The sequence below is a fragment of the Streptomyces canus 299MFChir4.1 genome, from assembly GCF_000383615.1.
In the GTDB taxonomy this organism is placed as follows: Bacteria; Actinomycetota; Actinomycetes; order Streptomycetales; family Streptomycetaceae; genus Streptomyces; species Streptomyces canus_C.
In genome coordinates this window covers 55,209-167,394 of the sequence record NZ_KB911597.1, presented here as the reverse complement: position 1 = coordinate 167,394, position 112,186 = coordinate 55,209, and the positions used below count along the sequence as shown (strand labels likewise).

Here is a 112,186-nt window from a genome sequence, read left to right as displayed (position 1 = left end):
TCCGTGTCGATGATGTCCACCGAGCTGAACAGGACCAGCACCAGGGTCGGGATCACCACCGTCAGCAGGAGCTGCTCACCGTTGCGCAGGAGCATCTTCGTCTCCAGGACCGCCTGGGTCGCGATCATGCGTCCCAGGGGCGCCGCGCCCGGCTCGGGCGAGTAGAGACCGGTGGCCGTCATGCGCGCAGCTCCTTGCCTGTGAGCTCCAGGAAGACGTCTTCCAGGGTGTGCCGTTCCACCGAGATCTTCTCCGGCATCACGCCGTGCTGAGCGCACCAGGACGTCACCGTCGCCAGCAGTTGCGGATTGACCTTGCCCCCGACCCGGTAGGAGCCGGGGGTCAGTTCGGCCGCCGAGCAGTCCGCCGGGAGCGCCTTGAGCAGGGAGCCCACGTCGAGCCCGGGGCGGCCCATGAAGCGCAGGGTGTTCTCGGCGCCGCCCCGGCACAGCTCCTCGGGGGTGCCCTGGGCGATGACCCGGCCGCCGTCGATGATCGCCACGTCGTCGGCGAGCTGCTCGGCCTCGTCCATGTAGTGCGTGGTGAGGACGACCGAGACGCCGTCCGCGCGCAGGTCGCGCACCAGGTCCCAGGTCGCGCGGCGGGCCTGCGGGTCGAGGCCGGCGGTCGGCTCGTCCAGGAACACCAGTTCCGGACGGCCCACGACGGCCATGGCGAGCGCCAGGCGCTGCTGCTGGCCGCCCGACAGCCTGCGGTAGGTCGTCCTGCCGCAGCTCTCCAGACCCAGGCGCTCGATCAGCGCGTCCACGTCGAGCGGGTGCGCGTGCAGTTTCGCCATGTGCCGCAGCATCTCGTCGGCCCGGGCGCCCGAGTACACGCCCCCGGACTGGAGCATCACGCCGATCCTCGGGTGCAGCTCACGGGCCTGCCGCACCGGGTCGAGGCCCAGGACCCGTACCGTGCCGGAGTCCGGCTTCCGGTATCCCTCGCAGGTCTCCACCGTCGTCGTCTTGCCGGCGCCGTTGGGCCCGAGTACGGCGGTCACGCCCGCCCGGGTCACCAGGTCGAGGCCGTCCACGGCGGTCTTCGTGCCGTACCGCTTCACCAGGGCGTGGACCTGGACCACGGGCTCACTTCGCATGGGCCCGAGTCTAGGTTCGCCGCCCGGGCCGCAGACGGGCGGGTGCAGGATCTCCACCCAGCGCGCTCTTCGGGGTGTCGTCCCGCGACCGGTGCAGCGCCAGCCACCGCTGCGCGTACCGCACGGCGTCCGCCACCGGGAACAGCCGGACCTCGGCCGCGCCCACCTTTCCCCGTACGACGACGGCCTGGTCCCGCTCGAAGTCGTACCCCAGTTCGTCGAAGCGGTCCGAGGTGATCGAGACCTCCGTCACCACCTCCCACCCGTCCGGCCCCGGGCGGCCGACGTTCACCAGCGGGGCCGGGATGCGGTACTCGGCGAGATGGAAGCTCGTGCAGGTGTCGTAGCCCGCGCCGAGGAGCAGTACGCGCGCGTGGAGGGCCTCCAGGCGGGCCAGCGGGCTGTGCTCGCCGAGCCGGCAGTCGGGAGCGTGGCCGTCCACCACGTCGCGCGCGCGGGGGCCGATCGCCGCGAACGAGGTCTGCGGGTGCGCGCTGCGCAGGGCGCCCGGCCAGGTGCGCACGGTCTCCGGGATCACGCCGACCCCGCGCGAGGGCGTCACGAGCGGGTCGTACGCGGGCATGGTCGCCCGGATCGTGTCCCACCACTCCTCGGGCACCGGGGGGTTGCTCCACACCGCCGGGTCCGAGAGGTCGCCGGTCTGGGCGGGGACCACGAGGGTGCCGTCCGGGCCGAGGGCGTCCAGAAGTCCCTGGACCACCGCGACCGGGCCTCCGCAGACCCAGCCGAGGGAGCTGAGCGAGGAGTGCACGAGCAGGATCTCGCCGCTTCTGACACCCAGTTCGCGCAGTTGTCCTGCGAGGGTGTCGCGAGTGACAAGTGGGCCGGTGGGAGGTGGTATCGGCATGGTTCGGCAGTGTCCCCGACAGGGGCGCCGGATGCCACCGGTTCGATCGATCAATGATCGTTTCCCCAGGTCAGGTTAGGGATGCCTAAGTGATGCAGGGCACCGTCCGTCGGAGCGGGCGCGGGTTGCCCGGTCCTGAGGAATTACGCAACAATGGCGTTGTGAAAAACGTCGGCGAGGCTCGGGAGACCCCCACGGGGACCCCTCAGGAGGAGCTCGCGACCGGTGAGCGGTCCACCCGCAACCGCGTCGCGCGATCCATCCTGGACCACGGCCCGTCGACCGTCGCCGAGCTGGCCGGACGACTGGGGCTCACCCAGGCGGCCGTACGACGTCATTTGGACGCCCTGGCGGCCGACGAGGTCGTGGAGGCGCGGGAGCAGCGGGTGTACGGCGCGCGGACGCGTGGCCGTCCCGCCAAGGTCTTCGCGCTCACCGACTGCGGCCGGGACGCCTTCGACCAGTCGTACGACAAGCTGGCCGCGGACGCCCTGCGCTATATCCAGGAGCGCTTCGGCGGGGACGAAGCGGTCGTCGCCTTCGCGCGCGCGAGGATCGCCGCACAGGCCGAGGGGTACCGCCAGGCCGTCGAGTCCGCCGCCCCCGAGGAGCGCACCGAAGCCCTGGCCAAGGCCCTGAGCGCGGACGGGTACGCTGCTACGGCGCGCAGCGCACCGGTCGGCGAGCAGCTCTGCCAGCACCACTGCCCGGTGGCCCATGTCGCGGAGAAGTTCCCCCAGCTCTGCGAGGCGGAGACCGAGATCTTCTCCCAGCTGCTGGGAACCCACGTCCAGCGACTGGCGACCATCGCGCACGGCGACGGCGTCTGCACGACGTTCATCCCCAAGATTTCCCACAGCACTGATCACACCACTGATATCGCATCTGCAAGCACGGCCGGGAGGAACCCCGCATGACTCTCCCCACGGAGACTGCCCACCCCGAACTCGAGGGCCTGGGTAAGTACGAATACGGCTGGGCCGACTCCGACACGGCCGGCGCCTCTGCGAAGCGCGGCATCAACGAGGACGTCGTCCGCGACATCTCCGCGAAGAAGAGCGAGCCGGAGTGGATGACCAAGCTCCGGCTCAAGGGGCTGCGCCTCTTCGGCAAGAAGCCCATGCCGAACTGGGGCTCCGACCTCTCCGGCATCGACTTCGACAACATCAAGTACTTCGTGCGGTCCACGGAGAAGCAGGCGGAGTCCTGGGAGGACCTGCCCGAGGACATCAAGAACACGTACGACAAGCTCGGCATCCCCGAGGCGGAGAAGCAGCGCCTCGTCGCCGGTGTCGCCGCCCAGTACGAGTCCGAGGTCGTCTACCACCAGATCCGTGAGGACCTGGAGGAGCAGGGCGTCATCTTCCTGGACACCGACACCGCTCTCAAGGAGCACCCGGAGCTCTTCAAGGAGTACTTCGGCACCGTCATCCCGGTCGGCGACAACAAGTTCGCGTCGCTGAACACCGCGGTGTGGTCCGGCGGCTCCTTCATCTACGTGCCGCCGGGCGTGCACGTGGAGATCCCGCTCCAGGCCTACTTCCGTATCAACACGGAGAACATGGGCCAGTTCGAGCGGACCCTGATCATCGTCGACGAGGGTGCCTACGTGCACTACGTCGAGGGCTGCACGGCGCCGATCTACAAGTCGGACTCGCTGCACTCCGCGGTCGTCGAGATCATCGTCAAGAAGAACGCCCGCTGCCGTTACACGACCATCCAGAACTGGTCGAACAACGTCTACAACCTGGTCACCAAGCGCGCCGTGGCGTACGAGGGCGCGACCATGGAGTGGATCGACGGCAACATCGGCTCCAAGGTCACCATGAAGTACCCGGCCGTCTACCTGATGGGCGAGCACGCCAAGGGCGAGACCCTGTCCATCGCCTTCGCGGGCGAGGGCCAGCACCAGGACGCCGGCTCCAAGATGGTCCACATGGCGCCGAACACCTCCTCCAACATCGTCTCCAAGTCGGTGGCGCGCGGTGGCGGTCGTACGTCCTACCGCGGTCTCGTCGAGATCGGCGAGGGCGCCCACGGCTCCAAGTCCAACGTGCTGTGCGACGCGCTGCTCGTCGACACCATCTCCCGCTCCGACACGTACCCGTACGTGGACGTCCGCGAGGACGACGTGTCCATGGGCCACGAGGCCACCGTCTCCAAGGTCTCCGAGGACCAGCTCTTCTACCTGATGAGCCGTGGTCTGTCCGAGTTCGAGGCGATGGCGATGATCGTGCGCGGCTTCGTCGAGCCCATCGCGAAGGAGCTGCCCATGGAGTACGCCCTCGAGCTCAACCGGCTGATCGAGCTGCAGATGGAAGGCGCGGTCGGCTGACCGGTCCTTCAAGAAGCAGCGGCACATTTCTGACGTAGGAAGAGAGCAGACCGACAGCCATGGCTGAGGCTCAGAACATCCCGGTGGGCAGCACGACCGCCGGCCAGATCGCGGTGGCCGCCGAGTCGACCGTCGCCACGCGCATGAGCGCGCCCCCGTCCTTCGACGTCGCGGACTTCCCGGTCCCGCACGGCCGCGAGGAGGAGTGGCGGTTCACCCCGCTGGAGCGCCTGCGCGGGCTGCACGACGGCACCGCCGTCGCGACCGACGCGGGCGTGAAGGTCGCCGTGGAGGCCCCCGAGGGCGTCACCGTCGAGACCGTCGACCGCGGCGACGCCCGGATCGGCAGGGCGGGCACCCCCGTGGACCGCATCGCCGCCCAGGCGTACTCCTCGTTCGAGAAGGCCGGCGTGATCACCGTCCCCAAGGAGACGGTCCTCACCGAGCCCGTCCGGATCGCCGTGCACGGCGAGGGCGGCACCGCCTTCGCCCACCAGGTGATCGAGCTGGGCGCCTTCGCCGAGGCCGTCGTGGTCATCGACCACACCGGTGACGCGGTGCTCGCGGCCAACGTCGACTACGTCCTCGGGGACGGCGCCAAGCTGACCGTCGTCTCCGTCCAGGACTGGGACGACAAGGCCGTGCACGTGGCCCAGCACAACGCGCTGATCGGCCGGGACGCCACCTTCAAGTCGTTCGTGGTCACCTTCGGCGGCGACCTCGTCCGGCTGCACCCGCGCGTCGCCTACGCCGGCCCCGGCGGCGAGGCCGAGCTGTTCGGCCTGTACTTCACCGACGCCGGCCAGCACCAGGAGCACCGCCTCCTCGTCGACCACAACACCCCGCACTGCAAGTCGAACGTCGCCTACAAGGGCGCGCTCCAGGGCGAGGGCGCCCACGCGGTGTGGATCGGTGACGTGCTCATCGAGGCCAAGGCCGAGGGCACCGACACCTACGAGATGAACCGCAACCTCGTCCTCACCGACGGCGCCCGGGTCGACTCGGTGCCGAACCTGGAGATCGAGACCGGCGAGATCGTCGGCGCCGGCCACGCCTCGGCGACCGGCCGCTTCGACGACGAGCAGCTCTTCTACCTGATGGCCCGTGGCATCCCGGCCGACGAGGCCCGGCGCCTCGTGGTCCGCGGCTTCTTCGCCGAGCTGGTCCAGCAGATCGGTGTCGACGACATCGAGGAGCGCCTCCTTGTGAAGATCGACGAGGAGCTGGAGGCCACCGTCTGATGGCTTTCCTACGCGCCTGCGGGCTGAGCGAGCTGGAGGAGAACACCCCGAAGCGGGTGGAACTCGACGGCACGCCGGTCTCGGTCGTGCGGACCGAGGGAGAGGTGTTCGCCATCCACGACATCTGCTCCCACGCCAACGTCTCGCTCTCCGAGGGCGAGGTGGAGGACTGCCAGATCGAGTGCTGGCTGCACGGCTCCAGCTTCGACCTGCGCACCGGCAAACCGTCCGGCCTTCCCGCGACGCGCCCCGTCCCCGTATACCCCGTAAAGATCGAAGGGGACGACGTGCTCGTCTCCCTCAACCAGGAGTCCTGAGGCACCCATGGCAACGCTTGAAATCCGCGACCTGCACGTCACCGTCGAGGCCGACAACGCCACGAAGGAGATCCTCAAGGGCGTAGACCTGACCGTGAAGCAGGGCGAGACGCACGCCATCATGGGCCCCAACGGCTCCGGCAAGTCGACGCTCGCCTACTCCCTCGCGGGTCACCCGAAGTACACGATCACCGGCGGCACCGTCACCCTCGACGGCGAGGACGTCCTGGAGATGTCCGTCGACGAGCGCGCCCGCGCGGGCCTGTTCCTGGCGATGCAGTACCCGGTCGAGGTCCCGGGTGTGTCGGTCTCGAACTTCCTCCGTACGTCCGCCACCGCGATCCGCGGCGAGGCCCCCAAGCTGCGTACCTGGGTGAAGGAGGTCAAGGAGACCATGGAGCGCCTCTCCATGGACCCGTCCTTCGCCGAGCGCAACGTCAACGAGGGCTTCTCCGGCGGTGAGAAGAAGCGCCACGAGATCCTCCAGCTCGAACTGCTCAAGCCGAAGATCGCGATCCTCGACGAGACCGACTCCGGCCTCGACGTCGACGCCCTTCGCGTCGTCTCCGAGGGCGTCAACCGTGTCCGCGAGACCGGCGAGGTCGGCACCCTGCTGATCACGCACTACACGCGCATCCTGCGCTACATCAAGCCCGACTTCGTCCACGTCTTCTCCGGCGGCCGGATCGTCGAGTCCGGCGGCGCCGAGCTCGCCGACAAGCTGGAGAACGAGGGCTACGAGGCATACACGAAGGGTGGCGTATCCGCGTGACACAGCTGCCGGGCCTCCTCGACACCGAGGCGATCCGCAAGGACTTCCCGATCCTGGACCGCCTGGTCCACGACGACCGGAAGCTCGTCTACCTGGACAACGCGGCGACCTCGCAGAAGCCGCGCCAGGTACTGGACGCCCTGAGCGAGTACTACGAGCGCTACAACGCCAACGTCCACCGCGGTGTGCATGTGCTCGCCGAGGAGGCCACGGCGCTGTACGAGGGCGCGCGCGACAAGGTCGCCGAGTTCATCAACGCGCCCTCGCGCAACGAGGTGATCTTCACCAAGAACGCCTCCGAGTCGCTCAACCTCGTGGCGAACATGCTGGGCTGGGCCGACGAGCCCTACCGCGTGGACTCCGAGACCGAGATCGTCATCACGGAGATGGAGCACCACTCCAACATCGTGCCGTGGCAGCTGCTGGCGCAGCGTACGGGCGCGAAGCTGAAGTGGTTCGGGCTGACCGACGACGGGCGCCTCGACCTCTCCAACATCGAGGAGGTCATCACCGAGAAGACGAAGATCGTCTCCTTCGTGCTGGTCTCCAACATCCTGGGCACGGTCAACCCGGTCGAGGCGATCGTCCGGCGCGCGCAGGAAGTCGGCGCGCTGGTCTGCATCGACGCCTCCCAGGCCGCGCCGCACATGCCGGTGGACGTGCAGGCGCTCCAGGCCGACTTCGTGGCCTTCACGGGCCACAAGATGTGCGGCCCGACGGGCATCGGCGTCCTGTGGGGACGGCAGGAGCTCCTGGAGGACCTGCCCCCGTTCCTCGGTGGCGGCGAGATGATCGAGACCGTGTCGATGCACTCGTCGACGTACGCCCCGGCGCCGCACAAGTTCGAGGCGGGCACCCCTCCGGTCGCGCAGGCGGTCGGTCTGGGCGCGGCCATCGACTATCTGCAGTCGATCGGCATGGACAAGATCCTCGCCCATGAGCACGCGCTGACCGAGTACGCGGTCCAGCGTCTGGCGGAGGTACCGGACCTCAGGATCATCGGCCCGACCACGGCCGAGGACCGGGGCGCGGCGATCTCCTTCACGCTCGGTGACATCCACCCGCACGACGTGGGCCAGGTCCTCGACGAGCAGGGCATCGCGGTCCGGGTCGGCCACCACTGCGCGCGGCCGGTCTGCCTGCGGTACGGAATTCCCGCGACCACGCGAGCGTCGTTCTATCTGTACTCCACTCCCGCCGAGATCGACGCACTGATCGAGGGGCTGGAGCACGTACGGAACTTCTTCGGCTGACGGGAACGGGCTATCGCATGAAGCTGGACTCGATGTACCAGGAAGTCATCCTGGACCACTACAAGCACCCGCACGGGCGTGGTCTCCGGGACGGCGACGCCGAGGTGCACCACGTGAACCCGACGTGCGGCGACGAGATCACCCTCCGCGTGAAGTACGACGGCACGAGGATCGAGGACGTCTCCTACGAGGGCCAGGGCTGCTCGATCAGCCAGGCCAGCGCCTCCGTCCTGAACGATCTGCTGGTGGGCAAGGACCTGGCGGACGCGCAGCGGATCCAGGAGACCTTCCTGGAGCTGATGCAGTCGAAGGGCAGGATCGAGCCCGACGACGCGATGGAGGAGGTGCTGGAGGACGCGGTCGCGTTCGCCGGTGTCTCCAAGTACCCGGCCCGGGTCAAGTGCGCCCTCCTCAGCTGGATGGCGTGGAAGGACGCGACGGCCCAGGCGCTGGACGCCGGAGCCGACGCCGAAAGGAAGACGGCATGAGCGAGACCGTTGAGATGAAGCCGGCCTCGGAGGAAGAGATCCGCGAGGCGCTGTACGACGTCGTCGACCCCGAGCTGGGCATCGATGTCGTCAACCTCGGCCTGATCTACGGCATCCACGTCGACGACGCGAACATCGCGACCCTCGACATGACCCTGACCTCGGCGGCCTGTCCGCTGACGGACGTCATCGAGGACCAGGCCAAGTCCGCCACGGACGGCCTCGTCAGCGAACTCCGCATCAACTGGGTGTGGATGCCGCCGTGGGGCCCGGACAAGATCACGGACGACGGACGCGAGCAGCTTCGGGCGCTCGGGTTCAACGTCTGACAGACGCGTACACGCGAAAGCGGCGGCACCTTCCGGGTGCCGCCGCTTCCGCGTGCTCGGACGCGGTTCAGGCCAGGCCGTGCACCAGCTGGAACGACGAGTCCGACAGGAACTGCGAGCTGTACTCGAAGCGTTCCAGACGGATCACGAAATTTCTGTGGCGCAGGAAGTAGTCGGGGTAGTTCACCGACTCCAGCATCGTCGCGCTGGTGTAGGCGGCGTCCCGGGGGCAGAACGTGGCGTCCTGCTTGAACAGGGACGTGCCGTCGTTGCGGTCGGCCCGCAGGACGAAGTTGCGGTGGCGCAGGTACTTTCCGTCATGGGTGGCGAAGGAGTAACAGGAGGCGTTCGCCAGGCCCTTGACCTGCTTGAAGGTGGCGTCCTCGCGGGACTCCGAGCCCCTGACGGGGTCGAGGCCCACATAGCCGTCGTCCACGTGCCAGAAGCGGTCGGGGAAGTTGACCGAGTGCACCGAACGGTAGGTCACGGAGGGCTTCGGATTCGACGAACTGCCCTTGGAGGCCGTGGGCTTGGACTTGGGCGGCTTCGGGGTGTCCGAGACCGCGACGGTGGGGCCGGTGCCCTGCTGCCGGGGGCCCCGGGGAGAGGGGGACACCGACGAGAGGCCGCTGTCGCCCCGGGGCGCCGCGGTCGTCGCGGGCTGCGAGGAGAAGGAGATCAGACCTCCCTCGTCCCGCGCGGTCTTTGATGAATCGTCACCCTTGTTGTCGGTGGCGGCTATTGCCGCGACACAGGCGATGACCGTGGCCACCGCCAGCGCGCCGGCGAGATAGAGCCGCCTGGTGCCGGGTGTACGGGAGGTGTCCAACGTCCAGCCGTTCTCCCAGGGGCGGTCCTGGGGCGGCCGGGACTTGTCTTCGGGCATGCGCTGTTCCTCCGGCGCGGCGCGAGGCGACGTGCGGCTGCTGTGGTGGCGCGGTGTGTGAATGGTGAAACACAAGTGGTTCCGGGGGAACACTAGTGGTTACCGGCGGTCCCGAGCAGCCCTTTGAACCGGCCGGTTTCCACATTCCGCGCTCAGTTGGCTCTCCGGAGCGCCTCGTCGGGCGACGGGAGGGGTGATGTGATCACCTCTGCACCCGCTTGTCCCGTACGGCCTTCTCGCCCGCCGTTATGTACGCTCGTACGCATGGGATACCTGCTGCTCGCCGGAGCCATCGCCGCCGAGGTCGGAGCGACCACGGCCATGAAGTACACCGAGGGCTTCAGCCGGCTCGGGCCCTCGCTGCTGACCGTACTCGGATACGTCCTCTCCTTCGCGCTGCTCGCCCAGACGCTGAAGACGGTGTCGGTCGGCACCGCCTACGCGATCTGGGCCGGAGTGGGCACCGCGGCCATCGTCACCATCGGGATGATCTTCCTCGGGGAGGCGATGACGCCCACCAAGGCCGCCGGGATCGCACTGATCATCGTGGGCGTCGTGGTCCTGAACCTGGGTGGGGCGCACTGATGCCCCGACGGCACGACCCCGAGCGCCGGCAGCGGATCATCGACGCGGCCATCCGGGTGGTGGGGCGCAAGGGGCTCGCGGGGCTCAGTCACCGCAGCGCCGCCGCCGAGGCCGACGTACCGCTGGGATCGACGACGTACCACTTCAAGAGCCTCGACGAGCTGATGGTCGCCGCGCTGCGCCAGGCCAGCGAGGGCTTCGCCAAGGCGGTCGCCGCGCACGGGGCCCTCGACGAGGCCGGCGGTGACCTGCCCGCCGGCCTCGCCCGCGTCCTCGGCGACTGGCTCGGCGGCGACCGCACCGGCGTCGAGCTGGAGTACGAGCTCTACCTCGCCGCCCTGCGCCGCCCCGCCCTGCGCCCCGTCGCCGCCGAATGGGCCGACGACCTCTCCGAACGCCTCGCCCACCGCACGGACCCGGTCACGGCGCGGGCCCTGGTCGCGCTGATGGACGGAATCTGCCTCCAGGTGCTGCTGACGGGGGCGCCGTACGACGAGGGGTATGCGCGGGAGGTGCTGGGGCGGGTGATTCCGGCAGGTGCGTAGTCGCCCGGTCGCTGGAGCAGCCGGAGCTGTTCGCGCGGCTCTACGACCGCTGCGCGCCGGACATCCACCGGTACGCCGCCCGCCGGCTCGGCGACGGCGCCGCCGACGACATCCTCCTCGGCGCCGACGTGTTGCCCTCCAAGGGGCTGGCCTCGCTCTACCGGGCGCTCGCGACGCTGCCGGGCGGCACGGTCGTCGACCACCTCGTCGAGACCGCCTCCGGACGCCGGGCCATCGCACTCGACCACCACACGCGGGACGGCTATCCGGGGACCGAGGAGAAGCTTCGGGACCAGTGGCTGCTCGACCCGCAGACGTATCGCGTGACCGGGATGCGCATGCTCCTCGGCGACAAGGTCGTCGGCGGCAACTCGCTCCTCGCCACGGCTGTCGTCGACCGGGCCGGTGAACGCGGCTGACCCCTCGGACCGGGCGGCCCGCGCCGCGGGGGAGTACGGGCCGCCCATCACCCGAGACGCCCCGCGGACGGGTTCGCGTCCCGTGCCTCCCGCCGGTTAGGTTTCCCTCATGACCGACACGACTGCTCCGCGCACCACCGGCGCCATCGCCGCAGGCCTCGCCACCGTCGCCGCCGACGGCACCGTTCTCGACACCTGGTTCCCCGCTCCCGAGCTCTCCGCCGAACCCGGTCCGGCCGGCACCGAGCGGCTCTCCGCCGACCGGGCCGTGGAACTGCTCGGCGAAGGCGCCGCCAAGGCGATCGGCCCGGACGCCCGCCGTGGCGTCGAGGTGATCGCGGTCCGCACGGTCATCGCCTCCCTCGACGACAAGCCGCTCGACACCCATGACACCTACCTGCGGCTGCACCTGCTCTCGCACCGGCTGGTCCAGCCGCACGGCCAGAGCCTGGACGGCATCTTCGGCCTCCTGCCCAACGTCGCCTGGACCTCGCTCGGCCCCGTCGCCGTCGACGACATCGAGAAGGTGCGCCTCAACGCGCGCGCCGAGGGTCTGCACCTCGCCGTGACCAGCGTCGACAAGTTCCCGCGCATGACGGACTACGTGGCCCCCCAGGGCGTCCGCATCGCCGACGCCGACCGGGTCCGGCTCGGCGCGCACCTCGCCGCGGGCACCACCGTGATGCACGAGGGCTTCGTCAACTTCAACGCGGGCACCCTCGGCACCTCGATGGTCGAGGGCCGCATCTCCGCCGGTGTCGTGGTCGGCGACGGCTCGGACATCGGCGGCGGCGCCTCCACCATGGGCACGCTCTCCGGCGGCGGCAACGTCCGGATCACCATCGGCGAGCGCTGCCTGATCGGCGCCGAGGCAGGCGTCGGCATCGCGCTCGGTGACGAGTGCGTCGTCGAGGCCGGTCTCTACGTCACCGCGGGCACCCGGGTCACCATGCCCGACGGCCAGATCGTCAAGGCCCGCGAGCTGAGCGGCGCCTCGAACATCCTCTACCGCCGCAACTCGGTCACCGGCACCGTCGAGGCCCGCCCGAACAACGCGGTCTGGGGCGGCCTCAACGACGTCCTGCACAGCCACAACTGACCCGCGACCGCGTGGCGAAGTCGCCGTAGAGGACTCGCATCCTCTACGGCGACTTTTTTCGTGGCGGTGGCATAGCGGCGGGCCACCGTACGCGTCACAAGGGTCGGAGGGGTGGCGCACAGGCGTCGCCGGGGAAGAGAAGGTGACGATGGATGCCGAAGGGCTGGAGAGTTTCCGGGACTTCGTGGACAGCAGGTCGTCCGCTCTGCTGAAGACCGCCGTGCTGCTGTGCGGGGGAGACCGGCACGCCGGTGAGGATCTGTTGCAGAACGCCCTGGTCAAGGCGGCCGGGCGGTGGCAGAGGATCGACGAACCGGAGGCCTACGTACGGCAGGTCCTCTACCGCCAGCAGGTCAGCCGCTGGCGGCTCAAGTGGCCGCGGCGGGAGGTCAGTGTCGCCGAGCCGCCCGAACCCCCGGGCAGCGACGAGCCCGGCGCCGACACCGCCGCCGCGGCCGAACTGCGCCTGGTGATACGCCAGGCCCTGTCCCGGCTCACCGCACGCCAGCGCACCGTGCTGGTGCTGCGCTACTTCGAGGACCTGCCCGAGGCCGACGTGGCCCGGCTGCTGGGATGTTCGGTCGGCACCGTGCGGTCCACCACCCACCGTTCGCTGGCCCGGCTGCGCCAACTCGCCCCCGAACTGGCCGCCCTCGGCCTCGCGGAGGCGGAACGGTTCGACGCCCATGACTGCTCGCCCGTGGAGGTGCGTCCGTGAACGTCGACGACATCGTGCGCGACGCCCTGCGCGAGCAGGCCGCCGAACAGCCCCCGGCGGCAGCGGGGTTCGCCGACCGGGTGCTCGCCGTCCGGCGCCACCGACGTACCCGCAGGATCACGGTCGCCGCCGTGACCGCGGTCGCCGTGGTCGCCGTCGGGGTGGCGGTGCCGCTGCTGGACTCCGGCAAGGAGGATGTACGGCCCTCGGGGGGCATCGTGACCCCGAAGAAGGTCGAGTCCCATCCCGACCAGTCGCCGCCGCGCGACAGGATCTCCGTCGGGGGCACGACCCTGGCCGGGTACTCCGTTCCGAAGAAGGTCAAGAAGAGTGCGGACAGCGCCGTCTACGAGCGCACCTACTACCTGCTGAATCCGAAGACCGGCAGGTACGCCAAGGCCGCCGACTGGTCCTGGGTCGCCGTCGCCCCGGGTGGGAAGACCGCCGCCGTCCTCGAGCGCGATCTGCCAGCCTCGCGGATCGGCCTGCTCGACCTGACCACCGGCAAGGTCGAGCGGTGGATCGACGTCGACCACGGTGTCGGCGGGCTCACCTTCTCCCGCGACGGCCGCAAGCTGGTCGCGACGACGTACGGCGAGAATCCCGACCGGCTGATCAAGGCGCAGGGCAACGCCGAGTGGATCCAGCCGCGGACGTCGAGCCGCACCGGCTTCTCCGTCCTCGACGTGGCCTCGGGGGACGGCGCCTGGACCGAGATCAAGCTCGCGGGCGACTCGGACGACCCCCTGCGCGGCACCGTGCTCAACAGCCGCCAGGACTTCGCCCTCACCGACGACGGCCGCCACGTCTGGGAGGGCCGCCCCACGGAGCCCGGCTACGTGTTCTACGACCTCACCGGCAAGGAGGTCCCCGTGCCGGCGGGCTACACGTACCTGGACTGGTCCGTGGACGCGGGCAGGTCGCCCGACGGCAAGCTCGTCGCGGGCGGGTTCGCGGGCACGAAGTGGAAGACGTCCTCGTACGTCTTCGACGCCCGGACCGGCAAGAAGGCCGAGGTGCGCGGACAGCAGCTGATCGCCTGGGTGGGCGACAAGCAGCTCATCGCATGGGACATGGGCGAGAACGACAAGAACGAGCACCACAACCGGCTCGTGCTCGTCACCCTCGGCAGCGACAAGGAGATTCCGCTCAGCGGCTTCCTGGAAGGCAGCACACCGGACGGCGACGGACGCTGGGAGCCGCTCTTCGCCCAGCCCTGATCAGGCGGCCACGAACCGTTCGTACTCCGCCAGCAGCCCGTCGGCCGCCTCCCGGCCGGCGGGCCGCAGCGGGGCGCGGACCGGGCCCGCGGGCAGGCCGAGCGCGTTGAGGAGGGCCTTGGCAGTGACCGTGCCGGGCAGGCCCGCCGACATCATCGCCTCGATCAGCGGCGTGGCCCTTCGTTGGAGGCGGGCGGACACGGGGGTGTCGCCCGCCTCGAACGTCTCCAGGATCGCCCTCAGCCGGTTGGGGACCACGTTGGCCACCGTGCTGACGTACCCCGTCGCGCCCACCGCGTACAACGCGAGGATCTGCTCGTCGCAACCCGCGTAGTACGCCAACTCCGTACGGTGCAGGACCTTTTGGGTGCCGAGAAGGTCGTAGGAGCAGTCCTTGACCGCGACGATCCGGGGGTGCTCGGCGAGCCGGATCATCGTCTCCGGCTCGATGCGGGTACCGGTGCGGGCTGGGATGTCGTAGAGCATGACGGGCAGCCCGCAGGCGTCCGCGATCTCACGGAAGTGTGCCTCCAGCGCGTCCTGCGGCGGCCGGCTGTAGTAGGGGCTGACCACCAACACCCCGTCCGCGCCCGCCTTTTCGGCGCCGAGGGCCAGCTCGACGGTGTGCCGGGTGTCGAAGGTGCCCACCCCCGCCACGACCGTGGCCCGCGCGCCCACCGCCTCCCGCACCGCCCTCACGAGCGCGGACTTCTCCGCGTCCGTCGTGGTCGGCGACTCGCCCGTCGTGCCGGACAGGACGAGCCCGTCGCAGCCCTCCGCCACCAGGTGGTCGGCGAGCGTCTGCGCGCCGTCGAGGTCGAGGGCACCGGCCTCGTCGAAGGGCGTGATCATGGCGCAGAGGGCGCGGCCGAAGGGCGGGGCGGTGGTCGTCATGCGCGTAGTCTCGGTCGATCGACCGTGAAGCTCCACTTAATTCTTCTACGGTGTATCGGTAAGGGATGCTGCGAAGAGGTCCTATGTCCAAATCGGGCCCGCATGGGTCACCATGGTCAGGACGGTGCACGACCACTGGTCCTGGAGGCGTCATGAAGCTCGGCAAGGCACTCGCCACCGGAGTCGCGGAAGAGCGGCCGGAGATCCACGAGGAAGAGCTCGAACTTCCGGAGGAGCTCAAAGAGCTGAAGGTTCCCGAAGAGGTTCCGGCGGCCCGATGAGACTGCGGCTTCCGGAGGAACGCCCGACGGAGCCGCCGACCGGATACAAGATCGCCCACCCGGTGCTGTCCCAGGACGGCACCCGGGCCGGGTTCACCGGTGTGTCGCTCGGCGGCGCGCTGCCGTACGGCGTCCTGGCCGACGCGTCCTGCGTCTACGGTCTGCGGCACCGGGCACCGAACCGCCGCTGCGACTGCGGCTTCCACTGCGTGCACGATCGCGCGGCGGCCGAGGCGCTGCTGTGCACGGCCGAGCACCGCACGGCCGTCCTCCTCGACGTCACGGTCCTCGGCCGCTACCTCCGCTTCGAGCTCGGCTTCCGCTACGCCCGTCAGCGGGTGCGGACCGCCACCGTCGGCGCGTGTTCCTGCGGCACGGTCGCGGCGGCGCTCGCCGACGCCGGCTGGGGCAGACCCGGCTGGCGGGCCCTGGCCCCCTCCTGCGCGGGCTGCCTGCGCGGACGTACGGCGGTCTCGCTCGCCGGGTTCGCCCGGCTGGCCGGTGAGGGGCTGCGGGTGGTGGCACGCCCGGCAGCCGTGCCCGCGCCTGGCGATCCCGGTCTGCCCGAAGCGCTCGGAGTGCCCGAACTCGCCGCCGAGGCAGCCCTGTTGCAGGCCCGGCTCGACTGGTTCCAGAGCCAGTTGGCCCGGCTCGGGCAGGGCGGATCGGACGGCGGTCCGCAAGGGGGGTAGCCGGGGGCCGGTCCGGGTACCCGGGTGTTCCGACCGAGAGGAGGCGGAACACCGTGACCGGAACCACGGCCCCCAGGCCGGTGCACGACGAACATCACTCGGTGGGCGAACTCGTCGGACAGGCCACCGAACAGGTCTCCAGGCTGGTGCGGCAGGAAGTCGCCCTCGCGAAGGAGGAGCTGGCCGAGAAGGGCCGGCGGGCCGGGAAGGGCGGCGGGCTGCTCGGTGCCGCCGGCGCCTTCGCCTACGCGGGACTGCTCGCCCTGGCCGGAACGTCCACCGCCGCGCTCTCCCTGGTGCTGTCGGTGTGGGCCTCGGCTCTGATCGTGACGGCTGTGCTGTTCGTGATCGCGGGAGTGCTCGCCGCTCTCGGCCGCTCCCAGCTGCGCCGTGCCACACCCCCGACGCCCGAGGAGGCACTCGGCAGCGTCAAGGCGGACGTCGAGGAGATCAGGGAAAGGGCGCACCGATGACGGACAGGACGGGGAGCGAGCCCCCCATGACGGGAGCCAAGGGACCCGATGAACTGCGGCGCCAGATCGAGCGCACCCGCAGCGAACTCGGCGACACAGTGGAGGAGTTGGCAGGAAAAATGGACGTCAAGGGCCGTGCGAGGGCCCGTGCGGCAGATCTCAGGGACAAGGCGGGCGCGATGACCGTGCAGCTGCGCAGCAGCGCGGCGCAGGCCGGTCACACCGTGCACGACAAGGCCACCCAGGCGGGCCACAAGGTCCAGGACCGGACCCAGCGGGCGGGCGAGATCACCCAGGGCAAGGCCTCGGAGACGGGTACCGCGCTGGAGCGCAGGGCGCGGCACAGCGTGCCCCAGCCGGTCAGGCCGCTGGTCATGGCGGCGATACGGCATCCGCGACCGGTGCTGATCGTCGGCGCGGCCCTGGCCGCGGTCGTCGTCGTGTCGTGGCGGTACCCGAAGAAGTAGGCCGCGGCAGGCCGAAGGCCGGACGTGGGCGGCACCCTCAGACGCGGGGTGCCGCCCACGTCCGTGCGTGCGGTCTCACGGCTGCTTCGGCTGTCGGGGCGGGTCACCTTCCCCGAAACGCCCGCGACGCCCGCGACGCCCGTGACCCCCGCAACCTCGGCGGCCACTTCCGGGTGTCCCGGGGCTCCACGTACGGCTCCTCCGTCGACTCGGCCGCTCCGGAGGCGATCGCCCGCTCCCGGGCCAGCTCCGCGTCGAACTCCAGGCCCAGCAGGATCGCCAGATTCGTCAGCCAGAGCCACACCAGGAAGACGATGGCGCCGGCGAGGGTGCCGTACGTCTTGTTGTACGAACCGAAGTTGGCGGCGTAGAGGGCGAAACCCGCGGAGGCGGCGACCCAGACCAGGGTGGCCACGACACTGCCCGGCGAGATCCAACGGAAGCCGCGGCCGCGGACGTTCGGGGCGGCCCAGTACAGCAGGCCGATCATCACGACGACCAGGAGCAGCAGCACCGGCCACTTGGTCACGCCCCAGAGCGCGATCGCCGCGTCGCCGAACCCCACCGCCCGGCCCGCCCGTTCGGCCAGCGGACCGGTGAACACCACGATCAGCGCGCTCACCGCCAGCATCAGCATCAGCGTCACGGTCAGCGCCAGCCGCAGCGGCGTCAGCTTCCACACCGGGCGCCCCTCGGGAAGGTCGTACACCGCGTTGGACGCACGGATGAACGCGGCGACGTACCCGGAGGCGGACCACAGCGCGGCGAGCAGGCCGACGATCGCCAGGACGCTGCCCGTGCCGCCGCTGTCGCCGAGCTGGACGACCGCGTCCCGCAGGATGTCCCGGGCCGGACCCGGCGCGAGGTCCCCGATGTTGCCCAGGATCTTGTCCGTGGCGCGCTGTCCCACCACGCCCAGCAGGGAGACCATCACCAGCAGGGCGGGAAACAGCGACAGGACGCCGTAGTACGTCAACGCCGCCGCGCGGTCGGCGAGTTCGTCGTCCAGCAACTCCTTCGCCGTGCGCCGCAGCACCGCGCGCCAGGCTCGGGCGGGCAACTTGGAGGGGCTGCTGGGCTGGTCCTCGGCCTGCTCGTCCATGTCCTGGCGGGTCTCCCGAAACCACCGCCCGAACCGCCGACTTGACCTGAATCCTGGTTGAGGTCGGAGGGTGGCTGACGAGCACATCGATCAGCGATCCGAGGAGGCCCCGCGTGACCCGCCGTACCGACATCCATCCCGACCCCGCCCGGCCCGAGGTGGGCGCGTCGCTCTTCAGCACCTGGCGGGTGGGCAACCCGCTGCGGCAGCGGCAGACCGTCGACGCCGTCGCCGCCGCCTGGGAACGCCGGCCGTGGCCCGCCGACGGACTGCTCGGCTACCACGTCTACACCGGCCACGACACCGCCGGCCTCCTGCACTACTCGCAGTGGACCGGCGAGCAGGCGTACGAGGCCTTCGCGCGGACACAGCGGCTGGAGCGGGTCGACGAGATCGACACCGCCGTGCCCCACATCGAGCGGTCGGGTCTCGGCCGCTACCGGCACTACCGCAGCGCGGTCCGGGACGGTGACCAGCGGGTTCCGGGCTGCGTCGTGGTCGTCGACATCGAGTTCGAGGCCCCCGACCCCGACCGGCAGCGGGCCTGGACGGACGCCGTCCTCGAAGCGCTGGAGAGCGAGCCGAACCCGCACCCCGGTGGTATCAGCGGCCACTTCCACCTCAGCACCGACGGCACCCGTGTCCTCAACTACGCCGAGTGGGAGAGCGCCCAGGCCCACCTCGACGCGCTCGCCGCGCCGGGGGACGGGATCGGCTCGGCCTCGGACCGCTGGGAGCGCGTGCAGACCTGGCCGGGGCTGAAGAGCAGCGTGGTCAGCCGGTACGACCACGCCCTGGGCCTCGTCCCCGACTGAGCCCGCGCCCGCCTCTACCGAAAACTCGAACCGTCTGGACAAAAAAAGTGTTCGGTGAGACGGTGGACCCATGCTGGATGTCACCGTCATCGAGGACCCCGAGGCCGCAGCCGTCTCCCTGGACCCCATAAGGGCCAGGCTCCTGGCCGAGCTGGCGGCGGGCCCCGCGTCGGCCGCCATGCTGGCCGGCCAGGTCGGGCTGCCCCGGCAGAAGGTGAACTACCACCTCAAGGCCCTGGAGCGGCACGGCCTGGTCGAGCTCGCGGGGGAGCGCCGCAAGGGAAATGTCACCGAGCGGCTGATGCGGGCGACCGCGGCGTCGTACGTGATCTCGCCGCTCGCCCTCGCCGCCGTGCAGCCAGACCCCGACCGCTTCCGCGACCAGCTCTCCGCGCGCTGGCTGCTGGCGCTGGGTGCCCGGCTGGTGCGGGACGTCGGCCAGTTGATCACCGGCGCGGCGAAGGCCCGCAAACGGCTGGCGACCTTCGCGCTGGACGGCGAGGTGCGCTTCGCCTCCGCCGCCGAACGGGCCGCGTTCATCCAGGAGATGACAGCGGGGGTCACCGCCCTGATCCGCAAGTACGACGCCCCGGACACCGAGGGCGGCCGTGACCACCGGATCGTCCTGGCGGTCCATCCGACGCTCAAAGAGACCGAACCCGCCCCCACCCAGACCGAGTTGGAGTAGAACGATGTCCAAGGAATTCGAGATCGCCCGCGAGTTCGAGGTCGACGCCACCCCCGAGCAGGTGTGGGAGGCGATCACCACCGGAACCGGCGGCTATCTGTGGCCGATGGAGCCGCCCGAGCCCCGCGTCGGCGGCACCGGCCCCTTCGGGTCCAAGGTCGTCACCTGGGACGCGCCGCACCGGTACACCAACCGCGTCGAGGACGTCGAGGGCATCTCCCAGCAGACCCTGAACCAGCTCGACTACACCGTCGAACCCCGTGACGAGGGCCGGCGCGCCTGGGTGCGCTACGTCCACAGCGGGATCTTCGTCGACGACTGGGACAACCAGTACGACGGCGCCGCCAAGCACACCGACTTCTATCTGCACACCCTGCGCGAGTACCTGACCCACTTCGCGCCCCGCCCGGCCGCCTTCGCGACCTTCGACGGACCCGAGGCGTCCAAGGCACCGGACGCCCTCGCCGTCGTAGGCCAGGCACTCGGCGTCGGCGAGGACGTGGCCGCGGGCACGCGCGTGACGGTCCACGGGCCCGACACCTTCGACGCCGTGGTCGACTTCCGCAACCCCTACTTCATCGGACTGCGCACCGACCGGGGCCTCACCCGCGTCTTCGGGCGCAACCACTGGGGCCACCCGGTCGGCATCTCCCTGCACGACTTCGCCCCCGACTCCGACATCAAGCAGTGCGAGAGCGAGTGGCAGGCCTGGCTGAACGGCGTGTTCGACCAGGCCTGACCCACCGCCGGTTACGGCTTGAAGCGCAGCACCTGCGGGTCGTGGTCGCTGATCTGGTCGTTGAACTCCGAGTTGATGTGCACGCTGTCGTACTCGAAGTCGCAGCCGCGCCGGATCGACGGGCTGACCAGGATCTGGTCCAGGACCTGCTGGTTGCCCTGGTAGTCGTAGGTGTAACGCTCGCTCCTGGGCAGCGACTTGATCGCCGACCAGAGCTCGCCGTCACCCTCCAGGATCTTCGCCGTGTCGGAGAACTCGAAGTCGTTGATGTCACCGAGCGCGATGACGTCCGCGTTCTTCTGGGTGTCGAGGATGTCCTTGACGAAGGCGTTGACGAGGGTCGCCTGCTGGTGGCGCTGGATCTCCGAACTGCGCGGCACCGGCTGGGTCGCCGAGGTCAGACCGTAGTCGCCGCCCTTGGAGTTGAAGTGGTTGGCGATCACGAAGACCGTGCGGCCACGGAAGACGAACTCACCGGCCAGCGGCTTGCGGCTGGACTTCCAGGCGTCGTCGGTGGGGGCGATGCGGCCCGGGGAGGCCGTCAGCTGCGCCTTGCCGTGGACCTTCGTGACACCCACCGCCGTGGTGGCGTCGCCGCCCGCGCGGTCCGTGAAGGAGGCCCGCTCCGGGTTGAAGAGGAACACCTGGCGGATGTTGCCGCCCGGCTCGCCGCCGTCGGTGTCGTTGGCCGGGTCGATCGAGCGCCAGTCGTACGTCGGGCCGCCCGCCGCGACGATCGCGTCGATCAGCTTGGTCACCGTGACGTCGGCGGCGGTCGTGCCGTCGTCCTTCGCGCCGTTGTTGTCCTGGATCTCCTCCAGGGACACGATGTCGGGCGACTTCAGGTTGTTCACGATCGCGGAGGCGTGCTCCTCGAAGGTGGCGTCGGTCGGGTCGAGGTTCTCGACGTTGTAGGTCGCGACCGCGAGCTCGCCGTTCTTCTGCTTCCGCGTGGTCTCCCGCTCAAGACCGGCGCTCTTCAGGGTGCCGATCTCGCTGGCGACCAGCGTGTAACCGCCGAACTGGTTGAAGTCCAGGGGGCCGGCCGTGGTGCCGGTCAGGGTGTCGCCGACGTTCGCCACCGGGAAGGCGGCGGTCGCACCCAGCGACTGGATCTGGAGCCGGCCGGTGTTCTGCGAGTCGTAGGAGCCGTAGAGCGTGCCGCCGCGCCTGGTGGCGTTCTCGCGCGGCTTCACCGTCACCCACAGCTCGGTGTACGGGTCGGTCGCGCCGACCACGCGGGCGTCGGCGACCTTGACGTTCATGCCCTCAAGGGACTCGTAGAAGTCCAGGGCGTACTTCTTCGGCTCCAGTGTCAGGCCGTTGATCGAGTTGCCCGCTGCGGAGTCGCCCGCCGGGACGTACGCGGCCGGCATCGACTTCGCGTCGATCACCGTGGCCGCCGGGACCGCGTTGCCGCTGGAGACGACCGTGACCGTCGGCTTGGTGATCTCGGTCACCGACTGGTTGCCGGACGACGTGCCGCCCGGGACGTACTCCGAGACCGTGCCGGTGACCGTGACGGCGTCACCCACGGCGACCTTCGGGGCGGAGCTGGTGAAGACGAAGACGCCCTCACTGGTGGCCGGGTCGGCGTCGGGGTTCGGATCCTGGATCCAGAAACCCTTGGAGGAGCCGTAGGTGCGCACACCGGTGACGATTCCGGCCACATCCGTGACCTTCTGACCGGCGTACGGGGATATCCGGGTCGCGCCCTGGATGTCGTGGATGCTCACGGCGGCCGCGTGCGCGGGCGAGACGAGGACGACGGTGGAGGCCGCCGACAGGGCGGCGACGGTGAGCGCGGCGAGACGCGCGGACTTCTTGCTCGGCAACGGGATCCCTCCGGGGACGAACGTAGGCGCCGGGACGAGGGTGAACGTGGAACGGTGGGAGCCGCGACCTGTGGGGCCGGTGGCGACGCGCGTAGAAAATACAGTGAACAGATGTCCGCCGGATTTCTACGCGCGTCAATCTCCTGCCTGGTCAGTCCAGTTGTCAAGGTTTCAGCCATGGACGGAAGCGGTCGGGGAGATGAACCGGGCGGCATGGGTGGATATCCGTCTAGGCTGAGCGAAGGAGTCGTACGGCGTCCGGATGGCCGTACGGCCCGCCGTCGTTCTTCGGCCGTACTCGGTGGTACGGCCTTCAGAGGCGCCCTAGGAGAACCAGCCGATGTCAGACAGCTCCCCCCTGCCGCCGGTGCGGCTGCACCCCGAAGCGGAGCTGGCGCGCGACGCCCTGTCCACGCCGCTGCTCGCCCGGGCCGCCCGGCTCGCCCGCTGGGCCGGCGAGGACACGCGGGTCGACGCCGGGGGCGGACTCGTCGAGGAGCAGCTGCCCGCGGCGGCCGCGCACCTCGGACTGACCGGGGACGAGGCGGCGGCCCATGCGAGCGAGGCCTGGCGGGTCGCCGTCGACACCGGGCTCGTCGAGATCGTCGACGAGGAGGAGGGCACCGTCGCCACGGGCGAGGACCTGGCCCTGCTGTCCGGATCCCCGCAGGACGTGCTCGGCGTGTGGCTGACGGCCCTGGAGACGGCGCTGGCCGACGCGAGCGTGCCGGATCTGGACGACCTGGTCGACGCCATGTCCGCCGAGGATGGCGGTGGCCAGATCGACTTCGCCTCCCTGGACTGGGACCCGGAGGCCGAGCAGGAGTTCCTCGACGGGGTGCTCGGCAACCTCTACCTGCTCACGGTCGGCGAGGACGGCCCCGGCGAGGGCCCGGTCCCGCTGCCCGCCCTCGCCGCGTCGATGATCGTGCCGAGCGACATGGGCGAGCCGACCAACGACGTCCTGGAGCAGGTGTCCGACGCGATGATGCGGCTGGACGACCAGTTCCGGATCCTGGAGCCGGTGGGGATCGTCGAGTACCAGCCCGTCGACGAGGCGCTGATGGCCGACGCTGACGAGGAGCCCGCCGCGGTCGTCGACGAGACCGACGTCTCCCGGTACGGCATGGTGCGGCTGACCCCGCTCGGCCTGTACGGGCTGCGGTCGCGGCTGCTGGAGGCGGGAATCGCGGCACCGGCCGTCGGCGACCTCGCCGACAAGGGGGCGGACGCGCTGCTGGACGGGACCTCGGCGTTCCCTCCCGCTGCCGCCCAGGCCGAGACCGAGCAGTGGCTGGACCGGCGCGAACCCCTCGCGGCGGCACGGGAGTTGCTGGCGGCGGCGCGGGGGAGCGACGCGGGGGCGCCGCTGCGCCGACTGCGCTGCCAGCAGGCCCTCTCGCTGGTCGGTGTCGTCGCGGAGCAGGCGCTGCGGGAGGTGCTGGACGACCCGGAACTGGGCGGGCTCGCCCGGGTCTGGCTCGTCGAGCGGGGGTTCGAGGATGTGCCCGCGCCCTCCGAGGACATGGTCTTCTGGTTGACCGTCGACACGATCGCCGCGCAACTGGCCGCCGAGGGGAACTCCGAGGAGCTGCAGGGGCTGGTGGAGGGGCTGGCCCAGCAGCACGGGGGGTTCTTCGCGGCTGCCTGGAAGGTCGATCACCCCGCCACGGCCGATGTGCTGGAGGCGATGGGGCGGCTGCATCCCGACAAGAAGGTGGCCAAGGAGGCGCGGAAGGCCGCGTTCAAGGCGAGGTCGCAGCAGGGGGGTTGAGGTTGTGTTCCGGGTGCGGGGTGGGTTGTGGCTGGTTGCGCCCGCGCGGCGCCGCAGATCGACACAGCCCCGCGCCCCTAAAGGCATTCCCATCACCCTGTGTTGATTCATTAAAGCTGCTCCATCGATTCCTCTCGCTGTTCAACTCGTGTTCAGACATGGGCGGGACCGTTGCGCCGACCCGAGGTCCGCCACCCTCCACGGCTCACCGACCGTCTCAGGAGACACCATGTCGCTCACCCGCAGGGACTTCGCCAGCAGAACCGCGCTCACCGGTGCCGGTGTGGCGCTGGCGGGCACTGTAGGCGCCCTCGCCACCGCGCCGAACGCCCTTGCGTCCACCGACGTCGAGAGCGCGGACGCGGAGACCGCAGGCGCCCACGGTGGCGTCGGCTACGGGCCGCTGATCGCCGACCCCGAGGGCCTGCTCGCGCTGCCCGCCGGGTTCGCGTACAAGGTCATCACCTACAGCGGCAGGACCAAGCTGGAGTCCGGCGAGTTCACCCCGTCCAACCACGACGGTACGGCCACCTTCTGCGGCCCCCGCGGCGCGACCCTCCTGGTGAACAACCACGAGCTCAAGGGCCCGCGTGCCAACTGGCCCCACCCCGTGCCGCTCACCGAGGGCCTCGTCTACGACCCCGCCGCCTCCGGCGGTTGCACGGTCGTCGAGGTCCGCCACGGGCATGTCGCCGAGTGGGTCGGCATCGCCGGCACCTCCACCAACTGCGCGGGCGGCAGCACCCCTTGGGGCACCTGGCTCACCGGCGAGGAGACCGAGGACAAGGCCGGCCAGAACGGCATGACCAAGGACCACGGCTACATCTTCGAGGTCGACCCCGAGGACCGCCGCGCCAACCGCGACCCCAAGCCCGTAAAGGCGTTCGGCCGGTACGCCCACGAGGCGGTCGTCATCGACCCCAAGCGCGGCCACGCCTACCTGACCGAGGACGCTTCCGGCCCCAACGGCCTGCTCTTCCGCTGGACACCCCCGGCGGGCTTCCACCACGGCCGAGGCAAGCTGCGCACCCTCGCCGACAACGCGGGGGTCCTGCAGGCCTTCAAGTGCTTCGATTCCGGCGGCAAGTTCGTCGACGATCTCTCCCGCGCCACGAAGATCGGCACGGTGTACGGCGTCGACTGGGTCGACGTCCCCGACCGCGACGCCAAGACGGTCTCCGTCCGCAAGCAGTTCACCGACGGCCAGGTCACCCGCGCCCGCAAGCTCGAGGGCATGTGGTGGGGCGACGGCGGCGCATACGTCGTCTCCTCGTACGCCCGTGAGGAGAGCCCCGTCCAGCACGACGGCCAGGTCTGGTTCTACGACCCCAAGCGCCGCACCCTCACCCTGAAGGTCCTCCTCGGTGTGAACCCCGACCCGTCGAAGGACGGCGCCTTCGACGGCCCCGACAACATCACCGTCTCGCCGTACGGCGGGCTCGTCATCGCCGAGGACGGCGAGGGCGTCCAGCACCTGTTCGGCGCGACGGAGAGCGGCCGCACCTACCCCATCGCCCGCAACGAACTGAACATCGGCACCGAAGAGGAGCCGGAGTACAGCGAGTTCACCGGCGTCACCTTCTCCCCTGACGGCAGGACGCTGTACGCCAACATCCAGACTCCGGGGATCATGCTGGCGATCACGGGGCCGTGGAAGCGGCAGAAGCGCGGCTGAACGCGTCCCGGGACGCCGACTGACCCTGGGCTGTCCGAGCCCTGAGCGTGGCCCGCACCGCACGAGGGTGCGGGCCACGCCCTTGCCCCCGTCCCTGACTGACATCTAACATTTCAGTCCATGGAAGCCATACGCCCGCTCGCCCGCACCCTGCTCCGGGACCGTGCGTACGCGTCCATCCGGGACGCCATCGTGGCCGGGGAGATCGAGCCCGGGGCGGTGGTGCGGGATGCCGAGCTCGCCGAGCGGCTCGGGCTGTCGCGGGCGCCGGTGCGGGAGGCCTTCGCGCGTCTTGTCGACGAGGGGCTGCTGGAGAGCAAGCCGCAGAGCTACACCCGGGTGACCCAGGTCGTCGCCGCCGACGTGCGGGACGCCGCCGCCGTGGTCGGGGCCATGCACGAACTGGTCACACGGGTCGCGGTGCCGCGGCTGTTCGCCGCCGACATCGAGACCATGCGCGCGGCCAACGAACGCTTCGCGGCCGCCGTCACCGCCGGTGACGTGGACGAGGCCCTGCGCGCCGACGACCAACTCCACGACGTCCTCGTCCGCGTCAGCGGCAACCGCGCGGCCGCCGCCACCACCGCCCGCTACACCCCGCTCATCCGACGCCTGGAGCGCCGGCGCTTCGGCGAGGGCGGCAACTGCCGCTCGGCAGGCCTGCACGACCGGCTGATCGCGGCCTGTGCGGCCGGTGACGTGGAGGAGGCGGTCCGGGTCACGGCGGAGATCTGGCGGGGACTGGCCGAACTCGCCGACAGCGACTGAGCCCACAGCGACCCACTCGGGAGGTCCTCATGCCCCTTTCGTCCTACGACCGCTACCCCCTCCTCTTCGGGCCGTCCCCCGTCCATCGCCTGGAACGCCTCACCGCACACCTCGGCGGCGCCGCCCTGTGGGCCAAGCGCGAGGACTGCAACTCCGGGATCGCGTACGGCGGCAACAAGACCCGCAAGCTGGAGTACCTGGTCGCCGACGCGCTCGCGAAGGGCTGCGACACCCTCGTCTCGATCGGCGGCGTCCAGTCCAACCACACCCGCCAGGTCGCGGCCTGCGCGGCCCGGGCCGGGCTCAAGTGCGTGCTGGTCCAGGAGAGCTGGGTGGACTGGCCGGACGCCGTGTACGACAAGGTCGGCAACATCCTGATCAGCCGGCTCGCCGGGGCCGACGTACGGCTGGTGAAGGCCGGGTTCGGGATCGGGTTCAAGGAGAGCTGGGAGCAGGCGCTCAGGGATGTGGAGGAGCGGGGCGGCAAGCCGTACGCCATTCCCGCCGGTGCCTCCGACCACCCGCTCGGTGGGCTGGGCTTCGCCGCCTGGGCCTACGAAGTCGCCGATCAGGAGCGGGAGTTGGGCGTCTTCTTCGACACGGTCGTGGTCTGCTCGGTGACCGGGTCCACCCAGGCCGGCATGGTCGCCGGGTTCCGGGCGCTGGAGGAGGCCGGCGGCCGGTCCCGGCGCGTGCTCGGCATCGACGCCTCCGCCAAGCCCGTCACCACCCGGGAGCAGATCGCGCGGATCGCCCACCGCACCGGTCAGCTCATCGGCGTACAGGCGGAGTTGACCGAGGAGGACGTGGAGCTGGACGAGCGGTACCACGCCGGGATCTACGGCATCCCCGACGAGACCACGCTGGAGGCGATGCGCCTCGCCGCCCGCACCGAGGGGATGGTCACCGACCCCGTGTACGAGGGCAAGTCCATGGCCGGGATGATCGACCTCGTCCGGCGCGGGGAGATCGGCGCCGGCTCCACGGTGCTCTACGCCCACCTCGGCGGGCAGCCGGCGCTCAATGGGTACAGCGCGTTGTTCTAGCCCGCGTCGGGTGCCGTTCCCCCGGGGCCGAACAGGGACTGTCTCCGTTCGGTTTCGATAGCATGCGGACAGAGTCTCCGGCTTGCGAGGAGTATCTGGATGACGCAGGTCAGGCCCATGCGCGCGGACGCTCGGCGCAACTACGAGCGGTTGCTGAAGGTGGCGGCGCAGGCCTTCGCCGAGCATGGGGAGGGCGCGTCGCTCGACGACATCGCCAAGCGGGCCGGGGTGGGATCCGGGACGCTGTACCGGCATTTCCCCACCCGGCGGGCCCTGCTGGAGGCGGCGTACGTGGACCGTGTCGAGGGGTTCGCGCGCCGGGCCGACGAGCTCGCCCAGGAGCTGCCGCCGGGGGAGGCGCTGACGGAGTGGCTCTTCGAGCTGTGCGTCGGGACGATTCAGGTACGGGGACTGAAGGCGCTGCTGGGGTCCGCGATGGTGGACGACAGCACCGCGACGCTGACCGTCTGCGGGACGCATGTACAGGGGGCGGCGGAGCGGCTGGTGTCGGCGGCACGGGCGGAGGGGACCCTGCGGGGCGATGTCGAGCCGATCGAGTTGCTTCGGCTGGCGCACGGGGTGGCCGGGGCGGCGGAGCTGGCGGACGGCGAGGGCGAGTCCGTCCGCCGGTACCTGTCACTGCTGACGGAGGGGCTGCGGGGGTAGGGGCGTTTGCGGCCGCAGGAGCGTCGTGGCTGGTCGCGCCCCGCGGCGGAGCCGCTGATGTCACAGCCCCGCGCCCCTAGGCGGGTACAGCTAGGCATGCCTTGACTGCACCCACTCAGGGGCGCGGGGAACTGCGCGAACAGCCCCCACCGGGCCGCAGTCGAACAACTACCTCAAAGTGCCTGCGCCGCCGGCTTCACCATTCCCCTGACCGTGCGGGACTTCACGAAGTCGCCGATCGCCGTCATCTCCCACTCGCCGGAGAACTGCTTGATCAGCTTGGCCATCATCACGCCCGTCTGCGCCTCCGCGTTGGTGAGGTCGAAGCGGACCAGTTCCTCTCCGCTCGCGGCGTCGATGAGGCGGCAGTACGCCTTGGCGACCTCCGTGAACTTCTGGCCGGAGAAGGAGTTGACCGTGAAGACGAGGCCGGTGACCTCCTGAGGGAGCCGGCCGAGGTCCACGACGATCACCTCGTCGTCACCCCCGCCCTCACCCGTGAGGTTGTCGCCGGAGTGCTTGATCGCGCCGCCGACGATGGACAGCTTGCCGAAGTAGCAGCTGTCGATGTGGTTGCGCTGCGGGCCGTAGGCGATGACCGACGCGTCGAGGTCGATATCCTTGCCGCGGTACGCGGGCTCCCAGCCGAGACCCATCTTGACCTGGGAGAGCAGCGGACGCCCGCCCTTGACCAGGGACACGGTCTGGTTCTTCTGGAGGCTGACCCGGCCCTTGTCGAGGTTGATCTTCCCGGCACCGGGAGCGGGCGGGGCGGGCGGGGCCGGGGGAGCGGCGGGCGCCGGCGGCGCGGCGATCCGGGGGTCCATGGCCGGGGCGGGCGGGGCCACCGGGGTCTGCACGGGGGGCGGGACCGGCGCGGCCACGGGCGCCGGGGCGGGCGTGGGTGCCGGTTCCTCCACCGTCACGCCGAAGTCCGTCGCGATGCCCGCCAGCCCGTTGGCGTACCCCTGTCCCACTGCCCGGGCCTTCCAGGCGCCGTTGCGCAGGTAGACCTCCACGATCACCAGGGCCGTCTCGGTGCCGAGCTGGGGCGGGGTGAACGTGGCCAGCACGCTGTTGTCGTCCGCGTTGCGGATCGTGGCCGTCGGCTCGATGCCCTGGAAGGTCTGGCCCGCGGCGTCCGGGCTCGCGGTGACGACGATCTTCTCGATGCCGGGCGGTACGGCCGAGGTGTCGACGGTGATCGCGTCGGGGGCCGTACCGCCGCCCGAGCGGTACGTCACCCCCGGGCCGGAGGGCTGGTTGTAGAAGATGAAGTCGTCGTCGGAGCGCACCTTGCCGTCGGCGGTGAGCAGCAGGCCCGATACGTCGAGCCGCACGGGCGCGGCGACGTCCACCGTCACGCGGGCGGCGGAGAGGGGGATGTTCGAGCCGGGGGTCATAGCTGTCATGCTCCGTGAACGATCGGGCCCACTTTGCCGTTCCCTTACCCGAGGGCCAAATGGGGGGCGGGTCGGCCGCCCCCCGTTGCGCGGGGCCTACGGCACCACCACGATCTTCCGCCCCACCCCCGCCGCGAACTGGTCCAGCGCCTCCGGGTACCGCTCCAGCGGCAGGCGGTCGCTGATGAAGACGTCGGGGTCCAGTACCCCCGTCGCGAACAGTTCGGCCGCCCGCTCGAAGCTGTGCAGGACCGCCATGGAGCCGGTGATGGTGATCTCCTGGTTGTAGATGCGGTAGGGGTCGATCGTCACCCGCGTCGCGTAATCGGCCACGCCGAACTGGAGGAAGGTGCCCGCCTTGGCCACCCGGTCCAGGCCGTCCTGGATCGCCGCCGCGTTGCCCGTCGCGTCGATGACCAGGTCCCAGCCCTGTGGGCGGTCCAGCTCGTCCGGGTTCGCGGCGGAGGCCGAGACGCCGAGCTTGCGGGCCGTCTCCAGGCGGGTCGGGTTCACGTCGACCATGTCCACGCTCGCCGCACCGGTCCGCTTGGCCAGCTCCAGCATCATCAGGCCCATCGTCCCCGAGCCGTAGATCAGCACATGGGCGCCCAGGCGGGACTGGAGGACGTCATAACCCCGGACCGCGCAGGACAAGGGCTCCACCAGCGCCGCGTCCTGGGTGCGGACGTGCTCGGGCAGCCGTACGCAGTTGGCCACTGGCGCGACGGCGAACTGCGCCGCGCCTCCTGCCGTGGTCACGCCGATCGCGGCCCAGCGTTCGCAGAGGTTGTTGTGGCCCGTACGGCAGTACCGGCACTCGTGGCAGTACAGGGACGGGTCCACCGCCACCCGGTCGCCGACCGCGAGCTCGGTGACCCGGGTGCCGACCCCGACCACCTCGCCCGCGAACTCGTGGCCCGGCACGATGGGCAGCTTCGGGGCGAACTCGCCCTGGAGGATGTGCAGGTCGGTGCCGCACAGGCCGCACGCGGCGACCTCGACGACGACCTCGCGCGGACCCGGCGTCGGGTCGGGGACCTCGGCGACGACGGCACGGCCCACGGACTCGATGACGGCGGCCTTCATTTCACGGCTCCCAGCGACAGGCCCTGGACCAGTTTGTCCTGGGCGGCGAACCCCGCGGCGAGCACCGGCAGGGAGATGACGAGCGACGCGGCGCACACCTTCGCCAGGAACAGGCCCTGGCTGGTGATGAAGCCGGTCAGGAAGACGGGGGCGGTCTCGGCCACCACCCCGGTGAGCACCCTCGCGAACAGCAGCTCGTTCCAGCTGAAGATGAAGCAGATCAGGGCCGTGGCGGCGATGCCGGGCAGGGCGATCGGGGCGACCACGCGCGCGAGGATCGTCGGCAGGCGGGCACCGTCCACGCGCGCGGCCTCGATCACCGCGACCGGGACCTCGGCGAGGAAGGACTGCATCATCCAGACCGCGATCGGCAGGTTCATCGACGTGTAGAGGATGACCAGCAGCCAGATGTTGTCGAGCATGTCCGTGTTCTTCGCGAACAGGTAGATGGGCAGCAGGCCCGCCACCACCGGCAGCATCTTCGTGGACAGGAAGAAGAACAGGACGTCCGTCCACTTCTTGACCGGGCGGATGGAGAGCGCGTACGCCGCCGGGAGGGCCAGGAGCAGGACGAAGAGGGTCGAGGCCAGCGAGGCGACCGTCGAGTTGATCAGCGCCGGCCAGGGGCTCGCGCCGCCGCCCGTGCCGAAGAACTCGCGGTAGCCGTCCAGGGTGAGGGCGGCGCCGAAGGAGGGCGGGTTGGTGGCCGCGTCCGTCTCCGAGTGGAAGGACGTCAGGGCCATCCACGCGATCGGGAGGAAGAAGACGATCCCCAGCAGCCAGGCCACCAGACCCAGGCCAAGTCCCTTGCGTTTCACGGCGATGGTGCTGCTCATGCGCGGCCGACCTCCTCACGGAACAGGGACGACACCACGCGCAGGGCGAAGGTCGCGATGATGATCGAGCCGATGACGACCAGGACGCCGGCGGCCGAGGCGAGGCCGTTCTCGTGGGCCTGGTAGAAGCTCTGGTAGACGGTGTAGGGAAGGTTGGCGGTCCCGAGGCCGCCGGAGGTGATCGTGAAGACGGCGTCGAAGTTCTGGACGATGTAGATCGAGCCCAGCAGAGCGCCGAGTTCGAGATAGCGGCGCAGATGCGGGAGTGTCAGATAGCGGAAGATCTGCCAGTCGCTCGCGCCGTCCACCCGCGCGGCCTCCATCTGCTGCTGGTCGCGGCTCTGGAGGCCGGCCAGCAGGATGAGCATCATGAACGGGGTCCACTGCCAGACCAGGGACGCCTCGACCGCGAGCAGCGGGGTGTTGGATATCCAGTCCGGCTGTGGGCCGCCCACATAGTGCAACAACCCATTGAGCAGGCCGTATTCAGGGTTGTAGAGCACGTGTTTCCAGAGCAGGGCGGCCGCCACCGGAACCACCAGGAAGGGAGCGATCAGCAGGGTGCGGACCACGCCCCGGCCCTTGAAGCGACGGTCGAGGAGCAGGGCCAGGAGCAGTCCGAGGACCAGGCTGACCAGGACCACCGTCACCGTCAGCAGGACCGTGGTCCACACCGAGTGGCGCAGGTCCGCGTCGGTGAGGACGTCCCGGTAGTTGTCGACGCCGGTGAAATGACGGGCCTTGGGGTAGAGGGAGTTCCAGTCGAAGAACGAGATCACCACCGTGGCCACGAAGGGCAGTTGGGTGACCACGATCATGAAGATCAGGGCGGGGAGCAGCGGGGCGCGGGTGGCCCAGGCGCGCAGTCGCCCGGAGGGCTGCCGCGCGGTGCGTACGGGAGTGGTGGCCAGTGGGGCCGTGGTGGTCGCGGTCATCGTCCCTCGTACTCCTCGGAGATCTTCTCGGCGATCTGCTGGGACTTCTCCAGGGCCGACTCGACGGACTGGCGTCCGGCGATGGCCGCGCTGATCTCCTGGGAGACCCTGGTGCCGAGATCGGTGAACTCGGGGATGCCGACGAACTGGATGCCGGGTGCGGGGCGCGGCTGCACGCCCGGGTCGTTCGGCCGGGCCTGCTCGATGGCCTGCTTGGTCATCTCCTGGAAGGCGGCGGCCTCCTTGACGTAGGCCGGGTTGGTGTACGTCGAGGCGCGCTTGCCGGCCGGGACGTTGGACCAGCCGATCCGGTCGCCGACCAGCTGCTCGTACTGCTTGCTGGAGGCCCAGGAGACGAACTTCCAGGCCTTGTCGGGGTTGCGGGAGGCGTCCTGGATGCCCCAGGCCCAGGTGTAGAGCCAGCCGGAGGACTTCGTCTCCTCGACGGGGGCGGGGGCGTAGCCCACCTTGCCCTTGACCGGGGAGCCCTTCGCCTCCAGGGAACCGGCCGCCGAGGTGGCGTCGTACCACATGGCGACCTTGCCCTGGGTCATGTTGTTGAGGCACTCGGCGAACCCGGACTGGGCGGCGCCGGACTCACCGTGCTCGCGCACGAGGTCGACGTAGAACTTCGTGGCCTTCTCGAAGGCGGGCGAGTCGAGCCGGGCCTTCCAGCTCTTGTCGAACCAGGTGCCGCCGAAGGTGTTCACGACCGTGGTGAGCGGGGCCATGACCTCGCCCCAGCCCGGCAGACCGCGCAGGCAGATGCCCTTCATGCCGGGCTGCGCCCCGTCGGCCTTCGCCGCCAGGTCGGCCACCTGCTGCCAGGTGGGACGGGCCGGCATCGTCAGGCCCTTCTGCTCGAAGACGTCCTTGCGGTACATCAGGAAGGACGACTCGCCGTAGAAGGGCTGACCGTAGAGCTTGCCGTCGTCGCCGGTCAGCGACTGGCGCATCGGCGCCAGGACGTCCTTCTCGTCGTACGACGGGTCCTTGGCCACGTACGAGTCCATCCCGTGCAGCCAGCCGTTGCGGGCGTAGATCGGGATCTCGTAGTTCGACAGGGTCGCCACGTCGTACTGGCCGGCCTGGTTGGCGAAGTCCTGGCTGATCTTGTCGCGGACGTCGTTCTCGGGCAGGACGGTGAAGTTGACCTTGATCCCGGTCTCCTTGGTGAAGTGGGCCCTGGTCAGCTTCTGCAGCTCGGTCATCTGGGGGTTGTTGACCATCAGGACGTTGATGGCGTCACCGCCCGACCCCGCCCCGCCCGCTCCGACCCAGCAGCCGGACAGCAGCGGGGCGAGCAGCGTCCCTGCGGCGGCCATGGCGAGCGTGGCTCGCGGTGGCCGTCGTCGGCTCTGGGTTCGCATGGATCGCTCCTGGACATAGAGGGATATAAAGGGCGCCTTGCGGCGCGAAAGGCCCACGGATCAGGTCAGTCGGGACGTCAGACCCGGATGACCTGTGGTCCCAGCAGTGAGTACCGGTGCGCCTCGGAAGAGGGCAGCAGGGTGCTCGTCACGATCGCCTCCAGTGCGCCGATCTCCGCGAACCGGCAGAAGCTGACCGCGCCGAACTTGGTGTGCACACCGGCGAAGACCGTGCGGCGCGCGGCCCGGATGGCCTGTGCCTTGACCTCGCTGACGGCGGGGTCGGGGGTGGTGAGGCCGTGCTCGCGGGAGATGCCGTTGGCGCCGATGTAGGCGAGGTCGAGGACGAAGCCGGCCAGCATCTTGGTCGTCCAGTGGTCGACGGTCGCGAGGGTGCCGGGGCGGACCCGGCCGCCGAGCAGCAGGACGGAGGTGTTCTCGGCCTCGGCGAGGGCGCCGGCGACCGGAAGGGACGCGGTGACCACGGTCAGCGGCCGGTCCCGGGGCAGGGCCTCGGCGATGAGCTGCGGGGTGAAGCCCTCGTCGACGAAGACCGTCTCGGCGTCCCCGAGCAGCTCGGCCGCGGCGGCCGCGACCCGTCGTTTCTCGGGCACATGGCTGGTGGCCCGGAAGGCGAGCGTGGTCTCGAACCCCGCGCTCTCCACGGGGTAGGCCCCGCCGTGCGTACGGCGGACCAGACCGTGGTCCTCCAGGGCACGGAGGTCTCGGCGGACGGTCTCCTTCGCCACGCCGAGTTGGGTGGCGAGGGTGTTGACGTCGACGGAGCCGGTGGTGCGGGCGGTCCGTACGATCTCCCGCTGGCGTTCTTCCGCGGTACTGGTCATTCGGTCACCCGCCTTGCCGTGCTGTCTGCCCGTTCGGGCCGTCTGGGGGAAGTTCTACAGCGGGTGGGGTGTGGTGACCAGGTCTGTTACGGGAGTGATCGTGCCCGCGTGTGCCCGTTCGGGCGGGGCGGGCCCATGAGCTCGGGCGGTGCTGTTGTGTGGCGGCCGCGGGTGCGATGTGGCTGGTCGCGCAGTTCCCCGCGCCCCTGGGCGTGGCGCTGCCACGCCTGCGACCAAGGGCGTGTCCATGCCCGAACATGGCTGCGGGCGGGCCCGTTCGGTGCCCGCCCGCCGTTGTCAGGGGTCTCTCAGTACGGCCAGATCGGCGGGTCCGTCACGAACTGGCCGCCGAGGTAGGCGTGTCCCTCGTTGCCGTCCTGGAGCTCACCCTGCTCGGCGATCAGCTTCTCCGCGTACGGTTCCGAGTCGTCCTGCGGGTCGTAGCCGAGGGCGCGGGCGGTGGTCAGGTCCCACCACAGGCGGGTGTTGGCCGAGGAGCCGTAGACCACGGTGTGGCCGACCTGCTCGGCGGCCAGGGCCGCGTGGAAGAGACGGGCGCCGTCGGCCGGGCTCATCCACACCGAGAGCATGCGCACGCTGGTGGGCTCGGGGAAGCACGAGCCGATGCGCACCGAGACGGTCTCCAGGCCGTGCTTGTCCCAGTAGAACTGCGCGAGGTCCTCGCCGAAGGACTTGGACAGGCCGTAGAAGGTGTCCGGGCGGCGCGGGGTGTCGATCGGGATGAGCGGGTCGTCGCCCTGGGGTCGCGGGGTGTAGCCGACAGCGTGGTTGGAGGAGGCGAAGACGATCCGTCCGACGCCCTCCGCGTGCGCGGCCTCGTACAGGTGGTAGGTGCCCTCGATGTTCGCCTTGAGGATCTTCTCGAAGGGGGCTTCCAGGGAGATGCCCGCCAGGTGGATGATCGCGTCGACACCTCGTACCGCCTCGCGTACCGCGTCCTTGTCGGCGAGGTCGGCGACGATCGCGTCCGGCTCGCCCTCGACGGGGCGCAGATCGAGCAGGCGCAGGTCGTAGCCGTAGGCCGGGAGCAGATCCCGCATCAGGGTGCCGAGCCCGCCGGCGGCACCGGTGAGCAGAACGGTACGGGGAGCGGGCATGGATGGGTCTCCTTGAAGGGCCTCATGCGTACGGTATTCACATTCGTGGACAAGTTAGGGATCGCGTCTTGGCTTCGTCAAGGGTGGCGCGATGTGAGTTCATAAATATAAACTCTGATCAGTATTCTGCATGCCACTCTAGGGAGAGCCTGTGACGCCGTCCGCCGACCTCGCCCACCGACTCGGCATCCCCAGCGGGCCGCTGTTCTTCCCCGTCACCGCCTACGGCCCGGACGGATCCGTCGACCTCGCCGTGTATCGCGCGCACGTACGCCGGGGCGTGGACGCCGGGGCCGCGGCCGTGTTCGCGTGCTGCGGCACCGGGGAGTTCCACGCGCTCACGCCCGAGGAGTTCGAGGACTGCGTCCGCGCGGCCGTCGAGGAGACGGCGGGGCGCGTCCCGGTGGTCGCGGGCGCCGGATACGGCACCGCGCTCGCCGTACGGTACGCGCGGCTCGCCGAGGCGGCCGGCGCCGACGGGCTGCTCGCCATGCCGCCCTACCTCGTCGTGGCCGCGCAGGAGGGGCTGCTGCGGCACTACCGCGAGGTCGCCGCCGCGACCGCGCTCCCGGTGATCGTCTACCAGCGCGACAACGCCGTCTTCACCCCGGCGACCGTCGTCGAACTGGCCCGCAGCAAAGGGATCATCGGCCTCAAGGACGGCCTCGGCGACCTCGACCTCATGCAGCGCATCGTCAGCGCGGTGCGCACCGAGGGGCCCGGCGACTTCCTCTACTTCAACGGACTGCCGACCGCCGAGCAGACCCAGCTCGCCTACCAGGCCATCGGCGTCCCCCTGTACTCGTCCGCCGTCTTCTGCTTCGCCCCCGAGATCGCCCTCGCCTTCCACCGGGCGCTCAGCGACGGAGACCGGGCGACGGCCGACCGTCTGCTCGACGGCTTCTACCGCCCCTTCGTCGAATTGCGCGCGCGGGGCCGCGGTTACGCGGTCTCCCTCGTCAAGGCCGGTGTCCGGATGCGCGGCCTCGACGTGGGGGAGGTCCGCCCGCCGCTGCACGAGCCGGACGGGGATCATGTGAAACAGCTCGCGGAGATCATCGAGCGCGGACACGCGCTGCTGGAGGAGGCACAGTGAAGGCGTCGACGTTCGTCTACCCCTGGGACGTCAACGGGGACCCGGAGGCCGCGGCCCGTATCGCGGGGCTCGGCGTGCAGCAGGCGACCCTCGCCTCCGCCTACCACTCCACGCGCGCCCTGACCCCCCGCCACCCCCGCCACCGCATCGTCACCGCCGAGCACGCGGCCGTGCTCTACCCGACGGACTCCCGCTGGGAAGGGCGTGCACTGCGCCCCTACGCGGCCGGCGACTGGGCTCCCGGCGACGCCTTCGGCGCGGCGGCCGGGGCGCTGACGGGGGCGGGCCTCGAAGTGCACACCTGGGTCGTCCTCGCGCACAACTCCCGCCTGGGCGCCGAGCACCCGGACACCTCCGTCGTCAACGCCTACGGCGACCGCTACCCGTGGGCCCCCTGCATCGCACAGCCCGCCACGCGCGCGTACCTCGTCGACCTCGCCGTCGAGGCGGCACTGCGCCCGGGCGCGGCCGGCACCGAACTGGAGTCCCTCGGCTGGTACGGCCTCCAGCACCTGCACGCCCACGACAAGACCGGCGGGGTCCCGCTCGGCGACGCCGGGATGTACCTCATGGCGCTCTGCTTCTGCGGGACGTGCCGCGAGGGGTACGGCGAACAGGGCGCCGATCCCGACGAACTGGCGGCGGCCGTGCGTGGCGCCCTGGAGCCCCTGTGGCGGGGCGCGCCGGACGACGGGGGCTGGGCCGGGGTCGAGAAGCTGCTCGGCGCCGGAACGGCGGCGGCCACGCGCGCGTGGCGCGACGAAACCGCCCGCACCCTCCAGGAGACGGCCGTGCGGGCGGTCCGCGCGGCCGCTCCCGAGGGCTTCCAGATCCTGTTGCACGCCGACCCCGTGACGTACCACGTCGGGGCCAACCCGGGCGTCGACCCCGAGCACATCCTGTCCGTCGCCGACGGTGTCGTCGTGCCCTGCGCGGGCGGACCCGACCTGCTCACGCCCTTCGCCCGGGCCCGCGAGGACGCGGTCGTCGCCGCCAACTTCCCCGTCGTCTCGGCGATGGGCGGCAGCCCGGTCACGCTCACCGCGGACGTGGCCCGCGCGAAGGAGCACGGGGCGAGCGAAGTCCGGCTGTATCACGCCGGGTTGGCGTCGGACGGCGACTTGGAGGCGATCCGCTCGGCGCTGGCCGGCCTCTGAAACAGCGGTACCGCCGCGGCGAGCCAGACCATGCCGAGCACGGCGGACAGCGGCCGCTGGTCGACCGGTCCGACCAGCGCCGCGCCCGCCGCGAGACCGAGCACGTTCGGGGTGTACACCAGGGTGTTGGCGGTGGCGACCGTACGGCCCAGCAGCGCGTCCGGGGTCGCGCGCTGCACGGCGGTGAGCGCGGCGATCAGCACACAGGGCAGACCCGCGCCGATGGCCACGCTGCACACCAGGGCCAGCGGGTCGGAGGGGATCGCCCGCAGTCCGGCGGCGACGGCGGTCAGGGCGATGCCGTACGCGGCGAACCGGCGCTCGCCCAGCCGGCGCAGGGCGGGCCCGGAGACCAGCCCCACCGCCACGGAACCGGCGCCCTGGACTGCGTACAGCGCACCGGCGTAGGCGGGGGAGTGGCCGAGGCCGTCGATCACGGCGTACAGAAGCGCGCCGTTGAGCCCGGCGAGCAGCATGGTGGTGCCGCCGGCCAGGATCAGGGGGCGGAGTGCGGGGTGGGCCCACAGGTGGCGGGCGCCTTCGACGAACGGGGTGCGGCGGGACGGCTCGGGTCCGTCCTCACGGACGCGCAGAGCGCAGGAGACCAGCGCGGCGAGCACGAACGTGGTCGCGTCCAGGAGTGCCACGGCAGGGCCGCCGTAGAGGGCGTAGAGGCCCGCTCCGGCCAGTGGCGCCACCAGCTTCATGCCCTCGGTGAGCGCCGTCCGCAGCCCGTTGAAGTCGCCGAGCAGGGCCGGGGCGACGGTACCGGCGACCAGGGCCGACTCCGCCGCGTCCTGGACCACGCCCACGGCGCCGTACACGAACAGGACCGTGAGGACGACCGCGACCCGCTCGGTGAGGAGGACCGGCAGCAGGGCCGCCAACAGCAGGTCGCAGGCGATGAGCAGCGGCTTGCGGCGGAGCCGGTCGGCGATCGTGCCGAGCAGCGGGCCCGCCAGGGTCGGTGCCCACATCGCGAGCATGCACAGCGCCGCCAGGCCGTCCGAGCCGGTGAGGTCCTTGACCCAGACGCCGGACACCAGCCACAGGGCCGAGGTGCCGAAGCCGGAGACGACCACTCCGGTGAGACACAGCCTCGCGTTGCGGTCGTGGAGGACCGCCCATGTCTTCGTCATGCCTGGACATCGTGGGTCTAAGGCCCCCGCGGTGGGATGGGGCAGGTTCCCTAGTTGTCGAGCGATGAGTTTTCGCAGCGGCGACGGTCCACACCTCACGACATCGCGAACCCCGAGGAGCACCGCATGACTGTCCCGCCCCTGGACTTCGGACCGCAGACCCAGGTCATCGCCCGGCTGGCCGAAGGCGTCACCGACGACCAGCTGGGGAACGCCACCCCGTGTCCGGAGTACGCGGTGCGCAACCTGCTCGGCCACCTGCTCGGCCTCGCCACCGCGTTCCGTGACGCCGCTCGCAAGGACCTCGGCGCCACGACCGACACCCCGCCGACCGACTCCGTCCCGGCCATCGGCCCCGGATGGCCCGAGGAACTCCCGAAGATCCTCGACGAACTGGCCGAGGCCTGGCGCGATCCGGCCGCCTGGACCGGCATGACCCGCGCGGGCGGTGTGGACCTGCCCGCAGAGATCGCCGCCGCCGTCGCCGTCGACGAACTGGTCATCCACGGCTGGGACCTGGCCCGCGCCACCGGACAGCCGTACGATCCGGACCCCGCCGCGCTCCAGGCGGCGTACGACTTCCTCCTGGCCTCCGCCGAGGACCCGAGCCGGGACGCCATCTTCGGCCCGATCGTCCCGGTGCCCGAGGACGCGTCGCTGCTGGACCGGGCACTCGGCCTGAGCGGGCGGAACCCGGGCTGGACGCCGTAGACACCGGTACGAGAGTGCCGTAGAGGCACGGAAAAGGGCGGCGGGCGGCAGGCCCGGACCGTACGCTCCCGGCCATGCCGCCCCTCAGTCTCACCGTCCTCGGTACCGCCTCCCCGCACCCGGCGCCGGGCCGCCCCTGCTCCGGCTATCTGCTGCGCGGCGGGGGCGCCGAGGTGTGGGTGGACGCCGGGCCCGGCACCTTCGCGGAGTTGCAGCGGCACACGGATCCCTCCCGGCTCACGGCGATCTGGATCTCCCACCTGCACGCCGACCACAGCGCCGACCTGCTGTCCGCCGTCTACGCCTTCGCGTTCGGCGGACTCACCCCGCCCGCCCCGATCCCGGTGTACGCGCCGCCCGGCTGCGCCCACCGGCTCGCCGGGTTCTTCGGCCGGTCCGACGTACGCTTCCTCGACGGCATCCTCGCCTTCCATCCCCTGTACGACGGCCACGAGGTCCGGCACTGGAACCTGCGGCTCGCCGCGCGGACCGTGGCGCACGACGTCGAGGCGTACGGGCTGCGCGCCGAGTGCGCCGGACGCGTGCTCGCGTACTCCGGGGACAGCGGACCCTGCGCCGCGCTCGTCGAACTCGCCGCGGAATCCGACGTGTTCCTGTGCGAGGCGGACATCGACCGGCATCGCGAAGGCGAACAGGTCCATCTGACCCCCGAGGACGCCGGCGACATCGCCCGCAAGGCCGGGGCGCGCGAGCTGATCGTCACCCACGTCGGACCCGCGCTCACCAGGGAGGCGGCGACCACGCGCGCGGCCGTCGCCTTCGCGGGGCGCACCAGTACGGCCTTCGAGGGCGCCACCCGGCTTGTCTGACCCTCGTCTTCACCGCGACTTCAACTTCCTTTGCCAGAAGCATTGACGAAACATTGCGCCCCTCCCTACCTTCAACGCGTCGTACTTCGTGCGTCATATATGAGACGCGATACGCGAGATCAGATACGCGATCCGATACGCGAGATCCGAGAGGCGCGCATGACCTCTGTGCCCACGCCGATCCCCTCCCGCACGCAGTACGTGCTGGAGGAGATCAAACGCCGCATCCTCACCGGGCGCCTGACGCCTGGTCAGGCCCTGGTCGAGACCGAACTCGCCGCACAGTTCGGGGTGTCCAAGACCCCGGTGCGCGAGGCGCTCAAGACCCTGGCCGGGACCGGCCTCGTCGTGATGAGCCAGTACAAGGGCGTCACGGTGCGCATGGTGGACGCGGACATGGCGCGCGAGGTCTACGACGTCCGGCTGCTCCTCGAACCCGAGGCGCTGAAGCGGTCCGTACGGCGCGGGGCCTCCCTCGACGCCGCACGCGACGCCCTGACCAAGGCCGACGACGCCACCGACACCGCCGAACGCTCCCTCGCCAACCGGGAGTTCCACCGCGCCCTCTACCTGCCCTGCGGCAATCCGCTGCTCGGCCGGATGCTCGACGAGGTCCGCGACCAGGCCGCCCTGGTCTCCGCGGTCGCCTGGGCCGCCTCGCCCTCGTGGGACCGGGAGGCCGGCGAGCACCGGGAGATCCTGCGGCTCGCCCTGGACGGCGACGCGGACGGAGCGGCCCGCGCCCTGCACGCCCACATCGCGTCCTTCGTGGAACGAGCGTTCCCCGGAGTGCTGGACGAGGAAGGCCAGGAATGAGCAGCGAGACGTTCGAGACCCGGCGCGCCGCCCTGGCCGACGTGGTGGCGATCCCGGTGACCCCGTTCGCCGAGGACGGCACCGTCGACCAGGACACCCACCGGGCCCTGCTGCGTCGGCTGCTCGACGGAGGGATCACCACCCTCACCCCGAACGGGAACACCGGCGAGTTCTACGCCCTGAGCCCCGAAGAGCGGCGCCTGATCACGGAGTTGACCGTCGAGGAGGCCGGGGACCGGGCGAACGTCCTCGTCGGCGTCGGTCACGACGTCCCGACCGCCGTGGCCTCCGCCCGCCACGCCCGCGAGCTCGGTGCCGGGATGGTCATGGTCCACCAGCCCGTCCACCCCTACGTCTCGCAGGGCGGCTGGATCGACTACCACCGCGCGATCGCCTCGGCCGTCCCGGAGCTCGGGGTCGTCCCGTACATCCGCAACGCCCAGCTGAGCGGTGACCGCCTCGCCGAACTCGCCGACGCCTGCCCGAACGTGATCGGAGTGAAGTACGCCGTCCCGGACGCGGCCAAGTTCGCCGCCTTCGCCCGGGACGCGGGCCTCGAACGCTTCGTGTGGGTCGCCGGGCTCGCCGAGCCCTACGCGCCCTCCTACTTCTCGGCGGGCGCCACCGGCTTCACCTCCGGGCTCGTGAACGTCGCCCCCGCCGTCTCGCTGAACATGATCGAAGCGCTTCGATCCGGTGACTACCCGGCCGCCATGAAGGTCTGGGAGCAGATCCGCCGCTTCGAGGAACTCCGCGCGGCCAACGGCTCCGCCGACAACGTCACCGTCGTCAAGGAGGCCCTCGCCTCCCTCGGTCTGTGCCGCCGTGACGTACGCCCGCCGAGCCGCGAGCTGCCCGAGTCCGAGCGTGCCGAGGTCGCCGCGATAGCCGCCGGGTGGTCGATATGACGGGCAGAGAGCGCATGCGGCCCGAGGACCTGCGGAGCCACCAGTGGTACGGCACCGAGGGGCAGTTGCGCACCTGGTCGCACAACGCCCGGATGCGCCAGCTCGGTTACGAGGCCGAGGAGTACCTGGGCCGCCCGGTGATCGCCGTCCTCAACACCTGGTCCGACATCAACCCCTGCCACGTCCATCTGCGCGAGCGCGCCGAGGCGGTCAAGAGGGGAGTGTGGCAGGCCGGCGGCTTCCCGCTGGAATTCCCGGTCGCCACCCTCTCGGAGACCTACCAGAAGCCCACCCCGATGCTCTACCGCAACCTGCTCGCGATGGAGACGGAGGAGCTGCTGCGGTCGTACCCCATCGACGCGGCGGTGCTGCTCGGCGGCTGCGACAAGTCGACGCCGGCGCTGCTCATGGGCGCGGCCTCGGCCGATGTCGCCTCGCTCTTCGTGCCCGCGGGGCCGATGCTGCCGGGGCACTGGCGCGGCGAGACCCTCGGGTCCGGCACCGACATGTGGAAGTACTGGGACGAGCACCGCGCCGGCAACCTGACGGACTGTGAACTGCGGGAGCTCCAGGGCGGATTGGCGCGTTCTCCGGGTCACTGCATGACCATGGGGACCGCGTCCACGATGACCGCGGCGGCGGAGACCCTCGGCATGACCCTGCCGGGTGCCTCCTCGATCCCGGCCGTCGACTCCGCGCACGAGCGGATGGCCGCGGCCTCCGGGCGCCGCGCGGTGGAGCTCGCCTGGACCGGGCTCAGGCCGTCCGAGATCCTCACCCGCGAGGCCTTCGAGGACGCCGTCACCACGGTGCTCGGACTCGGCGGCTCCACCAACGCGGTCATCCACCTGATCGCGATGGCGGGACGCTGCGGGGTCACGCTCACCCTCGACGACTTCGACCGCATCGCCCGCACGGTTCCGGTGCTGGCGAACGTGCGGCCCGGCGGACAGACGTACCTCATGGAGGACTTCCACTTCGCCGGAGGACTGCCCGCCTTCCTCTCCCGGATCACCGACCTGCTCCATCTGGACCGGCCGACCGTGAACGGCACCCTGGGCGAGCAGTTGGAGGGGGCGGTCGTCCACAACGACGACGTCATCCGCACCCGCGAGAACCCGGTCGCGAGCGAGGGCGGGGTCGCCGTCCTGCGTGGCAACCTCTGCCCCGACGGCGCCGTCATCAAGCACATCTCCGCCGAACCGCACCTGCTCAAGCACACCGGGCCCGCGGTCGTCTTCGACGACTACAGGTCCATGCAACGCACCATCAACGACCCGGAGTTGAACATCACCGCGGACAGCGTGCTGGTGCTGCGCAACGCCGGGCCCAAGGGTGGCCCCGGCATGCCCGAGTACGGCATGCTCCCCATCCCCGACCACCTGCTCAAGCAGGGTGTGCGCGACATGGTCCGCATCTCCGACGCCCGGATGAGCGGCACGAGCTACGGCACATGCGTGCTGCACGTGGCGCCCGAGTCGTACGTCGGCGGCCTGCTGGCCCTCGTCCGGACGGGGGACGGCATCACCCTCGACGTCGAGGCGCGCTCCCTCCAACTCAACGTGGACGACGAGGAGTTGGAGCGCAGAAGCGCGGAGTGGACGCCGCCGCCCACCCGCTACGAGCGCGGCTACGGCGCCCTCTACAACGACCAGATCACCCAGGCGGACACCGGCTGCGACTTCGAGTTCCTGGCGAGGCAAGGCAAGGTCCCAGACCCTTACGCAGGGTGACTTGACCCACTGAGGGGCGCGGGGTACTCCGCGACCAGCCACAACGCACCCGCAGTCGCCATCTGACCGCAGGGCGCCCACGCACATCGAGAAAGCGCTTACCGCACCACGAACGCAAGCCGTACCGAGAACGGAGACCCTGTCATGGCCCAAGCCGCAGCCGTGGCGAAACCGCCCGCGCCACCCCGGCGGCGGCGCCGTGCCTCCGCCACGCCGCGCAGGCTGCCGTACCTGCTGATCGCGCCGGCGGCCCTGCTGATGCTGGGCTTCATCGCCTACCCGGTGATCAGCGTCTTCTACTACAGCCTCCAGAACTACAACCCCACCAAGCCATGGCGGAACGGCTACGCGGGCTTCGACAACTTCGTCCAGATCTTCACCAAGGACCCGCAGTTCTGGGACACGCTGACCTTCAGCGCCAAGTGGGTCTTCGTCGAGGTCGGCCTCCAGCTGCTCTTCGGCCTGGCGCTCGCGCTGATCGTCAACCAGACCTTCGTGGGCCGGGCGGTGGGCCGCGCGCTCGTCTTCTCCCCGTGGGCCGTCTCCGGCGTGCTGACCTCCGCGATCTGGGTGCTGCTCTACAACTCCCAGACCGGCGTCACCCGTTACCTCGCCGACATGGGCATCGGCTCCTACGGCACCAGCTGGCTGTCGGACACCTCCACCGTCTTCTCGGCGGCGGTCGTCGCCGACCTGTGGCGCGGTGTCCCCTTCTTCGCGATCCTCATCCTCGCCGACCTCCAGTCCGTCTCGAAGGACCTGTACGAGGCCGCCGAGGTCGACGGGGCCAGCCGGATCAAGCAGTTCTGGCACATCACGCTGCCCCATCTGAAGGACGCGATCATCCTGTCCACCCTGCTGCGCGCGGTGTGGGAGTTCAACAACGTCGACCTGCTCTACACCCTGACCGGCGGCGGACCAGCGGGGGAGACGACCACCCTCCCGCTCTACATCGCCAACACCAGCGTCGACGCCCACAACTTCGGCTACGCGTCCGCCCTGACCACGGTCGCGTTCGTGATCCTGCTCTTCTGCTCGATGGTGTATCTGCGGCTGAGCAAGTTCGGAGGCGGTTCCAAGTGATCACCGAGGAAGCCACCGAGACCGCGCCCGCACCCGTGCGGGACGAGCCGGAGCCGCCGCGTCCCGCCAAGCGCCGCCGCTCCTGGGACGAGGTCCCGCGCCGGCACATCTACCTGCCGCTGTCGATCTACCTCGTCTTCACGCTCATCCCCTTCTACTGGATCCTCCTGTTCGCGCTGCGCCCGGCCGGCTCGACCTCGCTCGTGCCCTGGCCGATCACCTTCGACCACTTCGAGAAGGTGTGGACGGAGCGGGCCTTCGGCACCTACTTCGAGAACAGCGTGTACGTCGGCCTCGCCACCCTGGTGATGACGACCCTCGTCGCGCTGGCCGGCGGGTACGCCCTGGCCCGGTTCGACTTCAAGGTCAAGAACGCGTTCATGCTGGCGCTGCTGTGTTCGCAGTTCGTGCCGGGCGCGCTGCTGCTGGTGCCGTTGTTCGAGATCTTCGCCGAGCTGAAGATGATCAACTCGCTGGGCAGTGTCATCATCGCCGAGACGGTCTTCCAGCTGCCGCTGTCGATGATCCTGATCAGCAACTTCATCAAGAACGTGCCGTACTCCCTGGAGGAGGCGGCCTGGGTCGACGGCTGCAACCGGATGACGGCCTTCAGGATCGTCGTCCTTCCGCTGCTCCGTCCCGGCCTGATCGCCGTCGGCTCCTTCGCCTTCGTGCACTCCTGGAACCACTTCCTGTTCGCCCTGATGTTCCTCAACAACCAGGACAAGCAGACGATCCCGGTCGGCCTCAACACCCTGATGAGTGCCGACAGCGTCGACCTCGGCGCGCTGGCCGCCGGCGGCATCATCGCGGCGGTACCCGTGGTGATCGTGTTCGCCTTCATCCAGAAGTGGCTGATCACGGGCTTCAGCGCGGGGGCGGTGAAGGGATGAGACTCCGTCGGATCAGCGGAACGAACGCGTCGGGCGCCCCTGGGCCGACCGGTGACGGCCATGTCCACACGGTTGCCTGCCGGACGGGGGTGCCGGGACCGTCCGGGGCCGCGCCGGTGAGCGCCGCGCCAGGGTGGACCGGCGCCGGAGCACGAGGCCGGCGTTGCACGTGGAGCGGGAAGGGGCTCGTGGTCGGTCATCGGGCCATGGGAGTCCGCGCCCGCTCGGTGGCCGGTCGGTGGTCGTGGGCCGCCGACATCGGTCGGGGCGTCGCGTCGGTCTGCCGGGGCCCGATCCTCCCCTGGCGCGCCTCGGCCGTCGTGTCCGGCAGGGAGGTGACGTCGAAGTGAGAGTCCGTCGGATCGCGATGGGGGGCGCGGTGCTGGGCCTGGTGGGTGTCGTCGTACGGGCCGAGGGGCGGGCCGTGGGCCGTGTGCTCCTGAGGAAGAACGGCGCCGAGGTGTCCGGTATCCCTGCCGCGGCAGCCGGCCGAACTCGCACCGAGACGGCCGCCGGGCGTTCCGCGGGCGCCTGGGAACAGCGCGTCCCCGCGTCCGACGCGGATCCCCGGGAGGGGCACGCCACCGGTTCCGGCGGGGGTGGTCGGGAGCCGTCGGTCTCCGCGTCCGGCGGGGGTGGTCGGGTCCAGCCTGTCGCAGCGTCCAGGGTGAGTGGCCGGGAGCCGTCCGTCTCTGTGTCCGGTGGGGGTGGTCGGATCCGGCCTCTCTTCGGTTCCGGCGTGGGTGGTCGGGAGCCGTCGGTCTCCGCGTCCGGCGTGGGTGGTCGGATCCGACCTGTCCTCGGTTCCGGCGGGGGTGGTCGGGAGCCGTCGGTCTCCGCGTCCGGCGTGGGTGGTCGGATCCGGCCTGTCCTCGGTTCCGGCGTGGGTGGTCGGGAGCCGTCGGTCTCCGCGCCCGGCGTGGGTGGTCGGGAGCCGGTCAAGAGCTGGAACGGCAGTGCCCCGCACCAGAGCGGCACCCTCGGCAGCGAGCGTGACCTCACGGCGGACGCCGACCGGCCGCCTACCCTGCACACAAAGATCGACAGCGCCGAGGCGGCCGACCGACAGGTGGCGCGCGGCGCGGGCGCAGGGAGGATCCCATGAGCACCGTAGACATCGTCCTGGCGGGCGCGCGCGGCCACGGCCGCTGGCACCTGGAGAACATCCGCCGGCTGCAGGACAAGGGAATCGTACGGCTGGCGGGGATCTGCGAGCTGACCCCGCTGACCGGCGACGAGATCCCCGAAGGCCTGGGCGCGCCCGAGCAGTCCGCCGACTTCGGCGCGCTCCTCGACTCCACGGGCGCCCGGATCGCGGTGATCTGCACCCCGATCCCGACCCATACGGACCTCGCGCTCGCGGCGGCCCGGCGGGGCGTGCACATCCTGCTGGAGAAGCCTCCGGCGCCCTCGTACGCCGAGTTCCGTCGCATGGCCGAAGGGGTCGCCGCGGCCGGGGTCGCCTGCCAGATCGGCTTCCAGTCGCTGGGCTCGCACGCCGTGCCCGCGATCCGTGAGCTGGTCGAGGAGGGCGCGATCGGCGAGGTGACCGGGATCGGCGGGGCCGGTGCCTGGGCGCGTGCCGAGGCGTACTACCGGCGGGCGCCCTGGGCGGGCAAGCGGCGGATGAACGGCGTCGACGTGATCGACGGCGTGCTGACCAACCCCCTCGCGCATGCCGTCGCCACCGCGCTCGCCCTGAACGGCACCACCCGCGCCCAGGACGTCAGCCGTATCGAGACCGAGCTGCTGCGCGCCAACGACATCGAGTCCGACGACACCTCCTGCGTCCGCCTCACCACCGCGAACGGCATCCCGGTCGTCGTCGCCGCGACCCTGTGCGCCGAGGACCCCGACGAGCCGTACGTCGTCGCGCACGGCAGCCACGGCCGGATCACCTACTGGTACAAGCAGGACCGCGTGCTGCTCCAGCGGGCCGGCCACGGCCCCGAGGAGTACGAGTACGGCCGTACCGACCTGCTGGAGAACCTGGTCGACCACGTCACCGACGGCGACGACCTCCTGGTCGTCCCGGAGGTGACGGGCGCCTTCATGAAGGTCGTCGAGGCGATCCGGCTGGCCCCGGACCCGACCCCGCTCCCGGCCACGGCCTGGCACCTGCTGCCCGACGAGGAGCGCCGGGTCGTCCCCGGCATCGACGGACTCGTCGCGGCCGCCGCCGACAACCTCGCCCTCTACTCCGAGCTGGGCGCCGACTGGGCCCGGCCACACGTCGCGAACGAGGTGAGTACATGACGACCCCCGATTCCCCGGTCCTGCGTGTCGCGGGCCGCCCGGTCGGCCGCTACGTCACCCGGCCCGAGCTGCCCGCCCGGCTCTCCCCGCGCCCCTATCTGCACCCCGTCACCACCCTGGCCGGCACGGCGGTCACCGAAGTCGGCCCCGCCGACCACCTCCACCACCTCGGCGTCGGTGTCGCCGTTCCCGACGTCGAGGGGCACAACTTCTGGGGCGGCCGCACCTATGTGCGCGGCCAGGGCCCGACCGAGCTCGACAACCACGGTGCCCAGCGCCACCACTCCTTCCAGCTCCGTGACCCGGACGGCTTCGTGGAGGAGCTGCGCTGGGTCGCCTCGGGAGCGGAGTTGCTGCGCGAGCGCCGCACGGTCGCGGCCACCGAACTGACCGCCTCCGCCTGGGCGTTGGACTTCACCTTCTCCCTCACCAATGTCACCAGGGAACCCCTGTCGATCGGCAGCCCGGCCACCAACGGCCGTCCGGGCGCGGCCTACGGCGGCTTCTTCTGGCGGGCCCGCAAGGAACAGGGCGCGCCGGACGTCTTCACCGTCGACCGCGAGGGCGAGGCCGCGGTCCACGGCACCCGCGCCGCCTGGGTCGCCCTCTCCGGCGCCGGCTGGACCCTCGTCTTCGCCGGCGCCACCGACCGGTCCCGCCGTGACCCGTGGTTCGTGCGCGCCGACGAGTACCCGGGGGTCGGCTCGTCGCTCGCCCACGACGCGAGGCTGCCGATCCCGCCCGGCGAGACCGTCGTACGGCGGATCGTCACCGTCGTCGCCGACGGGCGCCTGTCCCGGCTCGAAGTGGCGGCCCTGGTACGGAAGGCGGTCAGCCAGTGACGTACACGAACCCCGTCCTGAACGCCGACTGGTCCGACCCCGATGTCGTCCGCGTCGGCGACGACTTCTACCTCACCGCCTCCAGCTTCGGGCGGGTCCCCGGCCTGCCGCTGCTGCACTCCCGCGACCTCGTCAACTGGACCCTGATCGGCCACGCGCTCGAACGCCTGGAACCGGCCGGGGAGTTCACCAAGCCACGGCACGACTGCGGAGTCTGGGCCCCCTCTCTCCGGTACCACGACGAACGGTTCTGGATCTTCTGGGGCGACCCCGACCAGGGCATCTTCCAGATCAACGCCCCCGGGATCAGGGGCCCTTGGACGCGCCCGCACCTCCTCAAGTCCGGCAAGGGCCTGATCGACCCGTGCCCCCTGTGGGACGAGGAGAGCGGCGAGGCCTACCTCGTGCACGCCTGGGCCAAGTCCCGCTCGGGCGTCAAGAACCGCCTCACCGGTCACCGGATGGACCTCGACGGCCGTGAACTCCTCGACGAGGGCAAGGTGATCGTCGACGGCGACCGGATACCGGGCTGGTTCACCCTCGAAGGCCCCAAGCTGTACCAGCACGACGGCTGGTTCTGGATCTTCGCCCCCGCCGGGGGAGTGGAGACCGGCTGGCAGGGCGCCTTCCGCTCGCGCGGGTTCTTCGGCCCGTACGAGGAGAAGGTCGTCCTGGAGCGGAAGGACACCGACGTCAACGGCCCGCACCAGGGCGGCTGGGTGCGCACCCCGTCCGGTCAGGACTGGTTCCTGCACTTCCAGCAGAAGGGCCCCTACGGCAGGGTCGTCCACCTCCAGCCGATGCGCTGGGGGGAGGACGGCTGGCCGGTACTCGGCCACGAGGGCGCCCCCGTCGCCGTGCACGAAAAGCCCGATCTGCCACCGCAGTCGCAGGCCGCGCCCGCCACCGACGACGACTTCCCCGGCGGACGCTTCGGCCGCCAGTGGCAGTGGACCGCCAATCCGCAGCCCGGTTGGGCGACCCACCACTCCGGGGACGGACTGCGGCTCACCTGCGTCCGCTCGGCCGGCGCGCACGACCTGCGCACACTGCCGAATGTCCTCACCCAGCGGCTGCCCGGCACGCCTTCGGCGGTCGAGGTGGAGCTGCGGCTGCACAGCGAGGAACCGGGGGCGCGGGCCGGTCTCGCCGTCCTCGGGGACGCCTTCAGTTGGATCGGGCTCCAGCGCGGGGCCGACGGCACGGTCCACCTCGTACACCGATTCGCGGAGGGCGTCGCCGAGCAGGAACGGGACGCCGAGCATCCGCGACCCGCCCCCGCCGAAAAGGTACGGCTGCGGATCGAGATCGGCGCGGGCGCGCGCTGCCGGTTCTTCCACGACCTCGGCGACGGCCCGCAGCCCTCCGGACCCGTCTTCGCCGCCACCCCCTGGCGCTGGGTCGGAGCCCTGCTCGGACTGTTCGCGCTCGCGCCCGTCGGAGGAGGACACGCCGGCGCGGCAACCTTCACGCACTTCAGGATCGACCACCTGTAACGCACCGCACCCATAAGCCTGTTGGGAGCCGCAATGACGCAGCACCTCCATAGCAAGCGCTTGCAGAGACTGGGGAGCGGCACGGTCCTGGCCGCTGTGCTCGGCCTGGTGGCCGCGCTGAGTCTCGGAGTGATCGGGCAGGCCAAGGCCGTCGCCGCCGAGAAAGCCCCGGTCGATCGCTGGAGCGACGCGGCCCACGGCTTCGCCTCCCTCGCCGGCGGCACCACCGGAGGGGCCGGCGGCAAGGTCGTCACCGTCACCGACCAGGCCTCGCCGGCCGCCTACGCGGCGGCCGAGGAGCCGTACGTCATACGGGTCTCAGGCGCGATCGCCGTCCAGCCCTTCGGCTCGGACATCGTGGTCGGCTCCGACAAGACGATCATCGGCGTCGGCCACAACGCCGGGCCGGGCGCGGCCCCGAGCGCCGACCGGCCGCAGCTCGACGCCGTCGACGTGCGGACGTACACCGTCGCGAACTACCTCAAGGGCACGGACGGCTGGGCCCCCCACGCCCGCCACTGACTTCCCCCCACGACTTCATTTCTCCGCTGGAATCAGAAGAAGAAGAGAGCCGATCAATGAAGATCAGTATCCGCAGAAGCAGGCGCGCTGCCATAGCCGTCGCCCTCGGGTCCGTCCTGGCGCTGACCGCCACCGCCTGCGGTGACGACGGCAGCGGCGCCGGCGGTGACAAGGGCGGCGAGGGCAGCGGCAAGGGCAAGATCGTCTTCTGGGACAACAACGGCGGTGTGCGCACCGACATCTGGAAGGAGATCATCGCCGACTTCCAGAAGGCGAACCCCGACATCAAGGTCGAGTACGTCGGCATCGCGTCCACCGAGTACCAGTCCAAGGTCGACACCGCCATCCAGGGCGGCGGCCTGCCGGACGTCGGCGGTGTCGGGGCGGCCATGCTCGCCGGGTTCTCCGCGCAGAAGGCGCTGGAGCCGCTGGACGACCGGCTCGCCGAGTCCTCGCTGAGCGGCAAGCTCAACGAGGACATGGTCGCCTCGCTGAAGGCGGCCGGGGGCGGGGACGGAACCCTGTACTCGATCCCGACCTCCGCCAACAACGGCGTGCTGTACTACCGGACCGACCTGTTCAAGAAGGCCGGCCTGGACGAGCCGACGACCTGGGACAAGTTCTACGAGGCCGCCCAGAAGCTCACCGCCGCGAAGAAGAACGAATTCGGTTACACCATCCGCGGCGGAGCCGGGTCCATCGCGCAGGCCCTGGACGCGATGTACGGGCAGAGCGGGATCACCTCGTTCTGGAACGGCGACAAGACCACGGTCAACGACCCGAAGAACGTGGCGGCGCTGGAGAAGTACGCGGCGCTGTACAAGAAGGACACCCCCGCGGCCGACCTCAACAACGACTTCACCAAGATGGTCGCGCAGTGGGACTCCGGCACGATCGGCATGCTGAACCACAACCTGGGGTCGTACCAGGACCATGTGAAGGCGCTCGGGGTCGACAAGTTCCGGGGCATTCCGCAGCCGATCGGTGCCGCGGGCAAGCGGGTGCAGGTGTCCAATCCCGTCGACGGGCTCGGGGTGTTCAAGAGCTCGAAGAACAAGGACGCCGCCTGGAAGTTCATCGAGTTCGCGACCTCGCACGCGGAGAACTCGAAGTTCAACAAGGCCGCCGGTCAGGTGCCGTCCAACAACGAGGCGGCCAAGGACGCGTGGGTCTCCGAGGCGGAGCCCACGAAGCTGGCGGCGGCCGCGCTGACCGACGGGTCCACGACCATCGTGCAGCTGCCGTACTACCTGCCCGACTGGAACACCATCTCCAAGGCGGACAACGAGCCCAACTTCCAGAAGGTGCTGCTGGGCGACATGAGCGCCAAGGACTTCCTGAACACCATGGCCGACCAGCTGAACAAGGCCCAGGCGGAGTGGAAGGAACAGAACGGCTAGAGCCCCGTTGGTTGCGCTTGTGGGGAGCTGCCGGCGGGTTGTGGCTGGTCGCGCAGTTCCCCGCGCCCCTAGGTAGGAAAGGTCACGTACGTTGTCACTGACTCGTAGACAAGTCACCGTGGCGGCGCTCGGCGCCGTGCCCGTCGCTTTCGCGGCGACGACCGGTACTGCTCGGGCCGCTCCGCGCAGAACACGCATGCTCTACATCGCGGGCGACTCCACCGCCGCCCAGAAATACTCCGACGCCGCTCCCGAAACCGGGTGGGGAATGGCGCTTCCCTTCTTTCTGCACAAGGATCTCTCCGTCGCCAATCACGCGGTGAACGGACGGAGTTCGAAGAGCTTCGTCGACGAAGGGCGGCTGGACGCGATCCTCGGGCTGATCAAGCCCGGTGACCTCCTGCTCATCCAGTTCGCGCACAACGACGAGAAGTCCGAGGATCCGACGCGGTACACCGAGCCGTGGACGACGTATCAGGACTACCTGCGCCGGTACGTCGAGGGAGCCCGCGCGAAGGGTGCCCGGCCCGTGCTGGCCACGCCCGTCGAGCGGCGGAGGTTCGACGCGCAGGGAAACGCCGTCACCAGTCACGGCGAGTATCCGGCGGCCATGCGTGCCCTCGCCCAGGACGAACGCGTCGCCCTGCTCGACATCCAGGCCCTGTCGCTCGCTCTGTGGCAGAGGCTCGGCGTCGAGGAGACCGAGAAGTACTTCAACTGGACCGCGACCGAGCAGGACAACACGCACTTCAATCCGCCCGGTGCCATCGCGGTGGCGCGTCTGGTCGCCGGTGAACTGCTGCGGCACCACGTGCTGGCGCCCCGGGACGTGCGCCGGCTCGACGAACAGATCCCGGAGTCCTGGATCACCTGGCCGTCCTCGGCCACCGCCTGACCCTCCCCGTCTTCCAGAAGAGAGCCGCACAATGAACGCACGGCAATGTCATGATCATGTCATTACCAAGGTGATGGCGGTGGCGGGCTGCGCCGCCCTGGTCCTCGCGGTCACCGGCACCACCGCCCAGGCCAAGGGGCACGACGCGGCCCGCGAGACCCTCGCCGCCGGCGACGGCTGGGCCTCCGACGGCACCGGCACCACGGGCGGCGCGGCCGCCGACGCCGCCCATGTGTACACCGTCACCGACTGGGCCGGCTTCAAGGCCGCCCTCGCCGCGGGCGGGACCGCACCGAAGATCATCAAGGTGAAGGGGACCATCGACGCCGTCTCCGAGGGTTGTGACTCCCTCGCCGCGCCCGGGTACGACTTCGACGCCTACCTGGCGAAGTACTCGCCCGAGGCCTGGGGCCTGGACACCGACCTGAGCGCCGAGCCCGACGACAGCCCCGAGGGCCTGCGCCGCGCCTCCGCCGCCAGCCAGGACCAGACCATCAAGGCGAACGTCCCCGCCAACACCACGATCGTCGGCGTCGGCAAGAACGCCGGGTTCAAGGGCGCCAGCCTCCAGATCAAGGCCGTCGACAACGTCATCGTCCGCAACCTCACCTTCGAGAGCCCCATCGACTGCTTCCCGCAGTGGGACCCGACGGACGGCGACAAGGGCAACTGGAACTCCGAGTACGACACCGCCGTCGTCTACGGCTCCACCCATGTCTGGCTGGACCACAACACCTTCACCGACGGCAGCCACCCCGACAGCGCCGCGCCGACCTACTTCGGCATGCTCTACCAGCAGCACGACGGCGAACTCGACATCGTCCGCGGGGCGAACTACGTCACGGCCTCCTGGAACGTCTTCACCGAGCACGACAAGACGATCCTGATCGGCAACAGCGACAGCGAGTCCACGGCGGCCGGGGACCGGGGCAAGCTCAAGGTCACCTTCCACCACAACCTCTTCTCGAACCTCGTCGAGCGCGCACCCCGCGTGCGCTTCGGACAGGTCGACTCCTACAACAACCACTTCGTGGCGAACGACGACTACGCCTACAGCTTCGGCATCGGCAAGGAGTCCCAACTGGTGGCCGAGCACAACGCGTTCACGCTGCCGCAGGGAGTCAGTGCGGCCAAGGTGCTCAAGCGGTGGAACGTCTCCCCGCTCACCGCCGCCGACAACTACGTCAACGGCGAGCTCACCGACCTGATCGCCGTCCACAACGCCGAGATCCCCGCCGAGACCCTGCAATCCGGCGCGGGCTGGACACCCACCCTGCGCACGAAGGTCGACCCGGCCAAGAAGGTGCCGGGGATCGTCGACCGGGGCGCGGGCGCCGGCAACGTCTGCTGAGGCCACCCCCTGACCGGCCGGGGCGGAATCCAGCGGCCGCCCCGGCCACCTCACCCCGCACGCGAGGAACCCATCCCTGAGCCGCGTTTCCAAGGAGCACCCGCATGTCCTCGCACGACACCCGACTCCCCCTGTCCAGAAGGGGCTTCCTGCTCGCCGGCACCGCGGCGGTGGCCGCGCTCGCCGTGCCCCCGGCCCCCGCGCGGGCCCAGACCGCCGCCGGCAGGCGCCCCTTCGGCCGCTTCGGATCACCCGCCGCCCGGCTCACCCCGGGGACCCTCTACGTCGACTCCCGGGGCCGGGGCCGGGGCGACCACACCACCGTGAGGGACGCCGTGACCGCGGCCACCGGCAGCGGCCGGACCCTGGTCCTCGCCCCCGGCACCTACCGGGAAACCGTCGCCGTCGACGTCACCCGCACCGAGGCCACCTGGATCGGCGCCTCCGAGGACCCACGGGACGTCGTGATCGTGTACGACAACGCGGCCGGCACCCCCAAGCCCGGCGGCGGCACCTACGGCACCACCGGCTCCGCCACCACCACGGTCCAGGCCGACGGCTTCACCGCCCGGTGGATCACCTTCGCCAACGACTGGCTGCGCGCCGACCACCCCGACATCACCGGCACCCAGGCGGTCGCCCTCAAGGTCCAGGGCGACCGCTCCGCCTTTCACCACTGCCGCTTCCTCGGCCACCAGGACACCCTCTACGCCGACTCGCTCGCCCTCACCTCCTTCGCCCGCCAGTACTTCTCGCACTGCTATACCGAGGGAGACGTCGACTTCGTGTTCGGTCGGGCCACGGCCGTCCACGAGCACTGCCACTTGCGGACCCTGAACCGGACCGACCTGGCGGCGGCGCCGTACGGCTTCGTCTTCGCGCCCTCCACGGCGGGCGCCAACCCGCGCGGACACCTCGTGACCAGGTGCCGTGTCAGCAGCGAAGCACCCGACGCCTTCTACAAGCTGGCCCGCCCGTGGGTCCCGAGCTCCGACACCACCGCCCGGCCCTCGCTCGTGGTGCGGGACACCTGGCTGGGCCCCGGGATCGACGCCGTCGCCCCCTACACCAACATGTCGGACGCCTTCCCCTGGCAGAACCAGCGCTTCGCCGAGTACCGCGACACCGGCCCCGGCGCCCGGATCACCGTCCCGGAGAACCGGCCCCAACTCACCCGCGAGCAGGCCGAGTCCGCGACCCGGGAGACCTACCTCGGCGACTGGCAGCCGTGGAAGGAGACCTGCTGAGATGCGCAGACGGACCTTCATGGCCGCCGGTGCGGGACTCGCCCTCGCGGCGGCCGCCCCGGCCCACGCCGGCACCCGCCGTGTCCTCCACGTCCGGCCCGGCGACTCCGTCCAGGCCGCCGTGGACGCGGTCACCGGCCCCGGCTGGACGATCGTCGTGCACCCGGGCACGTACCGCGAGGTCGTCAGCGTCCCCGCCGACAAGGCGGAGCTGACCCTGCGCGGTGCGAGCCGTGACCCGCGCGCCGCGGTCATCGTGTACGACCACGCCAACGGCACCCCGAAGCCCGACGGGTCGGGGACCTACGGCACCGCAGGCTCCGCCACCTTCACCTCCGCGGCCCCCGGCCTCACCGTCCGCGACCTCACCCTCGCCAACGACTGGCTGCGCGCCGACCACCCGGACATCGCCGGCACCCAGGCGGTCGCCGCCTGCACCTACGGCGACCGCACCCACTTCGACAACGTCCGCCTCCTGGCCCACCAGGACACCCTCTTCGCCGAGACGACCGCCCTCGCGTCCTTCGACCGGCAGTACTTCCGCCGCTGTTACATCGAGGGCGACGTGGACTTCGTCTTCGGCCGGGCCACCGCCGTCTTCGAGGAGTGCCACTTCCACACCCTCCGGCGGGACGTCGACTTCACCCCCAAGGGCATGGTCTTCGCCCCCTCCACGGCCCGCGCCAACCCGCACGGCATCCTCGCCGTCCGCTCCCGCGTCACCTCCGGCGCCGAGGACGGGGCGTACAAGCTGGCCCGCCCCTGGGTGCCGTCGTACGAGACGACCGCCTGGCCGTCCCTGGTGGTGCGGGACTCCTGGATCGGGCCCGGGATCGACCCGGTCGCGCCCTACACCAACATGCGCGAGACCTATCCCTGGCAGACCATGCGCTTTTGGGAGTACGCCAACTCCGGTCCCGGCGCGGTCATTTCGGTACCGGAGAACCGGCCGCACCTGACCGCCGCCGAAGCCGCCGTGCACACCCGGCGCACGTACCTCGGGGACTGGAGGCCCTATGAGCGCCGGTGACCCGCTGGGGCGGCGGGCCTTCGTGGTGGGCGCCGGAGCGGCCGTGCTCGACGGGGCAGCGGTGAGCCCCGTCGAGGCCGGGGTCGTGGACGGCCCGCTGCCCGACTTCCACCCGGCACTCAAGGCCGAGCTGCACTTCCCGCTGGCCTGGGGGACCTCACCGGTGCGGGACTTCAGGGCCTGGCGGACCAGAGCCAGGGCCGTGGTCGACGAGCACCTCCTCGTCGACCGCGAGGACGGCACGCCGTACGCGCCCCAATTCACCGGCCGCACCCAAGGAGACGGTTGCACAAGGGAGTTGGTCACCCTCTCCCTCACCCACCACGAACGGGTCCGCGCCGCCCTGCTCACCCCGCACGGCCCCGGCCCCTTCCCCGCCGTACTGCTGCTCCACGACCACGGGGCGAAGTTCGACATCGGCAAGGAGAAGCTGGTCCGGCCCTGGTACGACGACACCCGGCTCGCCTCCGCGCAGTCCTGGGCCGACAAGTACTTCAGCGGCCGGTTCGTCGGTGACGAGCTGGCCCGGCGCGGCTATGTCGTCCTGTGCGCGGACGCCCTCGGCTGGGGCGACCGCGGCCCGATCACGTACGACCAGCAGCAGGCCCTGGCGAGCACCTTCTACAACCTCGGCTCCTCCCTCGCCGGGCTCATGGCCCGCGAGGACGCCCGCGCCGCCGGATTCCTGGCCGGACTGAAGAGGGTGAACGCCGGGAGGATCGCCGCCGTCGGGTTCTCCATGGGCGCCTACCGCACCTGGCAGGCGGCCGCGCTGACCGACCACATCGCGGCCACCGCGTCCGTCTGCTGGATGACCGGCCTCAAGGAAATGATGGTGCCCGGCAACAACACCCTGCGCGGGCAGTCCAGTTACTACATGCTCCACCCCGGGCTTCCCCGGTTCCTCGACTTCCCCGACGTGGCGAGCATCGCCGCACCCAGGCCGATGCTCTTCTTCGACGGCGGCCTCGACCCGCTGTTCCCCGCCGACGGCGTCCGCGTGGCGTACGACAAGCTGCGCGCCGTCTGGCACTCCCGCCACGCCGAGGAGCGGTTGCACCTGAAGAGCTGGCCCGACCTCGGCCACGTCTTCGTCGACCGCATGCAGGACGAGGTCTTCGGCTGGCTCGACGCCGTCCTGTGAACCATCCCCCCACCCGCACACGAAGGGACCCGCTCACCATGTCTCGTCGTACCGCTCTCACCGTGCTGTCGGCCCTGTCCCTGGGCGTCGGCCTCGCCGCCCTCCCCACCCAGGCCCAGGCCGCGACCGTGGTCGTCAGCAACTCGACCGACCTGTCCAACGCCATCAAGAACGCCACGGCCGGCACGGTCATCCAGGTCCGCGGCGGCACCTACTACCCGACGGCCACCCTCCAGTCCACGGCCAACGGCAGCTCCTCCGCGCCGATCACGCTCACCGCGTACGGCTCGGAGACCGTGAAGATCGACGGCTCGTCGCTGCCCGCCGGCGACTGGATCTTCAAGCTGACCGCCGACTACTGGAACGTCTCCAACATGACCTTCCAGAACTCCCCGGACAGCGCGGTCGTCTGCCAGTCCTGCACCGGGACGGTGTGGAACAACATCAAGACGATCAACGGCAAGGACTCCGGCTTCACGCTCACCGGCGACGGGACCGTGAACAACACCGTCAAGAACATCGACTCCTACGGCAACTACGACGCCGCGAACCACGGCGAGAACGCCGACGGCATCGCCGTGAAGTTCGGCTCCGGCACAGGCAACCTCATCACCGGCGCCCGTCTCTACAACAACTCGGACGACGGGATCGACTTCTGGTCCTTCTCCTCGCCCGTCACCGTCGAGCACACCTGGTCCATGGGCAACGGGGTCAACCGCTGGTCCGACTCCGCCTTCGCGGGCGACGGCAACGGCTACAAGCTGGGCGGCGACGGCGAGGTCGTCGCGCATGTCATCAACAACTCCGCCGCCTGGGGCAACGCCGGCAACGGGTTCACCGAGAACTCCAACACCGGCGCCCTCGTCATCAACCGCACCACCGCCTACGCCAACAGCAAGTGGGGCTACTACTTCGCCACCAGCTCCGCGAAGCTCGGCAAGAACCTCGCGGTGAGCAACGGCAGCGGCTCGGTCAGCAAGGGCTCCAAGGTGACCTCGTCCGGCAACAACTGGGACAGCGGGATCAGCACCCCCGCCTTCAAGTCGACGGACGCCTCGACGGCGTACAACGCGCGCAGCTCCAGCGGCACCCTGCCCGCCACCACGTTCCTGACGACCGGCAGCACCACCATCGGCGCGACCATGAACTGACGCGGCCTCCGAAAACCCCGAACTCAGGGCGCTTGACCCGTTTTTTACCGGGCGGGTCTCGCGCCCACCGGGGTGACGCGCGTAGAACCTCTGTCATGCATAAGTCACTGCGTATCGCAGCCGTCGCCACCGCCTGCGCGGTCGTCGGCGTCGCCGTGTACGGCGCCGGTGCGGCCACGGCCCACCAGTCCACGGCGAACTCCACGCACGAGCCCTACAACATCGGGCTCCTGGTCAAGGACATCGACACCTACTACGGCACCACCGCCGACGCGAACGGTGTCTACCAGGCGTCGCCCACCAGCCCGTACGCCAAGGACCTGGCGTCCCTCGACAAGGCGGCCCGCAAGTACATCGACCAGGCCGTCCGCAAGGCGCACCACAAGGGTGAGAGGCCCGCCGTGGTCTTCGACATCGACGACACGCTGCTGCTCAGCCTCGACTACGAGAAGCGCTACAACTACACGTACAACTCGACCACGTGGGCCGACTACGTGAACCGGGCCGACCGCCCGGCCGTCTTCGGCAGCCCCGAGCTGGTGCAGTACGCCGAGAAGAAGGGCGTCGAGGTCTTCTACAACTCGGGCCTCAGCGAGGCGCAGCGCTCGGCCGCGGTCGAGAACCTGAAGAAGATCGGCGCCGACGTGAACCTCGACGCCGACCACGTGTTCCTCAAGGACAAGGCGAACCCGCCGTCCTACCTGAGCGCCTGCGCCACGCCGGGCACCTGGACCTGCACCACCGTGCAGTACAAGTCCGGCACCCGCGCGCACATCGAGAAGGACCTCGGGTACGAGATCATCGCCAACTTCGGCGACCAGTACTCCGACCTGGAGGGCGGCTACGCCGACCGGACGTACAAGCTCCCGAACCCGACCTACTTCGTGAGCTAGTTCCGTACCGGCCGGATCCCCTGGAGGGTCGGCACCACCGGCTTGATCGTGCCGTCCGCCGCGAACTCCAGGCGGTCGACGGTGGTTTCGCGGTGCATGCCGTCCCCGCCCGGCCTCCCCGGCCCGTTCAGGGCGAACCGGTGATAGACGATGTACCAGTCGTCGGTGCCGGGGACGTTCACCACGGAGTGGTGACCGGTGGCGAGGATGCCGTACTCGGGACGCTTGGACAGGATCGTCCCCTTCTTGGTCCACGGGCCGAGCGGGGACGGTCCCGTCGCATAGGCGACGTGGTAGTCCTCGCTGCGGGTGTCGTCCTCGGACCACATGAAGTAGTACGTGCCGTGCCGCTTGATCACGAAGGACCCCTCGCGGAAGTCGTCCGGGGTGATGTCCTTGATCTTCGCCGGGTCGTACGAGGTCATGTCGTCGTTCAGCGGCACGACGTACCCGTGCCCGTTGCCCCAGTAGAGGTACGACGTCCCGTCGTCGTCCGTGAAGACGGCCGGGTCGATCATCTGGCCCCGCAGTGCACCGCCCTTCGCCACCAGGGGCTTGCCGAGCGCGTCCTTGAAGGGGCCCGCGGGGGAGTCCGCCACCGCCACACCGATCTGCTGCTCGGCGCAGAAGTAGAAGTAGTACTTCCCGTCCCGCTCGGCGATCGCCGGCGCCCAGGCGTACTTCTCCGCCCAGGAGACGTCCGCGCCGAGGTCGAGGATCACCCCGTGGTCCTTCCAGTGGACCAGGTCCTTCGACGAGTACGCCGTGAACCGGGTCCCGCTCCAGCCGTTGAAGCCGTCGGTCGTCGGGTAGATCCAGTACTCGCCGTTCAGATAGTGCACGTCGGGGTCGGCGTTGAGGCCGGGGAGGACGGGGCTGCCGGTCCGCACGGCCTCGATCGTCCAGCCGCGGGCAGTGCCGTCGGCGGCCGTCACCGTGTATGTCTGCGGCCTGCGGAAGTCGCGCCGGGTACCGGACCTGGGGCTGACGCTCGCGCCCTCGCCCACGGCGATCTTCGGAGCGAGGTGCGAGAGGTCGGTGTCGGTCTGCACCGGCAGCACCACCTTCGACGAGTCCTCCGAGACGATCGCGTACCCCTTCTGACCCTTGGCCGTCGCGTCCACCATCGAGGTGGGAGCAGACGGATACGCGGCCAGCAGCCGGTCGTACTCCTTCTGCGTCACCGGAAGCACCGTGCCGTGGCGGGGGCTCGCGGGCAGCTGGTAGTTCGTGGACGGGGTCCACTTGCCCGAGTCGAGGTCGGTGGTCTCGAAGGGGACGTATCCGCGGCCGCCGTACTCGTCGATGAACAGGTACCACTTCTTCTCGGTGTTCGACCTGAACACCGTCGGCCCCTCGCCGCGGTCCATCGCCCCGCTGCCGATGCAGTCCGCGACCAGGTCGTACCGGGTGGCGGTCAGGCTCGTCGACTTCTCGCCGGTGATGAACTTGGCGCAGGGCGAGCTGGAGCCGGGGTCCCGCTCGTCCTTGGTGTAGCGGTAGTAGGTGTCCTTGTACTTCACGACCGTCGAGTCGATCACCGAGTAGCCGGGGTCGTCCCAGACCTTCGGCTCGCTGAAGGCAGCATCTTGTTGTACGTCGAGCCGGTATGCCCGGGGTCGACGTACTCCCCGAGACTGTCGTCCCAGTAGGCCTCCGGCGCCCAGGTGTTGCCCGCGTTGTCGGGGGCCACCTTCACCAGCCGCTGGTCGGTCCAGTGGACCAGGTCGGTGGACTCCCAGATCATGATCGACTTGCTGCCGTGCCGCTGGACGTCGTCCCAACTGCCGCTGCTGTTCTTGTACATGCGCAGGTCGGTGGCGATCAGATAGAACCTGTCGCCCTTGGGGGAGCGGATCACGAAGGGGTCGCGCAGGCCCTTCTCGCCGGTCGTCGACGTCAGGACCGGCTTGCCCTGGTTCAGCTCGCGCCAGTGCAGGGGGTCGTTGCCGCGGCTGAGTGCGTAGCGGATCTGCTCGCCGTCGGCGGTGCCCTCGCCGGTGAAGTAGGCGAAGAGATAGCCGGCGTACCTGGGGTGGGTCACGGGTGGTGCTCCTGAGTGGGCGGAACCGTGCGGTGCGGTGAGAAGGGCCAGCAGTAGCGAGAGACAGGCGACGAGGAGGATACGTGGGCGCATGTCGCTCCCGTGGGTGTGGGGGTGTGGGGGTTTCTGTCGAGGGCTGTGTGCGCCTTCGGAGTGCTACGAGTGGGAAACAGCACGTCAATCGGTGAGTGCGCGATGAGAGGCAACGAAAGTTTCGGTTGTTTTCGGCTGGGCGGCCGAACGGGGAAACGCCCCGCCTGTCGTCACAGGCGGGGCGTTCCTCGTGCCGGCCCGAGGGGGGCTCCAGCCGGCAGCTGCCGGGCCGAGGGGGGCTCAGGCCGGCAGGTCTGTGGAGTCGTACTCCTCATCCAGGCACTACTAGGGACGTCCAAGCTGACCGAATGGTTGTTCCCCAGGGGAGAACTCGTGGTGAGGGAGCGCTCGTTGGGCTGTGTGGGAGTCGGAGTCGGACCGTGCACCCATGAAGTTGCCGCCGCCGACCAAAGGGTTGCCGCACCGCCGAGATTTTTTTGGGCAACCTTCCGAACAGCCTCCGGCAAGGGGCTACGAGCCCTCTTCGCCCGCGGCCCCGTCGTCCTACGCCGCGAAGCCACCCTTCACGGCGAGGTCCCCGGACCTGGCCGTCGCCGTCGCGGTGTAGACGTCGTTCTTCGCGTTCCGGCCACCGCGCTCATGGTTGTACTGCCCGGCGAACACCCACTCGCCCTTCGGGACCGTACGGCCGTCCTTGAGCACCCAGGTGTAGACGAGGAACTTGTCCCGCTCGGCGACCGTCAGCGTGAAGTCGTCCTCGGGCAGCGAGCGCCAGGCGCCGGTGTCGGTGACCCTGCCGGTCTGTGCGATCCGCAATTCGACGGTGAGCGAGGTCAGTTCCTCGGAGGTCTTGAGGGTCACATTGCTCTGTGCCCAGAACTCGTTGCTGTGCGTGTCCACCGAGCCGTCCGACCACAGCGGGCCGTCCTCGGCGCCGGACGCGGGCACCTCGGTGGAGGTGCTCGGCGTGCCCGAAGGCGTACCGCTCGGCTTGTCGGCCCGGTGGGTGGAGGTGGTGTTCCGCGCCGGAGTGGCCGGCGGGGCGGGCGGGCGGCTGGTCGCGTCGGGGGAGGGGGTGGGCGTCCCCGTGGCGGCGACCGACTTCTGCGCGGGCGGCTCGTCCTTCACCGCGGACGCCACCGCGTACCCGCCGAGGCCCAGCACGCAGGCGACCGCGGCCGTGGCGCTCACCACCCGCACCCAGCCGTAGACCGGCGGCCGGGTCGCCCGGTGGTCGGGGCGGCTCTGCTCCGCCGTGCCGCGCTCGACCCGGGCGAGGATGCGCTCACGGTTCGGCTCGTGCGACTCGGCCGCGTCCCGCAGCCGGGCGCGCAGGGCGCCGTGCACGTCCCGCTGCATGGTCATCGGTCCCTTCCTCCGGCGTCACCGGTACGCGCCATCGTGGCACGCACCTTCAGCGGAGCGTTCTGGGGGCCCAGCAGCCGCTGCAACTCGGCCATCCCCTTGGAGGTCTGGCTCTTCACCGTACCGACCGACACTCCCAGGGCCAGCGCGGTCTCCTTCTCGGAGAGATCGAACGCGTGCCGAAGCACCACGCACGCCCGCTTGCGGAACGGCAGCCTGCGCAGCGCCTCCTGGACGTCGACCACGCCCGCCACGTCCGGGTTCTCGACCTTCTCCTCGCGCTGGGACCAGAACAGGGCGACGCGCCGGCGCTCCCGGACCGCGCTGCGGATACGGGTGCGGGCCAGGTTGGCGACCACTCCGCGCGCGTACGCCGCCGGGTGTTCGGCCGCGCGCACCCGGTCCCAGCGGTGCCACAGCGCCAGCAGCGCGTCCGCCGCGAGGTCGTCGGCGGCGTCCGGCTCGCCGGTCAGCAGATGGGCGAGGCGGGACAGTTCGGCATAGTGGCGTTCGAAGAAGGCGTGGAACTCCACGGAGGCGGCGTCGTCGACGACTGTGCCCACGGGCTCCCTCTCCTTTGTGTGTCATGTGAATGACATGTGATCATCCGGGGGTGGCCGGCCGGAGATGCGGAAGCGTAGCAGCGATCGATTACGTGTTCCCGTACGGGTCTTCGAACAGGGTCTGACGGGGCGACCCCCGAATCCGTAACACGGAGAAAACCTGAAGCGCGTTCACCGCAGGAACAATCCAGCCAGCATCCGCACACCGATCATTCAGGCACCCAGGAGCAGCGACCATGTCCGTCGACCGGTACTTCCGGATCTCCGAGAGGGGATCCACCTTCGCCCGTGAGATACGCGGCGGCTTCGCCACGTTCTTCACGATGGCCTACATCCTTGTCCTGAATCCCATCATCCTCGGCAGCGCGAAGGACAAGTTCGGGCACCAGTTGGATGCGGTCCAGCTGACCACCGCGACGGCTCTCGTGGCCGCGGTGATGACGATCATCATGGGCGTGGGCGGGAACCTGCCGCTCGCACTCGCCGCCGGGCTCGGCCTGAACGCGGTCGTCGCCTTCCAGATCGCCCCGCTGATGAGCTGGGACGACGCCATGGGCCTGGTCGTCCTGGAGGGCCTGCTCATCTGCGTGTTGGTGCTGACCGGCCTGCGCGAGGCCGTCATGCACGCCATCCCACAGGCGCTCAAGCAGGCGATCAGCGTCGGCATCGGGCTGTTCATCGCGTTCATCGGCTTCGTGGACGCCGGGTTCGTGAGCCGTATCCCCGACGCGGCCAACACCACCGTCCCGGTCCAGCTCGGCGGCACCGGCGCGCTCACCGGCTGGCCGATCCTCGTGTTCTGTCTCGGGGTGCTGCTGACGATCGGTCTGCTCGCCCGCAAGGTCAAGGGCGCGATCCTGATCAGCATCGTGACCATGACGGTCCTCGCGATGATCATCAACTCGATCGCCGACATCAAGACCTGGGGGCTGACCACGCCCGCGTGGCCGGACAAGATCGTCGACACCCCCGACTTCGGGCTGATCGGTCACTTCAGCCTGTTCGGCTCCTTCAGTGCGACCGGCGTCGGGATCGTCACGGTCGTCCTGCTGATCTTCACGCTGATCCTGTCCGACTTCTTCGACACGATGGGGACGGTCGTCGGCATCAGCGCGGAGGCCGGGCTGCTGGACGAGGAGGGCAAGGTGCCCAACCTCGGCCGGGTCCTGCTGATTGACGGGGTCGCGGCGGTGGCCGGTGGCGCCGCGTCGGCGTCCTCCGCCACGTCGTACATCGAGTCGGCGGCCGGCGTCGGCGAGGGCTCACGCACCGGGTTCTCCAACCTGATCACCGGCGGCATGTTCGGCCTGGCCCTGTTCCTGACCCCGCTGCTGACCATCGTCCCGCTCCAGGCCGCCGCCCCCGCCCTGGTCGCCGTGGGCTTCCTGATGATGACGCAGGTCAAGCACATCGACTGGGACCGCTACGACATCGCGATCCCGGCGTTCCTGACCATCGCCGTGATGCCGTTCACCTACTCGATCACCAACGGCATCGGGGCCGGGTTCCTGGCATACGTCGTGATCAAGGTGGTGCTGGGCAAGGCCAAGGAGATCCACTGGCTGCTGTGGGCGGCCTCGGCGCTGTTCCTCGTGTACTTCGCGATCGACCCGATCGAGCAGGTGCTCGGCGCCAAGTAGCCACCGGGAGGACTCAGTTCCTCAGGGCCGCCTCCATCATGGCCTTGGCCACGGGGGCGGCCAGACCGTTGCCGCTCACCTCCGAGCGGGCCGCGTTCGACTGCTCCACGACCACCGCCACGGCGACCTCCTTGCCGTCGGCCTTTCCGTAGGACGTGAACCAGGCGTACGGCGTCTTGCTGTTGTTCTCGCCGTGCTGGGCGGTGCCCGTCTTGCCGCCCACCGTGACGCCGTCGATCCGGGCGTTGGTGCCGGTGCCGTCCTGGATCACCGACTGCATCGCCGACTGGAGCTGCTCCGCCGTGCCGGAGCTGACGATCTGCCGCGTGGTCGCCTCGTCGTCGTAGTTCTTCAGGACGTCGCCGCCGTGGTTGGTGATGGTCGACACCATGTGCGGTGAGACCAGCTTGCCGCCGTTGGCTATGGCCGCGGAGACCATGGCCATTTGGAGCGGGGTGGCCGTGACGTCGTACTGGCCGATGCCGGTCAGCGCCGTGGAGGACTTGTCCATGTCGGAGGGGTAGACGCTCTCGTAGGCCCGCACCGGGACGTCCTGCGTGGCGTCGTTGAAGCCGAACTTCTCGGCCATCGCCCGCACCTTGTCCTGGCCGAGGTCGACGGCCATCTTCGCGAAGACGGTGTTGCAGGAGTACTCGAGCGCGACCCGGATCGAGGCGTTCTCGCAGGGCGCCGAGGCGCTTTCGTTCCCCAGCGGGGTCACCGTGCCCGGCAGGGTGTACGGGTCCGGGCTGACGGTCTTCTCGTCCACCGAGGAGTACAGACCGTCCTCCAGCGCGGCCGCGGCCACCACCAGCTTGAACGTCGAGCCGGGCGGCAGCGGCTGGCGCAGCGCACGGTTGGTGAGCGGCTTGTCGGAGTCCGCGGTGAGCTGCTTCCATGCCTTGCCCGCGGTGTTGGCGTCCGTCAGCGAGGACGGGTCGTACGAGGGCGTCGACACGACCGCCAGGATCTTGCCGGTCGTCGGGTCGATCGCGACGGCCGCGCCCTTCTTGTCGCCGAGCGCGTCGTAGGCGGCCTTCTGCACGGCGGGGTCGATCGTGGTGATCACATCACCGGGCTCGGCCCGCTGGTTGGTGATCGTGTCCATGACGGTCTTCAGCCGGCTGTCCGTGCCGTTGAGGAGGTCGGCGTAGATGCCCTCCAGCTGGGTCGGGGCGTAGGCCTGCGAGGCGTAACCCGTCACCGCCGCGTACAGCTTGCCGTTCGTGTACGTCCGCTTGTACGCGAGGTCGCTGTCCGTCGTCCTCGCGGAACCCGTCACGGCCTTTCCGGCCACGATGATGTTCCCGATCGGCGAGGAGTACGTCCCGATCGCGTTCCGCCGGTTGTCGTTGTCGTCCGCGAGTGCCTGGCCGTCGTACAACTGCACCCAGGTCGCTCGGATCAGCAGAGCGAACACCAGGAGCAGCGCGAAGACCGATGCGCGCCTGATCGTCTTGTTCATCCCACACAGAAGACGATCAGGCGGCGGCGAGTCGTTCCCATCCGTCCGCTTTTCTCATCGGACGCTCATCTACGACGGTCTCACGCGTCCAGCGTGAGCACGACCTCGTCGATCTCCGCCCCGCGCGCGTTGGCGTACCCGGACGCCTGGGCGGTCACCCGGAAACCGCACTTCTCCAGGACGCGCAGGGAGCCGGTGTTGTCGGCGGCCGCCCGGGCGTACAGGGGGCGCTCGGGCACCTGGGCGGCCAGCTCCCGCAGGGCCGCGGTGGCGATGCCGCGCCCCCAGTAGGCGCGGTCGATCCAGTACGTCACCTCGCGCTCGCCCGGCTCGCCGTACACCGACGCGCTGCCCACCACGTCCCCGTCCGCCAGGACCGTGCGGTGCACGGCGTCGGAGGCGCGGATCCGTTTCCAGTGGGCGTCGAAGGCGTCCCGGTCGGCCGGGTCCTTCGGGGTGAAGGCCGCCATGTGCAGGGCCTCGGGGTCGTTCATCTGCCGGAAGAAGACCGGCAGATCGCTGTCATGGACTTCGCGGAGAACGATCTGCATGCCTCAGAGCCTACGGGTGGCCAGTGTCAGCCGGTCCCGCGCGTCGAACAGCGCGTCCTTCACCAGCTGTTCGTGCGCCGGGGTCAGCCGTGCCACCGGCACCGAGCAGCTGATCGCGTCCCGCGCGGGCGTGCGGTACGGGATCGCGACGCCGAAGCAGCGCAGCCCCAGCGTGTTCTCCTCGCGGTCCACGGAGAAGCCCTGCTCCCGGATCTGGTGCAGCTCCTCGATGAGCTTCTCGCGGTCGGTGATGGTGTGTTCGGTGAGCGCGGGCAGGGTCTCCGGCAGCATCTTGCGGACCTGCTCGTCGGAGTAGGTGCTCAGCAGCGCCTTGCCGAGGGAGGTGGAGTGCGCCGGGAGGCGGCGGCCGACCCGGGTGAAGGGCCGCAGGTAGTGCTGCGACTGCCGGGTGGCCAGGTAGACGACGTTCGTGCCGTCCAGACGGGCCAGGTGGATGGTCTCGGTCGTGTCGTCGGAGAGCCGGTCCAGGGTCGGGCGGGCCGCCGCGACCACCTCGTCGCCGTCGATGTACGAGGTGCCGACGAGCAGCGCCCGCACCCCGATGCCGTACCGCGTGCCCGTCGCGTCGGTCTCCACCCAGCCCAGCTCTACCAGCGTGCGCAGCAGCATGTAGAGGCTGGACTTGGGGTACCCGACGGCCTCCTGCACGGCGGCCAGGGAATGCATGCCGGGGCGCCCGGCGAAGTATTCGAGCAGTTCAACCGTCCGTACCGCGGACTTGACCTGTGACCCGCCGCCCGTCTCGCCTGCCGACATCGCCCTTGACCCCTTTGTTGGACGAGAACCAGAGTTATAGTCTCCAACAGCATATTCACCATCAGAGACAGCGTTCAGTATATCGAACGTTCCTGGTGAATGACCCGGATACACGTGGAGGGACCCGCGGTGGCAGCAGCACCAGTCTGGAGTGTCGACCCCCGAACCGGGAAGCAGCGCGAACAGGTTGCGGTGGAGGCCACAGCCCAGGAGGTGGACGCCGCCGTCCGCGCCGCGCACGAGACGCGCGCTTCCCTCGCCGACCGCAGCGTCCGCGCGGCCTTCCTGCGCACCGCGGCCACCAAGCTCGAAGAGTCCAAGGAGCACCTCGTCGAGGCCGCGGACGCCGAGACCGCGCTCGGTCCGGTCCGGCTGACCGGCGAGCTCGCCCGCACCTGCTACCAGCTGCGGGCCTTCGCGGACATCGTCGACGAGGGCGAGTTCCTCGGCGTGGTGATCAACCACCCCGACGACACCGCGACCCCGCCGATCCCGGACCTGCGCCGCTACAAGGTGCCGCTCGGTGTGGTCGCCGTGTACTCGGCCTCCAACTTCCCCTTCGCCTTCTCGGTCGCCGGCGGCGACACCGCGAGCGCGCTGGCGGCCGGCAACCCGGTCGTCGTCAAGGCCCACCCCGACCACCCGGGCCTGTCCGAGCTGGTCGCGTCCGTGCTGCGCCGGGCCGCCGACGAGCACGGCATCCCGGCGGGCGTGCTCGGTCTCGTGCACGGCTTCGAGGCCGGCATCGAGCTGATCAAGCACCCGCTGGTCGCCGCCGCGGGCTTCACCGGTTCTGTGAAGGGCGGCCGCGCCCTGTTCGACGCGGCGGCCGCGCGTCCGGTGCCGATCCCGTTCCACGGCGAGCTGGGCTCCCTGAACCCCGTCGTGATCACCGAGGAGGCCGCGGCCGAGCGCGCGGAGGCCATCGGCGCCGGGCTCGCGGGCTCCATGACCCTCGGCGTCGGCCAGTTCTGCGTGAAGCCCGGGCTGGTCCTCGTGCCGTCCGGCGCGGCGGGCGACGGTCTGGTGAAGTCCCTGACCGACGCCGTCAGCGACACCGACGCGGGCGTCCTCCTCGACCACCGCATGCGGGACAACTTCGTCGCCGGTGTCGCCGAGCGCGCGGAGCTGCCCGAGGTCGAGTCGCCGGTCACGCCCGGCGCGGGCGGCGAGCACACCGTCAGCCCGGGCTTCCTCACGGTGGCCGCCGAGAAGCTGGCCACCGAGGGCGCGTACGACCTGCTCCTGGAGGAGTGCTTCGGTCCGGTGACCGTGGTGGTCCGCTACGACGACGACGAGCAGGCGCGCACGGTGCTGTCCCGGCTGCCCGGCAACCTCACGGCGACGGTCCACCTGTCCGAGGGGGAGGCGGCCGGCCAGGGGCGCGGCGCGGAGATCCTCGCGGAGCTGACGCCGCTGGCCGGACGGGTGCTGGTGAACGGCTGGCCGACCGGTGTCGCCGTGGCCCCGGCCCAGCACCACGGCGGCCCCTACCCGGCGACGACGTCCACGTCGACGTCGGTGGGCGGCACGGCGATCGAGCGCTGGCTGCGGCCGGTGGCGTACCAGAACGCGCCGGAGGCCCTGCTGCCGCCGGAGCTGAGGGACGACAACCCGCTGGGTCTGCCCCGCCGTTTCAACAACACTCTCGAACGCTAGGACCCGAGGGTCACCCGCGGAGAGGGAACTGGAAAACTCTGACGATGGACGTCGAACTCCCCCAACTCCCTTTCCCTCTCCGCACCTACGGCCCCGACGGACACTGGGCGTACGAGGACGGCATACTCTCCGGCTGGGCGGGGCCCCGGCAGGACCGCTTCGTGCCGCCCACCGGGGAGTCCCTGGACCCCGCCGCCGACGCGCCGCGGCTGCTCGGTGCCCCCGAGGGCGACTTCCAGCTGATAGCCAGGGTCACCGTGGGCTTCAACGGATCGTTCGACGCGGGTGTGCTGTACGTCCATGTCGGCGAGCGGGCCTGGGCCAAGCTCTGCCTGGAGAACTCGCCGGCCGTGCCCACCGTCTGCACGGTCGTCACCCGGGGACACTCCGACGACTGCAACTCCTTCACCGTGGACGGCACCTCGGTGTGGCTGCGGGTCAGCCGCACCGGCCGCGCCTTCGCCTTCCACGCCTCCCGCGACGGCAAGCGCTGGACCTTCGTCCGCCTCTTCACCCTGGGCGACGAGAAGGAGACCGGCGCGGCCCTGGTCGGCTTCATGGCCCAGTCCCCGATGGGGGAGGGCTGTGTGGTGACGTACGACCACATCGAGTTCCGGCCCGACTGGCCGGCCGACCTGCGCGACGGCAGCTGAGCGCTGCGCTCGGCCTGAGCCGGGCGCCACCCGGGGTACCGGGTTCGGTTGTCGGACGGCTGCGGGTGGCGGGGGCCGACCGCACCATCCGGCAGAGCCGCACATCGATATGGCCCCGCGCCGCTGAGCGGGCGCGGGCACCTGGGGAATGAGACTCGCTGCTTGAATGTTCACCCATTGAGCGGAGGGAGTCTCCGCAGCCGTCCGACCTGGAGAGAGCCGTACACATGCGCGTCGAGATCTGGAGCGACATCGCCTGCCCCTGGTGCTACGTGGGCAAGGCCCGCTTCGAGAAGGCGCTGGAGGCCTTCCCGCACCGTGACGGCGTCGAGGTGGTGCACCGGTCGTTCGAGCTGGATCCCGGGCGGGACAAGGGCGACGTCCAGCCCGTCCTCGCGATGCTGAGCAAGAAGTACGGCATGAGCGAGGCCCAGGCGCAGGCCGGCGAGGAGAACCTCGGGGCCCAGGCCGCCGCCGAGGGGCTCGCCTACCGGACCCGTGACCGCGACCACGGCAACACCTTCGACCTGCATCGCCTCCTGCACCTCGCCAAGGAGCACGGCAGGCAGGACGAGCTGATCCAGATCCTCTACCGGGCCAACTTCGCCGAGGAACGGTCCCTGTTCACCGAGGGCGACGAGCGCCTCGTGGAGCTCGCCGTGGAGGCCGGCCTGGACGCCGACGAGGTCCGCACGGTCCTCGCCGACCCCACCGCCTACGCCGGCGAGGTCCGCGCCGACGAGCGCGAGGCCGCCGAGCTCGGTGCGAACGGCGTCCCCTTCTTCGTGCTGGACCGCAAGTACGGGGTCTCCGGCGCCCAGCCCGCCGAGGTCTTCACCCAGGCCCTCACCCAGGCCTGGGGCAACCGGTCCCCGCTGCAGCTGATCGACCAGGGTGACACCGGCGCGGAGGCCTGCGGTCCGGACGGGTGCGCCGTACCCCAGCAGGGCTGACAAACACACAGGTCGGCGCGGACGTATAAGCGTTCCTTGGCTGAACCACGTAGAAAATCGCAATGGACCGAGAGGTCTTCCGGCCCCACAGTGGAGCCATGGAGACCTTCGAGAGCCTCGTCCGCGCCGAGTTCGCCCCGAAGAACACCTTCCTCAACACCGCGAGCAGCGGCCTGCTCCCCGCCCGTACCGTGGCCGCCCTCCAGGAGGCCGCGCTGATCCGGGCCGAGGGCAGGCCGCTGGACCCGCTGTTCCAGGACGTGGAGAGGTCCCGCGCCGCCTTCGCCAGGCTCGCGGGGGTCCCGGTGACCCGGGTCGCGGCGGGACCGTCCGTGTCCACCTTCTCGGGCCTGGTCGCCGCCTCGCTGCCGCCGGGCGCCGAAGTCCTCACCGCCGAGGACGACTTCACCTCCGTCGTGAACCCCTTCCACACCCGTGGCGACCTCAAGGTACGCATCGTGCCGCTGGAGCGGCTCGCCGACTCCGTCCGCCCCGGCACCGCCCTCGTCGCCGTCAGCGCCGCCCAGTCCGCCGACGGCCGGATCGCCGACCTGCCCGCCCTGCGGGAAGCGGCCCGGGACCACGGAGCCCGCACCTACGTCGACTTCTCGCAGGCCGCGGGCTGGCTCCCGGTGGACGCGCGGTCGTACGACTACACCGTCTCCACCACCTTCAAGTGGCTGCTCGGCCCGCACGGCGCGGCCTTCCTCGCCGTGCCGGAGGACTTCGGCGACCTGAGGCCGGTGCTCGCCGGCTGGGTCGCGGGCGAGATCCCCTGGGACAGCTGCTACGGCCCCGTCACCGAACTGGCCCACTCCGCCCGGCGGTTCGACGTCAGCCCCGCCCTGTTCACCTACACCGGAACCCGCCACTCCCTCGAACTCCTGGAGGAGCTCGGCGTGGACACGGTGCGTGCCCACGACCTCGCCCTCGCCGACCGCTTCCGCACCGGACTCGCCGCCCTCGGCCACACACCCCTGCCCGCCCCCGGCTCGCCGATCGTGTCCGTGCCCCGACTCGGCGGCCGCCAGCCCGGGTTGAGCGCGGCGGGCATCGAGGTGTCCAACCGCGCCGGCAGCCTGCGCGCCTCCTTCCACCTGTACAACACGGCCGCGGATGTCGACCGGCTGCTGGACGCCCTGTCTCCCTGAACCGCTGGCGCCGCGCCGCCCGGGACGCTAGGAAGGGGCACCAAGGGGTGGTGGTGCCGTGGAGTCCACGGACGGGACGACGTCCGCGCAGCGACCCGCAGACGCGGAGCTGCACCGGCGGCTGGTGTACGGCGACGAGTCCGCGCTGGCCGAGGCGTACGGGGCGTACGGCGGGCTGGTGCGGGCGGTCGCGATGCGCGTGACCCGCAGCCCGGCCGCCGCCGAGGACGTGGCGCAGGAGGTCTTCGCGCAGCTGTGGAGCAGGCCGTACGCCTTCGAGCCGCGCCGGGGCAGCCTGCGCACCTGGCTGTCGTTGCTGGCGCACCGGCGGGCCGTGGACTGGGTGCGCGGCGAGGCCCGCCACCGCAAGGACGTCCGCGCCGACGACCTGGCCCTGCACGGCATCCCGGACACCTCTCCCGGCCCCGCCGAGGCGGTCGTCGACCGGGAGCGCTCCCTCCTGCTGCACACCGCCCTCGCCGAACTCCCGCAGCCACAAAGGGAGGTGGTGCACCTCGCCTACTTCGCGGGCCGCACCTACCGGCAGGCCGCCGTCGAGCTCGGCATCCCCGAGGGCACCGCGAAGACCCGGCTGCGCACCGCGCTGCGCACCCTGGCGGAGACTTTGGCCGACCCACCCGAGCCACCCGACCCGGCGTGGGAAGAGGGCGCATGATGGCGGCAGGGGAAGACGGGGAAGGGGGCGGGCGGTGACCGATCACGACGACGTACGCCATCTGCTGGCCGCTTGGGCCTTCGGCGCCCTGGGACCGGCCGAGGAGCGCGCGGTCCCGCTCCACCTCGCCGTGTGCGAGGACTGCGCCGCCGAGGCGGAACGGTTGCGCGCGACGGTACGCCTGCTGGACGGCCCGCCGCTCGACGAGCCGCCGTCCGCCCTCGGCACCCTTCTCACCGGCGCCCTCCGGGCCCGCCCCGCACCACCCCGCGTGGCCCGGCACGCCGCCCCCTACGCGGCCGCCGTCGCGGGGCTCGGGGCGCTGCTGCCCGAGATGGCGGGGCGCTGGTCCACCCCGGTCGTCCACGACTGGGACGTGCACGCCACCGTCGCCCATCTGCTCGCCGCCGACGAGCATCTGGCCCTGCGGCTCGGGATCGACGCCCGGGTGCCGGGCGCGCGGATCGACGAGGGCGCCGACTGGACGGAGGCCTGGGAGCGGCGCACCGCGGAGGTGATCGCCCACGAGTACGGCCGTAGGCCCGGGGAGACCGTCGCCGACTGGTCCGCGCAGGCGGCCGCGCTGCTCGAAACCCCGCACGCCCGGGACCCCGAACTCGCCGCCGGGACCACGCTGTTGATGGGCATCCGGCTGCCCGTCACCGAGCACTTCCTGGCGCGGGCCTTCGAGGCGTGGATCCACACCGACGACATCGGCCGCGCGCTGGGCCTGGCCGTGCCGCCGCCTCCGGGGGAGTACCTGGGGCAGCTGGTCAGGCTGGCCGTCCGCGTTCTCGGCACGGTCCTCGGGGCCGGGGCGCCGCCCGTGCTGTTCGCGGTCAGGGGCGGCGAGGAGTGGGTCCTGGGTTCGCAGAGCGACCCGGTGGCGGCCGAACTCACCCTGGACGCCGTGGACTTCTGCCTGCTGGTCGGCGGCCGGTGCGCGCCGGACACCGTGCCCCGGGAAACGACGGGCGACGCGGCCGCCGTACGGAACGTACTGGAGCGGGCCGCGTCGCTGTCGTGGCTGTGAGGATCAACCCGTGGTGATCAACCCATGAAGGATCAACCCACAGGCGTCACTTCACCGGGGTGAAGTCCCTCGCGCCGATGAACTCCGGCCGCCGGACGGGCGCCGCGAACGGCTCCACGGCCTGGTTCTCCACGCTGTTGAACACGATGAACACGTTGCTGCGCGGGAACGGCGTGATGTTGTCGCCGGAGCCGTGCATGGCGTTGCAGTCGAACCAGGTCGCCGAACCGGCCTTGCCGGTGAACAACTTGATGCCGTACTCCGAGGCCATCGCGGTGAGCGCCTCGTCCGACGGCGTGCCCGCGTCCTGCATCTGCAGCGACTGCTTGTAGTTGTCCTTCGGGGTGGCACCCGCGCACCCGAGGAAGGTGCGGTGGGACCCCGGCATGATCATGAGGCCGCCGTTGGTGTCGTAGTTCTCGGTCAGCGCGATCGAGACGGACACCGTCCGCATGTTCGGCAGACCGTCCTCGGCGTGCCAGGTCTCGAAGTCGGAGTGCCAGTAGAAGCCGCTGGCCCCGAAACCGGGCTTGACGTTGATCCGCGACTGGTGGACGTACACGTCCGAGCCGAGGATCTGCCGGGCCCGGCCGACGATCCGCTCGTCGCGCACCAGGTTCGCGAACACCTCGCTGATCTTGTGCACCTCGAAGACCGAGCGGATCTCCTTGGACTTCGGCTCGATGATCGAGCGTTCGTCCGCGCGGATCTCCGGGTCGGTGACGATCCGCTCCAACTCGCGCTGGTAGACGGGGACTTCGTCGGGACGGATGATCTGGTCGACGGCGAGGAAGCCGTCGCGTTCGAACGCCTCCAGCTCGCCGGTGGCGATCGGTCCCGGAGCGCCGGGCGCCGACCAGACGACCGGGTCCTTGCGGGGGATCGACACCTCGGTGGCGCCGCGGCTGGGGTAGAGATCGGTGACGGTGGTCATGGTGGTCATGCGGTCACACCTCCTCGGGTTCGGTGAGCAGCGGGTAGACGCCGTTCTCGTCGTGGTCCTCCCGGCCGGTCACGGGCGGGTTGAACACACAGATGCAGCGGAAGTCCTCCTTGACCCGCAGTGTGTGCCGCTCGTGACCGTCCAGGAGGTACATGGTCCCCGGCGTGATCGAGTGCGTCTGCCCGCTCTCGTGGTCGGTCAGCTCGGCCTCGCCCTCGACGCAGACGACGGCCTCGATGTGGTTCGCGTACCACATCGACGTCTCCGTACCCGCGTACAGGATCGTCTCGTGCAGCGAGAAGCCGACCCGCTCCTTGGCGAGCACGATGCGTTTGCTCTCCCAGGTGCCGGACGCGGCCTTCACATGCCGGTCGGTGCCTTCGATGTCCTTGAACGAGCGGACGATCACGGTGCTGCGATGCCTCCTATGTAGACGGTGGTTCAGTCGGTGATTCAGTGGGGGTTCAGACGGTTTCCCGTACGGCGCGGGCGAGGATGCTCAGCCCCTCGTCCAGTTCCTCGGGGGTGATCGTGAGCGCCGGAAGCAGCTTCACGACCTCGCTCTCGGGACCCGACGTCTCGATGAGCAGCCCGAGTTCGAAGGCCCGGTGCGCCACCCGGCCCGCGCGGCCCTTGTCGTGGAACTCCAGGCCCCACACCAGTCCGCGCCCGCGGTACTCCTTCACGTCGGCCAGGTTCTCCTCGGTGAGGGAGATGAGCCCCTGCTCGACCTGCTCGCCGTGCCGGCGGGTCTGCTTCTCCATCGCGGAACCGTCCGCCCAGTACTGCTCCAGGGCGGCGGTCGCCGTGACGAAGGCCGGGTTGTTGCCGCGGAAGGTGCCGTTGTGCTCGCCCGGCTCCCAGATGTCCAGCTCCGGCTTGAACAGGCACAGGGACATGGGGAGGCCGTAGCCGCTGATGGACTTGGAGACGGTGACGATGTCGGGCGTGATGCCCGCCTCCTCGAACGAGAAGAAGGCCCCCGTCCGGCCGCAGCCCATCTGGATGTCGTCGACGATGAGCAGCATGTCCTGCCGCTCGCACAGCGCGGCGAGCGCCTGCAGCCACTCCCGGCGGGCGACGTTGATGCCGCCCTCGCCCTGCACGGTCTCCACGATCACGGCGGCCGGCTTGTTGAGGCCGGAGCCCTGGTCCTCCAGCAGCCGCTCGAACCACAGGAAGTCCTCGACGGTGCCGTCGAAGTAGTTGTCGAACGGCATCGGCGTGCCGTGCACCAGCGGGATACCGGCGCCGGCCCGCTTGAAGGCGTTGCCGGTGACGGCGAGGGAGCCCAGAGACATCCCGTGGAAGGCGTTGGTGAAGGACACGATGGCCTCGCGTCCCTTGACCTTCCGGGCCAGCTTGAGCGCGGCCTCCACGGCGTTGGTGCCCGTCGGCCCCGGGAACATGACCTTGTACGGCAGGTCGCGCGGGCGCAGCACCAGGTCCTGGAAGGTCTGCAGGAAGGCGCGCTTGGCGGCGGTCGACATGTCGAGCCCGTGCGTGATGCCGTCGCGCTCCAGGTAGTCGATCAACGCCCGTTTCAGGACGGGGTTGTTGTGCCCGTAGTTCAGTGATCCGGCGCCGGCGAAGAAGTCCAGGTACGCGTGGCCGTCCTCGTCGTACAGGCGGCTGCCCTGCGCGCGGTCGAAGACGGTGGGCCAGCCGCGGCAATAGCTGCGCACCTCGGATTCGAGGGTCTCGAAGACGCTGAGGTCGGGCTGGGTGATGGTCACGACGAATTGCTCCTCGGGTGCGTGGGGGGTCAGGCGGAGAGGGCGGCCGGATCGGGGGAGAGGGGGCCGATGCGGTACAGGACCTCGGGGTCGTGCGGCCCGTCGGGGAACAGGCTGGTGTCGAACAGCACCTCGCGCTCCAGGCGGGCGCCACGGCGTTCGGCGAACGCGGTGAACAGCCGCTCGGAGGCGGTGTTGCCCGGCGTGATGGTGGTCTCGACGGTGGTCAGCCCGCGCTCGGCGGCGAGCCGCGCGGTCAGTCCGTCGAGCAGGGCGGCGGCGAGCCCGCGCCCGCGGTACGCCGAGTCCACGGCCACCTGCCAGACGAGGAGGGTGCCGGGCCGGTCCGGGCGGACGTACCCGGTGACGAATCCGATCGGCTCCCCGCGCTCGTTCCGTGCCACCGCCGATGTGGCGGCGAAGTCGCGACACCACAGCAGATAGCTGTACGACGAGTTCAGGTCGAGGACCTCGGAGTCGCGGGCGATCCGCCACAGTGCGGCTCCGTCCGCGACCGTCGGCCGGTCGATTTGCAGGTCTGCTTGTGCGGCAGTCATGCGAATTGAATTTACCGAGGGAAATTCAAAATTGCATCGTCGGGTGGGGTTACGTGCGGGCATTCCATGTGTTATCACGCGGGCGCGCGCCGACGCGCAAGAAGTGACTGTTATGCACCGTTATGACCAGTAAATAAGGGGCAAATTGATCACGGTGTGTAACGCGTCACAAGCATGTAACCCCCACGAGATCTACCCGAATTCCCCCGGTTCGCGTTCGCAGAATCTTTGCGTTTAGGTTGAGGGAAAGCGGGCAGGAGAGTACGGGAAGCTAATCTCTGATAAACCCCGGAATTAACCCCGCAATTATGTGCCGATAACTCCGCCGTCGGCGAAATTCACTCGGATTGGGGTCCCTCAGCGCCAGGCCTCGTCCGCGGCGCGCAGCGCGCCCTCGACCTCCACGACCGCACCCGTCCGCGCCAGTGCCGCACCCAACGCCGCCAGGCTCGCCCGCACAGCCCCCCGCGTCGCGTCCACCCCGTAGTGGTTGACCCGGATCATCTCCTTGGCCAGGGCGCCCCCGCCCGCGGCCAGCGGAAGCGCGGGGTCGCAGGACAGGGCCCGGGTGACGAGCTCCGACGCCGCCACGCCCGACGGCGCACGCAGTGTCGTGGCGACCGGAGCGGCCTCGCGGTCCTCGTGGACGTACGGCTCCAGGCCCCCGCCCAGCGCCCGCGCCCCCGCCCGGGTCGCCGCGGCGGCGGCCCGGTGCCGGCCCATCACCGCGTCCAGCCCGTCCGCCTCGATCCGCTCGACGCACGCCTCCAGCGCCAGCATCTCCAGCTGCGCCGGAGCGTGCAGCAGGGCCTTGCGGCCGCCGTCGATCCAGCGCTCCTTCCAGTCCAGGAGGGAGAGGTACGACCGGCGCGGGGCCTTCGGGTTCGCCGCCATCCGGGCCCACGCCCGCTCGCTCACGGAGACCGCCGACACACCCGCGGGGCCGCCCATCGCCTTCTGCGCCCCGATCACGCACAGGTCCACACCCCACGCGTCCGGCAACACCGGCTCGGCGCCGACGGAGGCCACCGCGTCGAGGTAGAAGAGGGCACCCCGCCGCCGTACGACCTCCCCGATCTCCGCGACCGGGTTGGTGTTCCCCGTAGCCGCCTCCGCGTGCACCAGCGACACGAAGTCGATCGCCGGGTGCTCCTCGAACGCCGCCGAGATCTGCGCGGCCGTCACGGCCGTGTGGAACGGCACCGCGAGGTCGATCACCGTCGCGCCGCAGTCCCGCAGCCAGTCCCCGAAGGTCTGCCCGTACGGACCGGTGATGACGTTCAGCGCGGTCGTACCAGGACCGGCCGTGGAGCGGATCGCCCCCTCCAGCGGCAGCAGCGCCTCACCCTGCATGATCACGACATCCTGCTCGGTGCGCAGCAGCCGCGCCACGCGGTCCTCGATCGAGGCGAACTGCGCCGCGCCGAGCGGGGCCAGATCCAGGAAGGGGTGCGTCACGACGGTGCTCTCTTCGCTCACTGGGGTAGACGTGACGAGCGTAACCGTTCCCCGGCGACCCCCGACGACTGGCGACTTCCTAGGCTGAACGGCCTCGCAACCATCGGTTTGGTTTGAGAGACTCAAACCTTTCCTTATAATCGGAACCCACAGTTCCCCACAGGAGGCCCCCCGTGAACACCCTCTCCGGGCGCCGGACCCGCGTCCTGGCCGCCACCACCGCGACGGCCGGGCTCCTGCTCGTCGCTGCCTGTACCTCCAGCGACGACGGCGGCAGCGGTTCGAAGACCGCCGCGGGCGGGGTCGAACTGGTCAAGGGCGGACAGCTCACCACCTGCACCCACCTGCCGTACCCGCCCTTCCAGTCGGAGATCGACGGCAAGGTCCAGGGCTTCGACGTCTCGCTCATCGACCTGGTGGCCAAGGACCTGGGCGTGAAGCAGGAGATCCTCGACACCCCCTTCGAGAACTTCAAGACGGGTGCCTTCCTCAACTCCGGCTCGTGCGACCTGGCCGCGGCCGGCATGACCATCACCGAGGAGCGCAAGAAGAACGTCGACTTCTCGGACCCCTACTTCGACGCCACCCAGGCCCTCCTGGTCGCCAAGGGCAGCGGGATCTCCTCGCTCGCCGACGCCAAGGCGAAGAAGGTCAAGCTCGGCGCCCAGGCGCAGACCACCGGCGAGGACTACGTCAAGGCCCACGGCTTCGACCCGGTCTCCTTCGAGTCCTCCGACGCCGTCCTCAACGGCCTGCGCTCCGGCCAGGTCAAGGCCGTCGTCATCGACTACCCGGTCGTCCAGGGCTGGCTGAAGAACAAGGCCAACGCCGACGCCTTCCAGGTGGCCGACAACATCAACACCGGTGAGCAGTACGGTTTCACGGTGAAGAAGGGCAACACCAAGCTGCTGGCCGCCATCAACAAGGCGCTCTCGGACGCCAAGGCCGACGGCACCTACAAGAAGCTCTACGAGAAGTGGATCGGCCCGTACGACGCGTCGGCCGCGTCGCCCTCCGCCTCATGACCGCGACGGACGCACAACTCCAGCCTCGCAAAAAGGGCCTGAGCCGGCGTCAGAAGCGCAGCCTGTCCCGCGGCATCCAGTACGTCGTCTTCGTCGCCGTCGTGATCGCCTTCGCGGTCTCGGCGGACTGGGGGCGGCTGAAGAACCAGTTCGCGCAGGCGGACATCGCCGACCAGATGTTCCCCGACGTCATCACGCTGGCGTTGAAGAACACCGTGCTCTACACGCTGTCCGGTTTCGTCGTCGGGCTCGTCCTCGGCATGGTCATCGCGCTGATGCGGCTGTCGTCGGTGGGCCCGTACCGCTGGTTCGCCGGTGTCTACATCGAGATCTTCCGCGGTCTGCCCGCGCTGCTGATCTTCATCTTCATCGGCGTGGCCGTACCGCTCGCGTTCCCCGGCACGGAGATCGTCGGCGGCACGTACGGCAAGGTCGCCCTCGCGCTCGGCCTGGTGGCGGCGGCCTACATGGCGGAGACGATCCGCGCGGGCATCCAGGCGGTGCCCAAGGGGCAGATGGAGGCGGCCCGTTCACTGGGCTTCTCCCCGGCCCGCGCGATGGTCTCGATCATCATCCCGCAGGCGTTCCGGATCATCCTCCCGCCGCTGACCAACGAACTCGTCCTGCTCTTCAAGGACTCCTCGCTGGTCCTGTTCCTCGGGGTCACCCTGGAGGAGCGCGAACTGTCCAAGTACGGCCGCGACCTGGCCAGTACGACCGCCAACTCCACGCCGATCCTCGTCGCAGGCCTGTGCTACCTGCTGGTGACGATCCCGCTCGGGTTCGTGGTCCGCCGTATGGAGGCCAAGGCCCAGGAGGCCGTGAAATGAGCCCTGAAGCGAGCCGGCCGGAGATCGAAGTACGCGGCCTGCACAAGTCGTTCGGCACCAACGAGGTCCTCAAGGGCATCGACCTGGAGATCGGTCAGGGCGAGGTCGTCTGTGTGATCGGCCCCTCCGGCTCGGGCAAGTCCACGCTGCTGCGGTGCGTGAACCTCCTGGAGGAGCCGACAAAAGGCCAGGTCTTCGTCGGCGGCACCGAACTCACCGACCCCGACGTCGACATCGACGCCGTACGCCGCCGTATCGGCATGGTCTTCCAGCAGTTCAACCTGTTCCCGCACCTCACGGTGACCGAGAACCTCACGCTGCCGCAGCGCAGGGTTCTCAGGCGGGGCAAGGCGGAGGCCGCGAAGGTGGCCGCCGAGAACCTGGAGCGGGTGGGCCTCGCCGAGAAGGCGGACGCCTACCCCGCCTCCCTGTCCGGCGGCCAGCAGCAGCGCGTCGCGATCGCCCGGTCCCTGTCCATGGGCCCCGAGGTGATGCTGTTCGACGAGCCGACCTCGGCCCTCGACCCGGAGCTGGTGGGCGACGTGCTCGCGGTCATGCGGATGCTGGCCCAGGAGGGCATGACGATGATGGTCGTCACCCACGAGATGACCTTCGCCCGCGAGGTCGCCGACCGGGTCGTCTTCATGGACGACGGAACGATCGTCGAGGACGGCACCCCGGCCCGGGTCATCGGCGACCCCAGCCATGAGCGCACCCGCCACTTCCTCTCCCGGCTCCTCGACCCGGCGATGGCCCAGGTCGAGGAAGAGACCTCCGACCAGCTGGGCAAGGGCGGCTAGACGGTCACTAAGGTGCGGTCCATGAACGATCGCGCGGTGCTGCACGTGAAGGGCCGGATCCTGGCCGGTCCCGAGGACGTCCGGGACGAGCTGTGGGTGGTCGACGGGCGGGTCTCCTACGACCCTCCGGTCGCCGCCCGTGACATCCGGACGGTGTCGGGCTGGGCGCTGCCCGGTCTGGTGGACGCGCACTGCCATGTGGGCCTGGGCGCGCACGGCCCGGTCGACCAGGACGTGGCCGAGAAGCAGGCGCTGGCCGACCGGGAGGCCGGCACCCTGCTGATCCGCGACGCCGGATCGCCCTCCGACACCCGCTGGGTGGACGACCGCGAGGACCTGCCGAAGATCATCAGGGCCGGAAGGCACATCGCCCGCACCCGCCGCTACATCAGGAACTATGCCTGGGAGATCGAGCCCGAGGACCTCGTCGCGTATGTCGCCCAGGAGGCCCGCCGGGGGGACGGCTGGGTGAAGCTGGTCGGCGACTGGATCGACCGCGAGGTGGGCGACCTGGCCCCCAGCTGGCCGCGGGAGGCGGCCGAGGCGGCCATCGCGGAGGCCCACCGCCTCGGCGCCCGCGTCACCGCGCACTGCTTCGCCGAGAACTCCCTGAAGGACCTGGTCGAGGCGGGCATCGACTGCGTCGAACACGCGACGGGCCTCACGGACGACCTGATCCCCCTCTTCGCCGAACGAGGCGTCGCGATCGTCCCGACCCTGGTCAACATCGCCACCTTCCCCAGACTGGCGGACGGCGGCGAGTCCCGGTTCCCCCGCTGGTCCACCCACATGCGCCGGCTCCACGAGCGCCGCTACGACACCGTCCGCGGCGCCTACGACGCCGGCATCCCCGTCTACGTCGGCACGGACGCGGGCGGCACCCTCCCGCACGGCCTGGTGGCGGCGGAGGTCGCCGAACTGGTGACGGCCGGAATCCCCCCGCTGGACGCGCTGTCGGCGACGACCTGGGGTGCCCGGACCTGGCTGGGACGCCCCGGCCTGGAGGAGGGGGCGCCCGCGGACCTGGTGGTGTACGAGCAGGACCCGCGCACGGACCTACGGGTACTGGCGGCCCCGCTCCAGGTCGTGCTGAACGGCCGGGTGGTGCAGTAGGGCCTCCGGCCGACGTCCGGCCTCTTGGAAGGGGGTGGGCGGACCCCGGACCGTGAAGACGCTCTCGAAAGCGTGCGCGGATACGCCACGATCGTGTGAACTCCCGGCGGATCGCTGTCGAACGACCGGCGGTACGACATCCTTTCGAGGTCCCGAGCCAGTCCTCTCTGGGGGTCCCACCACCTTGAACAGCACCCACTTCCGCATGCCCGCACGCCGTCTCGCCACCGTGGCGGCGGCCACCGCCCTGGCCGCCGGTCCCGCGGCGCTGGCCGGCGCGGGCGCCGCGCACGCGACCGGCGACCAGGGGCACGCGAGCGCCGTCGTCCTGCGCACGGGTCTGGACGTCAACCTGCTCGACAAGACCGTGGACGTCCGCCTCGCGGTCGCCCTCAACGAGGTCCAGGCGCCCCGGACCGCCCGACAGACCGCGCTGACGGCGACGTTGGACGGCGTGGACGGCGGGCGGCCGTTCAGTGTGCTCGCCGCCGAGGTGGCCGACGCCAAGGCGACGGTCACCGACGGGAAGGCCGAGGCGTCCACCCGCCTGACCCACGCCAAGGTCCACGTCCCCGGTCTTCCGCTGCTGTCCCTCATCGAGATCGAGGGCGTCACCTCCGAGGCGGTCTGCGAAGCCGGCCGGACCCCGACCGCCTCCTCGAACCTCCTCGGGGCGGTCACGGTCCTCGGCAAGAAGATCACGGTGACCGCCGGCGGCCCGACCGACGTCAAGGTGCCGGGCGTCGGCGAGGTCCGCCTCGACCTCTCGAAGAACGCGACCACCTCGCGCACGGCCGCCGCCACCGCGCTCGAACTCAGTGTCTCCGTCAACCCGTTGAAGCTGGGTGTCGCCGAGGTCGAGGGCACCCTGACCCTCGCGAAGGCGACCTGTGCGGCACCGGCCGCCCCCGCGGCGTCGGAGACTCCCGCCGACGACGTCACACCCCAGGGCGGCCCCGTCAAGGAGGCGGGCCTGGCCGAAACCGGCGGCAGCTCCCTCACCCCGTACCTCATGGGCGGGGCGCTCGCGCTGCTCGTGGCGGGCGGGGGAGCGGTGGCGGTGGCCCGACGCCGGGGCTGACGGGGATCTGGGTCGCGGTGCCGTGCGGGCGGGGGGTCGGTGGGGCGCCCTGGGCCGAAGGCGGCGGGGCGTTGCCGAGGCCGGTGGTTTGCCCTCGGTGTGCCCAGCAGGTGGCGCGTGAGGACTCGGTGATCACCCGCGCCGCCCCCGCACTCACCCGGATGGCGCAGTGGCCGTATCTCTGCGACCGTGGGAAACGGGGGGCGGCCCTGCCCGGGGGGCGAGGAGGTCCCCATGCGCGTAGCACCGCTCACCGGAGTCGTGGCCGTCGCGTTCACGGTCGCCGCTTTCCTTCTGCTCGGCGACACTCCGGGCGTCGGGGCCTCCGGCCGCGAGGTGAGGTCGTACTACGACGACCATCGCGCGTCGACCGGAGTGAGCCTGTATCTCCTGGCCATCGCCGCGGTGCTGTTCGTCTTCTTCGCCGCGTACCTGGCCCGCGCGGTCCGGGACCTCCCGCCCGGCGGCGAGTGGCTGCACCGCGTGGTCCTCGCGGGCGGCGTCCTGATCGCCGCGGGCTTCCTGGTCGGCGCGACCCTCACCCTGGCCCTGCTGGACCTCTCGGACAAGTCCTCGGCGACCCCTCCGGCGCTCCAGACGCTGAACGCGGTCAGCGAGGACTTCTTCATCCCGTTCGTCGCCGGCATGGGGCTGATGCTCCTGGCCACCGGCCTGGCCACGGTCCGCGCCGGCGACTCGCCGCTGCCCCGCTGGCTGAGCTGGGCCGCGCTCGTCCTCGGTGTCCTGGTCTTCATCCCCTGGGTGGGGTTCTTCGCCTTCATGCTCGCGGGCGTGTGGGTGCTCATCGCGAGCGTCCTCCTGGGCCGCCGCGCCCGTGACCAGCTCCACGCCCGGTCCTGACACCTCCGGCGGCACCGTCGAGATCCGCTTCCCCGACGGCACCCGCCTCAGTGCTGGGCCAACGTCACGGCCTGATCCAGCGCCTGGAGAAAGGAGTTGACCGTCGCCCGGTCCCGCACCGCGAGCCGCAGCCACTCCTCGCCGAGCCCCGGGAACGTGTCCCCGCGCCGCACCGCGAACCCCAGGTCGCGCAGATGCCGTCGTACGTCAGTGGCCCTCGGCAGGCGTACGAGGACGAAGGGACCCTCCGCCGGCTCGACCACCCGGAGGCCGTCCGGGGCGAACTCCCGCAGCCCGGCGACGAGATGGGCCCGGTCGGTGCCGACGCGGTGGGCCGCGTGGGCGGCCTCGGCCAGCGCCCTCGGCTCCATGCACGCCACGGCCGCCGCGAGGGCCGGGGTGGACACCGGCCACAGGGGCTGAGCCCGTTCCAGGTCGGCGATCGTCTCCGGGGCGGCGAGGACGTAGCCGATGCGGAGTCCGGCCAGTCCCCAGGTCTTCGTCAGGCTGCGCAGGACGACGAGTCCGGGCACGTCCGTCCGTCCGGCCAGGGCTTCGCGCTCGCTCGGCACCGCGTCCAGGAACGCCTCGTCCACCACCAACGTCCGCCCGGGACGGGCCAGTTCGGCGATCGTGGCGGCCGGATGCAGCACCGAGGTGGGATTGGTCGGGTTGCCGACGACGACCAGGTCGGCGTCCTCGGGGACGGCCGCCGGATCGAGCCGGAAGCCGTCCTCCTCCCGCAGCAGCACCCGGTCGACCGAGTGCCCGGCGTCCCGCAGTGCCGCCTCCGGCTCGGTGAACTGCGGGTGCACCACCACTGCGTGACGAATCGTCAGGGCGCGGGCGAGCAGGACGAACGCCTCGGCCGCTCCCGCCGTCAGCAGCACCCGTTCCACGGGCACCTCGTGCCGGGCGGCCACCGCCGCCCGCGCCTGCCGCCCGTCGGGATAGGCGGCCAGTCCGGCCAGCGACCCGGCGATCCGCTCCCGCAGCCAGGCCGGGGGAGTGTCCGCGCGGACGTTCACGGCGAGATCCGTGAGCCGCGCACCGTCGTCCCGCACCTCGGCGTCGCCGTGGTGCCGCAGATCGGGCCCCTGGCTGTGGGTGCGGTCAGTGCGCATGGGTGTGGGCGCCGTGGTGGTGGCCGTGGTGATGGTGGTCGTCGTCGTCCGGGTGGAAGTGCGGCTGCTGCGGCAGGCCCACCTTGTCCTCGAACCCGGGCAGCGCGATGCGGTACACGCACGAGTCGCAGTTCATCCGCAGATCGCCCTTGACGGCCTCCTCGTAGCGCTCCATCACCAGGTCCAGCAGCTCCGGCTCCGGACCGATGACGTCCGCGGAACGCACCTCGACCTCCGGATGCGCGGCCGCCCAGCCCTCGGTCTGCTGCCGCACCCGGTCCGGCAGGATCCCGGTGAACAGGAAGTAGGGGAGTACGACGATCCTGCGCGCCCCCAGGGCCACACACCGGTCGAGTCCGCTCGGCACGTCCGGTGCGGCCAGCGACACGAACGCCGTCTCCACCCCCGCGTATCCGCGCCCCTCCCACAGCAGCCGGGCCGCCTTGTACACCTCGGCGTTGGCGTCGGGGTCCGTGGAGCCGCGGCCCACGAGCAGCACGGTGACGTCCGCCCGGTCCAGCGGGGCGCGGCCCCCGGTGGCGTCCAGGGCCTCGTCCAGGCGCCGCTCCAGCACGTTCAGCAGCGCCGGGTGCGGGCCCAGCGGACGCCCGTAGGTGTACGAGATCCCCGGGTGCCGTTCCTTCTCACGGGACAGCGCGGCCGGGATGTCGCCCTTGGCGTGGCCCGCGGACACCAGCATCAGCGGCACGGCGGCGAACCGGCGGACACCGCGCTCCACCAGCTCGGTCACCGCGTCGCCCAGCGGCGGCGGGGACAGCTCGATGAAACCGCCCGCGACGGGCAGCTCGGGGTGGCGGGCCCCCAGCTCCCGGACGAAGTCGCGGAACGCCTCGGCTCCGGCCTCGTCCCGGGTGCCATGACCGGCGATGAGCAGGGCGGGCGGCGGGGTGGTCACGATGTCTCCTCGGAGGGGTGAGTGGGGTGGTACAGCAGGGCGTTGAGCGCGGCGGAGGCCACGGCCGACCCGCCCTTCTCGGACACGTTGCTCACGGCGGGCAGCCCGCTCTCGCGCAACGCGGCCTTGGACTCGACCGCGCCGACGAAGCCGACGGGCAGCCCGATGACGAGCGCCGGGGCGGCGTCCAGGGTCAGCAACTCCTCCAGCGCGGTGGGGGCGTTGCCGATCACCCAGATCGCCCCCGGGCCGACCTGCTCGTGGGCGAGGCGGATGGCGTGGGCCGAACGGGTCAGCCCGGGACCCGACTTGGCGTCCTTCAGCCGGCAGACCGTCTCCCGCCGGGTGATGCCCGCCGCGACCATCTCCACGTCGGTGACGACGGGCGCCCCGGAGTGCAGCGCGGTATGCGCCTTCTCCAACTCGCCCTCGTTCATGACGAGATCGGTGGCGTACTCCAGATCGGCGGCGGAGTGGATGACCCGCTCCACCACCGCCCGGGTCAGCGGCGGGAAGTGTGAGGTGTCCAGGCGGGCACGCAGCCGCCGGTAGGACTCCACCTCGATGGGGTGGACGACACGGTTCACTGGGCGCCCTCCTGCCAGCGGTAGCCGCGCGGCGTCACCATGCGCCCCGCGATGTCCCGGGTCGCCGTGTTGCCCACGGTCACCACCGTCATCATGTCGACCGTCGCCGGGTCGAGAGCGGCCAGGGTCGTCAGCCGGGCGGACTCGTCGGGCCGTGACGCGTTGCGTACGACACCGACCGGCGTGGCCGGCTCCCGGTGCTCGGCGAGGATCGCGAGCGCCTTGGGCAGCTGCCAGTCCCGGCCCCGGGAACGGGGGTTGTAGAAGGTGACCACGATGTCCGCCTCGGCCGCCGCGCGCACCCGCCGCTCGATGACCTCCCACGGAGTGTGCAGGTCGGACAGGCTGATGGACACGTGGTCGTGACCGAGCGGGGCACCGAGGATCGCGGCCGCCGCGAGCGCCGCCGTCACCCCGGGGACGCCGATCACGTCGATGTCGTCGGAGGCCTCGGCGAGCGCGGGGGAGGCCATGGCGTACACGCCGGCGTCCCCGCTGCCGATGAGCGCGACGGCCTGGCCCCTGCGGGCCTCCTCGACGGCCGTGCGCGCCCGCTCCTCCTCGGCCCCGAGACCCGACTCCAGGACCCGGGTGCCCGGCCGCAGCAGATCGCGGATCTGGTCGACGTACTGATCGAGCCCGACCAGCACGGAAGCACGCTGGAGCTCCGCCTTCGCGCGGGGCGTGAGCAGGTCCCGGGCGCCCGGTCCGAGTCCCACGACCGCGAGCCGGCCCCGCGCGGGACGCCGTACGACCGCACAGGTCGCCATGGCGGGCGTCGCGGCCGATTTCCGCTTGGGGACGAGGAGTTCGCCGCCCTGTACGAGCGCCGCGGCCTCCGCGACCGACGGCGTGCCCACGGCGGCCAGGGGCGCGTCCGACGGGTTGGGCACCTCGACGGCGGCCAGCTCCTCGGCGGAGTGGGTGACCAGGGGCACGCCGAACCGAGCCGCCGCCGCCACGATCCCCGGCTCCCCGGCCTTGGCGTCCACGGTCGCGAGTTCGGCGACCGACTTCGCGGACAGCCCGGCCTCGCGCAACGAGCCCTCGATCAACTCCCACACCTCTTCGGCGGGCGCGCCCCTGGAGGCGCCGACGCCGACCACGAGCGTGGGCGGACGCAGCACGACCTCCTGCTCGGAGAGCTCGACGAGCCGGTCCGTGACGCGGATGCCGTATGTCCCCTCCGAGGCGACCGGCAGCGGCGGCAGCGGCCAGCCGGACGCGTTGTGCAGGGCCACGGCCTCCCCGTCCAGGAGCGCCCGCGACACGGCCGCCACCGCACCCTCCACCGGCAGCCCCAGGGTGTCGAGCCCCGGCACTCCCACCGCGTCGGTCGCCGTCGTCACCACAGGCTCGGCGCCGAGCAACTCCCCGACGGCCCGGGCGAGTTCATTGGCGCCGCCGCCGTGGCCGCCGACCAGGGACACGGCGAACCGCCCGCCCTCGTCGACACACACCACACCCGGGTCGGACGCCTTGTCGCCGAGCAGCGGCGCGACCAGGCGGACGACCGCCCCCGTGGCCAGGAAACACACGAGCTGCTCGCACTCCGCGAACGCCCGCCGTACGGCGTCCCCCACGGGTCCGTCGTACACACGCGTGCGGTCCGGCCATGCCGCGGCCAGCCGGTCGCGTGCCGCCGCCCCTGCCGCGGTGGCGGAAATGAGGCCGATCACTGAGCAACTCCCTCTCGATAAACGGGGTTTCTGACGCCCCACAGCAGGAAAACCGGATTGGTCGCGGCGAGCCGGGTCACGTCCCCGGGCAGCGGCGCGAGCCGGGACGACTGCAGCAGTACGCCGTCGCACTCCAACCCGGCGCCGGTGAGGGCCGCGCGAACGGCCGGCACCCGGTCCAGCGCGGCCATCGCCACGACGACGCTCCGCCGGGCCCGGCGGGCACAGGTGGTGACGATCTCCGGCAGTTCACGTCCGCCGCCACCGATGAACACTGCGTCCGGGTCGTCCAGTCCGGTGAGCGCGTCCGGCGCGGACCCGTGGACGACCTGTACGTCGACCCCGTGGGCCGCCGCGTTGGCACGGATCCGCCCGACCCCGTCGGCCGCCTTCTCGACCGCGACCACGGCGGCACCGAGCCGCGCGCACTCCACGGCCACGGACCCGGACCCCGCGCCCACGTCCCACACCAGATCCCCGAGCCGCGGCCCGAGGCGCGCCAGCGCCAGCGCCCGCACCTCGAACTTGGTGATCATCGAGTCGCGGTGCTCGAACTCGCCTTCTTCCAGGGCCCATCGGGAGGGGGCTGGGGGAGGCCCGGCGACTGTCCGGGAAGTCTCGACGACCCGCGCCTCGTCGAGACACAGCACGACGCTCACGGCGGAGCCCCAATCCCGGACGGCGGCTTCGGCGGGCGTGACCCACTCGACCCGCTCATTGCCGGCCCCCAAGTCGGAGGCGACCACGAAGACACGTTTTAGGGGCGCGGGGAACTGCGCGACCAGCCCCGACGGCGCTGCGCTCGCCCGGCTACCGAAAGCGGCACCAAGCTCCGCGGGCCCCGCCCCCGGCCCGGTGAGCACCGCAACCTTCGGACGCGCCCGGCACGCATTCACCGCCGTCCGCAGATCCCGCCCATGCGCACTCACCACCACCGCGTCGTCCCACGGCAACCCCACCCGGGCAAACGCGGCCGCCACGGAGGACACACCGGGCCGCACCTCCAACGCGCCCGCCCCGAACCGCTCCGCCAGCACCCGTACGATCCCGAAGAACCCGGGGTCGCCCGAGGCCAGCACGACGACCCGGCTCCCCTTGTCGTGATGCCGTTCGATGACGTCCAGCGCCGGCGCCAGCGGTCCGAGGACGACCCGCTCGGCGTCCGCCGGGACGGCAGCGGCGTCCAGATGCCGCCGGCCGCCCACGACCAGCTCGGCCCCGGTCAGGCACTCCTCGGGCGCCGCCCCCGTCCCCGTACCCACCACGGTGATCACGTGCCGGCACCCTTCGCCGCCCGCAGCGCCCGCCGGGCCTCCGGGTCGGCCTTGCGGTACCCGTGGAAGTGGCCGGGGTGATACAGGTGCGAGCGCGTGCCCTCGGAGCCCAGCGCCGGGCCGACCAGGAACAGCGTGTGCTTCCACAACTTGTGCTCCTTGACGGTCTCCTCCAGCGTCTCGATCGTGCACCGCACGACCAGCTCCTCCGGCCAGGTCGCCTGGTAGGCCACCACGACCGGCGTGGAGGTCGGATAGCCGCCCTCCAGCAGCTCCCGCACCAACTGCCCACTGCGCGCGGCGGACAGGAAGATCGCCATGGTGGTGCCGTGCTTGGCGAACTCCCGCACCTCCTCGCCGGGCGGCATCGGCGTCTTGCCGCCGCCGAGCCGGGTGAGCACGACGGACTGCGCGACCTCGGGGATGGTCAGCTCGCGCTGCGCGAGCGCGGCCACCGCCGAGAAGGCGGAGACCCCGGGCACGACCTCGGTGGCGATGCCGATCCGCGCGCACCGGTCGAGCTGCTCCTGCGTGCCACCCCACAGGGCGGGGTCGCCGGAGTGGATCCGGGCCACCTTCAGACCCTCCTCGCGGGCCCGCTCGTACACGGCGACCACGTCCTCCAGCGACATGGTCGCCGAGTCGAGGATCTCGGCGTCCTCGCGCGCGTGCTCAAGGACCTCCGCCTGCACCAGGCTCGCGGCCCAGATCACGACGTCGGCCTCGGCGATGGCGCGCGCGGCCCGGAACGTCAGCAGATCGGCGGCGCCGGGGCCGGCACCGACGAAGGTCACCTTGCCGGTGGGGGCATCGGCCATGGAAATCGGTCCTCTCATCACAAAAGGTCTTGAAAAGGTCTTAGGGTTGCGGTCGGCGCGGTGGCCGGATGTGCGCGAACGGGGGTTGATCGGATACCAAGGCCCTATGGCGGTCTTCGTCGCGCTCGGCGCGTTCCTGATGACGCTGGCCGGCGGCTGGACGGCACAGCGGGTCACCGACCGCCGTCATCTGGTCCTCGGCCTGGCCGGCGGACTGATGCTCGGCGTGGTCGGCCTGGACCTGCTGCCGGAGGCGCTGCACGCGGCCGGCGACGAGGTCTTCGGCGTGCCCGCGGCCCTGCTCCTGTTCGTGGCCGGCTTCCTGCTGGCCCATCTGGTGGAGCGCCTGCTGGCCGCCCGCCAGGCCGCGCACGGCGGCGAGGAGCACGACGGCCGGGTCCCCGAGGTCGGCCTCACGGCAGCGGCCGCCATGGTCGGCCACAGCGCCATGGACGGCGTGGCCATCGGTGCGGCCTTCCAGGTGGGCGGCGGCATGGGCACGGCGGTCGCGCTGGCCGTCGTGGCCCACGACTTCGCGGACGGCTTCAACACGTACACGATCACGAGCCTGTACGGGAACGCCCGCCGCAAAGCGCTGACCATGCTGTTCGCGGACGCGGTGGCCCCGGTGCTGGGCGCCGCCTCGACGTCCTTCGTGACCATCCCGGAGGGCCTGCTCGGCGGCTATCTCGGCCTCTTCGGCGGCGCGCTCCTCTATCTCGCGGCGGCCGAGATCCTCCCCGAGGCCCACCACGAACACCCCGCCCGCTCGACCCTGCTGTGCACGGTCGCCGGCGTGGGCTTCATCTGGCTGGTGGTGGGACTGGCCGGCTGACCCGGCCGCTCTGCAGGGGTTCGCCGAGGGGGTCACAACTTGCCACCCCGGGTGCCGTCCCGCCGCGCGGGCGCGATCAGGGTGGAGAGATACGGCAACGGAGCCCCGTCGAGCTCGGCGGCGGGCCGGATGGACTCGGCCTCAAGACCCAGGGCCGATCCCCATACGGCGTCCCCGAGCCGCCCGGTCTCCCTGAGCACCTCGGCCACCTCCGCGGCCTGCCGCCCGAACTTGTAGGCGACGACGGTCCCGGGCCCGTTGAGCGCGTCCTTGAGCACGGCCGAACCGGCGGTGACGGGCACCAGGGTGAGCGGCTCGGTGCCCTCGGTCAGCACGGCCCCGGAACGCGCGGCGAGATCCTGCATGGCGGTGATGCCGGGCACCGTCTCGACGACGACCCCGGGCACGAGCTCGCCGATGGTGTGGGCGAGGTAGGTGAAGGTGGAGTAGACGTTGGGATCGCCGATGGTGGCGAAGGCGACGGACCCGTGGGCCCGCAGCAGCTCGGCGACCCGCTCCCCGGCGGCGTCCCAGGCGGCCTCGCGCCGGCTGTGGTCACTGCGCTCGTTGAGGGCGAAGACGACCCGGAGGACCTTCTCCTGCGGCACGTAGTGCAGCACGGTGGCCTCGGCCCGCCCCGGCTCTCCGCCGTCTTTTCCATCAGGCGCAGCCATGACCGGTACGACGACCACGTCGGCGGCGCGCAGGGCGTTGACGCCCTTGACGGTCACCAGCTCCGGATCCCCGGGCCCGACCCCGACCCCGATCAACCTGCTGCTGCTCATGACGTTCGGCACCTCTCCACGAACCGACGGGCGACACCGGGCTGCGAGGCCCAGTGCGTGTGCAGATAACTCGCGTGCACACCGCGCTGTACAAACCCTTCGAGCCGCCGCCGGGGCACCCGCACACCCCAGGCCGCGGCGTCTCCCGCCCCCGGCTCCACCACGGTCCGGTGGAACTCGTGCCCCCGCATCCGCGTCCCGGCGACGGCGAGCGAACTGTCACTGACGGCGACGGCGTCGCGATACCCCAGGGTGAGCGCCTCCTCCATCCGGGCCGAGGCGTCGAGCACCCCGCACATCGGCTGCCCGTCGAGCTCACGGCACAGATAGAGCAGCCCGGCACACTCGGCGGCGACGGGAGCGCCGGTCTCCGCGAGGGCGGAGACGGCCTTGCGGAGCGGTTCGTTGGCGGAGAGTTCGGCGGCGTAGACCTCGGGGAAACCACCTCCGATGACCAACCCGCATGTCCCGTCCGGCAGTTGCTCATCCCGCAGGGGGTCGAAGACGATGACCTCGGCTCCGGCGGCGGTGAGCAGTTCGCTGTGCTCCGCGTAGGAGAAGGTGAAGGCAGGACCACCGGCGACGGCGACTCGTACCGGCCCGTCGGAAGTCGGGTGCGGCTGAGTGGGGGCTGGTCGCGCAGTTCCCCGCGCCCCCGGGAGCGGAGTCGAAGGGGCGGCAGCCCCTGGGGATGGGACGGGTAGGGGCGGCGGGGGCGAAGAACCCAGCACCTCAGCAGCATCCCAAGCCGCACACGACAACGCCCCGGCCCCCCGAGCAAGCCCCATCAGCCCCTCGAGATCACACCCGACCCGCACCTGCTCCGCCATCGCCGCGACCGCGTCCACCGCATCTGCCCGCCGCTCAGCGACCGGCACCAACCCCAGATGCCGGGACGGCGTGTCCACCTGGGCCACCCGCCGCAGCACCCCGAACACGGGCACCCCGGCCGACTCCAACGCCTCCCGCAGAAGCTCCTCATGCCGATCGGAGGCGACCTTGTTGAGGATCACGCCCCCCACCCGCACCTCGGGGTCCCACGACGCGAACCCGTGCACCAGCGCGGCCACCGACCGCGACTGCGACGAGGCATCGACGACCAGCACCACCGGCGCCCGCAGCAGCTTCGCCACATGAGCCGTGGACGCCAGCTCCCCTTCCCCCGCGGCCCCGTCGAACATCCCCATCACGCCCTCGACGACGGCGATGTCACACCCCCGCGCCCCGTGCAGGAACAGCGGAGCCACCAGCTCGGGACCGCACAGGTAAGCGTCGAGATTCCGCCCCACCCGCCCGCTCGCGAGCGCGTGATACCCGGGATCGATGTAGTCAGGGCCCACCTTGTGCGGAGACACGGCGAGCCCCCGCGCGGCGAACGCGGCCATCAACCCCGTGGCGACGGTGGTCTTCCCGCTGCCGGACGACGGCGCGGCGACGACCAGCCGGGGGACGGAGACGGACGAGGACATCACCACTCGATACCCCGCTGCCCCTTCTGCCCGGCGTCCATCGGGTGCTTCACCTTGGACATGTCGGTCACGAGATCGGCGAAGTCGACCAGCTTTTCCGGGGCGTTCCGCCCGGTGATCACCACGTGCTGGGTCCCGGGCCGCTCCCGCAGCACATCGAGAACCTCGTCCGTGTCCACCCACCCCCAGTGCATCGGGTACGCGAACTCGTCGAGCACGTACAGCCTGTACGTCTCGGCGGCGAGATCCCGCTTGACCTGCTCCCAGCCCTCCCGGGCCTTCTCCTCGTTGTCCATCTGGGCATCACGCTGGACCCAGGACCAGCCCTCGCCCATCTTGTGCCAGTCGACGGAGCCGCCCTCCCCGGACGCCCCGAGCACCCGCAGCGCGTTCTCCTCGCCGACCTTCCACTTCGCCGACTTGACGAACTGGAACACCCCGATGGGCCACCCCTGGTTCCAGGCCCGCAGAGCGAGCCCGAAAGCCGCGGTGGACTTCCCCTTCCCGACCCCCGTGTGCACGACGACCAGCGGCCGGTTCCGCCGCTGTCGCGTCGTCAGCCCGTCCTCCGGCACCACACTCGGCTGTCCCTGCGGCATTACGCGGCCCTCCTCTGTACGTCCTTCACCAGTCCGGCGATCGAGTCGGCCCGCAACTCGTCCAGCGTCACCGCGGTACCGCCCAGTTCACCGGCGAGCTGCCCGGCCAGCCCCAGCCGCACGGGCCCCGACTCACAGTCCACGACGACCGAGGCGACACCCCCCGCGGCGAACAGCCGGGCCGCCCGTCCCGCGAGGGCGACCGGCTCGGGCCCGCCGGTGGCCCGGCCGTCCGTCACCACCACGACCAGCGCCCGCCGGGCGGGGTCCCGCAGCCGTTCCACGCGCAGCACCTCGTGCGCCCGCAGCAGCCCGGCCGCGAGCGGGGTACGCCCGCCCGTCGGCAGTGTCTCCAGGCGGGCCGCCGCGGCATCCACGGACGACGTGGGAGGCAACGCGACCTCGGCCGCCGACCCCCGGAAGGTCACCAGCCCCACCTTGTCCCGCCGCTGATACGCGTCGAGGAGCAGAGACAGCACGGCCCCCTTCACCGCGCTCATCCGCTGCCGCGCCGCCATCGACCCCGAGGCGTCGACGACGAACAGCACGAGGTTCCCCTCGCGCCCCTCACGCGTCGCCTGCCGCAGATCGTCACGCCGGACCACGAGACCGGGCCCCGACCGCCCCCGCGCCCGCTGATGGGGCGCGGCCGCCTGCACGGTGGCCGCCAGGTGCAGCTTGGTCAGCGCCCCCCGGGGCCGCCGCGCACCGGTCGTGCGCCCGTGCTCGGTCCGCGCCCGGGACCGCCGCCCGGCGGCGCCGTCCCCGAGCCCGGGAACGCTGAGCACCTTGGTGCGGAACGGCTCGGAAGCCCGTGCGGCGGCCTGCTCCCCGGAACCGGCCCCGGACGCCTGCGGCTCACCGCCGTCCCCGGCCTCCGGCTGCGCACCGGAACCCCCGTCGGCCTGCGGCCCGTCGTCCTGCGGCCCGGACGGTGGCTGCCCGCCACCCCCACCGGGCCCGTCCGGATCCGGCTCGTCATCGTTCCCTGAGTCGCCCGAGTCCCCGGAGCCGCTGAACTCCTCCAAGGTCTCGTCGAGCTTGTCCTCGTCGAGTCCCGGCGCGTCAAAGGGGTTACGGCGCCTGCGGTGCGGCAGCGCGAGCAGCGCGGCCTGCCGGACGTCCTCGGCGAGTACCTCGGTCCGCCCGGCCCACGCGGCCAGTGCGGTCGCCGTCCGCGCCATCACGATGTCGGCCCGCATGCCGTCCACCTCGAACGCGGCACAGGTCGCCGCGATCTGCCGGAGCGCCCCGTCGCCCAGCCGCACCGACGGCAGCAACTCCCGTGCGGCGACGATCCGTTGCCGTACGGCGGCCTCCTCGTCGGCCCAGCGCGTCGCGAAACCCGCCGGATCGTCGTCGTACGCGAGCCGCCGCCGCACAACCTCCACCCGCTGGTCCGGCTCCCGCGAGGCCGCGACCTCGACGGTCAGACCGAACCGGTCGAGCAACTGCGGCCGCAGCTCGCCCTCTTCGGGGTTCATGGTGCCGACCAGCAGGAACTTCGAGGCGTGCCGTACCGAGACGCCCTCGCGTTCGACGTACGACGCCCCCATCGCGGCGGCGTCGAGCAGCAGGTCGACGAGGTGGTCGTGGAGGAGGTTGACCTCGTCGACGTAGAGGATCCCGCGGTGCGCGTCGGCGAGGAGCCCCGGCTCGAAGGCCTTCACGCCCTCCGCGAGCGCCCGCTCGATGTCCAGGGCGCCGACCAGCCGGTCCTCGGAGGCGCCGACGGGGAGTTCGACCATGCGCGCGGGCCGCGTCGCGCCGTTGCCGGCCTCGTGCGGGCCGTCCGGGCAGGACGGGTCCGGCGCGGCGGGGTCACAGGAGAAACGGCAGCCGGGGACGACCGCGACCTCGGGCAGCAGCGCCGAAAGCGCGCGCACCGCCGTCGACTTGGCGGTGCCCTTCTCGCCGCGCACCAGCACGCCGCCGACCGCCGGTGAGACGGCGTTCAGCAGCAGCGCGAGCCGCAGGTCGTCCTGGCCGACGACGGCCGTGAACGGAAACGGGGTACTCACTTCTCGTCACCCTCCAAGTCGCCCTCGAGCTCCAGGTACGTGGCCCGCAGCCGCTCCAGCGTCTCCGCGTCCGGCTCGGCCCACAGCCCACGGTCGGCGGCCTCCAGGAGCCGTTCCGTGATGCCCCGCAGCGCCCAGGGGTTGGACTTCTTCATGAAGTCCCGGTTCTCCGCGTCGAAGACGTACTCCGCGCTGAGCTTCTCGTACATCCAGTCGTCGACCACGCCCGCCGTGGCGTCGTAGCCGAAGAGGTAGTCGACGGTCGCCGCCATCTCGAAGGCGCCCTTGTAGCCGTGCCGCCGCATGGCCGCCATCCAGCGCGGGTTGACGACCCGGGCCCGGAAGACCCGGTGGGTCTCCTCGCCGAGCGTCCTCGTCTTCACCTGGTCGGGCGTGGCCGAATCGCCCACGTACGCCTCGGGGTTGGCGCCCGTGAGGTGGCGGACCATGGCGACCATGCCGCCGTGGTACTGGAAGTAGTCGTCGGCGTCGACCAGGTCGTGCTCACGGGTGTCGACGTTCTTCGCGGCCACGTTGATCCGCTTGAACGCCGTCTCCATGTCCCCGCGTGCCGCCCGCCCGTCGAGCCCGCGCCCGTAGGCGTAACCGCCCCACACCGCGTACACCTCGGCCAGGTCGGCGTCCGAACGCCAGTTGCGGGCGTCGATCAGCGGCAGCAGCCCGGCACCGTACGCCCCCGGCTTGGACCCGAAGATCCGGGCGGTCGCGCGCCGCCGGTCACCGTGCTCGACGGTGTCCTCGTCGGCGTGCGCCTTCACGAAGTTGCGGTCGGCCGGCTCGTCCAGCTCGGCCACCTTGCGGACGGCGTCGTCGATCAGCCCGACCACGTGCGGGAACGCGTCCCGGAAGAACCCGGAGATCCGGACGGTCACGTCGATGCGGGGCCGCCCGAGCTCCTCCAGGCCGATCACCTCGAAGCCGGTGACCCGCCGCGAGGCGTCGTCCCACACCGGGCGGCAGCCAAGCAGCGCCAGGATCTCGGCGATGTCGTCGCCCTGGGTGCGCATGGCCGACGTGCCCCAGACCGTCAGCCCCACGGACTTCGGGTACTCACCCGTGTCCTGGAGGTACCGCTGCACCAGCGAGTCGGCGAGCGACTGCCCGACCTCCCAACTCAGCCTGGACGGAATGGCCTTGGGGTCGACGGAGTAGAAGTTCCGGCCGGTCGGCAGAACGTTGACGAGTCCGCGGGTCGGGGATCCGGAGGGCCCGGCCGGGACGTAACCGCCGTCCAGGGCCTTGAGGATGTGCCCGATCTCGTCGGTCGTGCGGGCCAGCCTCGGCACGACCTCGTCGCAGGCGAACTCCAACACGGCGACGGCGTCGGCGAGTTCGGTGCCGAGGACGTCACGGACGAGACCGGGGACGGCCGCCGCGTCCCAGGACACGGCCTCCATGCCTTCCGCGACCCGCCGGCACAGCTGCTCCAGCAGGTCGATCGCGTCGGCGGCCGTCCGCGCGGGGCCCTCGACGAGGTCGGAGAGCTCCACCGGCACCTTCACCGGCGCCCCCGGCTCGGCGAGCAACTCCTTCTCCACCAGTCCGAAATGGGCGGCGAAGGCGGCCCGCAGTCCCGGCAGGGCGTTGGCCTGCCCGCCCCACACCTGCGAGGCGCGCAGCACGGCCAGCACCAGATTGACCCGGGCCTCGTCGACCGGACCGCCGCCGAGGATGTGCAGCCCGTCCCGGATCTGCACGTCCTTGATCTCGCACAGGTAGCCGTCGATGTGCATGACGAACTCGTCGAACGTCTCGTCGTCCGGCTGCTCGTCGACATGCAGGTCGTGGTGCAGCTCGGCCGCCTTGACCAGCGTCCAGATCTGGGCGCGCACGGCCGGGGCCTTGGTCGGGTCCAGGTCGGAGACGAGCGCGTACTCGTCGAGCAGCTGCTCCAGCTTGGCGAGGTCGCCGTAGGTGTCGGCCCGGGCCATCGGCGGCACCAGGTGGTCGACGACCGTGGCGTGTCCGCGCCGCTTGGCCTGGGTGCCCTCGCCGGGGTCGTTGACGATGAACGGGTAGATCAGCGGCAGCTCACCGAGCACCGCGTCCGGCGCGCAGCCCCCGCTCAGACCGAGCCCCTTGCCCGGCAGCCACTCCATCGTGCCGTGCTTGCCCATGTGGACGACGGCGTCGGCGCCGAAAGAACGGTCCAGCCACCGGTACGCGGCCATGTAGTGGTGCGACGGCGGCATGTCCGGGTCGTGGTAGATCGCGATCGGGTTCTCCCCGAAGCCGCGCGGCGGCTGGATCATCACCACGACGTTCCCGAACTGGAGGGAGGCCAGCACGATGTCGTCACCGTCGACGTACAGCGAACCCGGCGGCTCGCCCCACGCGTCCAGCATGCCCTGCCGCAGCTCCGGGTCCAGCCGGTCGAACCACGCCCGGTAGTCGGCGAGCGGCACGCGCGCGGGGGCGGAGGCCAACTGGTCCTCGGTCAGCCACTCGACGTCGTGCCCGCCGGCCTCGATGAGCCGGTGGATCAACTCGTCGCCGTTGTCGGGGTACCCCTCCACGGCGTAACCGGCGTCCCTGAGCGCGTCCAGCACCCGCACCGCCGAGGCGGGCGTGTCGAGGCCCACCGCGTTGCCGACCCGCGAGTGCTTGGTCGGATACGCGGTGAAGACCAGCGCGAGCTTCTTCTCGGCGTTCGGCTTGTGCCGCAACTTCGCGTGCCGTACGGCGATCCCGGCGACCCGCGCGGCCCGCTCCGGGTCGGCCACGTACACCGGGACGTCGTCGGGGCCCTGCTCCTTGAAGGAGAACGGCACGGTGATCAGCCGTCCGTCGAACTCCGGGATCGCGACCTGCATGGCCGCGTCCATGGGGGAGAGGGCCGCGTCGGACTCGTCCCAGGCGGCCCTGGACGTCGTGAGGCAGAGCCCCTGCAGCACGGGCACGTCGAGGTCGGCCAGCGCCCCGATGTCCCAGGCCTCCTCGTCCCCGCCGGCCGAGGCCTGCGAGGCGTGGGTGCCGCCGGCGGCGAGGACGGTGGCGACGAGGGCGTCGGCCCCGGCGAGGATCTCGTAGAGCCCGGCGTCGGCTCCGCGCAACGAACCGCAGTACACGGGAAGGGCGTTGGCGCCCTTCGCCTCGATCGCCTCGCACAGGGTGTCCACGAAGGCGGTGTTGCCGCTGAGTTCATGGGCCCGGTAGAAGAGCACACCGACGGTCGGCCGGCCGCTCTCCCGCGCACAGGAGCCATGGACGCCGTACTCCGGCATCTTCCGCGGCTCGACGAACCCCTCGCCGGTCAGCAGCACGGTGTCGGAGAGGAACCGGGCGAGTTCCTCCAGGTTCTCGGGCCCGCCCTCGACGAGGTACTTCAGCGCCTCCGCGACCACACCCGCGGGCACGGACGACTCGGCCATCAACTCCGCGTCCGGCACGGTCTCGCCGCCGAGCAGCACGGTCGGGACACCGGAAGCCCTCAGCGCGGCGAGCCCGTCCTCCCAGGCCCGCTTGCCGCCGAGCAGCCGTACGACGGCGATGTCCGCGCCCTCGATCAGCGCGGGCAGCTCCCGCGCGACATCGACACGGGTCGGGTTGCCGATCCGGTACGAGGCACCGGAAGCGGCCCGGGCCGCCAACAGGTCGGTGTCGGCGGTGGACAACAACAACACTGTGCTCATGCGGGCGCTCCCGGTGGAATGAAAGGCAGTCCTTGTGGCGCGCCGGACTCGATGAGCCGCCACAGCGCGTCCGTGTCCGCGTGCTGTTCGATCAGGTCGCCGAGCCGGTCGAGCTGCTCCTCGCGCAGCGCGGCGAACGAGGTGTCGGGGGCCGGTACGAACCGGCGGCCCGCGGCGGCCGCCACCTCCCGCAGGAAGGCCCGCCGGAAGCCGTCCGACTCCAGCGAACCGTGCCAGTGCGTGCCCCAGGTCCGGCCGACCCGGCAGCCGTCCAGGAAGGCTTCTCCGCCTTGGACTTCAGCGACCCCGTGATGGATCTCGTACCCCTCGACCTGCTCCCCGAGGGCTTCCCCCACCGGCCGGGTGAGGGTCTTCTCGCGGGCGAACCGCACCCGCACGGGAAGGACCCCGAGCCCCTCGACGTGCCCCTGCCGGCTCTCCACCTCGTCCTCGATGTGCTCGCCGAGGATCTGGAAGCCGCCGCAGATGCCGAGGACCGGCCGCCCTTCCGCGGCCCTTCGGACGAGGGCGCGGGCGAGCCCACGCTCGTGCAACCAGTCCAGCGCGCGGACGGTCCCCCGGGTCCCCGGAACGATGACGAGGTCGGCGTCGGCCAGTTCCTCCGGCCGGTCCACGAACCGCACGACGACACCGGGTTCGGCGGCGAGCGCGTCGACATCGGTGAAGTTCGACATGAGCGGAATCGCGCACACGGCCACCCGCAGCACGTCCTCGCCCACCGGGGCGGAGGCCCGGGAGTTCCGGACCCCCATCCCGTCCTCCTCGTCGATCCCGAGTCCGTGCCGGAAGGGCAGAACGCCGTAGGTGTGCCGCCCGGTGAGTCCGTGGAGCATGTCGAGCCCGGGTTCGAGCAGTGAGACGTCCCCCCGGAACTTGTTGACGAGGAACCCGGCGACGAGCGCCTGATCCTCGGGGCTGAGCAGCGCGACGGTCCCGAAGAACGAGGCGAAGACCCCACCGCGGTCGATGTCACCGACGACAAGCACCGGAATGCGGGCATTGCGGGCGATGCCCATGTTGACGATGTCGGTCCGCCGCAGGTTGATCTCGGCCGGGCTGCCGGCCCCCTCACAGATCACCGCGTCATACGTGCCCCGCAACTCGGCGAGACAGTCGAGCACGGTCCCGAGGAGCTTCTGCTGCCGCCCCCCGTGATACCCACGAGCGCTCAGCTCGCCCACGGGCTTCCCGAGCAGCACGACCTGGCTGCTCTGTTCGCCACCGGGCTTGAGCAGCACGGGATTCATCAGCGCGGTCGGCTCGACCCGGCAGGCCTGCGCCTGCATGGCCTGCGCGCGCCCGATCTCCGCGCCCTCCTTCGTCACGAACGAGTTGAGGGACATGTTCTGCGCCTTGAACGGCGCGACCTTCACCCCCTGCCGCACCAGCCACCGGCAGATCCCGGCGGTGACGACACTCTTGCCGGCGTCGGAGGTGGTGCCGGCGACGAGAAGACCCCCGCCACTCATGCCGTACGCCCCTTCACGAAGGCCCGCGCGGCGACACCGACGCCGAGCGCGAGCAGTCCGACGCGCCGCGACAGCCGTACCGCGCGCTCGATGTCGTAGGTGGCGACGGCGCGCCCCTCCTGATGCAGCACCGGCCGGTGCTCGACCCGCCCCGCGTACGAGAGGGTCCCCCCGAGCCGGACGCCCAGCGCCCCCGCGAACGAGGCCTCCACGGGCCCGGCGTTGGGACTCGGATGCCGGTGCGCGTCCTCGCGCCAGGCCCGCACGGCACCCCGGGGACGGTCACCGGCCAGGGCGGCGAGTACGGCGGTCAGCCGCGCCCCCGGCCACCCGGCGAGGTCGTCGAGCCGGGCCGAGGCCCACCCGAAGCGCCTGTACCGGGGCGACTTGTGCCCCACCATGGCGTCCAGCGTGTTCACGGCCCGGAACCCGAGCAGCCCCGGCACCCCGCCGACGGCACCCCACACGAGTGCCCCCACGACGGCGTCGGAGGTGTTCTCGGCGACGGACTCCACCACCGCCCGGGCGATCCCGTCGGCATCGAGAGCCTGCGGATCCCGCCCGCACAGATGAGGCAGCCGGTCCCGGGCCGCCTCGACGTCCCCGGCCTCCAGCGCCCGCCCGATGACCCGGGCCTCCCGCGCGAGTGAAGTCCCGCCCACGACGGCCCAGGTGGCGGCCGCGGTGAGCGCGACGGAAGCGGTACGGGACGGACGTACGACGTGCTCCGCGACGGCCCCGAGCCCCAGGGCACCCCCCACGCACACGGCGGTGTGCAGCGCGCCCCACCCGCGGTGGTCCCGCCACAGCACCCGCTCCACGGCACCGGCGGCCCGCCCGAACGCGGCGACCGGGTGCCCACGACGTGGGTCACCGAGCAGAAGGTCACCGATCAGACCGGCGGCGGCGCCGTACGCGAAAACGCGATCGGCACGCATCGGGTCAGCCGATCGCGGGGTCGTTCAAGTGCCTGGTACTGCTGGTCGATCGGCAGGCGAGCATCGCGTCATGTCCTCACTCAGGGTGTCCGCGCCCTGGTTCGACGAGTCCGGCGGCGAGAGTTCCTGGCTCCCGGGGGTGTCTACCCCGGTGACAGTGGCGGGACCGCGCCGGATTCGCACCGGCTTCCTCTCCTGCCGCCGTATATGGCTCCGGCAGTCCACCACGGGCCTTCGAGACCCGTCAACTTGCTGTTGACCTGCGGCGGGGGAGTGTGCAGAACCCCACACCGCCGGTCATGGAAGACGGCCGGGCGGGCACGGAACCTGCAGTTCCGTGCCCGCCCGGCCGTCGAGTGACGCGAGTGACGTCAGGCCACGATCAGATAGATCCCGTACGCCACCGCCGCCGCGCACGCCGCGAAGCAGGCGTAGGCGCCGGTGACCGCGAGAGCGGCCGAGTCGCCCTGGGCGGTGGCCCGTTCCTGGCGGGACAGGCCCATGATGCCGAGGGTGAACAGGGCCACGAGGCCCACGGTGACGACGAGGCTGACGCCGAAGACGGAGCCGAGTGCTTCCCAGTCGATCTTCATGGTGAGGCTGCTTCCTTAGTGCTGCGGGCTCAGACGGCGGCCGGCGGGGCGGCCGGTTCCGTCGTGACGGGCGGGGCCGGGATCGTGGCGGTGAGGTCCTCGGTCACCGCCCCCGTGGGCGGCGGGGTCACGGCGGCGATCGCCGTGGTCACCACACCGGCGGGCTCGTCGGTCTCGTTGACGTTCGACGCGTCCACGACCTCGCGCCGCGAGATCTTCCAGATCGCCGCGCTGGAGGCGACGAGGAAGAGCGCCACGACCGCCGTACCCCAGTCGCCGAGGTTCGTGACCGACTCGGCCAGGGCGCCCACCAGGGCCGCCGCCGGGAGCGTCAGGCCCCAGGCGACGAGCATCCGGGTGGCCGTCGACCAGCGGACGACCCCGCCCTTGCGGCCGAGGCCCGCGCCCATCACCGAACCGGAGACGGCGTGCGTGGTGGAGAGGGAGAAGCCGAGGTGGGACGAGGCCAGGATGACCGTGGCCGCGCTGGTCTGGGCGGCGAAGCCCTGCTGCGGCTGGAGTTCGGTCAGGCCCTTGCCCATGGTGCGGATGATGCGCCAGCCGCCGAGGTAGGTGCCGAGCGCGATGGCGAGACCCGCGGAGAGGATGACCCAGGTGGGCGGGTCGGAGTCGGGGGCGACGGCGCCGCCGGCGACCAGCGCGAGGGTGATGATGCCCATCGTCTTCTGCGCGTCGTTGGTGCCGTGGGCCAGCGAGACCAGTCCGGCCGAGGCGATCTGGCCGGTGCGGTAGCCCTTCGCGGCGGCCTTGCCGTCGGCCTTCTTGCCCAGCGAGTAGGAGAGCCGGGTGGCCAGCATGGCGGCGACGCCCGCGACGATCGGTGCCGCGATCGCCGGGATCAGGACCTTGGTGACGAGCGCGTCGCCATGGACCGCGCCCATGCCCGCCGAGGCGATGGTGGCGCCGATCAGACCGCCCATGAGGGCGTGCGAGGAGCTGGAGGGCAGTCCCACCAGCCAGGTCAGCAGGTTCCAGAGGATCGCGCCGACCAGGGCGGCGAAGATGACCTCGGGACGGATGCCGGTCTCGTCGACGAGACCCTTGGAGATCGTGTTGGCGACCTCCACCGAGAGGAAGGCGCCCACAAGGTTCAGCACGGCGGACATGGCCACCGCGACCTTGGGCTTGAGTGCACCGGTCGAGATGGTGGTGGCCATCGCGTTGGCGGTGTCGTGAAAACCGTTCGTGAAATCGAACGCGAGTGCGGTGACAACCACAATCGCGAGGATCAGCGAGAAGTTTTCCATTTACCCAGGCAATCGTTCGAGGTCATTGGCATGTTGAACGTAGGTAACCTGGATGAACGGAAGGTGAACTGGGGCGGGCCGCACGGTGACCGGAATCTTCGCGCTTGGCTTCGCCGAACCCCACGGCCCCCGTACGGCCCATATGTCCCACGGCTACGACCCGGCGGCGAACCTCTTCAGCTGCCGGGCCGACCCGTTGAAGAGATTCTGGTCACCCGGCAGGCTGCCGCTGTTGTCGTACTGCCAGATCGTCCAGGACGACCATCCGCCGGGCAGCGGTCCCGCGTCCGCCGAGCGGTAGCGGGCCACCCACAGCGCGTGGTCCGAGGCGAAGGCACCGCTGCCGCCCGTGCACATGTTCCACCAGTGGGCGGTCGTGTAGATGACCGGCCGGCGCCCGGTGAGCCGCCTGACCTCGTCGCTGAACGACCTGATCCAGCCGATCAGCTCCGCCTTGCTCATGCGGTAGCACTTGTACTTCTTGTCGTACGGGTTGTATTCGATGTCGAGCGCGGGCGGCAGCGTCCAGCCGTCCGCGGACCAGGCGCCGCCGTTGCGCACGAAGTACGCGGCCTGCGCCCGGCCCGACGACTTGTCCGGCAGTGCGAAGTGGTACGCCCCACGCAGAATGCCGGCGTCGCGCGCTCCCTCGTACTGCCGGCCGAAGTGCGGGTTGCGGTAGGTCGTCGACTCGGTCGCCTTGACGTAGACGAATCCGGCGCCCTCGGCCCTGGCCTTCCCCCAGTCGACGTCCTTCTGATGCGAGGACACGTCGTGCCCCCTGGGCAGACTCGCCGACGAGGCGGGCGTCCCGGCCAGGGCCATGCCTCCCACAGCGAGCGCGGCCACGGACAGGGCCAGGGCGCGGGCCATGTGTCCCCCCGGAATGGCGTCGTGCACGGCAAAGCCCAGACGCTACTGGAAGATCACCGAATTACGGTCTGTCCCCGGCCAAGGCGCACAAGAGGGGCGCCCATACGAAAAACGCGCCCCCACGAAGCTCCAGCCGGCGCCCCCCGACGCCACGACTGGCAGGATCGCGGCATGGCTGAGGAACAAGAAGTACGGACTGCCGAAGGCGGCACGAGAGGCGTACGGGCCGAGGAGGCGGACGCCTGGGGCGAGTTGGTCGACACGGCCCGCCGGACGGTCACCGAAGGACTGGTCGTCGGCACCTCCGGCAACGTCTCCGTACGCGTCGGGGACACGGTCCTGGTCACCCCGTCGGGCGTCCCCTACGACCGCCTCGCACCGGACGACGTGACGGGCGTCGACCTGGAGGGCCGTCAGATCCTGGGCACGCTGGTGCCGACGAGCGAACTGCCCATGCATCTGGCGATCTACCGCAGCACCGACGCCCGCGCGGTCGTCCACACCCACGCGGTGCACGCCACGGCCGTCTCCACGCTCGTGCCCGAACTCCCCGCGATCCACTACATGACCAGCGCCCTCGGCGGCCCCGTCCGGGTCGCCCCCTACGCCACCTACGGCACCGACGAGTTGGCGGACAACATGCTCCACGCCCTCGCCAGCCGCTCCGCCTGCCTCCTCCAGAACCACGGCACGATCACCTACGGCGACACCCTCGCCCAGGCCTACGACCGCACAGCCCAACTGGAATGGATGTGCCACCTCTGGCTGACGGCCCGCGCGGTCCCGAACCTGACCCCGAACCTCCTGACAGAGGAACAACTGGCGGAGGTGGGGGAGCGGTTGCGGGGGTACGGGCAGCGCACCTGACTGCCCCGTGACGTCGGAGGGCGGCTGCGGCCCGGCGGGGGCTGGTCGCGCAGGTCCCCGCGCCCCTAGGTGGGACAGGCGGACGCACCTTTAGCCGCGTACGGCGGGAAGGGGACGGGGTGGGGGGTGTCCGCCCGCAGCGACCGGCGTCCGTCACCGAGCACGGCTGAAGCAGCCGAGCCTGCGCTACACAAGCCCCCACCGGGCCCGCGCAGGCCGCCGCAGGCATCCAGGGGCGCGGGGAACTGCGCACAACGCCCGCCCCCACCACCCCGCACCCGAACAGCCTCCCACTGGCCCCAACCCCCATCCCCCGCGACACTGAATAGCGTGCGCACTGTCAAAGCGACGGCCGCCGCCGTCACCGCAGCCCTCACCGCCGCCGCGGCCGGAATCGTCGCTGGCCGGATCGCCAGCGACGCCGGCCTGAAGGCACCCCCGGGCCGCCCGCTGCCCGGCGAACCCCGGCTCACCGTCCACTCCACCGAGACCGGGCCGGCCGGGCACCGCATCGCGCTCACCCGCGACCTCGCCGCCCTCCGCCCCGGCACCTACGGCCTCACCGGCGACGCCTCCCACGCCGTCGTCGGCGACGTCCTCACCGCGGAACCGCACTCCGCCGACACCGTCGTCCGCCGCCTGGAACGCGTCACCCACGGCACCCTGGCCCCTGGAGACAAGGTCTGGCTCACCCCGAACGTCCACGTAGGCGACCCGAAGTCGGCCCTCGGCCTCGACCACACCGACGTCGACATCCCGGGTGAACTCGGCGTCCTCCCCGCGTGGTTCGTCCCCGGCAAGAGGGACACCTGGGTCATCGCGGTCCACGGCCTCGGCACGACCCGCGAACACGCCCTGAACATCATGGAGTTCCTGCACCGCCACCGCTTCCCGGTCCTCGCCCCCACCCTCCGCGGCGACGCCGGCGCCCCCCGCCCGCCGGACGGCCTGAACCACTTCGGCGAGACCGAGTGGCGCGACCTGGACGCGGCCATGCGCTACGCCCTCGCCAACGGCGCCCGCCAACTCGTGCTGTACGGCTGGTCCACCGGCGCCACCATGGCCCTGCGCGCCGCCGCCCACTCGGACCTGCGCGACCGCGTCAGGGGACTCGTCCTGGACTCCCCGGTCCTCAGCTGGGAGCTGACCCTGCGCGCCCTCGCCGCGGCCCGCCACACCCCCGGCGTCCTCCTCCCGCTCGCGGTGCGCGCGGCACAGGGCCGCACGGGCCTGCCCAGCGGCCACTACGGCCTGTACGCCGACCGCACCGTCCCCTACGGCGGCTCCTACGGCGGCCCCGAGGACCGGACCGACGACACGGGCCCCGACCGGCCCCCGCCGCCGACCCTGATCCTGCACGGCCCGGACGACACGATCGCCCCGTGGGACCTCTCCCGCCGTCTCGCCGCCGCCCACCCGGACCGGATCGCCCTCCACACGGTCCGCCGGGCTCCCCACGCGGCCATGTGGAACGCCGACCCGAGCGCCTACGAAGAGGCACTGCGCCGTTTCCTCACCCCCCTGATGTGACCGGCGGGCGCCCCGGTCCCAGAGGTTCCGTTTAAGCCCGTACCACTGGCCTGATCTCGGCGTATGCCCCTCCGCGCGGCCCCGGTGCCGGACCTCCCCGGTGCCCGCGCCGGCATTCCGTTTGGGTTTTCGGACCGTCAACCGGAAGACTGCACCCGTGACGTCCCGTATCCCGCGCGACTCCAGGCTTCGACTCGTCCGCCCGCGACCCCTGGCCGCCGCCCCCTCAGCTGTGAACCAACGGCGCCCACGCCGCCCCGCGCCCCGCCCCCCGGAGGGCACACCGGCCCCCGCGGAACTGGCCAGAATGGCGCGCAGAGGTCTTGCCGACGCGGCCCGCGTCGCGCACTGGGCCGACGGCGCCCTGGGCCCCGGCAGGGACGGCACGAGCTCCGACGGCAACGGCACCCTCTCCGACGAGACGGCCGCCCGCGCGGCCGGGGATCTCGGCCTGACCGCGGCTCAGGTCCGCGCGGACTGGGACACCGCCCGCCTCGCCGGCCTCGTCGAGGTGCACGGCGACGACGCCCGCCCGGGCTGGCGGCTGCGTGCCTGGGACCGTGACGACAGTGCCGTACTGCGCGGCTGGGTCGCCCTCTTCGACGCCTGGTCGCTCGCCGTCCCGGAACCCGCCGACCGCGAGCCCGCCGCCGTCGCCGAAGTCGTCTCGGCCATGCCCCAGGTCCTCTCCTTCCTCCAGCTGTCGGCCGGCCCGGTCCCCGTCGAGCAGCTCCTGGACCTCCTGGAGCAGCGCGTCACCGAACTGCGCACCGAGCGCTGCGAGATCCCCTACGGTCCGCAGCCGGAGCCCGTGGAGGTGCCCGAGACGGCCGACGCCCCCCTCGCCCCCCTCCTCGACTGGGCCCTGCGCGCCCTCGCCTGCGTCGGCGCCCTGACCTACGGCGACGGCCAGGCCACCCTGACCCCGCTCGGCAGCTGGGCGGTGTGGGTCAAGCTGGAGCAGATCTGCGTCGCCGCGCAGAGCCCGGCCGGCAACATCGAGGTCGCCGCCGAGGAGATGCTGCGCGGCTGCGCCCAGCTGCGCCCCAACGCGGCCCGCGCCGAGTACCGCGCCTGGCTCGCCGCCCGCCCCGTGGGCAGCGCCGTCACCGAGCTGCTCGGGGCCGCCCGCGGCGACGACGCCCTGCTGCGCGGCCTCGCCTTCGAGGCGCTGCGGGTGGTCGGCGCCCCCGCCGAGCCCGACGTCCGCTCCGTGGCCGATGAGCCCACCCTGCGGCCGTACGCCCTGCTGTGGCTGGCCGAGCACGACGGGATCGACCCGGAGGACGCCCACGAGGTCCTCACCCGGGAGGAGGCCACCTGGCTGTGGGTCGACACGGCTGCCGCCGTCGCGGACCATGGCGAGGCCCCCATGTTGGTGCGGCACCTGGAGTCGGCCCTCCAGCCGACCGTCCCCCAACTCCTCGACGAGGTAAGGGCCGTGGGCCACCCGCGCACCGTGCAGGTCCTGGTCGCCCTCGCCGCCGCCCACCCCGACCCGGCCCTCGCCAAGGCCGTCCGCCGCGCCGCCTTCCAGGTGCACACCGGCGGCAGCTGAAGGACGCTCAGCCCGCCGTGTCGGGGGCGTAGGTCCCGAAGCTCCACACATTGCCCTCGGCGTCCCGGGCCATGTAGTCCCGGGAGCCGTAGTCCTGGTCCGTCGGGGGCATCAGGATCTCCGCGCCGTGCTCCACTGCGCGGCGGTGGTGCGCGTCGACGTCGTCCACCACGACGTACACCCCGGCCGGGCCCGCTTCCTTCATCAGCTTGTCGTAGGCGCTGCCGGTGCCCTTGGAACCGAGCATCACCGCCCCGTTGCCCTGGACCAGCTCGGCGTGGCTCACCAGGCCGTCCTCGCCCTCGTACACCGCGAGTTCGGTGAAGCCGAAGGCCTCCGTCAGTTGTCGGATCGCCGCCTTCGCGTCGGCGTACAGCAGTGCCGGGTAGATGCTCGGACGCCCACCGCTCGTGCCTGCCATGCCGATCACTCCCTTGTGACCAGAAGTCGCGGATCCCCTCTGTCGTCCAGTTTCGCAGCGACCACTGACAACGGCCTCTCCACCGGCGTGATCCTCACCGGAAGGTGTCGCACCGCGCCATGTCGCCGGACTCGTAGCCCTGCCGGAACCAGCTCTGCCGCTGCTGCGCCGACCCGTGCGTCCACGACTCCGGTGTCACCCGCCCCTGGAACCGCTCCTGGATCCGGTCGTCGCCCACGGCCGCCGCCGCGTCCAGGCCGTCGGCGATGTCCGCGTCGGTGAGGTTCGTGATGAGCGGCCGGCCCGTCGACTCGTCCTTCGTCGTGGTCGCGTGCCGCGCCCACACCCCGGCGTAGCAGTCCGCCTGGAGCTCCACCTTCACCGAGTTGCTGTCGGCGCCGGTCCGCCCGTCCTGCGAGCGGCTCAGCGTGCCCGTCAGGTCCTGCACGTGATGGCCGTACTCGTGCGCCACCACGTACGCCTGCGCGAACGACCCGCCGCTGGCCCCGAACTTGGACCGCAGCTCGTCGAAGAAGCCGAGGTCGAGGTAGACCCGGCGGTCGCCCGGGCAGTAGAACGGGCCGACCGCCGAGGTCGCCGAGCCGCACGCCGTGCCGACCTGCTCGCTGAAGAAGAAGGTGGGGGAGCGGGTGTACGTACCGTTGCGCCGCTGGAACTCCTGGTCCCAGTAGTCCTGCACGCTGTTGACCACCGCCACCGTCCGGCAGTCGTCGCGTGTGTTCGCGTCCTGCCCGGTCCGGCAGCTCCGCTCGACCTCGGTGAGTCCGGAGGCCGTGGCCGCCGGCTGTCCGCCGCCGTCGGTGAGCCCGAGCTGGTCCGGGCCGACGCCGAGGAAGAGACCGACGAGCAGGACGATCAGCCCGCCGATGCCCCCGCCGATGGTCGCCATCCCGCCTGGGACACGGCTGCCGCGCACGTCCTGCACCTCGGAGGTGTCCAACCTGGCGTCGTCGTCGAACTGCATGGACACCGTCCTCCGCGCTCACCGGCCCCCCCGCAGGGCATTCTCGCCCGGCGGCCCCTTTCCGGCCTCGGACACGCGTCCGAACGAGGGCCGGCAAGGGAACCGACCGGATACCCGGAGGGAGACCAACCGAACACCCGAACCCAGAAAAAGTGCTTGCACGCCCCCGTTAGACTTGGCCCATGGCCATTCTCCTCGCGCATTAGACGGCGGGAACGTCCTCAGCCGCCCACCCGTCAATCCCGAATCCGCCCTGGAGTCTGTCCGTGATCTCCGCCTCCGGTATCGAGCTGCGCGCCGGCGCCCGAGTCCTCATCGAGTCCGCCACCTTCCGAGTCGCCAAGGGCGACCGCATCGGCCTGGTCGGCCGCAACGGCGCGGGGAAGACCACCCTCACCAAGTGCCTGGCCGGCGAGGGCATCCCCGCCGCCGGCCAGATCACCCGCTCCGGCGAGGTCGGCTACCTCCCTCAGGACCCCCGCACCGGCGACCTCGACGTCCTCGCCCGCGACCGCATCCTCTCCGCGCGCGGCCTGGACATCCTGCTCAAGAAGATGCGCGACAACGAACAGCGCATCGCCAACGGCCAGGGCGCCACCCGCGAGAAGGCCATGCGGCAGTACGAGCGCCAGGAGAC

General features: G+C 71.0%; 109 protein-coding genes, 2 pseudogenes and 1 riboswitch (2 of these 112 only partly in view). Of the genes and pseudogenes, 67 read left to right on the top strand and 44 right to left on the bottom strand.

The window, feature by feature from the left end; genetic code table 11:
- The 3 genes in view from H293_RS0129740 to H293_RS0129730 are tightly spaced (at most 10 nt apart) and all read right to left on the bottom strand, a layout consistent with a single transcriptional unit that may run on beyond the window.
- Window positions 1-182, bottom strand: the 5' portion of a protein-coding gene (locus H293_RS0129740; RefSeq protein ID WP_020121471.1) for an ABC transporter permease. Its footprint begins 589 nt before the window's first position; the window shows 182 of its 771 coding nt (coding positions 1-182); it begins with the start codon at window positions 180-182; its stop codon lies off the left edge, out of view.
- Window positions 179-1,102, bottom strand: coding sequence for an ABC transporter ATP-binding protein (locus H293_RS0129735; protein WP_033415771.1), 924 nt, complete (start codon window positions 1,100-1,102; stop codon window positions 179-181). Before H293_RS0129735 ends, H293_RS0129740 begins: the two co-directional genes overlap by 4 nt.
- Before the next feature lie 10 nt (window positions 1,103-1,112).
- On the bottom strand, window positions 1,113-1,970 hold the full coding sequence (locus H293_RS0129730; RefSeq protein ID WP_020121469.1) for an AAC(3) family N-acetyltransferase: 858 nt from the start codon (window positions 1,968-1,970) through the stop codon (window positions 1,113-1,115).
- A gap of 161 nt (window positions 1,971-2,131) precedes the next feature.
- Here H293_RS0129730 and H293_RS0129725 point away from each other — a divergent pair, with 161 nt between their 5' ends.
- The 8 genes from H293_RS0129725 to H293_RS0129690 are packed head-to-tail and all read left to right on the top strand — an operon-like array spanning window position 2,132 to window position 8,705.
- Window positions 2,132-2,887, top strand: a complete 756-nt coding sequence (locus H293_RS0129725; protein ID WP_020121468.1) for a helix-turn-helix transcriptional regulator — start codon at window positions 2,132-2,134, stop codon at window positions 2,885-2,887.
- The gene (sufB, locus tag H293_RS0129720; protein WP_020121467.1) at window positions 2,884-4,305 is read left to right on the top strand and encodes a Fe-S cluster assembly protein SufB; all 1,422 of its coding nucleotides are present in this window, start codon (window positions 2,884-2,886) and stop codon (window positions 4,303-4,305) included. The genes H293_RS0129725 and sufB overlap by 4 nt, the downstream gene beginning before the upstream one ends.
- A 59-nt stretch (window positions 4,306-4,364) precedes the next feature.
- Window positions 4,365-5,546, top strand: coding sequence for a Fe-S cluster assembly protein SufD (gene sufD / locus H293_RS0129715; protein ID WP_020121466.1), 1,182 nt, complete (start codon window positions 4,365-4,367; stop codon window positions 5,544-5,546).
- Window positions 5,546-5,863, top strand: a complete 318-nt coding sequence (locus H293_RS0129710; RefSeq protein WP_020121465.1) for a non-heme iron oxygenase ferredoxin subunit — start codon at window positions 5,546-5,548, stop codon at window positions 5,861-5,863. Before sufD ends, H293_RS0129710 begins: the two co-directional genes overlap by 1 nt.
- A gap of 7 nt (window positions 5,864-5,870) precedes the next feature.
- Window positions 5,871-6,635 carry a Fe-S cluster assembly ATPase SufC gene (gene sufC / locus H293_RS0129705; protein WP_020121464.1) on the top strand — a complete coding sequence of 255 codons (765 nt, stop codon included), beginning with the start codon at window positions 5,871-5,873 and terminating at the stop codon, window positions 6,633-6,635.
- Complete coding sequence (locus H293_RS0129700; RefSeq protein WP_020121463.1) at window positions 6,632-7,888, top strand: cysteine desulfurase; 1,257 nt, start codon at window positions 6,632-6,634, stop codon at window positions 7,886-7,888. Before sufC ends, H293_RS0129700 begins: the two co-directional genes overlap by 4 nt.
- Before the next feature lie 17 nt (window positions 7,889-7,905).
- Window positions 7,906-8,376 (top strand): Fe-S cluster assembly sulfur transfer protein SufU, encoded by a 471-nt coding sequence (gene sufU, locus H293_RS0129695; protein WP_020121462.1) that lies wholly within the window; start codon window positions 7,906-7,908, stop codon window positions 8,374-8,376.
- On the top strand, window positions 8,373-8,705 hold the full coding sequence (locus tag H293_RS0129690; RefSeq protein WP_007381214.1) for a metal-sulfur cluster assembly factor: 333 nt from the start codon (window positions 8,373-8,375) through the stop codon (window positions 8,703-8,705). Before sufU ends, H293_RS0129690 begins: the two co-directional genes overlap by 4 nt.
- A 67-nt stretch (window positions 8,706-8,772) precedes the next feature.
- Here H293_RS0129690 and H293_RS0129685 read toward each other — a convergent pair whose 3' ends face one another.
- Window positions 8,773-9,591 carry an AbfB domain-containing protein gene (locus H293_RS0129685; RefSeq protein ID WP_020121461.1) on the bottom strand — a complete coding sequence of 273 codons (819 nt, stop codon included), beginning with the start codon at window positions 9,589-9,591 and terminating at the stop codon, window positions 8,773-8,775.
- A gap of 264 nt (window positions 9,592-9,855) precedes the next feature.
- Between H293_RS0129685 and H293_RS0129680 the strand changes: the two genes are divergently transcribed.
- The 7 genes and pseudogenes from H293_RS0129680 (at window position 9,856) to H293_RS0129655 (ending at window position 14,177) form a co-directional block, all read left to right on the top strand.
- On the top strand, window positions 9,856-10,176 hold the full coding sequence (locus tag H293_RS0129680; RefSeq protein WP_020121460.1) for a DMT family transporter: 321 nt from the start codon (window positions 9,856-9,858) through the stop codon (window positions 10,174-10,176).
- Entirely contained in the window at window positions 10,176-10,721 is a 546-nt protein-coding gene (locus H293_RS0129675) for a TetR/AcrR family transcriptional regulator (RefSeq protein ID WP_020121459.1), read from the top strand. Before H293_RS0129680 ends, H293_RS0129675 begins: the two co-directional genes overlap by 1 nt.
- Window positions 10,634-10,834, top strand: a pseudogene (locus H293_RS60320) (RNA polymerase subunit sigma-70); the annotation flags it as partial. The gene H293_RS0129675 and the pseudogene H293_RS60320, both read left to right, overlap by 88 nt.
- A gap of 15 nt (window positions 10,835-10,849) precedes the next feature.
- A complete protein-coding gene (locus tag H293_RS50135) occupies window positions 10,850-11,140 on the top strand; it encodes a hypothetical protein (RefSeq protein ID WP_020121458.1) in 291 nt (96 codons plus the stop codon).
- Window positions 11,141-11,249: 109 nt separating this feature from the next.
- Window positions 11,250-12,239 (top strand): 2,3,4,5-tetrahydropyridine-2,6-dicarboxylate N-succinyltransferase, encoded by a 990-nt coding sequence (gene dapD, locus H293_RS0129665; RefSeq protein WP_020121457.1) that lies wholly within the window; start codon window positions 11,250-11,252, stop codon window positions 12,237-12,239.
- A 148-nt stretch (window positions 12,240-12,387) separates the two neighbouring features.
- Window positions 12,388-12,957 carry a SigE family RNA polymerase sigma factor gene (locus H293_RS0129660; protein WP_020121456.1) on the top strand — a complete coding sequence of 190 codons (570 nt, stop codon included), beginning with the start codon at window positions 12,388-12,390 and terminating at the stop codon, window positions 12,955-12,957.
- Window positions 12,954-14,177, top strand: coding sequence for a WD40 repeat domain-containing protein (locus H293_RS0129655; protein ID WP_020121455.1), 1,224 nt, complete (start codon window positions 12,954-12,956; stop codon window positions 14,175-14,177). Before H293_RS0129660 ends, H293_RS0129655 begins: the two co-directional genes overlap by 4 nt.
- Here the strand turns inward: H293_RS0129655 and dapA are convergent, their stop codons facing one another.
- Window positions 14,178-15,071: a 4-hydroxy-tetrahydrodipicolinate synthase gene (gene dapA, locus H293_RS0129650; protein ID WP_020121454.1), complete on the bottom strand. Its 894-nt coding sequence runs from the start codon at window positions 15,069-15,071 to the stop codon at window positions 14,178-14,180.
- A gap of 152 nt (window positions 15,072-15,223) precedes the next feature.
- Between dapA and H293_RS60315 the strand changes: the two genes are divergently transcribed.
- From H293_RS60315 to H293_RS0129630, 4 genes are read left to right on the top strand one after another with little or no spacing between them, the layout of a single operon-like run.
- The gene (locus H293_RS60315; protein ID WP_020121453.1) at window positions 15,224-15,352 is read left to right on the top strand and encodes a hypothetical protein; all 129 of its coding nucleotides are present in this window, start codon (window positions 15,224-15,226) and stop codon (window positions 15,350-15,352) included.
- Window positions 15,349-16,044, top strand: a complete 696-nt coding sequence (locus tag H293_RS0129640) for a hypothetical protein (protein ID WP_020121452.1) — start codon at window positions 15,349-15,351, stop codon at window positions 16,042-16,044. Before H293_RS60315 ends, H293_RS0129640 begins: the two co-directional genes overlap by 4 nt.
- A 53-nt stretch (window positions 16,045-16,097) precedes the next feature.
- A complete protein-coding gene (locus H293_RS0129635; protein ID WP_020121451.1) occupies window positions 16,098-16,517 on the top strand; it encodes a phage holin family protein in 420 nt (139 codons plus the stop codon).
- The gene (locus tag H293_RS0129630) at window positions 16,514-16,984 is read left to right on the top strand and encodes a DUF3618 domain-containing protein (protein ID WP_028808304.1); all 471 of its coding nucleotides are present in this window, start codon (window positions 16,514-16,516) and stop codon (window positions 16,982-16,984) included. The genes H293_RS0129635 and H293_RS0129630 overlap by 4 nt, the downstream gene beginning before the upstream one ends.
- Window positions 16,985-17,087: 103 nt before the next feature.
- Here the strand turns inward: H293_RS0129630 and H293_RS0129625 are convergent, their stop codons facing one another.
- Window positions 17,088-18,086: a YihY/virulence factor BrkB family protein gene (locus H293_RS0129625; protein ID WP_020121449.1), complete on the bottom strand. Its 999-nt coding sequence runs from the start codon at window positions 18,084-18,086 to the stop codon at window positions 17,088-17,090.
- A 113-nt stretch (window positions 18,087-18,199) separates the two neighbouring features.
- On the opposite strand from H293_RS0129625, the gene H293_RS0129620 reads away from it, so the two are divergent.
- The 3 genes from H293_RS0129620 (at window position 18,200) to H293_RS0129610 (ending at window position 20,328) form a co-directional block, all read left to right on the top strand.
- The gene (locus H293_RS0129620) at window positions 18,200-18,901 is read left to right on the top strand and encodes an antibiotic biosynthesis monooxygenase (RefSeq protein ID WP_020121448.1); all 702 of its coding nucleotides are present in this window, start codon (window positions 18,200-18,202) and stop codon (window positions 18,899-18,901) included.
- Between the two features lie 70 nt (window positions 18,902-18,971).
- Window positions 18,972-19,589, top strand: a complete 618-nt coding sequence (locus tag H293_RS0129615) for an ArsR/SmtB family transcription factor (RefSeq protein WP_020121447.1) — start codon at window positions 18,972-18,974, stop codon at window positions 19,587-19,589.
- Between the two features lie 4 nt (window positions 19,590-19,593).
- Window positions 19,594-20,328 carry an SRPBCC family protein gene (locus tag H293_RS0129610; protein ID WP_020121446.1) on the top strand — a complete coding sequence of 245 codons (735 nt, stop codon included), beginning with the start codon at window positions 19,594-19,596 and terminating at the stop codon, window positions 20,326-20,328.
- An 11-nt stretch (window positions 20,329-20,339) separates the two neighbouring features.
- On the opposite strand, the gene H293_RS0129605 is transcribed toward H293_RS0129610, so the two are convergent.
- Window positions 20,340-22,163: an endonuclease/exonuclease/phosphatase family protein gene (locus tag H293_RS0129605; protein WP_020121445.1), complete on the bottom strand. Its 1,824-nt coding sequence runs from the start codon at window positions 22,161-22,163 to the stop codon at window positions 20,340-20,342.
- 340 nt (window positions 22,164-22,503) lie between these two features.
- Here H293_RS0129605 and H293_RS0129600 point away from each other — a divergent pair, with 340 nt between their 5' ends.
- The 5 genes from H293_RS0129600 (at window position 22,504) to H293_RS0129580 (ending at window position 28,092) form a co-directional block, all read left to right on the top strand.
- Complete coding sequence (locus H293_RS0129600) at window positions 22,504-23,937, top strand: hypothetical protein (RefSeq protein WP_020121444.1); 1,434 nt, start codon at window positions 22,504-22,506, stop codon at window positions 23,935-23,937.
- A 229-nt stretch (window positions 23,938-24,166) separates the two neighbouring features.
- Complete coding sequence (locus tag H293_RS0129595) at window positions 24,167-25,612, top strand: alkaline phosphatase PhoX (protein WP_020121443.1); 1,446 nt, start codon at window positions 24,167-24,169, stop codon at window positions 25,610-25,612.
- Between the two features lie 120 nt (window positions 25,613-25,732).
- Window positions 25,733-26,380, top strand: a complete 648-nt coding sequence (locus H293_RS0129590; protein ID WP_020121442.1) for a GntR family transcriptional regulator — start codon at window positions 25,733-25,735, stop codon at window positions 26,378-26,380.
- 29 nt (window positions 26,381-26,409) lie between these two features.
- Window positions 26,410-27,426 carry a 1-aminocyclopropane-1-carboxylate deaminase gene (locus tag H293_RS0129585; protein ID WP_020121441.1) on the top strand — a complete coding sequence of 339 codons (1,017 nt, stop codon included), beginning with the start codon at window positions 26,410-26,412 and terminating at the stop codon, window positions 27,424-27,426.
- A 99-nt stretch (window positions 27,427-27,525) separates the two neighbouring features.
- Complete coding sequence (locus H293_RS0129580; RefSeq protein ID WP_020121440.1) at window positions 27,526-28,092, top strand: TetR/AcrR family transcriptional regulator; 567 nt, start codon at window positions 27,526-27,528, stop codon at window positions 28,090-28,092.
- Between the two features lie 173 nt (window positions 28,093-28,265).
- Here H293_RS0129580 and H293_RS0129575 read toward each other — a convergent pair whose 3' ends face one another.
- From H293_RS0129575 to H293_RS0129545, 7 genes are all read right to left on the bottom strand, one after another.
- Window positions 28,266-29,495: a TerD family protein gene (locus H293_RS0129575; protein ID WP_020121439.1), complete on the bottom strand. Its 1,230-nt coding sequence runs from the start codon at window positions 29,493-29,495 to the stop codon at window positions 28,266-28,268.
- Between the two features lie 96 nt (window positions 29,496-29,591).
- Window positions 29,592-30,581: a zinc-dependent alcohol dehydrogenase family protein gene (locus tag H293_RS0129570; RefSeq protein WP_020121438.1), complete on the bottom strand. Its 990-nt coding sequence runs from the start codon at window positions 30,579-30,581 to the stop codon at window positions 29,592-29,594.
- Window positions 30,578-31,417: a carbohydrate ABC transporter permease gene (locus tag H293_RS0129565; RefSeq protein ID WP_020121437.1), complete on the bottom strand. Its 840-nt coding sequence runs from the start codon at window positions 31,415-31,417 to the stop codon at window positions 30,578-30,580. Before H293_RS0129565 ends, H293_RS0129570 begins: the two co-directional genes overlap by 4 nt.
- On the bottom strand, window positions 31,414-32,352 hold the full coding sequence (locus H293_RS0129560) for a carbohydrate ABC transporter permease (RefSeq protein WP_020121436.1): 939 nt from the start codon (window positions 32,350-32,352) through the stop codon (window positions 31,414-31,416). Before H293_RS0129560 ends, H293_RS0129565 begins: the two co-directional genes overlap by 4 nt.
- Entirely contained in the window at window positions 32,349-33,722 is a 1,374-nt protein-coding gene (locus H293_RS0129555) for an ABC transporter substrate-binding protein (RefSeq protein ID WP_028808302.1), read from the bottom strand. The genes H293_RS0129560 and H293_RS0129555 overlap by 4 nt, the downstream gene beginning before the upstream one ends.
- A gap of 77 nt (window positions 33,723-33,799) precedes the next feature.
- Window positions 33,800-34,567, bottom strand: coding sequence for a DeoR/GlpR family DNA-binding transcription regulator (locus tag H293_RS0129550; RefSeq protein WP_020121434.1), 768 nt, complete (start codon window positions 34,565-34,567; stop codon window positions 33,800-33,802).
- A 308-nt stretch (window positions 34,568-34,875) separates the two neighbouring features.
- Window positions 34,876-35,685, bottom strand: a complete 810-nt coding sequence (locus H293_RS0129545) for an NAD-dependent epimerase/dehydratase family protein (RefSeq protein ID WP_020121433.1) — start codon at window positions 35,683-35,685, stop codon at window positions 34,876-34,878.
- A gap of 151 nt (window positions 35,686-35,836) precedes the next feature.
- Here H293_RS0129545 and H293_RS0129540 point away from each other — a divergent pair, with 151 nt between their 5' ends.
- Window positions 35,837-36,781 carry a 5-dehydro-4-deoxyglucarate dehydratase gene (locus tag H293_RS0129540; protein WP_020121432.1) on the top strand — a complete coding sequence of 315 codons (945 nt, stop codon included), beginning with the start codon at window positions 35,837-35,839 and terminating at the stop codon, window positions 36,779-36,781.
- Complete coding sequence (locus H293_RS0129535) at window positions 36,778-37,938, top strand: hypothetical protein (protein WP_020121431.1); 1,161 nt, start codon at window positions 36,778-36,780, stop codon at window positions 37,936-37,938. The genes H293_RS0129540 and H293_RS0129535 overlap by 4 nt, the downstream gene beginning before the upstream one ends.
- Here the strand turns inward: H293_RS0129535 and H293_RS0129530 are convergent.
- Window positions 37,875-39,077: an MFS transporter gene (locus H293_RS0129530; protein WP_020121430.1), complete on the bottom strand. Its 1,203-nt coding sequence runs from the start codon at window positions 39,075-39,077 to the stop codon at window positions 37,875-37,877. The genes H293_RS0129535 and H293_RS0129530 overlap by 64 nt on opposite strands.
- A gap of 126 nt (window positions 39,078-39,203) precedes the next feature.
- On the opposite strand from H293_RS0129530, the gene H293_RS0129525 reads away from it, so the two are divergent.
- From H293_RS0129525 to H293_RS0129425, 20 genes are all read left to right on the top strand, one after another.
- On the top strand, window positions 39,204-39,788 hold the full coding sequence (locus H293_RS0129525) for a TIGR03086 family metal-binding protein (RefSeq protein ID WP_020121429.1): 585 nt from the start codon (window positions 39,204-39,206) through the stop codon (window positions 39,786-39,788).
- Between the two features lie 74 nt (window positions 39,789-39,862).
- Window positions 39,863-40,618 carry an MBL fold metallo-hydrolase gene (locus tag H293_RS0129520; protein WP_020121428.1) on the top strand — a complete coding sequence of 252 codons (756 nt, stop codon included), beginning with the start codon at window positions 39,863-39,865 and terminating at the stop codon, window positions 40,616-40,618.
- A 159-nt stretch (window positions 40,619-40,777) separates the two neighbouring features.
- Window positions 40,778-41,434, top strand: a complete 657-nt coding sequence (locus tag H293_RS0129515) for a GntR family transcriptional regulator (RefSeq protein WP_020121427.1) — start codon at window positions 40,778-40,780, stop codon at window positions 41,432-41,434.
- Window positions 41,431-42,342, top strand: a complete 912-nt coding sequence (locus H293_RS0129510; RefSeq protein ID WP_020121426.1) for a dihydrodipicolinate synthase family protein — start codon at window positions 41,431-41,433, stop codon at window positions 42,340-42,342. Before H293_RS0129515 ends, H293_RS0129510 begins: the two co-directional genes overlap by 4 nt.
- A complete protein-coding gene (araD, locus tag H293_RS0129505; RefSeq protein WP_028808301.1) occupies window positions 42,339-44,075 on the top strand; it encodes an L-arabinonate dehydratase in 1,737 nt (578 codons plus the stop codon). The genes H293_RS0129510 and araD overlap by 4 nt, the downstream gene beginning before the upstream one ends.
- Window positions 44,076-44,219: 144 nt before the next feature.
- Window positions 44,220-45,158: a carbohydrate ABC transporter permease gene (locus H293_RS0129500; protein WP_020121424.1), complete on the top strand. Its 939-nt coding sequence runs from the start codon at window positions 44,220-44,222 to the stop codon at window positions 45,156-45,158.
- Window positions 45,155-46,051 carry a carbohydrate ABC transporter permease gene (locus tag H293_RS0129495; protein WP_020121423.1) on the top strand — a complete coding sequence of 299 codons (897 nt, stop codon included), beginning with the start codon at window positions 45,155-45,157 and terminating at the stop codon, window positions 46,049-46,051. The genes H293_RS0129500 and H293_RS0129495 overlap by 4 nt, the downstream gene beginning before the upstream one ends.
- Window positions 46,052-46,934: 883 nt before the next feature.
- The gene (locus H293_RS0129485) at window positions 46,935-47,156 is read left to right on the top strand and encodes a hypothetical protein (RefSeq protein WP_397895473.1); all 222 of its coding nucleotides are present in this window, start codon (window positions 46,935-46,937) and stop codon (window positions 47,154-47,156) included.
- Window positions 47,153-48,307: a Gfo/Idh/MocA family protein gene (locus H293_RS0129480; protein WP_020121420.1), complete on the top strand. Its 1,155-nt coding sequence runs from the start codon at window positions 47,153-47,155 to the stop codon at window positions 48,305-48,307. Before H293_RS0129485 ends, H293_RS0129480 begins: the two co-directional genes overlap by 4 nt.
- Complete coding sequence (locus H293_RS0129475; RefSeq protein WP_020121419.1) at window positions 48,304-49,149, top strand: DUF6807 domain-containing protein; 846 nt, start codon at window positions 48,304-48,306, stop codon at window positions 49,147-49,149. The genes H293_RS0129480 and H293_RS0129475 overlap by 4 nt, the downstream gene beginning before the upstream one ends.
- Complete coding sequence (locus H293_RS0129470) at window positions 49,146-50,645, top strand: glycoside hydrolase family 43 protein (RefSeq protein WP_020121418.1); 1,500 nt, start codon at window positions 49,146-49,148, stop codon at window positions 50,643-50,645. The genes H293_RS0129475 and H293_RS0129470 overlap by 4 nt, the downstream gene beginning before the upstream one ends.
- A 60-nt stretch (window positions 50,646-50,705) precedes the next feature.
- Window positions 50,706-51,167: a hypothetical protein gene (locus H293_RS0129465; RefSeq protein ID WP_033415767.1), complete on the top strand. Its 462-nt coding sequence runs from the start codon at window positions 50,706-50,708 to the stop codon at window positions 51,165-51,167.
- Between the two features lie 56 nt (window positions 51,168-51,223).
- Window positions 51,224-52,567: an ABC transporter substrate-binding protein gene (locus H293_RS0129460; protein ID WP_020121416.1), complete on the top strand. Its 1,344-nt coding sequence runs from the start codon at window positions 51,224-51,226 to the stop codon at window positions 52,565-52,567.
- 91 nt (window positions 52,568-52,658) lie between these two features.
- Window positions 52,659-53,462, top strand: coding sequence for a rhamnogalacturonan acetylesterase (locus H293_RS0129455; protein ID WP_028808300.1), 804 nt, complete (start codon window positions 52,659-52,661; stop codon window positions 53,460-53,462).
- Between the two features lie 31 nt (window positions 53,463-53,493).
- On the top strand, window positions 53,494-54,813 hold the full coding sequence (locus H293_RS0129450) for a pectate lyase family protein (RefSeq protein WP_028808299.1): 1,320 nt from the start codon (window positions 53,494-53,496) through the stop codon (window positions 54,811-54,813).
- 104 nt (window positions 54,814-54,917) lie between these two features.
- Window positions 54,918-56,060, top strand: coding sequence for a pectinesterase family protein (locus H293_RS0129445; RefSeq protein ID WP_020121413.1), 1,143 nt, complete (start codon window positions 54,918-54,920; stop codon window positions 56,058-56,060).
- 1 nt (window position 56,061) lies between these two features.
- Entirely contained in the window at window positions 56,062-57,090 is a 1,029-nt protein-coding gene (locus tag H293_RS0129440) for a pectinesterase family protein (protein ID WP_020121412.1), read from the top strand.
- Window positions 57,077-58,234, top strand: a complete 1,158-nt coding sequence (locus tag H293_RS0129435) for a dienelactone hydrolase family protein (RefSeq protein WP_020121411.1) — start codon at window positions 57,077-57,079, stop codon at window positions 58,232-58,234. Before H293_RS0129440 ends, H293_RS0129435 begins: the two co-directional genes overlap by 14 nt.
- 38 nt (window positions 58,235-58,272) lie before the next feature.
- A complete protein-coding gene (locus H293_RS0129430) occupies window positions 58,273-59,385 on the top strand; it encodes a right-handed parallel beta-helix repeat-containing protein (protein WP_028808298.1) in 1,113 nt (370 codons plus the stop codon).
- 95 nt (window positions 59,386-59,480) lie between these two features.
- Window positions 59,481-60,278, top strand: coding sequence for an HAD family acid phosphatase (locus H293_RS0129425; protein ID WP_020121409.1), 798 nt, complete (start codon window positions 59,481-59,483; stop codon window positions 60,276-60,278).
- Here the strand turns inward: H293_RS0129425 and H293_RS52900 are convergent.
- The 3 genes and pseudogenes from H293_RS52900 to H293_RS0129410 form a co-directional block, all read right to left on the bottom strand.
- Window positions 60,275-62,415: pseudogene (locus H293_RS52900) on the bottom strand (glycoside hydrolase family 43 protein). The gene H293_RS0129425 and the pseudogene H293_RS52900 sit on opposite strands and share 4 nt — an antisense overlap.
- Before the next feature lie 504 nt (window positions 62,416-62,919).
- Complete coding sequence (locus tag H293_RS0129415) at window positions 62,920-63,741, bottom strand: hypothetical protein (protein ID WP_020121408.1); 822 nt, start codon at window positions 63,739-63,741, stop codon at window positions 62,920-62,922.
- Window positions 63,738-64,304, bottom strand: coding sequence for a SigE family RNA polymerase sigma factor (locus H293_RS0129410; RefSeq protein WP_020121407.1), 567 nt, complete (start codon window positions 64,302-64,304; stop codon window positions 63,738-63,740). Before H293_RS0129410 ends, H293_RS0129415 begins: the two co-directional genes overlap by 4 nt.
- 236 nt (window positions 64,305-64,540) lie before the next feature.
- Between H293_RS0129410 and H293_RS0129405 the strand changes: the two genes are divergently transcribed.
- Complete coding sequence (locus H293_RS0129405; RefSeq protein WP_020121406.1) at window positions 64,541-65,944, top strand: NCS2 family permease; 1,404 nt, start codon at window positions 64,541-64,543, stop codon at window positions 65,942-65,944.
- A 13-nt stretch (window positions 65,945-65,957) separates the two neighbouring features.
- Here H293_RS0129405 and H293_RS0129400 read toward each other — a convergent pair whose 3' ends face one another.
- The 3 genes from H293_RS0129400 to H293_RS0129390 form a co-directional block, all read right to left on the bottom strand.
- The gene (locus tag H293_RS0129400; RefSeq protein ID WP_020121405.1) at window positions 65,958-67,409 is read right to left on the bottom strand and encodes a peptidoglycan D,D-transpeptidase FtsI family protein; all 1,452 of its coding nucleotides are present in this window, start codon (window positions 67,407-67,409) and stop codon (window positions 65,958-65,960) included.
- Window positions 67,410-67,489: 80 nt separating this feature from the next.
- The gene (locus tag H293_RS0129395; protein WP_020121404.1) at window positions 67,490-67,960 is read right to left on the bottom strand and encodes a GNAT family N-acetyltransferase; all 471 of its coding nucleotides are present in this window, start codon (window positions 67,958-67,960) and stop codon (window positions 67,490-67,492) included.
- 3 nt (window positions 67,961-67,963) lie between these two features.
- The gene (locus H293_RS0129390) at window positions 67,964-68,737 is read right to left on the bottom strand and encodes an IclR family transcriptional regulator (RefSeq protein WP_020121403.1); all 774 of its coding nucleotides are present in this window, start codon (window positions 68,735-68,737) and stop codon (window positions 67,964-67,966) included.
- Window positions 68,738-68,866: 129 nt separating this feature from the next.
- Here H293_RS0129390 and H293_RS0129385 point away from each other — a divergent pair, with 129 nt between their 5' ends.
- The 6 genes from H293_RS0129385 (at window position 68,867) to H293_RS0129360 (ending at window position 74,862) form a co-directional block, all read left to right on the top strand.
- Entirely contained in the window at window positions 68,867-70,396 is a 1,530-nt protein-coding gene (locus H293_RS0129385) for an aldehyde dehydrogenase (NADP(+)) (protein ID WP_078612692.1), read from the top strand.
- A 44-nt stretch (window positions 70,397-70,440) separates the two neighbouring features.
- Entirely contained in the window at window positions 70,441-71,049 is a 609-nt protein-coding gene (locus tag H293_RS0129380; RefSeq protein WP_020121401.1) for a DUF1349 domain-containing protein, read from the top strand.
- Between the two features lie 227 nt (window positions 71,050-71,276).
- Window positions 71,277-72,002: a DsbA family oxidoreductase gene (locus tag H293_RS0129375; protein WP_020121400.1), complete on the top strand. Its 726-nt coding sequence runs from the start codon at window positions 71,277-71,279 to the stop codon at window positions 72,000-72,002.
- A 98-nt stretch (window positions 72,003-72,100) separates the two neighbouring features.
- Window positions 72,101-73,153 (top strand): aminotransferase class V-fold PLP-dependent enzyme, encoded by a 1,053-nt coding sequence (locus H293_RS0129370; RefSeq protein WP_020121399.1) that lies wholly within the window; start codon window positions 72,101-72,103, stop codon window positions 73,151-73,153.
- Window positions 73,154-73,211: 58 nt separating this feature from the next.
- Window positions 73,212-73,829, top strand: coding sequence for an RNA polymerase sigma factor (locus H293_RS0129365; RefSeq protein WP_020121398.1), 618 nt, complete (start codon window positions 73,212-73,214; stop codon window positions 73,827-73,829).
- 34 nt (window positions 73,830-73,863) lie between these two features.
- Window positions 73,864-74,862 (top strand): maleylpyruvate isomerase family mycothiol-dependent enzyme, encoded by a 999-nt coding sequence (locus tag H293_RS0129360; protein ID WP_020121397.1) that lies wholly within the window; start codon window positions 73,864-73,866, stop codon window positions 74,860-74,862.
- A gap of 46 nt (window positions 74,863-74,908) precedes the next feature.
- On the opposite strand, the gene thpD is transcribed toward H293_RS0129360, so the two are convergent.
- The 5 genes from thpD to H293_RS0129335 all read right to left on the bottom strand — a co-directional run bounded on the left by thpD (window position 74,909) and on the right by H293_RS0129335 (window position 79,556).
- Window positions 74,909-75,805: an ectoine hydroxylase gene (gene thpD, locus H293_RS0129355; protein WP_020121396.1), complete on the bottom strand. Its 897-nt coding sequence runs from the start codon at window positions 75,803-75,805 to the stop codon at window positions 74,909-74,911.
- 4 nt (window positions 75,806-75,809) lie between these two features.
- Complete coding sequence (locus H293_RS0129350; RefSeq protein WP_007381148.1) at window positions 75,810-76,214, bottom strand: ectoine synthase; 405 nt, start codon at window positions 76,212-76,214, stop codon at window positions 75,810-75,812.
- A gap of 55 nt (window positions 76,215-76,269) precedes the next feature.
- Window positions 76,270-77,541 (bottom strand): diaminobutyrate--2-oxoglutarate transaminase, encoded by a 1,272-nt coding sequence (gene ectB / locus H293_RS0129345; RefSeq protein ID WP_020121395.1) that lies wholly within the window; start codon window positions 77,539-77,541, stop codon window positions 76,270-76,272.
- A 29-nt stretch (window positions 77,542-77,570) separates the two neighbouring features.
- A complete protein-coding gene (gene ectA, locus H293_RS0129340; protein WP_020121394.1) occupies window positions 77,571-78,098 on the bottom strand; it encodes a diaminobutyrate acetyltransferase in 528 nt (175 codons plus the stop codon).
- A 357-nt stretch (window positions 78,099-78,455) separates the two neighbouring features.
- On the bottom strand, window positions 78,456-79,556 hold the full coding sequence (locus H293_RS0129335; RefSeq protein ID WP_028808297.1) for a pyridoxal-phosphate-dependent aminotransferase family protein: 1,101 nt from the start codon (window positions 79,554-79,556) through the stop codon (window positions 78,456-78,458).
- Between the two features lie 173 nt (window positions 79,557-79,729).
- Between H293_RS0129335 and H293_RS0129330 the strand changes: the two genes are divergently transcribed.
- The 6 genes from H293_RS0129330 to H293_RS50125 all read left to right on the top strand — a co-directional run bounded on the left by H293_RS0129330 (window position 79,730) and on the right by H293_RS50125 (window position 85,266).
- Window positions 79,730-80,581: a transporter substrate-binding domain-containing protein gene (locus H293_RS0129330; protein ID WP_020121392.1), complete on the top strand. Its 852-nt coding sequence runs from the start codon at window positions 79,730-79,732 to the stop codon at window positions 80,579-80,581.
- Window positions 80,578-81,411 carry an amino acid ABC transporter permease gene (locus H293_RS0129325; RefSeq protein WP_028808296.1) on the top strand — a complete coding sequence of 278 codons (834 nt, stop codon included), beginning with the start codon at window positions 80,578-80,580 and terminating at the stop codon, window positions 81,409-81,411. The genes H293_RS0129330 and H293_RS0129325 overlap by 4 nt, the downstream gene beginning before the upstream one ends.
- Window positions 81,408-82,211, top strand: coding sequence for an amino acid ABC transporter ATP-binding protein (locus H293_RS0129320; protein ID WP_020121390.1), 804 nt, complete (start codon window positions 81,408-81,410; stop codon window positions 82,209-82,211). The genes H293_RS0129325 and H293_RS0129320 overlap by 4 nt, the downstream gene beginning before the upstream one ends.
- Window positions 82,212-82,232: 21 nt before the next feature.
- Complete coding sequence (locus H293_RS0129315; RefSeq protein ID WP_020121389.1) at window positions 82,233-83,324, top strand: amidohydrolase family protein; 1,092 nt, start codon at window positions 82,233-82,235, stop codon at window positions 83,322-83,324.
- A gap of 184 nt (window positions 83,325-83,508) precedes the next feature.
- Entirely contained in the window at window positions 83,509-84,405 is an 897-nt protein-coding gene (locus H293_RS0129310) for an SCO1860 family LAETG-anchored protein (RefSeq protein WP_020121388.1), read from the top strand.
- A gap of 234 nt (window positions 84,406-84,639) precedes the next feature.
- Complete coding sequence (locus H293_RS50125) at window positions 84,640-85,266, top strand: hypothetical protein (protein WP_020121387.1); 627 nt, start codon at window positions 84,640-84,642, stop codon at window positions 85,264-85,266.
- A 47-nt stretch (window positions 85,267-85,313) separates the two neighbouring features.
- Here H293_RS50125 and cobC read toward each other — a convergent pair whose 3' ends face one another.
- From cobC to cobM, 6 genes are read right to left on the bottom strand one after another with little or no spacing between them, the layout of a single operon-like run.
- Window positions 85,314-86,390: an Rv2231c family pyridoxal phosphate-dependent protein CobC gene (cobC, locus tag H293_RS0129300; RefSeq protein ID WP_020121386.1), complete on the bottom strand. Its 1,077-nt coding sequence runs from the start codon at window positions 86,388-86,390 to the stop codon at window positions 85,314-85,316.
- The gene (locus H293_RS0129295) at window positions 86,380-87,306 is read right to left on the bottom strand and encodes a sirohydrochlorin chelatase (protein WP_020121385.1); all 927 of its coding nucleotides are present in this window, start codon (window positions 87,304-87,306) and stop codon (window positions 86,380-86,382) included. Before H293_RS0129295 ends, cobC begins: the two co-directional genes overlap by 11 nt.
- Window positions 87,303-87,893, bottom strand: coding sequence for a precorrin-8X methylmutase (locus H293_RS0129290; RefSeq protein WP_020121384.1), 591 nt, complete (start codon window positions 87,891-87,893; stop codon window positions 87,303-87,305). Before H293_RS0129290 ends, H293_RS0129295 begins: the two co-directional genes overlap by 4 nt.
- On the bottom strand, window positions 87,890-89,572 hold the full coding sequence (gene cobJ, locus H293_RS0129285) for a precorrin-3B C(17)-methyltransferase (protein WP_020121383.1): 1,683 nt from the start codon (window positions 89,570-89,572) through the stop codon (window positions 87,890-87,892). The genes H293_RS0129290 and cobJ overlap by 4 nt, the downstream gene beginning before the upstream one ends.
- A complete protein-coding gene (locus tag H293_RS0129280; RefSeq protein WP_020121382.1) occupies window positions 89,569-90,846 on the bottom strand; it encodes a bifunctional cobalt-precorrin-7 (C(5))-methyltransferase/cobalt-precorrin-6B (C(15))-methyltransferase in 1,278 nt (425 codons plus the stop codon). The genes cobJ and H293_RS0129280 overlap by 4 nt, the downstream gene beginning before the upstream one ends.
- The gene (cobM, locus tag H293_RS0129275) at window positions 90,843-91,664 is read right to left on the bottom strand and encodes a precorrin-4 C(11)-methyltransferase (RefSeq protein ID WP_020121381.1); all 822 of its coding nucleotides are present in this window, start codon (window positions 91,662-91,664) and stop codon (window positions 90,843-90,845) included. The genes H293_RS0129280 and cobM overlap by 4 nt, the downstream gene beginning before the upstream one ends.
- Before the next feature lie 106 nt (window positions 91,665-91,770).
- Between cobM and H293_RS0129270 the strand changes: the two genes are divergently transcribed.
- Window positions 91,771-92,499, top strand: a complete 729-nt coding sequence (locus H293_RS0129270; RefSeq protein WP_020121380.1) for a ZIP family metal transporter — start codon at window positions 91,771-91,773, stop codon at window positions 92,497-92,499.
- 32 nt (window positions 92,500-92,531) lie between these two features.
- On the opposite strand, the gene cobI is transcribed toward H293_RS0129270, so the two are convergent.
- The 10 genes from cobI to H293_RS0129220 all read right to left on the bottom strand — a co-directional run bounded on the left by cobI (window position 92,532) and on the right by H293_RS0129220 (window position 106,188).
- On the bottom strand, window positions 92,532-93,284 hold the full coding sequence (gene cobI, locus H293_RS0129265) for a precorrin-2 C(20)-methyltransferase (RefSeq protein WP_020121379.1): 753 nt from the start codon (window positions 93,282-93,284) through the stop codon (window positions 92,532-92,534).
- A complete protein-coding gene (locus H293_RS0129260; protein WP_028808294.1) occupies window positions 93,281-94,753 on the bottom strand; it encodes a cobyrinate a,c-diamide synthase in 1,473 nt (490 codons plus the stop codon). The genes cobI and H293_RS0129260 overlap by 4 nt, the downstream gene beginning before the upstream one ends.
- A complete protein-coding gene (gene cobO / locus H293_RS0129255; protein WP_020121377.1) occupies window positions 94,753-95,352 on the bottom strand; it encodes a cob(I)yrinic acid a,c-diamide adenosyltransferase in 600 nt (199 codons plus the stop codon). The genes H293_RS0129260 and cobO overlap by 1 nt, the downstream gene beginning before the upstream one ends.
- Window positions 95,352-97,373 (bottom strand): putative cobaltochelatase, encoded by a 2,022-nt coding sequence (locus H293_RS0129250; RefSeq protein WP_020121376.1) that lies wholly within the window; start codon window positions 97,371-97,373, stop codon window positions 95,352-95,354. Before H293_RS0129250 ends, cobO begins: the two co-directional genes overlap by 1 nt.
- Window positions 97,370-101,026: a cobaltochelatase subunit CobN gene (gene cobN, locus H293_RS0129245; protein ID WP_028808293.1), complete on the bottom strand. Its 3,657-nt coding sequence runs from the start codon at window positions 101,024-101,026 to the stop codon at window positions 97,370-97,372. Before cobN ends, H293_RS0129250 begins: the two co-directional genes overlap by 4 nt.
- Window positions 101,023-102,516, bottom strand: coding sequence for a cobyric acid synthase (locus tag H293_RS0129240; RefSeq protein ID WP_020121374.1), 1,494 nt, complete (start codon window positions 102,514-102,516; stop codon window positions 101,023-101,025). Before H293_RS0129240 ends, cobN begins: the two co-directional genes overlap by 4 nt.
- The gene (locus tag H293_RS0129235; protein ID WP_020121373.1) at window positions 102,513-103,454 is read right to left on the bottom strand and encodes a cobalamin biosynthesis protein; all 942 of its coding nucleotides are present in this window, start codon (window positions 103,452-103,454) and stop codon (window positions 102,513-102,515) included. The genes H293_RS0129240 and H293_RS0129235 overlap by 4 nt, the downstream gene beginning before the upstream one ends.
- A gap of 101 nt (window positions 103,455-103,555) precedes the next feature.
- A riboswitch (cobalamin riboswitch) is annotated at window positions 103,556-103,695 on the bottom strand.
- Window positions 103,696-103,825: 130 nt separating this feature from the next.
- Window positions 103,826-104,047, bottom strand: coding sequence for a hypothetical protein (locus tag H293_RS0129230; RefSeq protein ID WP_020121372.1), 222 nt, complete (start codon window positions 104,045-104,047; stop codon window positions 103,826-103,828).
- A gap of 29 nt (window positions 104,048-104,076) precedes the next feature.
- A complete protein-coding gene (locus H293_RS0129225; protein ID WP_020121371.1) occupies window positions 104,077-105,315 on the bottom strand; it encodes an inorganic phosphate transporter in 1,239 nt (412 codons plus the stop codon).
- A gap of 153 nt (window positions 105,316-105,468) precedes the next feature.
- Complete coding sequence (locus H293_RS0129220) at window positions 105,469-106,188, bottom strand: lysozyme (RefSeq protein WP_020121370.1); 720 nt, start codon at window positions 106,186-106,188, stop codon at window positions 105,469-105,471.
- Window positions 106,189-106,359: 171 nt separating this feature from the next.
- Here H293_RS0129220 and H293_RS0129215 point away from each other — a divergent pair, with 171 nt between their 5' ends.
- The 3 genes from H293_RS0129215 (at window position 106,360) to H293_RS0129205 (ending at window position 110,143) form a co-directional block, all read left to right on the top strand.
- The gene (locus H293_RS0129215; protein ID WP_020121369.1) at window positions 106,360-107,055 is read left to right on the top strand and encodes a class II aldolase/adducin family protein; all 696 of its coding nucleotides are present in this window, start codon (window positions 106,360-106,362) and stop codon (window positions 107,053-107,055) included.
- A 330-nt stretch (window positions 107,056-107,385) separates the two neighbouring features.
- Complete coding sequence (locus H293_RS0129210) at window positions 107,386-108,585, top strand: alpha/beta hydrolase (RefSeq protein WP_020121368.1); 1,200 nt, start codon at window positions 107,386-107,388, stop codon at window positions 108,583-108,585.
- A 157-nt stretch (window positions 108,586-108,742) separates the two neighbouring features.
- Window positions 108,743-110,143 (top strand): hypothetical protein, encoded by a 1,401-nt coding sequence (locus H293_RS0129205; protein ID WP_199790208.1) that lies wholly within the window; start codon window positions 108,743-108,745, stop codon window positions 110,141-110,143.
- A 7-nt stretch (window positions 110,144-110,150) separates the two neighbouring features.
- On the opposite strand, the gene H293_RS0129200 is transcribed toward H293_RS0129205, so the two are convergent.
- Window positions 110,151-110,564, bottom strand: coding sequence for a VOC family protein (locus tag H293_RS0129200; protein WP_020121366.1), 414 nt, complete (start codon window positions 110,562-110,564; stop codon window positions 110,151-110,153).
- A gap of 94 nt (window positions 110,565-110,658) precedes the next feature.
- Window positions 110,659-111,549, bottom strand: coding sequence for a KPN_02809 family neutral zinc metallopeptidase (ypfJ, locus tag H293_RS0129195; protein WP_020121365.1), 891 nt, complete (start codon window positions 111,547-111,549; stop codon window positions 110,659-110,661).
- A 266-nt stretch (window positions 111,550-111,815) separates the two neighbouring features.
- Here ypfJ and H293_RS0129190 point away from each other — a divergent pair, with 266 nt between their 5' ends.
- A protein-coding gene (locus H293_RS0129190; RefSeq protein ID WP_020121364.1) for an ABC-F family ATP-binding cassette domain-containing protein crosses the window boundary here: on the top strand, window positions 111,816-112,186 show its start. The gene runs 1,228 nt beyond the window's last position; 371 of the gene's 1,599 nt are visible here — the first part of the coding sequence; the start codon lies at window positions 111,816-111,818; the stop codon falls past the right edge of the window.

What these genes read in the sequence shown, in the direction of transcription:
- H293_RS0129735 (WP_033415771.1), bottom strand. Translation starts at nt 1,102, where the DNA reads ATGCGAAGTGAGCCCGTGGTCCAGGTCCACGCCCTGGTGAAGCGGTAC.
- H293_RS0129730 (WP_020121469.1), bottom strand. Translation starts at nt 1,970, where the DNA reads ATGCCGATACCACCTCCCACCGGCCCACTTGTCACTCGCGACACCCTC.
- sufB (WP_020121467.1), top strand. Translation starts at nt 2,884, where the DNA reads ATGACTCTCCCCACGGAGACTGCCCACCCCGAACTCGAGGGCCTGGGT.
- sufD (WP_020121466.1), top strand. Translation starts at nt 4,365, where the DNA reads ATGGCTGAGGCTCAGAACATCCCGGTGGGCAGCACGACCGCCGGCCAG.
- H293_RS0129710 (WP_020121465.1), top strand. Translation starts at nt 5,546, where the DNA reads ATGGCTTTCCTACGCGCCTGCGGGCTGAGCGAGCTGGAGGAGAACACC.
- sufC (WP_020121464.1), top strand. Translation starts at nt 5,871, where the DNA reads ATGGCAACGCTTGAAATCCGCGACCTGCACGTCACCGTCGAGGCCGAC.
- sufU (WP_020121462.1), top strand. Translation starts at nt 7,906, where the DNA reads ATGAAGCTGGACTCGATGTACCAGGAAGTCATCCTGGACCACTACAAG.
- H293_RS0129690 (WP_007381214.1), top strand. Translation starts at nt 8,373, where the DNA reads ATGAGCGAGACCGTTGAGATGAAGCCGGCCTCGGAGGAAGAGATCCGC.
- H293_RS0129685 (WP_020121461.1), bottom strand. Translation starts at nt 9,591, where the DNA reads ATGCCCGAAGACAAGTCCCGGCCGCCCCAGGACCGCCCCTGGGAGAAC.
- H293_RS0129680 (WP_020121460.1), top strand. Translation starts at nt 9,856, where the DNA reads ATGGGATACCTGCTGCTCGCCGGAGCCATCGCCGCCGAGGTCGGAGCG.
- H293_RS0129675 (WP_020121459.1), top strand. Translation starts at nt 10,176, where the DNA reads ATGCCCCGACGGCACGACCCCGAGCGCCGGCAGCGGATCATCGACGCG.
- dapD (WP_020121457.1), top strand. Translation starts at nt 11,250, where the DNA reads ATGACCGACACGACTGCTCCGCGCACCACCGGCGCCATCGCCGCAGGC.
- H293_RS0129660 (WP_020121456.1), top strand. Translation starts at nt 12,388, where the DNA reads ATGGATGCCGAAGGGCTGGAGAGTTTCCGGGACTTCGTGGACAGCAGG.
- dapA (WP_020121454.1), bottom strand. Translation starts at nt 15,071, where the DNA reads ATGACGACCACCGCCCCGCCCTTCGGCCGCGCCCTCTGCGCCATGATC.
- H293_RS60315 (WP_020121453.1), top strand. Translation starts at nt 15,224, where the DNA reads ATGAAGCTCGGCAAGGCACTCGCCACCGGAGTCGCGGAAGAGCGGCCG.
- H293_RS0129640 (WP_020121452.1), top strand. Translation starts at nt 15,349, where the DNA reads ATGAGACTGCGGCTTCCGGAGGAACGCCCGACGGAGCCGCCGACCGGA.
- H293_RS0129630 (WP_028808304.1), top strand. Translation starts at nt 16,514, where the DNA reads ATGACGGACAGGACGGGGAGCGAGCCCCCCATGACGGGAGCCAAGGGA.
- H293_RS0129625 (WP_020121449.1), bottom strand. Translation starts at nt 18,086, where the DNA reads ATGGACGAGCAGGCCGAGGACCAGCCCAGCAGCCCCTCCAAGTTGCCC.
- H293_RS0129615 (WP_020121447.1), top strand. Translation starts at nt 18,972, where the DNA reads ATGCTGGATGTCACCGTCATCGAGGACCCCGAGGCCGCAGCCGTCTCC.
- H293_RS0129610 (WP_020121446.1), top strand. Translation starts at nt 19,594, where the DNA reads ATGTCCAAGGAATTCGAGATCGCCCGCGAGTTCGAGGTCGACGCCACC.
- H293_RS0129600 (WP_020121444.1), top strand. Translation starts at nt 22,504, where the DNA reads ATGTCAGACAGCTCCCCCCTGCCGCCGGTGCGGCTGCACCCCGAAGCG.
- H293_RS0129595 (WP_020121443.1), top strand. Translation starts at nt 24,167, where the DNA reads ATGTCGCTCACCCGCAGGGACTTCGCCAGCAGAACCGCGCTCACCGGT.
- H293_RS0129590 (WP_020121442.1), top strand. Translation starts at nt 25,733, where the DNA reads ATGGAAGCCATACGCCCGCTCGCCCGCACCCTGCTCCGGGACCGTGCG.
- H293_RS0129585 (WP_020121441.1), top strand. Translation starts at nt 26,410, where the DNA reads ATGCCCCTTTCGTCCTACGACCGCTACCCCCTCCTCTTCGGGCCGTCC.
- H293_RS0129580 (WP_020121440.1), top strand. Translation starts at nt 27,526, where the DNA reads ATGACGCAGGTCAGGCCCATGCGCGCGGACGCTCGGCGCAACTACGAG.
- H293_RS0129575 (WP_020121439.1), bottom strand. Translation starts at nt 29,495, where the DNA reads ATGACCCCCGGCTCGAACATCCCCCTCTCCGCCGCCCGCGTGACGGTG.
- H293_RS0129570 (WP_020121438.1), bottom strand. Translation starts at nt 30,581, where the DNA reads ATGAAGGCCGCCGTCATCGAGTCCGTGGGCCGTGCCGTCGTCGCCGAG.
- H293_RS0129565 (WP_020121437.1), bottom strand. Translation starts at nt 31,417, where the DNA reads ATGAGCAGCACCATCGCCGTGAAACGCAAGGGACTTGGCCTGGGTCTG.
- H293_RS0129560 (WP_020121436.1), bottom strand. Translation starts at nt 32,352, where the DNA reads ATGACCGCGACCACCACGGCCCCACTGGCCACCACTCCCGTACGCACC.
- H293_RS0129555 (WP_028808302.1), bottom strand. Translation starts at nt 33,722, where the DNA reads ATGCGAACCCAGAGCCGACGACGGCCACCGCGAGCCACGCTCGCCATG.
- H293_RS0129550 (WP_020121434.1), bottom strand. Translation starts at nt 34,567, where the DNA reads ATGACCAGTACCGCGGAAGAACGCCAGCGGGAGATCGTACGGACCGCC.
- H293_RS0129545 (WP_020121433.1), bottom strand. Translation starts at nt 35,685, where the DNA reads ATGCCCGCTCCCCGTACCGTTCTGCTCACCGGTGCCGCCGGCGGGCTC.
- H293_RS0129530 (WP_020121430.1), bottom strand. Translation starts at nt 39,077, where the DNA reads ATGACGAAGACATGGGCGGTCCTCCACGACCGCAACGCGAGGCTGTGT.
- H293_RS0129525 (WP_020121429.1), top strand. Translation starts at nt 39,204, where the DNA reads ATGACTGTCCCGCCCCTGGACTTCGGACCGCAGACCCAGGTCATCGCC.
- H293_RS0129520 (WP_020121428.1), top strand. Translation starts at nt 39,863, where the DNA reads ATGCCGCCCCTCAGTCTCACCGTCCTCGGTACCGCCTCCCCGCACCCG.
- H293_RS0129515 (WP_020121427.1), top strand. Translation starts at nt 40,778, where the DNA reads ATGACCTCTGTGCCCACGCCGATCCCCTCCCGCACGCAGTACGTGCTG.
- H293_RS0129510 (WP_020121426.1), top strand. Translation starts at nt 41,431, where the DNA reads ATGAGCAGCGAGACGTTCGAGACCCGGCGCGCCGCCCTGGCCGACGTG.
- araD (WP_028808301.1), top strand. Translation starts at nt 42,339, where the DNA reads ATGACGGGCAGAGAGCGCATGCGGCCCGAGGACCTGCGGAGCCACCAG.
- H293_RS0129500 (WP_020121424.1), top strand. Translation starts at nt 44,220, where the DNA reads ATGGCCCAAGCCGCAGCCGTGGCGAAACCGCCCGCGCCACCCCGGCGG.
- H293_RS0129480 (WP_020121420.1), top strand. Translation starts at nt 47,153, where the DNA reads ATGAGCACCGTAGACATCGTCCTGGCGGGCGCGCGCGGCCACGGCCGC.
- H293_RS0129475 (WP_020121419.1), top strand. Translation starts at nt 48,304, where the DNA reads ATGACGACCCCCGATTCCCCGGTCCTGCGTGTCGCGGGCCGCCCGGTC.
- H293_RS0129460 (WP_020121416.1), top strand. Translation starts at nt 51,224, where the DNA reads ATGAAGATCAGTATCCGCAGAAGCAGGCGCGCTGCCATAGCCGTCGCC.
- H293_RS0129450 (WP_028808299.1), top strand. Translation starts at nt 53,494, where the DNA reads ATGAACGCACGGCAATGTCATGATCATGTCATTACCAAGGTGATGGCG.
- H293_RS0129445 (WP_020121413.1), top strand. Translation starts at nt 54,918, where the DNA reads ATGTCCTCGCACGACACCCGACTCCCCCTGTCCAGAAGGGGCTTCCTG.
- H293_RS0129440 (WP_020121412.1), top strand. Translation starts at nt 56,062, where the DNA reads ATGCGCAGACGGACCTTCATGGCCGCCGGTGCGGGACTCGCCCTCGCG.
- H293_RS0129435 (WP_020121411.1), top strand. Translation starts at nt 57,077, where the DNA reads ATGAGCGCCGGTGACCCGCTGGGGCGGCGGGCCTTCGTGGTGGGCGCC.
- H293_RS0129430 (WP_028808298.1), top strand. Translation starts at nt 58,273, where the DNA reads ATGTCTCGTCGTACCGCTCTCACCGTGCTGTCGGCCCTGTCCCTGGGC.
- H293_RS0129425 (WP_020121409.1), top strand. Translation starts at nt 59,481, where the DNA reads ATGCATAAGTCACTGCGTATCGCAGCCGTCGCCACCGCCTGCGCGGTC.
- H293_RS0129415 (WP_020121408.1), bottom strand. Translation starts at nt 63,741, where the DNA reads ATGACCATGCAGCGGGACGTGCACGGCGCCCTGCGCGCCCGGCTGCGG.
- H293_RS0129405 (WP_020121406.1), top strand. Translation starts at nt 64,541, where the DNA reads ATGTCCGTCGACCGGTACTTCCGGATCTCCGAGAGGGGATCCACCTTC.
- H293_RS0129400 (WP_020121405.1), bottom strand. Translation starts at nt 67,409, where the DNA reads ATGAACAAGACGATCAGGCGCGCATCGGTCTTCGCGCTGCTCCTGGTG.
- H293_RS0129395 (WP_020121404.1), bottom strand. Translation starts at nt 67,960, where the DNA reads ATGCAGATCGTTCTCCGCGAAGTCCATGACAGCGATCTGCCGGTCTTC.
- H293_RS0129390 (WP_020121403.1), bottom strand. Translation starts at nt 68,737, where the DNA reads ATGTCGGCAGGCGAGACGGGCGGCGGGTCACAGGTCAAGTCCGCGGTA.
- H293_RS0129380 (WP_020121401.1), top strand. Translation starts at nt 70,441, where the DNA reads ATGGACGTCGAACTCCCCCAACTCCCTTTCCCTCTCCGCACCTACGGC.
- H293_RS0129375 (WP_020121400.1), top strand. Translation starts at nt 71,277, where the DNA reads ATGCGCGTCGAGATCTGGAGCGACATCGCCTGCCCCTGGTGCTACGTG.
- H293_RS0129370 (WP_020121399.1), top strand. Translation starts at nt 72,101, where the DNA reads ATGGAGACCTTCGAGAGCCTCGTCCGCGCCGAGTTCGCCCCGAAGAAC.
- thpD (WP_020121396.1), bottom strand. Translation starts at nt 75,805, where the DNA reads ATGACCACCATGACCACCGTCACCGATCTCTACCCCAGCCGCGGCGCC.
- ectA (WP_020121394.1), bottom strand. Translation starts at nt 78,098, where the DNA reads ATGACTGCCGCACAAGCAGACCTGCAAATCGACCGGCCGACGGTCGCG.
- H293_RS0129325 (WP_028808296.1), top strand. Translation starts at nt 80,578, where the DNA reads ATGACCGCGACGGACGCACAACTCCAGCCTCGCAAAAAGGGCCTGAGC.
- H293_RS0129320 (WP_020121390.1), top strand. Translation starts at nt 81,408, where the DNA reads ATGAGCCCTGAAGCGAGCCGGCCGGAGATCGAAGTACGCGGCCTGCAC.
- H293_RS0129315 (WP_020121389.1), top strand. Translation starts at nt 82,233, where the DNA reads ATGAACGATCGCGCGGTGCTGCACGTGAAGGGCCGGATCCTGGCCGGT.
- H293_RS50125 (WP_020121387.1), top strand. Translation starts at nt 84,640, where the DNA reads ATGCGCGTAGCACCGCTCACCGGAGTCGTGGCCGTCGCGTTCACGGTC.
- cobC (WP_020121386.1), bottom strand. Translation starts at nt 86,390, where the DNA reads ATGCGCACTGACCGCACCCACAGCCAGGGGCCCGATCTGCGGCACCAC.
- cobM (WP_020121381.1), bottom strand. Translation starts at nt 91,664, where the DNA reads ATGGCCGATGCCCCCACCGGCAAGGTGACCTTCGTCGGTGCCGGCCCC.
- H293_RS0129270 (WP_020121380.1), top strand. Translation starts at nt 91,771, where the DNA reads ATGGCGGTCTTCGTCGCGCTCGGCGCGTTCCTGATGACGCTGGCCGGC.
- cobI (WP_020121379.1), bottom strand. Translation starts at nt 93,284, where the DNA reads ATGAGCAGCAGCAGGTTGATCGGGGTCGGGGTCGGGCCCGGGGATCCG.
- H293_RS0129260 (WP_028808294.1), bottom strand. Translation starts at nt 94,753, where the DNA reads ATGTCCTCGTCCGTCTCCGTCCCCCGGCTGGTCGTCGCCGCGCCGTCG.
- cobO (WP_020121377.1), bottom strand. Translation starts at nt 95,352, where the DNA reads ATGCCGCAGGGACAGCCGAGTGTGGTGCCGGAGGACGGGCTGACGACG.
- cobN (WP_028808293.1), bottom strand. Translation starts at nt 101,026, where the DNA reads ATGAGCACAGTGTTGTTGTTGTCCACCGCCGACACCGACCTGTTGGCG.
- H293_RS0129240 (WP_020121374.1), bottom strand. Translation starts at nt 102,516, where the DNA reads ATGAGTGGCGGGGGTCTTCTCGTCGCCGGCACCACCTCCGACGCCGGC.
- H293_RS0129235 (WP_020121373.1), bottom strand. Translation starts at nt 103,454, where the DNA reads ATGCGTGCCGATCGCGTTTTCGCGTACGGCGCCGCCGCCGGTCTGATC.
- H293_RS0129230 (WP_020121372.1), bottom strand. Translation starts at nt 104,047, where the DNA reads ATGAAGATCGACTGGGAAGCACTCGGCTCCGTCTTCGGCGTCAGCCTC.
- H293_RS0129225 (WP_020121371.1), bottom strand. Translation starts at nt 105,315, where the DNA reads ATGGAAAACTTCTCGCTGATCCTCGCGATTGTGGTTGTCACCGCACTC.
- H293_RS0129220 (WP_020121370.1), bottom strand. Translation starts at nt 106,188, where the DNA reads ATGGCCCGCGCCCTGGCCCTGTCCGTGGCCGCGCTCGCTGTGGGAGGC.
- H293_RS0129215 (WP_020121369.1), top strand. Translation starts at nt 106,360, where the DNA reads ATGGCTGAGGAACAAGAAGTACGGACTGCCGAAGGCGGCACGAGAGGC.
- H293_RS0129200 (WP_020121366.1), bottom strand. Translation starts at nt 110,564, where the DNA reads ATGGCAGGCACGAGCGGTGGGCGTCCGAGCATCTACCCGGCACTGCTG.
- ypfJ (WP_020121365.1), bottom strand. Translation starts at nt 111,549, where the DNA reads ATGCAGTTCGACGACGACGCCAGGTTGGACACCTCCGAGGTGCAGGAC.